Genomic DNA, 115,343 nt, shown 5'->3' with positions numbered 1-115,343 from the left:
CATAAAGATAGAAGGTTAATTCAACAATAAAATTAATGAAAGCATTTTAAGGAGGGAACCCGCAAGTGCGAATTCTTTTCATTATCATACAGCTGACACTTATCCTGTCCGCTTGTGCCTATCAACAAGGAAAACAGGGCCAGAATGTTGAAAAAGAATCAACAAGACAGCAGGAGACTAAACCGATTCACGTAAAGGACACAACTCAAGAAACAAAAAACAATGGAACAAGAACGGATATTGCCAAACATCTTGTCAGCGTTGCTGAAAAAAACCCCGACGTCAAGGATGCAACAGCCGTTGTGCTGGGAGGTTATGCTGTTGTTGGGATTGATGTCGATGATACTTTGGACAGAAGCAAAGTGGAAACCATTAAATATTCTGTAGCTCAGGCGCTAAAGAATGATCGATATGGCGCCAACGCAGTAGTCATTGCTGATCCCGATACGGTCAGCCGCCTTCGCGAAATGAGCAGAGAAATCAGCGAGGGCCGTCCGGTAACAGGCATACTGGATGAATTAGCTGCAATTGTCGGCCGAGTGCTTCCCGAAGTGCCTAACGATGTGATTGACAATGAAGACGAACCGCAAACAAAGCAGCAAAATGACCAATTAAATAGAAAACAGCAGCAGGAAATGGAGAAGGAGCAAAACGATCAATCTGATCATCATATGAAAAAGAACAACAATGACTAAGCTATAGCCTTGCGCTTTAGCTTTTTCTTATTTTGGACAGCTTCTGATCCGTGCTATAATACATGGTAGTGAAAGAGGTGATATGATGAGGGTCAAATGTTCTATTTGCGATAAAATTGAAACAATTGATGATGATACCCTGATCGCGAAACGGCTTCGAAACCGCCCGATCCATACATATATGTGCCAGGAATGCCACGATCGGATTGCCAAAAAAACAGAGGAACGGCTGAAAACGGGAAAATTTACTTTTCACCCGGGACAGCAGAAAAAAGAAAAAGTCAAAAAATAAAGCGTCCGCTTAACCATACAGAACACAAAAAAGACTCAGCTTTCAGCTGAGTCTTTTATGATTTTGCAGACTGTCCTTTTTTCGACTGATACAGCCGGATTTTGTAAATGATTAAAATCAGCGCAGCGACGACCAATCCTTCTGCCACGGGCAAAAACACCCCTAAAAAAGTCAAAACAGTGCAGCCCAACGCCAAAAATACATACACCACTGCAGATTTTAATACAGGAAGCCGTTTAGCAAATCCAAGCTTAAATACAATAACGGCCAACACAAAAATCGTGCCGTACAGCAGCCACATGCCTGCCGCAGGCTGCCGGTCTACTTGATATAGAGCGGCGAAGAACGACAGACGTTCGCTTACGTCATTCAAAAAGATTCCCTCCCCTGTAAACGTACGGGTTCTATCTTTTCAAATTCTGCACGAGATTAAGACAATCCTGCTGTTTTTTTCTTTTTAGCTGCTTTTTCACGTTCGTTCTTATTGAGGATCTTCTTTCTTAAACGGATGGATTCAGGTGTTACTTCACAATATTCATCTTCGTTTAAGTACTCTAGAGACTCCTCAAGAGACATGATGCGCGCTTTTTTAATTGTAGTTGTCTGATCCTTTGTCGCGGAACGGACGTTTGTTTGCTGTTTCATTTTGCTGACGTTAACAACAAGGTCATTGTCACGGTTATGCTCTCCAACGATCATTCCTTCGTATACTTCAGTACCCGGCTCAACGAAGATGACACCGCGGTCTTCAATTCCTTGAATACCGTATGATGTTGCTTTTCCGTTTTCCATTGACACAAGTACACCTTGACGGCGTCCGCCGACTTGGCCCGCCTGCATCGGCTGGTAGCTGTCAAACGTATGGTTCAAAATACCGAATCCGCGTGTTAATGATAGGAATTCTGTAGAGTAACCGATCAATCCGCGGGAAGGAACTGTAAAGATGAGACGGACTTGGCCGTTTCCGTTGTTGATCATATCAACCATTTCGCCTTTGCGGGCACCCATTGATTCCATGACAGAGCCAGTATGCTCTTCAGGAACATCAATTTGCACACGTTCAACAGGCTCACAGCGTACGCCGTCGATTTCTTTGATAATAACTTCAGGTTTTGACACTTGAAGCTCATAGCCCTCACGGCGCATATTTTCAATTAAAATTGACAAGTGCAGTTCACCGCGTCCTGAAACAACCCAAGCATCAGGAGAAGCTGTCGGCTCAACACGCAAGCTCACATCCGTCTGAAGCTGTGATTGAAGACGCTCTTCGATTTTGCGGGCCGTTACATATTTGCCTTCACGGCCTGCAAACGGACTGTTATTCACGACAAATGTCATTTGAAGTGTCGGCTCATCAATGCGAAGCACCGGAAGCGGATCTTGATGGTCTACAGGACATACCGTTTCACCAACGTTGATATCTTCCATCCCGGAAACCGCAACGAGGTCTCCCGCTTTTGCTTCTTCAATTTCCACACGCTTTAAGCCTTGGAAACCAAAAATCTTTGTAACACGGAATGACTTTGCCGTCCCGTCAAGCTTCATAAGAGAAACCTGCTGTCCGACTTTCATTGTGCCGCGGAATACGCGTCCGATTCCGATACGGCCTACATAGTCGTTGTAGTCAAGAAGGGCAACTTGGAATTGAAGCGGCTCCTCTGCATTATCAACAGGTGCCGGAACATGCTTAATAATGGTTTCATATAAAGCTTCCATGTTTTCATCCTGTTGTTTCGGATCAAGACTCGCTGTTCCATTAATCGCGGAAGCATATACCACTGGGAACTCGAGCTGCTCTTCATTAGCATCAAGCTCAATGAACAGATCCAGAACTTCATCGATAACTTCCTCTGGACGAGCAAAGTCACGGTCAATTTTGTTTACAACAACAACAGGGTTCAGGTTTTGCTCAAGAGCTTTTTTCAGAACAAAACGAGTTTGAGGCATACAGCCTTCATATGCGTCAACGACAAGCACTACGCCGTCAACCATTTTCATAATCCGTTCTACTTCTCCCCCAAAGTCTGCGTGTCCAGGGGTGTCCAAAATATTGATACGTGTATCTTTATAGTTAATCGCAGTATTTTTCGCCAATATTGTAATGCCGCGTTCGCGTTCAAGATCATTAGAGTCCATTGCGCGTTCAGCAACCTGTTCGTTGGCACGGAACGTACCAGCCTGATGTAAAAGCTGATCGACTAGAGTCGTTTTCCCATGGTCAACGTGGGCAATAATCGCGATGTTGCGAAGATCATTTCGAAGTTTCACTTTTTCATCTCCTAAAAAAATTAGATAACTTTCATATTATATCACACATCCTCTTTAAAAGCGTCACGTTTTTCTGTAAACTTAATATAAGACGTAAAAGGGGATGGAATTTATGAAAAAAATGAATTGGCTTTTACTATTATTTGCATTTGCAGCGGTTTTCAGCATTATGCTGATCGGCGTCTTTATCGCTGAAAAAAGCCCTGCAGGCATTATCGCCAGCATTGTACTTGTTTGCGCCGTTATGGGCGGCGGATTTACATTAAAAAAGAAAATGCGCGAACAAGGCTTGCTTGATTAAAAGCATTGCCCCGCCGGCGACATTGTAATCAAAAAACACCGCAAAGAAAGCGGTGTTTTTCATTTCTTAAGCCTTATCTCCCCTGTTTCTTAGTCAGGAAGATGCAAAACAGCCTTCATACATAGACAATCGTTCTAACGATCACACGTGCAGCCTTCAAAAAGTAGTTCGGCAACGATACACATAAAATACCATAGCGCCTATTCCTCCACCGGAAACTACTCCCTATAATGGAATTTGTAGCACAATTCATAAAAGGGAGAGAAGAAACATGAAGAAAACATTTGTAAAAAAAGCTATGTTAACGACTGCCGCAATGACATCAGCTGCTCTATTAACGTTCGGTCCTGATGCAGCCAGCGCAAAAACACTGGTTGATAACACTGCTGTTCAACTCCAGCATCAGGCGAGCACTAACGAAGATCTCAATACATTCATTGATATATTAAATCAATGTATATACGAACAAGACGGTGTATATTATTTTGACAGCGAAAAAGCTGTCGAGTTAGGAATGACAAAAGAAGAGGCTCAGGTAATTGCTACACTCTGGGAATCGACATCAGAATTTTTCAGCATTGTTTCACAATGTGTGTATCTCGAGGATGGAAATTACAAATTTGATACAGAAAAAGCAGTTGAACTTGGCTTCACAGAAAAAGAAGCACTTGCACTTGAACAATTTTTCTCCGCTGTTTCTCTCAAGATTCACATTCTTCAAGCAGCCATTGTGCTACAAGATGATGTGTACAGCTATGATAAAGACGCAGCGCTACAAGCAGGTGCAACGCCACTGCAAGCTGACGTTTATGAAAAACTCTTCAGTGCCATGTCACAAGAACAGCTTGCCGCTATTTACGATATGATTCATCCCCAGGCTTAATGTGAAAAAGCGCTTGCCGGAATCGGACAAGCGCTTTTTTTATATCAGCAATTTGATGATCAGCATCATGGCAACCGCCGCTCCAAACCAGCAGGCAGCTTTCATGATAAGTAATCCATAGTACCTCTGTTTAAAACGCAGTTCTTCTTCCGGCAGATAAGCCTCCTCAACGGCCTGTTCGCTTTCCAATTCAAATGGCTCAGCCATCGTGTCATACATGTCTCTGCAGCTGCTGCACATTTTTAAATGCTCTTCTATAACGTGTTCCGTTTCTCTTTTACAATCACCTTCAAGATACAGAGGAAGCAGGTCTCTTACTAGAAAGCAGGTCATATCCGCTCCTCCTCTCTACTTTTCGTCATGTTTTTCTTAAGTTCTAATCTAGCCCGGTGCAATGTGGTTTTCACCTTAGAAAGACTCCATCCTAATATCTCAGCGATTTCTTCATAAGAAAGCTCTTGGAATTCTCTTAAAATCAAAACGGATTGATGCTGATCTTTTAACTTCAGGAGCTCCTGCCGCAGTGTTTCGCTTTTCACCGTCCGTGACAGATACTGTTCAGGCTGCTCATAAGTTGTTTGCGTTACCCCTTCATTTTTGCTGATATCAGTAAATTGGTATTTGACATCCCTGCGGTACCAATTGATAAAGGTATGATGCGCAATGGTGTAGAGCCATGTTCTGATGGAAGAATGCCCCCTAAACGAAGCCAGACCGTTAAGAGCTTTCACAAACGTGTCCTGCGCTAAGTCCTTGGCTGTTTCAAGATGATGAGTCCTTCTGAATAAATAATTTAAAATTTCTTGATAATACTGCCGATACAAGTCCTCAATGGAATCCCTATGCTTCATTAAAAGTAAAACCACACCGTCATCCAAATGGCCAATAAAATGAAACAGATATACATGGAAGACAGGTATACTTTCATATATCTGATTTGGCTTTCTTCTTCAGCACCAGGACTTCTCTTTAAACAAGTTTTACTCTTTAAGTCTTCCGCATTCTTTTGAAATAGGGATTCATGCTGTTTCATCCATTCCATTGATTCATCCTCTAGCTCTCCTTCTTTATACAGGTCGTATAAGTCTACAAAAACAGATTCTTTTTCTTTATGATTCATAAAGACTTTTCACCTCTTGTGTTTCTCCATCCACTACATAGGCATCATGGCGATTTGAACCAAACGGCTGAATAATGATCAGCCATGCATAATGCCGTTCATCCTCTCTTTGAACGATAATCGGACGCATACGCTTTTTGTAAATAACATCCTGATATAGAGAAGCTACCTTTTCGTAAGCCAATGTTCCATTACGATACGTATAGGGGAATGACTGATCAGGTGTATCGCTGTATACATAAACGTTTAGCTGACCTTGATCTTCAAAAAACTCATATGTTTTAGAAGAATCAGTATACATCACCATGTCACTCTGACTGCTTTTTTTCTTCATTTCTGATACATCAGCATCGAAGACCGTTAATACCTGCCGCTGCAGCCGGCTGTTAGTCAGTGAAATTTCCTTTTTCATTGGAATCGAGAGACTGTGTAAACTACCGGATTCTCCATCAAACTCCAATACAATTCCATCTTTTGTTTCAACTCTCACCATGCTTCCGAGCAGGCTGTCGCTTTCAATATCAGTGATCTGATAAGGCTGTTTCAATATGTTCAGCGCTCTAAACATTTGTTCCACTTTGTCTTGAATGTCTTGTTCTGTTATATGAACATGCAATAGAGAGTCAAGCTGGTAAATCGATGGATCTTCACTAAAACCCATTAAGGTTTCCTTTTCCCAATAAAATACCGCGCCATCATCAGCATGATCTTTTTTATGAAGTTGATTTTTCAGGTATATACGTACGACTGTCTGGCCGTCCTCATTCGATACCTTTGTTTCGATAAGATCCTTATGTAACACACGTCCGTGTCGCTCAAGGAAAGCGATGGACTTTCGCTTGTACTCCTGATTCGTTAGCTTTTTCCCATGTGCTTTTTGTAAGTATTCATAATTACGAATCAGCTGCGATACTTCATCTACCTCAGCTTTATAACCTTTGCTTTCAAATGAGTAGAAATAATGCACATCCATGTTTGTATCGTGCAAATAAAGTGTTTCATCCGTAGGAAAAAATGACTTTAGTATCTGTTCCGCTTTTTCTGATGAAATGTGCTCCCCGACAAAATTGAATGAATCATGGACATTTGCTGGCTTTGATACAGCGAAAGCAGCCGTTCCTATGTTATATATCGGATTTAACAGCAGGACAAAAAACACCATGACAGCCATCGGCAGCCACTTATTCACACGCACATAAACCTTTCCTGACTTTTGGAACAGATGATAGCTCATCAAAAATCCCGCCATTGTCAAATAAATCGTATATGGCATTACTGCACCATAATTTTTTGAGATTTGATTGGGATATGGCGCAAGCAGCAAGACAAGCAGTCCGATAATCAGCGTATAAAATAAGCCTAGTAAGATCTTATCCGTTCTCCAATACAGCTTGAAAAACACTACATTCAACGCAATGGGAAGAGTGATGATGAAAAACAGAAACACGAATGCAATCGGCTCCATCCCATCCGGGTATTCCTTCCAATACGAAAAGAAACTAAAAATCATTTGTACGATCGGCAAACTGACAACGGCGAGGTCGAACGTATAAAACATACCCTTTCCGCCATGATCACGCGGCATCAGCATATAGTGAAAAGCCGTCAGCAGCACATATCCGTATAACAAAAAATGCAGCAGCGGCAGCAGTTCTTTTCCGTCCTCTCTTAAGTAAGCGCTGGTGAAGTTTGTTGATTGCACCTGGTGAATAAGTTCAACAGACACTCCCGCCAGCAGCACAATCCGCAATATAACACCCGCCAAGAACATTGTGCGCTGCCGGTTTATTTTGGGATGATGCACCAAAAGATATAAGCCCGCCAGAACAACAATTGACCATTGAATCAGCAGGGTGCTTTGTCTGCTTAATATAAAATAACGTTCGAAATGCAATACATAATGACTGAATAACTCCAACACGAACAACAATCCTTTACTTCTTATTAAGGCCTCATTCGGTTAGACAGCGGACTTTTCAAAAAGTTTCAAGATGAAACAAAAATATCTCATCTTCCCCTTGATATGTAAAAAACATAACTCTTGAGTGAACCATCACATGACACTTGACTCATCTTGATATTATTCAACAAAAACAAACACAGGACAATACTATCAATTTTGTCTAGTTATGTTAGTTTTTGTTGAGTATTCCAGAATGCTAGTTTAATATAACAATATAAAGTTTTCAGTATTTTCAAAAAGGGGGATTTATTGTGGGTTTAGGTAAGAAATTGTCTGTTGCTGTCGCTGCTTCGTTTATGAGTTTATCAATCAGCCTTCCTGGTGTTCAGGCTGCTGAAGGTCATCAGCTTAAAGAGAATCAAACAAATTTCCTCTCCAAAAACGCGATTGCGCAATCAGAACTCTCTGCACCAAATGACAAGGCTGTCAAGCAGTTTTTGAAAAAGAACAGCAACATTTTTAAAGGTGACCCTTCCAAAAGGCTGAAGCTTGTTGAAAGCACGACTGATGCCCTTGGATACAAGCACTTTCGATATGCGCCTGTCGTTAACGGAGTGCCAATTAAAGATTCGCAAGTGATCGTTCACGTCGATAAATCCGATAATGTCTATGCGGTCAATGGTGAATTACACAATCAATCTGCTGCAAAAACAGATAACAGCCAAAAAGTCTCTTCTGAAAAAGCTCTGGCACTCGCTTTCAAAGCTATCGGCAAATCACCAGACGCTGTTTCTAACGGAGCGGCCAAAAACAGCAATAAAGCCGAATTGAAAGCGATAGAAACAAAGGACGGCAGCTATCGTCTTGCTTACGACGTGACGATTCGCTATGTCGAGCCTGAACCTGCAAACTGGGAAGTCTTAGTTGACGCCGAAACAGGCAGCATTTTAAAACAGCAAAATAAAGTAGAACATGCCGCCGCCACTGGAAGCGGAACAACTCTAAAGGGCGCAACTGTTCCATTGAACATCTCTTATGAAGGCGGAAAATATGTTCTAAGAGATCTTTCAAAACCAACTGGCACCCAAATCATCACATATGACTTGCAAAACAGACAAAGCCGCCTTCCGGGAACGCTTGTCTCAAGCACAACGAAAACATTTACATCTTCATCACAGCGGGCAGCCGTTGACGCACACTATAACCTCGGTAAAGTGTACGATTATTTTTATTCAAACTTTAAACGAAACAGCTATGATAACAAAGGCAGTAAAATCGTTTCTTCCGTTCACTACGGCACTCAATACAATAACGCTGCATGGACAGGAGACCAGATGATTTACGGTGATGGCGACGGTTCATTCTTCTCTCCGCTTTCCGGCTCATTAGATGTGACAGCGCATGAAATGACACATGGCGTCACCCAAGAAACAGCCAACTTGATTTATGAAAATCAGCCAGGTGCATTAAACGAGTCTTTCTCTGACGTATTCGGGTATTTTAACGATACAGAAGACTGGGACATCGGTGAAGACATTACGGTCAGCCAGCCTGCTCTTCGCAGCCTGTCCAACCCTACAAAATACAACCAGCCTGACAATTACGCCAATTACAGAAACCTTCCAAACACAGATGAAGGCGATTATGGCGGTGTACACACAAACAGCGGAATTCCAAACAAAGCCGCTTACAACACCATCACAAAACTTGGTGTATCTAAATCACAGCAAATCTATTACCGTGCGTTAACAACGTACCTCACGCCTTCTTCCACGTTCAAAGATGCCAAGGTAGCTCTCATCCAGTCTGCCCGTGACCTCTACGGCTCAACTGATGCCGCTAAAGTTGAAGCAGCCTGGAATGCTGTTGGATTGTAATATTAGGAAAAGCCTGAGATCCCTCAGGCTTTTTTGTTACATATCTTGATTTCTCTCTTCAGCAGAAACAACGAAAAGATGCTGTCATGAGACAGCAACCGCTTCTGATTTGCAAAAAGAGGGATGAAGCCGCAAGTGCGCATTTTATAAAAGCTAATGATTCAGTCCACATAATTGATAGACGAATTCTGCTACAGGTCACGTGGCTATGTGAAGGATCGCGCGTCCAGTTATGAGCAAAAACATTGACAAAAAAAATTATTTATGCTAAAATTTACTATTAATATATTTGTATGTATAATAAGATTCTCCTGGCCAGGGGAATCTTATTTTTTGTGGAGGATCATTTCATGAGGAAAAATAAGTCCAGCTTAACGTCTTTGATTTCAGCTTTTGCCCGTGCTTATCACAGCCAATATGACACACCTCTTATTTTTGATGATTTTATCGCAAAAGATCTCATTAACGAAAAAGAGTTTATCGACATCAGTAAAAATATGATTCAAGGAATATCGTTTTTCAACAAAGAGATCGCCGAACATCTTCAAAATGATCCTGAAAAAATATTAAAATGGGTTGCACAAATCCAGCTGTCTCCCACGCCCCTAGCACGTGCTTCTTATTGTGAAAAAGTCTTGCACAACGAATTAATGCTGGGAGCAAAACAGTATGTCATTCTTGGAGCGGGGCTGGATACTTTCTGCTTTCGGCATCCAGAATTAGAAAACAGCTTACAGGTTTTCGAGGTTGACCATCCGGCTACACAGCAATTCAAAAAAAATAAGCTGAAGGATGCAAATCTGACAATTCCGGGTCATCTTCATTTTGTTCCTATGGATTTCACCAAAACGTTTTCGTATGATCCTCTTTTAGATGAAGGATTTAAGAACACAAAAACATTCTTCAGCCTTCTCGGAGTGTCTTATTATGTAACACAGGAAGAAAATGCAAGCTTGATCAGTAATTTATTTTCTCATGTCCCGCCTGGAAGCTCTATTGTTTTTGATTATGCGGACGAAACACTTTTTACAGCAAAAGGGACGTCGAATCGAGTTGAACATATGGTGAAGATGGCTGCCGCAAGCGGGGAACCGATGAAATCATGTTTCACTTATCAAGAGATTGAACATCTGTTAGAGTCATCTGGTTTACTGATCTATGAACATCTATCACCAGACGACATCAATGACCTTTTCTTTAGTAATAGAAAAGACAATTTGTCAGCGTTTGAAACGATTCATTATATTCATGCGGTAAAAAAATAATTTTCAAATCATCAGAAGCCTCTCAATGTTTGAGAGGCTTTTTATTGAACCCGCATGCAGCAAATAAGCTGCCATTATCATATGGCAGCTTCTGCTAAAGGCTTCACCAGGATCATAAATGATTTGCCTTTCTCATCTTTTTCCGTTTTCAGCTGTTCAAAGCCGCATTGGCTTAAAAACAGTATCCATTCACTGCGCTCAATGGGAACTCCCGCAAACATCGCTTTGTGTTTGGCTCTAAGCAATTTGCTGATCTGTTCAATGATCATCTTCGCATGTCCCTTTTTTTCTTCAGCCGGGTCAATCAGGACCGTTCCGAGCCACGGCTTACCGTTTGAAGGAGACCACTCGAGATGGTAGCTGACGGCAACAGGCATACCGTCTTTTTCCCATACAAGCCATGAACCGTTGTACATGGAGTAGGAAATGATATAGTCTTCTGCATCTTTATCTCCAAACTCCTCCTCTTTCCATACAGGATGAGCCTCCGCGAGCTTTTCTAACAAGCTGAGATCATCCTGCTCAAATGGCCTACTTCCGAGCATGAAGATACTCTTCAAATATCGTTTTATGTATAGATGGGTTTCCGGCTAGCACACTGTGGTTTTCTAAAAAGGTAAACGGCTCTCCTTCAATGGTCGTATAGGTGCCTCCTACTTCATTTAACAGCACACAGCCGGCTGCGTAGTCCCATGGCGCAAGCCGCATCGTGATGTAAGCATCTATTCTTCCTGCCGCGACATTTGCCAGCTCTAAAGCGGCAGACCCGTAGGAGCGTGTGCCTCTGACTCTTTTCACAAGTGGCGCTAACACACTTTGATCAATTCTTCTATTTTCCGTTACCCATGTTGCATTAATGGCAAGAATCGCTTCTTCAATGACGGTTTCTTTTAATGGAGCCAGCTTCGTTTCATTCATATAAGCTCCTCTGCCGCTAAATGCGTGATACAGCTCATCGTGCACCACATCATAAATTAAACCGATTTTCCCTTCACCGTTTTCAAAAATCCCAATGGAAATCGCAAAATTTCTTTGCTGGTGCACAAAATTCATCGTCCCATCAATCGGATCAATAATCCATACGACTCCCTCAAGTGAGTGGATTTTGTCTCCTTGCCCCTCTTCACCGAGTATCCGATGTCCCGGAAATGTTTCTTGAATTCGATCAATGAAAAACTTTTCGGTTTCTTTGTCAATATTGGTGACTAAATCATTCGGATTTGATTTCGTTTCAATTGTCAGGCTTTCATGCATGGATTGTTTAATTCTCGCGCCTGCTTCTCTTATCCATTTCTTTGCAATCTCATCAATTTCCGTCCAATTTGTCATTCGTTCGTACCTCTCTTCTATGTAGACCTTTTATTTTATAGGATACTGATAACGGCAATGAAAAAGCAAGGAAAATGAAAAATATCCCTTCTCACGTAAAAACGAACCATTCATGCGGTTCGTTTTCACTATCGCTTTTTTACCCGTTAAGACGAATCCATTCTTTTCTAAGTCGCTCAAGTTTGTTTTTGCTTTGTTCAATCTGCTCTTCATTTTCTTTCTGCATTGCTTCATATAGGGTTGCCAATTCATAATCAACCTCTAGTCTCCAGACAGCAACACGATTGTTTTTCTCTTCCTTAAATCCCTCTTTTACAACTTGCCTCATTGTCTTTCGCCCCTTCCAGAGATCATTTGTTTGTAAAAAAGCATCCCATTTTGCCATTCAACAATGATTACTTCTTATATCGTATGATTGTTCTATTTACGCGCAACATGATTCTGAAAATTGTGTGTTTACCTACTCGTTTATTACCACATTTCCCCTTACTTCAAACGCGCTCAATCTTTTTGAAGCTCGTATGAACTGTGATAAAATATGTATACTTAGCATGAAGGAGGAAAATCATGACACAAATGCGTTTCACTGAAGAAGACTTTAACACATTTACAATAGAAGGCTTAGACGCGCGCATGGAAGTATTAAAAGAGACGGTCCGTCCGAAGCTTACAGCTCTAGGCGAACATTTTGCCCCAACTTTATCAGCTTTAACCGGAGATGAAATGTTTCCGCATGTGGCAAAGCACGCAAGAAGATCCGTCAATCCCCCGGCTGACAGCTGGGTGGCGTTCGCAAACAGCAAAAGAGGCTATAAAAAACTGCCGCATTTCCAAATTGGTTTATGGGAAAGCCACGTCTTTGTGTGGTTCGCGATTATTTATGAATCCCCTATCAAAGAAGAATACGGCAAATTGCTTGGAGTGAACCAAGAAACCATTACGAAAAATATCCCTGACAGCTTCGTTTGGTCTGCAGACCACACAAAACCGGGCGTACATAAACAGTCTGAAATGGACAAGGAGCAGCTGAAGACACTGTTTGAGCGTTTGCAGACTGTAAAGAAAGCTGAGCTGTTATGCGGCATCCAGCTCCAAAAAGAAGAAGTGCTGAATATGAATAACCAGGAATTCCTTCAGCGTATCGACGATGCCTTTAAGCAGCTTGCTTTTCTGTACCGTCTCACCCAAAAAGTATCACAAGCATAAAAAAGAGCCGGGATATCCCCCGGCTCTTTTTCTTACATTTTAATCTTCGCGTGATCAGATTCTCTCGCCTGTTTGACCGTGCGATAAGGAGAATATGTACTTTGTTCCTCAAACTCGCCGCATAGCTTTTTTTCTTCGGCCTTCCCCGGTACAATTTCCTTGAAACGGCGGTAAGCTTTAAGCAGTTCTTCACGATCCGCTCCTTTTTCATATGCAAGCTCAACCTGCTGGAAAAATGCAATCACATCCACTGCTTCTTCGGTTGTCCAATCTTCATTCATCGGATATTGATACTCCATTTTCTTCACTCCTTGTAGATTTACTTCCCTTAAGAGAAAGCATCTTCATTTGATCATAAATTGTTCTTTACATTCTTTCAAGTTCATAATATAATTCATTTGTTTTACGTCTAAAAAACGGTTGAGAAACTGATTTTAATACACACTATTATGCATAGGTATGATTACAAAGGTGGGAAAACAATTGTCGCAACATGAAACACCCTTATACACAGGACTGAAAAAGCATGCAAGCAGACAGCCTGTTCAATTCCACATTCCCGGCCATAAAAAAGGGGCAGGAATGGACCCAGAATTCAGACAATTTATCGGTGAAAACGCGTTAAGCATAGATTTGATTAATATTGAACCATTAGACGATCTGCACGCGCCAAAAGGCATTATTAAACAAGCACAAGACCTGGCTGCTGAAGCATTTGGAGCGGATCATACATTTTTTTCTGTTCAAGGAACAAGCGGCGCCATTATGACAATGGTAATGGCTGTTTGCGGACCTGGCGATAAAATTATTATTCCAAGAAATGTTCATAAATCAATTATGACAGCTATTGTATTTTCCGGAGCGATTCCAATTTTTATTCATCCTGAAATTGACAATGAATTGGGCATCTCCCACGGCATTACACTTGAATCTGCTAAACGGGCGCTTACCGAACATCCGGATGCAAAAGGGCTTCTCGTCATCAACCCGACATATTTCGGTGTTGCAGCCGACTTAAAAAGCATCGTAGAACTCGCTCATTCGTTTGATGTGCCAGTGCTTGTGGATGAAGCACACGGCGTTCACATTCATTTTCACGACGAATTGCCGCTATCGGCTATGCAGGCAGGAGCAGACATAGCAGCGACAAGTGTCCACAAACTGGGCGGATCACTCACGCAAAGTTCGATTTTAAACATGAGAGAAGGCCTTGTATCTAAAGACAGAGTGCAATCCATCCTGAGCATGCTGACAACTACGTCAACTTCTTACTTGCTTCTCGCTTCTTTGGATGTTGCCAGAAAACGCCTTGCAACAGAAGGCCGCCAGCTTGCTGAGGAAACACTCAAGCTTGCCAATCAGACGAGAGATCGCCTCAATCAGATTGAAGGCATTTATTGTGTCGGTTCTGAGATTCTTGGGTCGAAAGCAGCTTACAGCTATGATCCGACAAAATTGATTATCTCTGTGAAAAGTCTTGGCCTGACAGGACATGACGTGGAAAAATGGCTTCGTGAATCCTTTAATATTGAGGTTGAGCTTTCTGATCTGTACAATATTTTGTGTATTTTCACTCCTGGTGACAGCCAAAATGATGCAGACCGGCTTGTAGAGGCTTTAACTGAGATCGCACAGCAAATGTCAGAACAAGATGTAACACATCAGCAAACTGAGGTTCTGCTTCCAGAAATACCTTTATTGGCAATGACTCCGCGTGATGCTTTTTATGCAAATACGGAAGTCATCCCATTAAAAGAAGCATCCGGACGGATTATTGCTGAATTTGTCATGGTATATCCGCCTGGTATTCCAATCTTCATTCCAGGAGAAATTATTACAGAAGAAAACATCAGCTACATTTTTAAAAACCTTGACGCAGGCCTCCCTGTTCAAGGACCTGAGGACTCGACTTTACATATGATCCGGGTCATCAAAGAACAAAAAGCAATTCAATAAAAAATAAAAAGCATGCGGCTTAAAGCCGCATGCTTTTTTTACTCTTCCTCAACAGGACATTGACATTGTCCGCAGCATGTTCCGTATAATGTTGTCACTTTCTCATCTTCAAAGTAATGAATGGCTTCGTTGCAATCTTGGCAAACAATCGTGCCCATCTCTTATTCCCCATTTCTTTGAAATTTGAAAACGCTTAATTTCTTTTGTTGTTATTATATTAATATGTCACATTTAAAATGTCAACAATAAACTGTATAACACATTTAATTTTATATCATCATATAGACCGTGCTTTTCCATTTTCCATCATACAATATCTTCTTCATACAGAAGCTTTACTCGATATATATGCCACAGCACATAATGTAATTTCACGTTTTCTTGAACTTTCATCCAAGAATGCAGCAAAAAATTCAATATACTCCAGGTTGCTATTTTAAACGATTGATATAATATGTAATCTCACTTTAAAAACGGTTTCAATTATATAACAATTAGGTAACAAGAAGCAGATTAAGCCGCCTCTCGTGATAAACTAAAGCTAGTTAACTACTGTTTATACAGAGGAGAAGATAGATGCGATATCGCGCGGTATTCCCCATGCTGATAATAGTATTTGCTTTATCGGGCTGTACGCTTTCCACCATCAATCCGATGAAAAAAAGCCGGATTGACAACATTCATCATACACAAATCCTGTTTTTTTCTGATGAGAACCAAATAGACCAGGAAGCGCCTTATTACGATGCACTGCTTGATTTAGAAAAAGATTATCCCGAGCAAATAGATAAAATGAAGGTCTATGATAAAAAAGAAGGCTGGGAAGATGAGATTGAAACTGTCCCTACCCTTATGGTTGTTGATCAGCGCCATGTCGTGGTGAAAATCGAGGGATGTGTGAAAAAGAAAGAAGACATCATTAAACCATTACAGCATGTGCTGTCAAAATAAAAAAACAGCCCCGCTTTGAGCGAGGGCTGTTTTTGATATGAAAATTATTTTACGATGTGAATCGGACTTCCGATTGCCACTTCAGCAGCTTCCATTGTGATTTCGCCCAATGTTGGGTGAGCGTGAATTGTCATCGCGATATCTTCAGCAGTCATGCCGCCTTCAATCGCTAAGCTTAATTCAGAAATCATATCAGAAGCACTTGCTCCGGCGATTTGTGCACCGATCACAAGACCGTCCTCTTTACGAGTGATCAGCTTCATGAAGCCGTCTGTTTCGTTAAGAGAAAGCGCGCGGCCGTTTGCTGCAAATGGGAATTTAGCAGCAACAATGTCAAGACCTTCTTCTTTCGCCTGTGCTTCAGTGTAACCAACTGATGCAAGTTCAGGCTCAGAGAAAACAACCGCAGGAATACCAAGGTAATCGATTTCTGCAGGCTCTCCAGCGATAGCTTCTGCTGCGATTTTACCTTCGTAAGATGCTTTATGAGCAAGCGGCGGTCCTTCGATGATATCACCGATTGCATAAATGTTAGGTACGTTTGTGCGGCACTGTTTGTCAGTTTTCACGATACCGCGGTCCGTCATTTCGATACCGACTTGCTCAAGACCAAGCTCATCAGTGTTTGGACGGCGTCCTACTGTAATCAATACGTAATCAGCATCAACAGTTTTTTCTTCGCCTTTTACTTCGAAAGTAACTGTTACGCCGTCTGGTCTTTCTTCAACGCCTTTAGCCATCGCGTTTGTATGGATTTCAACGTTGCCTTTTTTCTTCAGTCTGCGTGTAACGAGAGAACTCATTTGTTTTTCGAAGCCAGGAAGAATTTCATCTCCGCCTTCAAGAATAACAAGTTCAGTTCCGAAGTTAGCATACGCAGTTCCAAGTTCAGTTCCGATGTATCCGCCGCCGATAACAACGAGCTTTTTAGGAATTTCTTTAAGAGCCAAAGCGCCAGTTGAATTCAGCACACGCTCACTATATTTGAAGTTTGGCAATTCGATAGGACGAGATCCAGTAGCAATGATTGCGTTTTTGAACGTGTATGTTTGAGCAGAGTTCTCATCCATCACACGAACTGAATTGCTGTCTACAAAGTAAGCTTCACCTTTTACAACATCTACTTTGTTGCCTTTAAGAAGACCTGCTACACCGCCAGTAAGCTTGTTGACAACAGAAGCTTTCCATTCTTGAACTTTTGTGAAATCAACTGTTACATTCTCAGCAGTGATTCCCATGTCATCAGAATGTTTTGCATTCTCATAACGGTGACCTGCATTGATCAGCGCTTTTGAAGGGATACATCCAACGTTCAGACAAACGCCTCCAAGAGTTGCTTTTTCAACGACTGTTACTTTTTGTCCAAGCTGTGCAGCGCGGATGGCAGCTACATAGCCGCCAGGTCCCGCACCAATTACAAGAGTATCTGTTTCAATAGGGAAATCTCCTACTACCATAACATTACGCCTCCATTAAAATTAATTGTGGATCGTTCAGTAAACGCTTGATGTGATTTAATGCATTTTGCGCAGTTGCTCCGTCGATCATACGGTGGTCGAAGCTGAGAGAAAGAGCTAAGACTGGAGCTGCTACGATTTCGCCATCACGAACAATCGCTTTTTCTGCAATGCGTCCGATACCAAGAATCGCAACTTCTGGATGGTTGATAACCGGAGTGAACCATTGTCCGCCGGCAGAACCGATGTTTGTAATTGTGCAAGATGCGCCTTTCATTTCAGCTGGAGCAAGCTTGCCTTCACGAGCTTTTGTTGCAAGGCCATTGATTTCATCAGAAATTTCAAAGACAGATTTACGATCTGCATTTTTCACAACCGGTACAAGCAAGCCTTTTTCAGTGTCAGCAGCGATACCGATGTTGAAGTAATGTTTTTGGATGACTTCATCTGTTTTATCGTCAATTGACGTGTTTAAAACAGGGAATTTTTTCAGTGCAGATGTAAGAGCTTTTACAACGTAAGGCAAGTAAGTCAGCTTGATTCCTTGATCAGCAGCAACTTGTTTGAACTGTTTACGATGTGCAACAAGGTTTGTTACGTCCACTTCGTCCATTAACGTTACGTGAGGAGCAGTGTGTTTAGAGTTAACCATCGCTTTTGCAATTGCTTTACGGATACCGCTCATTTTTTCGCGTGTTTCTGGGAATTCGCCCTCTGGAGCTGGTGCAGCAGCCGGTTTAGCAGCTGTTTCTTGTGGTGCAGCTGTTTCTTGCGGTGCAGCTTCTTGCGCTCCTCCGTTTACAAAGCTGTCGATATCTTCTTTTACAACACGTCCGTTGTTGCCTGAACCAGTAACCTTACGGATGTCTACGCCTTTTTCACGTGCATATTTACGTACGGAAGGCATAGCGATCACGCGTTTGTTCGGGTCAACTTCAGCTTGATCCTGCTGTCCTGCGCCAGTAGCTTTTGCAGGCTCTTGAGCTTGCTCTTCTTTCGCAACGTCTTGTCCAGCTTCTGCAGTTGACTGAACTTGTGCTTCAGTTTTCGCATCGTCAGACTCGTCGCTGCCTTTAAATTGAAGATCTTCGTAACCAGGTGCATCAAACGTAATAATCGTTTGTCCAACAGTTGCAACCGTTCCCTCTTCAACTTTTAATTCTAATACTTTTCCTTTAACAGGTGAAGGAATTTCTACTACTGCTTTATCATTTTGGACTTCAGCCAGTACATCATCTTCGTCTACCTCGTCGTTAGGCTTGACAAACCATTTTACGATTTCGCCTTCGTGGATACCTTCCCCGATATCTGGAAGTTTAAATTCAAATGCCACAGTTCTCGACCTCCTAGTTTGATTAAGCAATTTTAAAGTTTACATCGTAAGCATTGAAAACAGATATATAATAGAGGGAAAAGTTCATCTTCCCTCTCGATTATGCAGTTTGATTAAAATTCAAGCACTTTTCTTGCTGTTTCAAGAACGTCTTTATGGTTTGGAAGCCATACGCTCTCCGCTTGAGAGAAAGGAAATACTGTATCTGGCGCTGCAACGCGAAGTACAGGTGCTTCCAAGCTCAGGATCGCACGGTCATTAATTTCTGCAACTACGTTTGCAGCAATACCGGCTTGTTTTTGTGCCTCTTGAACGACAATCGCGCGTCCTGTTTTTTCTACAGAAGCGATAATTGTATCGATATCAAGTGGGCTTACTGTACGAAGGTCGACAACTTCAGCAGAAATGCCGTCTTTTTCAAGCTCCTCAGCAGCTTTTAATGATTCATGAACCATTGCGCCGTAAGTGATGATTGAAAGATCAGTACCTTCACGTTTCACGTCAGCTTTTCCAAGCTCAATTGTGTATTCTTCTTCAGGAACTTCCTGACGGAAAGAACGGTAAAGCTTCATATGCTCTAAGAAGACAACAGGATCATTGTCTCTGATCGCAGAAATTAAAAGTCCTTTGGCATCGTAAGGAGTTGATGGAATAACAACTTTGATACCAGGCTGTTGTGCAACAAGACCTTCCAAGCTGTCAGCGTGAAGTTCAGGAGTATGAACACCGCCGCCGAATGGAGAACGAATTGTTACAGGTGAAGTCCAGCGTCCGCCAGAACGGTAGCGCATACGAGCCATTTGGCCAGAAACTGAATCCATTACTTCATAAACAAATCCGAAGAATTGGATTTCCATTACCGGACGGAAGCCGTTTAAGCCTAAACCAAGGGCAAGACCGCCGATACCAGATTCAGCAAGTGGCGTGTCAAACACACGGTCTTCACCGAATTCTTTTTGCAATCCTTCTGTCGCACGGAATACGCCGCCGTTTACACCAACGTCTTCTCCGAAAACTAAGACATTTTCGTCATTTTTCAGTTCTGTGCGTAACGCATCCGTGATTGCTTGAATCATTGTCATTTGCGCCATGGCTTACTTCGACTCCTTCTGTGTATAAATTTCAAATTGCTCCTCAAGGTTGTGAGGCATTTTTTCGTACATTATTTTCATTAAATCAGTTACTTTTTGCTTCGGTTCAGCATCAGCTTTTTTGATCGCTTGCTTAATTTCTTCTTTCGCATCCTCAATCACTTTTGCTTCTTCTTCTTCAGACCATAAGCCTTTGTTTTCAAGGAACGCACGGAAACGTACAAGCGGATCTTTTTGTTCCCACTCATTTTCGATTTCTTTTGTACGATATTTAGTAGGATCGTCACCAGCCATTGTGTGCGGGCCATAACGGAATGTAAGTGTTTCAATTAGTGTTGGACCTTCGCCGTTGATTGCGCGCTCGCGTGCTTCAGCAGTTGCTGCGTATACAGCAAGCGGATCCATTCCGTCTACTTGTACGCCGACAATACCGGCAGCTACAGCTTTTTGTGCAATTGTTTCAGCTGCAGATTGTTTTTCAACAGGAGTTGAAATCGCGTAACGGTTGTTTTGCACCACGAAGATTGCAGGTGCTTTATAAGCTCCGGCAAAGTTAATTCCTTCGTAGAAGTCCCCTTGAGAAGCTCCGCCGTCACCAGTGTAAGTGATTGCGACAGCTTTCTTACCGCGTTTTTTAAGACCTAGCGCAACACCGGCAGTTTGAATGTATTGAGCACCGATAATGATTTGTGGAGAAAGGGCATTCACATCATCAGGCATTTGGTTTCCTCTGAAATGTCCGCGAGAGAAAAGAAACGCTTGATATAATGGAAGGCCGTGCCAAATTAACTGAGGCACATCACGGTATCCAGGAAGAACAAAGTCTTCTTTTTCAAGCGCGAAATGCGTTGCAATCTGAGAAGCTTCTTGACCCGCAGTAGGAGCGTAAAATCCGAGACGTCCTTGACGGTTTAATGAGATAGAGCGTTGGTCAAGCACACGCGTAAATACCATGCGGCGCATTAGCTCTTTTAATTGATCATCAGTTAAATCAGGCATCGCCGCTTCATTCACGACTTCTCCCTTTTCATTTAAAATTTGGAACGTTTCGAACTGCTTTTTAATGGCATCAAATTGCTTCTTACTGTCAACGATAGCTTTTTTCGTTTTTGCAGCCATACTAAGTCACCTCTTCCTTTCTTTTAAACAGTCATTAGACGTGCATTCCTTTTATACATACAAACTTAGGGTACCCTAAAGTATCAGCAGTAAGTCGTATTATATTTTAGCCGATCCCCAGTTTGCCAAAACCTTTTATGTAGGATAGTTACACTCTGCTTTGAACTGTATTATTTCGAAGTTGTAAAAAACTAATACAACACCGCTTAACATGGATTAGTTTACACCAAATAAAGAAGAACCGTCAATCGTTTTCATCACTGATTTTCAATAAATGTATTCGCTTTACATTTTCAACAAAAAAACAGATGCCAACCGCACCCAAAACTGTACTAGTATACCTTCCTATGCTGTACTACAATAGAAATGAAAATTTTGAATGAAATCCGAATCGCATTTCATTCAAAAAAAGAGCTGATCGAGTCAGCTCTTTTTCACACGATAGCCTGCAGCATCATATAAATCTTCCCGGGCTTTATTATATTTTTCGGTTTGTTCATTAAATTCTCCGCTATATTTAAGGATCTTTTCATAAGAAGCATTGACTTTATCGATCTGCTGATCCAGATCATCTCTTGTCAAGTCTTTGTCTTTCAGCTGCATATACAGTTTTTTATTAAGCTCAAGCGCTTTTTTATACTCTTTATACATAGTGCCATATGATGTATATCTTTTCTCCATATGGGTTGCTGCGGCATCGGCCTTTTCTTTTATGTCTTTTTCCTTAATATGTTCCGCTGACGTTTTTGCTTCCTCAAATTCTGTTTCCGATTTTTTCATGCTGTCATTTTCAAGCTTTAGGTGTTCTTCGCGCTTGCTGACATTTTCAAGCGCCTTATTTGATAAAGCAACAATTTTTTTATAATCATCCATATTGAGCTTCATAACACTATCGTAAAGCTGATTTTCTTTGGCCTCTAATTCTTTGAGTGTTTTTTGTTCTTCTTGAAACGGCTTTTCCGATTCCGCGGCTTTTTCTAACGAATGATGAAGTGAATCAACCGGGTCCTGTCCCATGCATCCTGTTAATATCAGTGCCATGGCACAAAAAGCTCCGATCTTCATTCCAGGCCGCCGTTTTATTGCGTCTTTCACGTTAAATCCCCCAATCTTGACAATTTCTACTATAGAATCCATGGGGACATTTGGCAATAGTCGTGCTGTATTAATGCAATACTGAAATTAAATCAAAAAAGTGAAAAATCAGGACAGATGACCATACAACTTTTTTGTTTTTACATAGGTTATATTAGACGCTATGCCTACTTATAAAGGCTCTGGCGTAATTAAAAGAGGAGGTTATGTAATATGTATGGATATGGTTACGGCGGAGGCTGCTGCAGTTATGGTGGTTACGGATATGGTGGCTGCGGATATGGCTACGGCCGCACCTTTGCGCTAATCGTTGTTTTATTCATTCTGTTAATCATTGTCGGAGCTGCTTATTTAGGCGGAGGCTGTTGCTAACCACACAGCATGAAATTGACCAGCCATATACGGCTGGTCATTCGTTTCGTTGCACCTTTGTGAAGAAATCCGATATAATTTACATATTAAGCTTTAGGAGTGAAGTTTCTTGATTACTATGGAAAACATCGTACGTGACGGCCATCCCGCCCTCAGAGAGACTGCCGAACCTGTTGAGCTGCCTCCAACTGATGCAGAAAAACAGCAGCTGGCCGACATGATCGAATTTGTTAAAAACAGCCAAAATCCGGAATTAGCCGAAAAATACAAGCTGCGCCCTGGCGTAGGACTCGCAGCTCCTCAAATTAATATCAAAAAACGAATGATCGCCGTTCATGCGGAAGATGCTTCCGGTAAATTATACAGCTATGCTCTGTTTAATCCTAAGATCGTCAGCCATTCAGTTGAAAAAAGCTACTTAACAAGCGGCGAGGGCTGCCTCTCTGTGGATGAAGCGATTCCCGGTTATGTTCCCCGCTATGCTCGCATCAGAGTAAAAGGAACAACACTAGAAGGCGAAAATATTGATATTCGTTTAAAAGGATTTCCGGCTATTGTGTTTCAGCATGAGATCGATCATTTGAACGGCGTTATGTTCTATGATCATATTGATAAAGAAAATCCTTTCAAAGAACCTGAAAATGCAATCGCAATTGAGCGCTAAAAGAAAAAACGGCTGGCACAATGCCAGCCGTTTCTTTATTTTAAAAGGCCCAATTCTTTGACAGCGTATGCAATTCCATCTTCGTCCACCGGCTTTGTTACAAAGTCCGCGATTTCTTTCAGTTCGGGAACAGCATTTCCCATAGCAACGCCTGTCCCTACATATTCAATCATTTGCAGATCATTTAATCCGTCGCCGAAAGCATATGTATCGCCGATATCAAACGGAAGACGCTCAATCACTTTTTTGATTCCTTCTGCCTTCGAACCTCCGTGCGGCAGAACATCAGTCGATAGCTCATGCCAGCGAACTAGATCAAACTCAGGAAAAGCGGCATAAGCTTTTTCTTCTTCATCCTGACAAAATAAAAGAAGCTGAAAAATTTCTTTTCCTTCATAAAAAAGGTCATCGGTCTCTGGGTAATCGGTTTTAAGGCTGCCGATTCCCTCGAGAACATGAGGGTGATCCGCAACAGTCGCTTTCATCGTGTCCTCGGCCATAAACACAACAGGATGCTTGCCTTCATCCGCCTGCTTTAATAATCGTCTGATTGCATCTTCAGGCAGCGGATTTTTATAAATCACTTGATTTTCAAAGACAACAAACTGTCCATTGTAGGAAATAAATGAGTGGATGCCCAGCTCCTCCAAAATCGGCTTAACCAAAAATGGAGACCGGCCGCTGGCAATAAACACATGATGCCCTTGGCGCTGCAGCTCCGCCACGGTTTTTCTCGTACTTTCCGGTATATTCTTATCATGATCATATATTGTGCCGTCAATATCAAAAAAGATTAATTTAGAATCCATCGCAACTTCCCCTTTATCGTCTTGGTCTGCAATTCCCACCCTCATCATACAAAAAGATTGTCATTCAGCAAACAATTTCGTTCAAAAATCATATTAAATTCCATTAATAACCACGAAAAGTCTTCCTCAATCTCCGTATACTATTTGTATAAAAGAACTCTGGGACAAATTTTTCATTAAAGGAGGGACTGGCTAATGCTGCGTAAATTAAGAAAGAAACTCAGAAGACAATGGAACGGAATGCTCCGTAAGAAAGCAATTGCCTGACAAGGGATCTTTCACTTTTTGAGAGATCCTTATTTTGCTCAAGGCTTTCCTTATATTCCGTTTTCGAATATAATAGAATGAGCGAGTCTAACATACGGCATTTAAGGAGAGATTTGGAATGATTTATAAGGTATTTTATCAAGAGAAGGCTGACGAAGTACCTGTTCGGGAAAAGACAGATTCACTTTATATTGAAGGCGTATCTGAGCGTGACGTCAGAACAAAGCTGAAAGAAAAGAAATTTAATATTGAGTTTATTACACCTGTTGATGGTGCATTCTTAGAATATGAACAACAGAGCGAAAATTTTAAAGTATTGGAGTTATGAGCGGTATGAAATTTGTAAAAAATGATCAGACTGCTGTTTTCGCCCTCGGAGGTTTGGGCGAAATCGGTAAGAATACGTACGCGGTGCAATTCCAGGATGAAATTGTACTGATTGATGCGGGGATCAAGTTTCCCGAGGACGAACTGCTCGGAATTGACTACGTCATCCCTGATTATACGTATTTAGTCAAAAACGAAGATAAAATTAAAGGGCTTTTTATCACCCACGGGCACGAAGACCACATCGGCGGTATTCCATACCTGCTCAGACAAGTGAATATTCCTGTATACGGCGGAAAACTCGCGATCGGCTTACTTCGGAATAAACTTGAAGAGCATGGATTATTAAGACAGACGAAACTAAACATTATCGGCGAGGATGATATTGTAAAGTTCCGCAAAACGGCTGTGTCATTCTTCAGAACAACACACAGTATTCCGGATTCCTACGGCATTGTTGTAAAAACGCCGCCCGGAAACATCGTACATACTGGGGATTTTAAATTCGACTTTACTCCAGTCGGCGAGCCGGCAAACTTAACGAAAATGGCCGAAATCGGTAAAGAAGGCGTTTTGTGCCTTCTTTCAGACAGCACAAACAGTGAAAATCCGGAGTTTACCATGTCTGAGCGCCGTGTAGGAGAAAGCATTCATGACATTTTCCGCAAGGTGGACGGCCGAATTATCTTCGCTACATTTGCGTCGAATATTCACCGCTTGCAGCAGGTAATTGAAGCTGCTGTACAAAATGGAAGAAAAGTTGCCGTATTTGGACGCAGTATGGAATCGGCTATCGAAATTGGACAGACACTCGGTTATATTAACTGTCCTAAAAATACGTTTATTGAGCATAACGAAATCAATCGTATGCCTGCTAATAAAGTAACAATTTTATGTACAGGAAGCCAAGGGGAACCAATGGCGGCGTTATCAAGAATTGCAAACGGCACACACCGCCAAATTTCAATCAATCCTGGGGATACAGTCGTATTTTCTTCATCCCCTATCCCAGGCAACACAATCAGCGTGAGTCGAACAATCAACCAGCTGTATCGTGCGGGCGCTGAGGTTATTCACGGCCCTCTTAACGATATCCATACATCCGGTCACGGCGGACAGGAAGAACAGAAGCTGATGCTTCGTTTAATCAAGCCTAAATTCTTCATGCCGATTCACGGTGAGTACAGAATGCAAAAGATGCATGTCAAGCTTGCAACAGATTGTGGCATCCCAGAGGAAAACTGCTTTATCATGGATAATGGTGAAGTATTAGCGCTTAAAGGCGATGAGGCTTCAGTTGCAGGAAAAATTCCGTCCGGTTCAGTGTACATTGACGGAAGCGGTATCGGTGATATTGGCAATATCGTACTTCGTGATCGCAGAATTCTCTCTGAAGAAGGACTTGTCATCGTTGTTGTCAGCATTGACATGGACGACTTCAAGATTTCAGCGGGTCCAGATTTGATTTCCAGAGGATTTGTGTACATGAGAGAATCTGGCGACTTGATCAACGACGCTCAAGAGCTCATTTCAAATCACTTACAAAAAGTAATGGAACGAAAAACGACTCAATGGTCTGAAATCAAAAACGAGATTACAGACACTCTTGCACCTTTCTTGTACGAAAAAACAAAGCGCCGTCCAATGATCCTGCCGATCATTATGGAGGTTTAAAAAAAGAGGCACTCCCTAAGGGAGTGCCTCTTTTTATTGCAGTGATATGTGTTGAAATGATTTTACATCGAATAATCCCGTAGTCGTCATTTTAATATCAGGAATGACAGGCAAAGCTAAAAACGACAATGTCAAAAATGGATTAAATCCGCCTGTGAAACCGATTAACGGCAATTTATCATGAAGCGTCAGCAAGCTTTGATTCACTTGCTCTGCAGATTGGTCGGATAATAACCCTGCAATCGGCAACGGTACTGAATGGAGCTCTTCCCCATTTTTTATAATCGTTAATCCTCCGCCAATTTCCTGCAGCTTATTAACTGCCGCCGCGATATCCTCATCATTCGTTCCGACAGCAATAATATTATGGGAGTCGTGTGAAATGGTTGTGGCAATCGCTCCGCTCTTGAATCCAAAACCTTTCACAACACCAAGTCCGGTTTCTTTCAATCCTTTATGCCGCTCGACAACTGCAATCTTTAACAAATCAAACTCAGTGTCAGGCTCAAATTCGCGGGCATCAGGAGCCGGAACTTGTACTAATCTTGTTTCAAGCTGATTTGGTATGATTTGAATGACATTGATTTGCTGCTCTGAATCGATTGGCATATGAAAATCCTGTTTGTTAAGAGGAGCAGCAAGCTTAACAGAATCAAGCAGTGCCTGATCTGGTGCTGCAGTTGAAGCATGATCCTGATAGACCGCTTTGCTGTCTTCAGCAACAGTCTGCCCTTTTACCATCGTCATTGTGACAGTGACATTTTCCAGATCAGATACAAAGAGCAAATCAGCGTCAAAACCCGGGGCAATCGCTCCCTTTGTATCTAATCCGTAGCACTCGGCCGCATTGAGGCTTCCTAATTGATAGGCTAAAAACGGATCAAGTCCGGCTTGAATCGCCATTTTCACCTGATGGTTTACACTTCCCTCTGACAATAAATCATCCACATGCTTATCATCCGTACAGAAAAAGAACCGACGTGCGTTCTTTTCATTTACCGCCGGCAGCACATTGAGCGTGTTTTTGGCGACTGATCCTTCACGCATCATGACATACATGCCTCTTCTGATACGATCAAGGGCTTCTTCCTTCGATGTTACTTCATGGTCGTTTAAGACAAAGGCGGTTCTGTAAATGTTAATGAGGTCTGTTGATAAACCAGCTAAATGACCGTCTATCCGTTTTCCTGCCACACGGGCATCGAGCAGTTTCTGAACCATGTCTTCTTCAGCCTGCTGAACCGACACATAATCCATAACTTCAGCCAGCCCTAATACTTCTTCTTCTTCTTCATAAAAAGGCTTGAGATCGGCAGCTTTGAGAATTGCGCCTGATCGCTCAAAACTTGCGGCAGGCACACTGGAAGGAAGCATAAAATGGATATTCAGCGGTGTATGCCGAGCTTGTTCAAGCATAAACACAATCCCTTTTTCACCAGACACATTCGCGATCTCATGCGGATCTGTAACAACCGTCGTCACGCCATGAGGCAACACTGCTTTAGCGAACTCAATCGGTGTAACCATTGACGACTCAATATGTACATGTCCATCAATAAAACCCGGAACAATCATTTGTCCCTCTGCATCAATGGTATTTTCACCTTCATACTCACCGAGGCCTACAATAACTCCATCTGTAATCGCAATATCTTCATATATCCATTCTTGATTATATACGTCCATGATTTTTCCGTTCCTAATGACGATATCAGCTTTTTGTCTTTTGGCTGAAGCATTCAGCCTATTGACTAGCGCTTCTTTATTCAAATAGGCCCCTCCTCTTTTTTATTATATGGTACAATATGCTATCGGAACGCCTGTGCTTAGTCAATGAAATTTTAAGAAATTGGCGCTCAGTTCATTAAAGTTGTTATATTCTGATAATACGAAAAACCGCCCTTTGAGGACGGCTTATTTGACTGCTATTTAGTATGAAGAACTCTTTTTTCAAAACGGGAGATGTCTGTAACTGATCCAATAACAATGAGTATATCTTCTTGGTGGATGACTTCGGTTGCAAGCGGTGATACGATGACTTCCTTGCCCCTTTTTATGGCTACGATATTAATACCGTATTTTGCGCGAATATCTAAATCGAGAAGTGTATTTCCAGCCAGGCGGCTGTTAGCTACGATTTCAACAAGACTATGCTCTTCAGACAGCTCCAAATAGTCAAGTACATTGTTGGACACGATATTATGCGCAATTCGTTTTGCCATATCGCGTTCTGGGTGGACGATGTGATCCGCGCCAATTTTAGACAGCACTTTTTCGTGATAATCGTTCTGCGCTTTAACTGTAATCGTATGGACGCCAAGTTCTTTCAGAATGAGTGTCGTTAAAATACTCGCTTGAATATTTTCCCCGATTGCTACAATAACGTGGTCAAAATTTCGCAGGCCTAAATTTTTCAGGACAGATTCGTCTGTCGAATCACCGATAACTGCGTGAGATGCAATCTTGGCATACTCGTTGACTTTATCTTCATCGATATCCATTGCCATAACCTCGACGCCTTCTTCGCTTAATGCTTTGCAAATACTGCCACCAAAACGGCCCAGCCCAATTACCGCAAATTCTTTTTTCATCGTGGTGCTCCTTTATATGACATGATATTGATCAAATTTTATCATATTCTTTTGTTACAGTGTTATCCTTTTGGCAGCGAATTCATATGCCGCTTGAGCTTTTCAGTAAACTCAGGCGACAAATACAGCTCCGCTCCGCGTTCGATTTCAATCTGATAGTGCTGAGGCGGGGCAATTTCCGCTTCTTTTTGGAGGACGAGAAAGGTTAAGCAGTCTTTGTAGTGCCTTCCGCCAGCTTCAACGTCTACAAATGCCGGCCGATACGTAAGAGATTCGACGCCCTCCCTTTTAAATAGATAGGAGAGAGCAGAATAAGGAATACGGTATAAAACGCCTTCTGTTGTTCCTCCGTCTTCCAACATGTCCGCTCTTGAACCGTCATCCCTTTTTAGCGTGAAGCGGGTTGTGTATCCTTTTAAAACAGCTCTTCCTACTGGATCTTGAAAATAGTGATCGACTCCCGCTTTTTGAAAGCGGGCATTATCCATGCATGATCCATAGGCAAAATAATAAATGGGATTTTTCGATTTGCTGATCATCTGATGTTCTTTCCAGTCGCCGCTGCTTATTTTCGTAAAACCGGCACACCCTTCTTTGTTCATAAAATAAATAAGCGCATTTTTAATCCCGACATCCGTTTCTACAAACACCGTTTGTTTATGATATCCTTGAAAAAATTGATCGAGCTTATGTATACACAATTCATCTGCTTCATATACTTCGCCGTATATATAGCCTTCGCCATTAAAAACAGCTGTGGGCCCCTCTTTTGCAGCAAACAAACTTCCCTTTGTTCTCGCCTGCTCATTGATACATGCCGATTGTGCCAGCAAATGATGGTTTTTTTCATGCTTTCTTAATGTCCCATATACAAACAGAAGCGAGTTCACTGTATTTTTCTCCTCTCAGCTGTCTGATTTTAAAGGCAAAACCACTTGAAAGACGCTGCCTTTTCCAGCTTCACTTTCGATTTTCAATTCCCCGTCATGTTCCTTCAGGATTCTCAAACAAATGGGAAGTCCCAGTCCAGTGCCCTTTTCTTTTGTTGAATAAAAAGGTTTGCCAATCTGCTTCAGCTTTTCCTGCGGCATGCCGTTTCCTTCATCCTTTACGCTTATCACTGCATGAGAGGCGGTTTTAGCAGTTGAAATGGTTACGACACCGCCCTTTGGCATTGCCTCAATTCCGTTTTTAATGATGTTGATAAAGACCTGCTTCAGCTGATTTTCGTCTCCATTAATCATACAGCCATCTGTCTCTTTGAAATTTTTCTCTATGACGATATTGGACAGAATTGCATTGGTATCAAGCAATGTCGTGACTTGTTTCAAGATCTCATTAAGCTGGTGTGTTTTAAATGTGATTGCCTGCGGTTTTGCAAGCAGCAGCAGCTCGCTGAGCACTAAATCGATTCTTTTAATCTCTGAAAAGATGATGTCAAAATAGTCTTTTCTGTCCGGATATTGTGTTTTCATAATCTGGAGGAAACCGCTGACAGATGTTAAAGGGTTTCTGACCTCATGAGCAATACCTGCGGCAAGTTCACTTGTGATTGATAGTTTCTGGGATTCCCTCGCCAGCCGTTCATTAATCTCAATGAGCTCATCTTCAGCCTCTTTCCGCTCAGTGATATCTGACATTGTACCCAGGCTGCCTGTAAATTGGTCATCCCGGTCATAGTAAAGTTTATAATGAACTTCTCCCCAAAAAATCGTGCCGTTCTTTGTCACGTATTTTGCCGTAAACATGCCAGAAGACGCTTTGTTTTGGATTTGGGTGTTAATGTGGTCGGCTACGTGCTTTTCTTTTATGAAGTAATCGTTATACATTGTTCCCATACATTCACTGATTGAAAACCCGGTTATAGATGCCCACGCTTGGTTTAAATATGTAATTTCGCCTTTTGCATTTGTTTGAAATACGATTTCCTGCAAATTATCCATGATGCGGTTTTTTTCTTCAGAAAGCTGTTTATACTTCCATTCGTTATCCTTCATTTTCTTAACCAGCTGCTGTTTCTCATCAATATAATAAGCCAACATCCAGACACTTACCAGCGTGACTGCAGTATACACAATATCAACAGGCCAATTAATCGGGTTTTTGCCTATAAAATAAAATAAATAATCCCAAAACATTATAAAAATCATTGCCAAAATGATGGAAATGATACGAGCTTGATATTTTCTCATATGACCACCTGCCGCTTGTGTTTCTCTACTTATTGTACCATTCTTCGACAAATAATTGAGTAAAATATGTAAAGTATCCCAAATCATTCATTACCAAATATCTTGATGTCTTATCTTAGGCGGCGGTAATCAAAAATTGATACGCAAAAAAGGCGGAGATGATATCGCTCCGCCTTTTTTAGCATAATTTTATTCTTTTAAAGCGGCTTGAATTTCTTCGAGAAGCAGCTGTGCACCCTCAGGGCTTAGCGTAATTTTACCGTTGCCGTATTCTTTATTTTCTGAAGTGATTTCTCCAGTCATTAAACAAACGCCATGAGGTTTGTACTTTTTCAAGATAATTTTATCTCCGTCAACAAAAAACTCAATGCTGTCTTTTATGGCAATATCCAATGCCCGTCTCAACTCAATCGGCATGACAATGCGGCCTAATTCATCTACTTTTCTCACAACACCTATTGATTTCATAAAAACCCTTCTTCCTTTAAATGTTTCTTTTCTCATGTAATGTTTTAAGGATGTACCTCAATATATCGTAGACGAATGAAACTTTGAAAAAGTTTCCCGCTTTCTATAAGAATTACAAGATATTTTTTCCATAAAACCGAAAAATGTATTACTTCTGTTACACAGTTCCTTGATTTTTTACAAAAACATTTCTTTACCGACGCACACCCCCAAAAATCGCAGTATTTCTGAGAAACTTTAAATGTAGAATCATATTAAATTAGGATAGAGATTGGGTGAAAACATGTTTCAATCAACTGAAATCGGGATTGACTTAGGAACAGCTAATATACTTGTTTACAGCAAAAATAAAGGGATTATCCTAAATGAACCATCTGTTGTCGCAGTGGATACGACGACAAAAGCAGTGCTTGCAATCGGAGCTGATGCGAAAAACATGATCGGTAAAACACCGGGAAAAATTGTCGCTGTCAGACCGATGAAAGATGGCGTGATCGCAGACTATGATATGACAACTGACCTGCTAAAGCACATTATGAAAAAAGCCGCAAAAAGCATCGGCATGTCGTTCAGAAAACCGAACGTAGTCGTTTGCACACCATCAGGCTCAACAGCAGTAGAACGCCGCGCCATCAGTGATGCGGTGAAAAATTGCGGCGCGAAAAACGTTCATTTAATCGAAGAGCCAGTTGCAGCCGCCATCGGAGCGGATTTACCGGTTGATGAGCCGGTTGCCAATGTGGTAGTAGATATCGGCGGAGGGACGACAGAGGTCGCTATTATTTCCTTCGGTGGCGTTGTTTCCTGCCATTCTATCAGGATCGGCGGAGACCAGCTTGATGAGGATATCGTTTCTTTCGTCCGTAAAAAATACAATTTGCTGATCGGCGAACGCACAGCTGAGCAGGTAAAAATGGAAATTGGCCATGCTCTGATTGAACATATACCAGAGGCAATGGAAATTCGGGGACGTGACCTCGTGACAGGTCTTCCAAAAACCATTATGCTTCAATCCAACGAAATTCAAGATGCAATGCGTGAATCCCTCCTGCATATTCTTGAAGCCATCAGAGCGACACTTGAGGACTGTCCGCCTGAATTGAGCGGAGATATTGTTGATCGCGGCGTTATTTTAACAGGCGGCGGCGCGCTCCTTAATGGAATTAAAGAATGGCTCACAGAAGAGATTGTCGTGCCTGTACACGTGGCGCAAAACCCGCTTGAATCTGTAGCAATCGGCACAGGCCGTTCTTTAGAAGTGATTGATAAGCTGCAAAAGGCAATTAAATAGTCTTTACCCGCAAAATTCTCACACGCGGCAAATTTCTTGCTTCTTTTTTCCTCACTTCCTTCATATTGTGGGAAATGGAGAAACGTTAAGGAGGAAACAGATGCTAAGAGATTTAGGAAGAAGAGTAGCGATCGCAGCCATTTTAAGCGGAATTATTCTTGGAGGCATGAGCATTTCTTTGGCAAATATGCCTCATTCGCCTGCAGGCGGCACTGTAAAACTGAATCATCCATAATATTGAAAAACCCAAGACGTGTCGTTTTGGGTTTTTCACTTTGGGCTCCTTCTTTCCTTTATAGGATCATATTTGATATGATGAGAAAAAAGCTTGGAGGAATGATTCATGGATTCATTTTCACAGAAATTAAATACATATGCACAGCTGGCGGTAGAAGTCGGCGTTAATGTCCAAAAAGGCCAGTATGTAGTCGTAAATGCTTCAACAGACGTTCGGGATTTTGTCCGTTTAATTGTAAAACACGCATATGAAAAGGGCGCAAAAAACGTCACCGTGAATTGGCAGGATGACGAAGTCGCCAAATTAAAATACGAACTTGCGCCGTTTGAAGCATTTGAAGAATATCCTGAATGGGAAGCAAAAGGCAGAGAAGAGCTTGCCAAAAATGGAGCTGCTTTCATTTCTGTTGTGTCGTCAAACCCAGACTTGCTAAAAGGTATAGATTCCAAACGGATTGCGGCATTCCAAAAAGCAGCAGGCAAAGCATTACATACATACAGACAATATATTCAATCAGACAAAGTCAGCTGGACTGTCGTAGGTGCGGCATCAGCAGGCTGGGCTCACAAGGTGTTTCCTGGCAAATCAGAGGAGGAAGCGATCCACCTTCTGTGGGAAGAAATTTTTAAAGCGACGCGCGTAAATGAAGACAACCCGGTTCAGGCGTGGATCAATCATGACCAAAATCTTCATGAAAAAGTTGACCATTTGAACGAGAGACATTACGCTGCCTTACATTATCAAGCTGAAGGAACTGATTTAACAATTAAGCTGCCTAGGAAGCATGTTTGGGCAGGTGCGGGAAGCGTGAATGAAAGCGGCCATGAGTTTATGGCCAATATGCCGACAGAAGAAGTATTCACGCTGCCGCAAAAAGACGGGGTTGACGGAGTGGTATCAAGCACAAAACCATTAAGCTACGGCGGAAATATTATTGAAAATTTCACCCTGACGTTTGAAAATGGCCGTATAGTCGACATTAAAGCTGAAAAAGGTGAGGATATTTTAAAAGAACTGGTGGAAACAGATGAAGGTTCTCACTATTTAGGTGAAGTGGCACTTGTTCCTTACGATTCGCCTATATCACAATCAAACATTCTTTTCTATAACACGCTGTTTGATGAAAACGCGTCAAATCATTTGGCGATCGGAAGCGCCTATGCCTTTAATATTGAAGGCGGAAAGCAGATGTCTCGTGAAGAGCTTGTCAAAGAAGGCCTAAATGAGAGCATTACACACGTGGACTTTATGATCGGTTCTAAGGATATGAATATTGACGGAATTACGGCAGACGGGAAAAGAGAGCCTATCTTCAGAAACGGAAATTGGGCTTTTTAAGTAAATAAAAGGAGGCTTTTCCGCCTCCTTTTTTTATTTTTCTGCTTCATACATTTGCAGATTCGCATAAACTGTTTCTAATACTGGTGCAGCGAGAGATAAACGTTTAGCTTTTTCAAGCAAAAATCCATGCAGGTGGTCGCCTTCTGTCGTTTGGCCGTTTTCCATATCCCGAAGCATGGAGGACTTCATATGATAAGACATGCTGGTCATCGTACGAAAGCTCTCTTCCTCAAGATCCGGATCAGCCGGAACACCTTCTTTTCGTAAAACAGCGCAAATTTCCCCAATAAGAGTTTGGGCCGTGTGACGTCCGGCTTCTGTGGCGAGGATTGGGCCAAGCGGTCGTTGAAATAACGTTGTGATCCCCGCTTGCGCTGCAATAAAGAGATACTTTTTCCAAATGTCCTTCTCGATATGCCCGCTAATGATGACTTCAGCCTTCACACCTGAAAACGCCTCTTCAAGCGCTCTTATCCGCTCCGTACGCTCGCCGTTCCATTCTCCAAATACAAAACGATGCGATGCGCTCGTATGATGAATTTCTCCTTTGTTGTCTAAAGCACTTTCTATAAAACACAGGCCGCCCAGCACCTGTTCTTTTGAAAATGCCGCAAATAGCTGCTCATAGTGGCGGTACCCATTTAAAAAAGGGATAATGACAGATTCCTGATGGATAAATGGTTTGACATCGTCTATCACTTGACCAAGCGAGTTCTTTAGAAGCAATGATAACGACATCAAATTGCCCTGTTTCTCCGGCACTGATTAGTTCGGGCTGAAATGATACATTCCCTTTTTCACTATGGATGACAAGCCCGGTTTTTTTCAGCTGCTCAGCTCTTTTTTGGCGCACGAGAAATGTCACATCATTTCCTTTCTCTGCAAGCCGTCCGCCAATATACCCACCTACTCCACCTGCTCCAACAACTAAAAATTTCATGTTGTGATCTCCTTTCATATTTAGGTATCAAAAAAAGCAGAGAAATCTCTGCTTTTTTATTCCGCGTATAGTTCAGTCAATTTTTTCTGCACATCAGCATTTTCAAGGAACTCGTCATAGCTCATTTGCTTATCGACGATGCCGTTAGGTGTAATTTCTATAATTCTGTTGGCAATGGTCTGCACAAACTGATGGTCATGGGAAGTAAACAGCATAGCGCCTTTAAAGCTGATTAAGCCGTTATTGAGCGCTGTAATGGACTCTAGGTCTAAATGGTTAGTCGGCTCATCCAAAATTAAAATATTGGCGCCAGAAAGCATCGCTTTCGACAGCATACAGCGGACCTTTTCTCCCCCGGAAAGTACATTTGCTTTTTTGTGGACTTCTTCTCCGGAGAACAGCATGCGTCCTAAGAAACCGCGTAAAAAGCTCTCACTTTGGTCGTGCGGAGAATATTGGCGAAGCCAGTCTACAAGGTTCAGATCACTGCCTTCGAAATATTCGCTGTTGTCTTTTGGAAAATACGCTTGAGATGTGGTAACACCCCATTTAAACGTTCCGCTGTCAGCTTCCATTTCCCCGGAAATGATTTTAAACAGCGTAGTAACAGCAAGTTCGTTTCGGCCAGTGAAAGCAATTTTATCTTCTCGATTCATAATAAAGCTGACATTGTCAAGCACCTTTACGCCATCGATTGTTTTTGTTAAGCCTTCCACGCGAAGAACATCATTTCCGATTTCCCGTTCCGGCGTGAAGTTAACATAAGGATAGCGGCGGGAAGATGGTTTAATATCATCCAGCGTGATTTTTTCGAGAAGTTTCTTTCTTGATGTAGCCTGCTTAGATTTAGACGCATTGGCGCTGAATCTAGCGACAAACTCTTGAAGCTGTTTAATCTGCTCTTCTTTTTTCTTGTTCGCTTCTTGAGAAAGCTTTAACGCCAGTTGGCTTGACTCGTACCAGAAATCATAGTTTCCGACATAGATTTGAATTTTGTTAAAATCAAGGTCGGCAATGTGCGTACATACTTTATTTAAGAAGTGACGGTCATGGGATACGACAATAACTGTGTTTTCAAAGTTAATCAGAAACTCTTCAAGCCACTGGATTGCCTGAAGGTCCAAGTGGTTCGTCGGCTCATCGAGGAGCAGAACATCCGGCTTGCCGAATAATGCCTGCGCCAAGAGAACTTTTACCTTCTCCGAACCGCCGAGGTCTGCCATCTTTTTTGTGTGCAGATCTTCTGAGATACCAAGGCCTTTTAACAGGATCGCAGCTTCACTTTCCGCTTCCCAACCGTTCAGTTCCGCGAATTCACCTTCTAGCTCAGCAGCACGAATCCCATCCTCATCTGAGAAATCAGGCTTCATGTAAATAGCGTCTTTCTCCTGCATGACTTCATACAGGCGTTTGTGGCCCATAATGACCACTTTCAGCACTTCATACTCTTCGTACTCAAAATGGTTCTGCTTCAAGACGGCAAGACGCTCGCCAGGACTCATATGCACGTCGCCTGTCTGAGGCTCGATTTCGCCTGACAGCACCTTTAGAAACGTTGATTTACCGGCACCGTTTGCACCAATTAACCCATAGCAGTTGCCTGGGGTAAATTTAATATTAACATCTTCAAATAACTTGCGATCCGCAAACCGCAAGCTTACATTATTTACAGCAATCATTTATTATCCTCCATCATGTCTATCATCAATAAAAGTATACCATGAATGCAGGGCAAGAGAAATGATTCCCTGATAAAACAGAGAGAAAACACTTATACACCCAAACCAGCCAGCTGTGTTACAATTAAAGAGAGAGAATGCATCCGCTCGGAAAATTACACACTCTCATGGAGGAACACGTTGAGGCTTTTAACACTTACTGAATATTGCTTACTGATCTTTTTTACGGGCTTTTACCTTGCCGTAACAGGCTTTACGGCCAAAGATATCGGTTTATATATAGGCATAGCCCTTATTTACATATTTTCGCACATTTTTTCTAAACGGCTTTTAGAAAAGCGCGGAAAAGAGAACAAACAGGTTCACCTTTTCTTCAGTGTGCTAGCTATTATCGGTTCAGTGTTCATCACGGTTTTATGCATTGCATTGGTCGCTTCTTTTTCAAAATAAAAACGCCTGCTGTCCTAGGCCAGCAAGGCGTTTTTATTTTGTTTGACGCATTTCGTTAAACGGGAAAAAGACAAACTTCGATGTGCCGACAATTCGATCTTCCGCGATCAGTCCCAGCCCGTTTCGGCTGTCCATAGAATTCAGCCGGTTATCTCCCATGACAAAGTATTTGCCTTTCGGAACCTTAACCGGTCCAAAGTCTCCTGTCAGACTGACACCAAGTTTTTCAGCTTCCTTCTTGTTTTTAGACAAGTAAGGCTCGGCTACTTTTTTACCGTTTATATAAAGCGTGTCATCCTTCATTTGAACGGTTTCTCCAGGCTTTCCGATCAGTCTTTTTACATAATGGATTTTAGAAGTTTCACCGTTGATAATAACGATATCTCCGCGCTTCAGCTCGCCGATATAGTTGACTGTTTTATTCACAAACAGCCTTTCTCCGTCATGTAATGTGGGATACATAGATGAACCTTCAACTAAATACGGTTCAAACAAAAAGTGACGGATCAGGAGAGCCAGCAGAACAGCGATGACAATCGCTTTACCCCATTCCAGGTACGTATTGGTTTTTTTCTTCGCCGTTTTCTCAGTATTCGTATTTTTTTCCTCGGTCAAAGTGTTTCCTCCTAGACAATTGCTATGTCAGTTGTTTCTCTTCTTTTACTTTATCATAAAAAAGAATAAAATACATAACTTAACCGCGCTCCCTGCCGGCCGGATAAGAAAAAGCGTCCTTTCGAACCAAGGACGCTTTTTTTCTTATTTTTCTGTAACAGGTTTTTTGACGATACCGAGGATAATTGCCATCACGACAGCACCGATCACGATACTTAAAAGGTAAAGCATCGGATGGTTTGTAATGAAAGCTACGAATACTCCTCCATGAGGCGCCGGAAGCGTTACTCGGAAGAATTCAGTTAATCCGCCGGCAACAGCTGCACCGACTACAGCAGCTGGTATGACGCGAAGCGGATCAGCCGCAGCAAATGGGATCGCTCCCTCTGTTACGAAAGCAGCTCCCATGAAATAGCATGTAATACCAGCTTCACGGTCACGCTGAGTGAATTTGTTTCTGAAAATGGTTGTTGCAAGTGCGATACCAAGCGGAGGAACCATACCGCCGGCCATGATTGCTGCATGAGGCGCATAGTTTCCTGCATCGATCATGGCGATACCGAACGTAAAGGCTGCTTTATTAAGCGGGCCACCCATATCGATCGCCATCATGCCGCCCAAGATAATACCCATTAACACAAGGTTTCCAGTACCAAGGCTTTCAAGCCAGTTTGTTAAGAAATTCATAAATGCCGCTACAGGTGTATTGACGACAAATTGCATTAATACGCCAGTGATAAAAATACCGAACAGCGGGTAAATCAAAACAGGTTTTAATCCATCAAGTGACTGAGGGATAAACGTAAATACTTTTTTCAGTAAAATCACAACATAACCGGCAAGGAATCCGGCAATTAAGCCGCCTAAGAATCCAGCATTCGCTTGAGTAGCCATAAAACCGCCGACCATACCAGGCGCAAAACCAGGACGATCTGCAATACTCATCGCAATGAAACCGGCCAGAACTGCAACAATGAGTTTTAATGCATTGTCGCCGCCGATAAAGTTTAATGCTGCTGCAAACGTGTTGTAGCTAGGATCATTCGGATCAGCAGAGTGAATTCCCCAGAAGAATGAAATCGCAACGAGAATACCGCCGCCGACTACGAACGGAAGCATGTTGCTGACACCGCTCATCAGGTGCTTATAAAACGCGTTTCCGATACCGCTTCCAGACTTGCCTCTCGCTTCTTCATCATCGTTTGAAGCTGCTGAACCGCCGCCGCTGCCTTGATAAATCGGAGCATCTTGATTCATCGCTTTTTCGATAAGCTCTTGCGGACGTCTGATACCCGCCGTTACAGGAACTTGAAGTACGCGCTTGCCTTTAAAACGTTCCATTTCAACCTGCTTGTCCGCTGCGACAATGATTGCAGGGGCATCTTCGATTTCTTGGGCAGTGAGCTTGTGCTTAATGCCGCTTGACCCATTTGTTTCGACCTTAATTTCCACTCCAAGCTCTTTCGCTTTTTCTTTAAGGGCATCCGCAGCCATGAATGTATGGGCAATACCTGTCGGACATGCAGTAACCGCTAAAATTTTTCCTTTTCCGGCAGGTGCTGGTGCCGCTTCTTCTTCTTCCTCTTCGTCATCATCTTTATCGTGCTGATTAATAATGTCGATGATGGCATCTTCAGACTCAGCTTCAAGGAGCTGCTTACGGATTTCTTCACGCATTAACAGCGTTGAAAGTCTTGACAATGCTTCAAGGTGAGTGTTGTTTGCGCCTTCAGTCGCCGCGATCATGAACACTAAGTGAGCCGGCTGGCCGTCTAATGATTCATAATCGACGCCGTCTTTTGAACGTCCGAACGCGATCGCCGGGTTGATAACGCTTGCCGTTTTCGCATGGGGGATAGCGATTCCTTCACCTATACCCGTGGAGCTTTGGCTTTCGCGATTTAAAATGGCTTCTTTATAGGCTTGTCGGTCATTTAACTTTCCAGCCTTATCAAGAACAGTGACCATTTCGTCAATAACATTTTCTTTTTCTTTGCTCTCAATATTAAGCTTTATCGTATGCTTCGTTAAAAGCTCAGTTATTTTCACTTGTGTTTCCTCCTCTATAGACGTGTGACCTTAACTTCAGGAAGAAGCTGCTGGACAAATTCTTCTGTTCCAAGTTCTTCAGAGAACGCGGTAGCACTGCCTGAAGTAACTCCTAAGCGGAATGCTTCTTCAAGCGGCAGCTGTTTGGAAATTCCGGCAAGGAAACCTGCAACAACGGAATCCCCTGCTCCGACTGAGTTTACCAATTTCCCCTTTGGCACGTTAGCAAAATAAACAGCTTCGTTCGTAAACAGAAGCGCTCCGTCTCCGGCCATTGATACGATTACATGTTCAGCGCCTTGTTCTACAAGCTTTTTCCCATAAGGAACGGCTTCCTCAACAGATGTAATGGTCGTGCCGAACATTTCTCCAAGCTCATGATGATTTGGCTTCATCAAAAATGGTTTCATTTCTGTTGCTTTCAAAAGAGCCTCGCCTGAGATATCCAGAACAACTCGTGCGTTCTGCTGTTTGCAGGCCTCTGCGATTTTTTCATAAGTATCGTGAGGGAGTGAAGATGGAATGCTTCCTGCAAGAACGACGATATCTCCCTCTTGCAAAGATTGGAACTGTTCTAAAAAGGCTTTGAAATCTTCATCCGAAATTGTCGGTCCCTGCCCGTTAATTTCAGTTTCATCACCAGTTTTCAGCTTTACATTGATACGGGTATCCCCTTTTACTTCAGAAAAAGCTGTTTCCAGGTTTTCTTCCCGTAAAAATGTTTTGATATATTCTCCGGTAAATCCGCCGACGAATCCGAGCGCTTTAGACGCCACATGGTGTCTTTTCAGCAGTCTCGATACGTTGATGCCTTTGCCCCCTGGATACTTGGTATCATACGAAGAACGGTTCAGGCCTCCTACAGTAAAATCTTCAACGTGAACAATATAATCGACAGATGGATTAAGTGTTACAGTGTAAATCATGGTTTCACTACCTTTACGACAGTTTTTTCTTGGTAATTATCGAATGTAAGCTCTTCAGCGTCAGTCGTAATGATTGTTGCGTCGCCTATTCCGGCGAATGCCGAAAATGAAATTTCTCCGAACTTCGAAGGGTCTGCTAAGACGTAAGCGTGTTTTGCCTGTTTGATCGCTTTCTGTTTTAAAAGGGCCTCATCAGGGTCCGGCGTTGTAAATCCAGCCTCTGTATGGACACCGTTTGTCCCCAGAAAACTCTTGTCAAATCTGTACTGGTCCATGGCAATCAATGAAGCGCCTCCAATAATCGCGCCCGTTCTGTGCTTTACGTATCCTCCAAGCAGATAAAAAGAAATTTCTTTCCTTATTAATGCATCGATATGCATTACCCCGTTTGTGACAACGACAATATCTTTGGTTTTATCCATAAAATCAATCATGTGCAATGTCGTCGTGCCTGCATCAAGGTAAATGCAATCCCCTTCTTCTAAAAGAGAAGCTGCTTTTTCAGCAATCTTCAGTTTATCGTGAAGGTTTTTGGATGATTTTTCAAGCATATCGGGTTCAAGTCTGATATCGGAAAGCTTGGCCGCTCCACCATGAACGCGCTTTAAAAAACCGCGTTCTTCAAGTGTCGATAAATCTCTTCTGATTGTTGATTCAGAAGCATTAGTCAGATTTATAAGCTCTTGAATCTTTACCACATCATGCTTTTCTATTTGATCAATAATCAATTGATGCCGTTCAGGAGTTAGCATGCTTCACCTCCTAATGAAAACGTATTCATTTTGAATACAATTTCATTGTAAACGCTATTTTCGGTTTAGGCAACTAAAATCATTCAAATTCATTCAATAACTATCAAAATCTTTCACGTTTCTCCATATTAACGTATGTCTATAGGGTTTGTAAACTGTAAATTCGACAAAAATAAGGACAATTGTACGACATTTTCTTCTTATTTTAATGAAAAAAGTCTTTTATATTCATAGTAGAAATCACTAAACATAAAAAAACCTCATGCATGTTGCATGAGGCTACTCATAACGCAGCGCTTCAATGGGATCAAGCTTTGCGGCTTTATTTGCAGGAAGCATGCCGAAAATAACACCAATGAGCATACTGAACAGCACGCCCCCGCATACAACCTGCCAGGATATGAGTGACGGCCAGCCCGCAATGGCTGAAACAAGCCCGGCCCCTCCGTATCCGATCCCAATTCCAATCAGTCCGCCAATCAGCGTCAATACGACTGATTCAATTAAAAACTGAGTCAGAATCTGTCCTCTCGTCGCACCAAGTGATTTTCTGATTCCAATTTCCCGCGTCCGTTCTGTGACTGATACGAGCATGATATTCATGACACCGATTCCGCCGACCAAAAGGGAAATACCTGCAATTGAGCCGATAATCGTCGTCATAATTGCCGTTACTTTGCCAATTCCGGCCGCAATCTCTTCCATGTTCATCACTTGATACGAATCCTCTGTGCCATGATTGTCATTTACCAGCTGTGCCGCTTCTTTTCCAGCCGATTTTATGTCGTCTGCTGATTCGACCTGCAATGATACGTTACTGAAATCACTTGTGCCAAAAGAGGATTTCATCATATTAAATGGCACATACATTTCACTTAAACCGAAAGAAAGCAAGCCTGTTTCTTTTTTCAGCACGCCGATAATTTCAACGGGCTGTCCGTTTATCCAGACAACTTCACCTAAAGGGGAGGTTTTATCGAACAGTTCTTCAGCCATCTTTTGAGAGATGATTCCGGCTCTATTCCCCGCGAGAAAGTCATTGTCGGTAAATGTTCTGCCGCTTTCGATTTCTAAAGAATTGACATTCATGTATCCATCATTTATTCCGTTAACCGTAGCATCGGTTTCTTCTTCGTGATAACGCGCTGTCATACTTTCAGAAGTCGAAGCAACGACTTGTTTAATGCCTTCTATTCCTTTTAAACCTTTAATATCGTTTTCTGTAAACGTAGATTCAGCTGCGGCGTTCGGGTTGCTTGCAAGCTCCTCGTCGCTAGGCATATAGTACAGCTCCACAGTATTTCCCGGACCGCTGATCGACTGCTTCAGCATTTGCTCGCCGCCCTGTCCTACCGCAACGACAACAATGACAGAGCCTACACCAATGATAATGCCGAGCATCGTTAAGATCGAACGCATTTTATGGGCAAGAACAGAGCTTAGAGCCATTCTGATGTTTTCTAACAGGCTCATTCTCCCACACTCCTTTGTCCGGAGCTGGCAGGAACAATGTTTCCGTCACGCACCATGACGATCCGATTCGTGCAATCTGCTACTTCAGGCTCGTGAGTAACCAGAACGATTGTCGTTCCCTCGGCATTTAATGCTGTAAACTGATCCATAATCGCCTCGCTTGTTTTCGTATCCAGGGCGCCGGTCGGTTCATCAGCTAAAATCAATTTCGGCTCATTCACGATCGCCCTCGCAATCGCCACCCGCTGCTTCTGCCCGCCCGACAGCTCGTTGGGCATGTGGAGCATTCGATCGGCTAACCCGACCTTTTCCAATGCTCTCTCAGCTCGCTCTTGACGTTCCTTTTTGCCTATCCCGGAATAAATCATCGGCAGCTCGACATTTTTTTTTGCGTTCAGCCGCGGAAGAAGCTGAAATTGCTGAAAAACAAAACCGATGGACCGGTTACGGACTGCCGCCAGTTCTTTATCTTTATATGAAGAAATGTCTTCGCCGTCCAATTGATATGTACCGGAAGTCGGCCGATCAAGACAGCCGATAATATTCATGATCGTCGATTTTCCTGATCCTGACGGCCCCATAATCGAGACATATTCACCTTGATGAATGTCCAAATCAATAGAATGGAGAACATCAAACGTTTCCTTTCCGATCTGGTAGCTTTTTCGCACATTAGAAAGCTGAATCATTTAGGATTTCACTTCCATTCCGTCAGTCACCTGATCAGATGGATTCAAAATGACTTGATCATCTTGGGAAAGCCCCTCTTTAATTTCTGTCAGGTCATCTGTCACTTCGCCGATTTTGACATCAACTCGCTTTGCTTTTCCGTCTTTTACTGTATACACATAATATTGGTCATCTTCTTTTTTGACTGCCTTTGAAGGAAGCGTATTTGCTTTCCGTTTATCTGTTTCAATATTCATGATAAATTTAAAGCCTGGCTTTCCTTCTGGAAGATTTCCTTTTATTTTCACTTGAAGCGGGTATTGGACCGCCTGTTCTGTTCCTTGTGCAGCAGCGCTCTCCTGCTGATCCGGAACAAGCCCGACTGCGGAAACCGTACCTTTCCATGTTTTACCCTGTATTACATCTGAAGTGAGTGTGACCTTCTGGCCTTTTTTGACTTTCAATGTATCGTATTCAGACAATTTCCCTGAGACGACAAGGTCTTTTGGGTTGCCGATATGTATGACAGGCTCTTGAATATCTGACTTTTTGGATGCCGCTTCTTGGTTGACAGAAATAACGGTGCCTTCAATTTCGCTTTTCACTTCTAAATCTGACACCCGGTTGGCAAGTGACTGCCGCTGAAGCTCGGTTTGTTTTAATTCGATCTCCGCTGTTTTTTTCTGCATTTGAAGCTCTGTCCGTTCAGATTCGATTTGTTTTTCTGCTTCTTTCTTTCCTACCTGTTTTTCCAGTTCTCTTTCTTTGCTGTCTAAGGCTTTTAACTTTTCTTGAATTTGGTCAATTTGAAGCCGGTTGGATTCAGACGTTAACTGGTTCTGTTCTTTTTCCAGGCTCAGCTGCTCATTTGTATAGGTGACTAAAGGCGTGCCCTTTTTAACTTTATCGCCTTCCTTTACTTTAATGTCTTCTAATGTCCCTTTATCCGCTTCATAAAAGACATACTGTTCATTTGAAAATTTTAGCGTGCCAGGAACCATAACCGTTGACGAGATTTCATTTTCTTCAACGCTCCCCGTCTGTATCTCCTTGCCGGCGCTGCCGCTTGTCGGAGCGGCAGACCGGTATATATTGATTCCAATAAAAAGAGCGACTATAACTGCGATTCCAATTCCGATCCAGACTTTTTTCATGAGCTTATGCACCCGCCACAGAATTGATTAAACCTGAAAAGAGCGAAAATACAACTAAAATTCCGAATAGAATGATTGCTGAAATCCATCCGGCTTTTTTGGAGATGCCTCCCGTTTTGTGAAGTCCGATTGCTAATAATACAAAGCTCCAGATGCTGAAAATTTCAAAGGTATTTAACACGCTGGCAAGAGCCCCGTCAGATGGGATAATCCCTGCCAGTGACGTCGTGCTGTAAAGAGGATTCACGTCAGTCGTAAAAGCAACGATTCCATTAACCAATAATCCGAGACTGCTAATCAAAGAGACAAACAGACCGAGAGAAAGCATTTTTTTATATGTCGTAACACCGCCTGATACTTTTACACAGAGCCAATAAATAAGAGGGGCAATAAATAATGCTGCGATACCGCCGATAATAGCGCCTACCATTCCGCCAACTTTGGTTATTGTTGCGACAGTTTCCATTTGTTCAGCAGATAGCCCTTGCGTATCCTGGCTTTTCAAAAGCTCACTATAATCCGTACCGAGTGATTGCAGCACGGCACCGACGATGATAATTGCTGCAACAATCAAAAGCGGTCCCCATACAGCCGGCCTTTCTCTTATTCTTTCAAATTGAACGGACGGACTTGTGATTACTCCTAAAAGTGAAGGCTTTTCAGTCGCCGTTCCGCTGTTTTTTTCTACATTCGTTTCCATTTCAAAACCTCCTTGAGAATATCTAACAAATAGTACGGGAAGGATATCAAAAAGTTTCATGTTTTTCTAATAAATTTCCAAAAGCCTTCAATATTGAAGGCTTTTCATATTATTCTATCGCTGTGCTGTATTGCGCTTTCACAAGCCCGGCATAAATGCCTCCTTTAGCGAGCAGCTGATCATGGTTCCCTTCTTCTATTTTCCTGCCGTGATCAAGAACAATGATGCGGTCGGCGTCGCGGATCGTAGATAATCTGTGAGCGATCATCACTGCTGTACGCCCTTTCAGAAGCGTTTTTAACGCTTGCTGAATTTTTACTTCTGTCTCTGTATCAATGCTTGCCGTTGCTTCGTCAAGGATGATAATAGCCGGATCGGCGAGCAATGCTCTTGCAAAGGAAATGAGCTGACGCTGACCGGCAGACAGTACGCTGCCCCTTTCCTCCACCTCTGTTGCGTATCCTTCCGCTAAATCGGAAATAAACTCATCCGCTCCGACCGCTTGGGACGCTTTCATCACCTCTTCATCCGAAGCATTTGGCCTTCCAAAACGAATATTTTCCATGATGGTCCCAGAGAAAATAAATGTATCTTGCAGGACAATGCTGATTTGAGAGCGCAGACTGGCAAGGGAAAGATCCTTAATCGGTATACCGTCTATTTTAATGGTGCCTCCGGTCGCATCATAAAAACGGCTGATTAAATTGGCAATCGTCGTCTTCCCGCTCCCTGTATGCCCGACAAGCGCAAGCGTCGAGCCCGCCGGAATAGAGAAAGAAACGGCGTGAAGGGCTTTTCGTTTTTCATCATACGAAAATTCAACCTCTTCAAAACTGATCTCCCCATTTATCTTTTCATTATGAATGGCATTGGGCTTCTCCTTGACATTTGGCTGTTCGTCCAGAAACTCAAAAATCCGTTCTGATGATGCCATTCCCATTAACAGCTGATTATAGACCTGACCCAGTCTCGAAATAGGTTCCCAAAACATTCCCAGATAGAAAGCAAAAGAAACGAAGACGCCAATCGTGATGGTTTCATTCATGATGAGTGTGGCTCCATACCAAATCAAGACAGCCGTCCCAATCGCATTCGTCATTTCTACCAGCGGAAGGAACATGGCATTTTTTCTAGTTGCTTCCCGCCAAGATTCGAAGTTCTCCTGATTGACACCGTCAAAATACGCCATGTTTTCTTCTTCCTGCGTAAATGCCTGTGTGACCCGGATGCCCTGAATGCTTTCATTTAGATGAGAGTTGAGCTTCGATTGCTTCAGCCGTACCGTTTGCCAGGATCGGCGTATTTTTTTTCTGAGACTTGTTGAAATAAAAAACATAATCGGCAATGTCACCATGATGGCTATAGTCAGCTCAGGGCTCAGCGTAAACAAAATGATAATCACGCCGGCCAGAAGCAGCAAGTCGGTCAACAAATTGATGACTCCGCTTGTAAAGAGCTCCTGAAGAGAGTTAATATCATTCATGATCCTGACTAAGATCGATCCCGCCGACCGCTGATCAAAAAATCGATGGGATAAGCGCTGCACATGGGTAAATAAATGCTGTCGCAAATCGTAAATGACATGCTGGCCAAGCTGATTCATCCACCTGATTCTTAACACATTGGCGGCGTAATTGAGGACATATAAACCGCTAATAATAAAAATGAGCTGAATCAGCAGCTCCGAGTTTCTCCCTGTAATCGCTTGATCAAGAACATAAACGCCGATCAGAATGGGGATCACAAGCTTCACAGCAGTGCCAATTAATACGGTGAGAAAAGAAAGCGGCAAAATTGTTTTTCGATATGGTTTGACATAGCTCAGCAGCCGCCACATTTGAGCCCAGTTAAACGGCTTTTCAATGATTTCATCTGAAGAGTAATAGAAACGCTCTAAAATCCCCTGTTTTTTCGCTTGTTTCATTTGGCCCCTCCCTATCCGACCTCATGCGGCTCATTAATCATTTTGACATCACGGTATTGCAAATCGTAAATCTTTTTATAGTAGCCGCCTTTTTCAAGAAGCTCATGATGTGTTCCCCTTTCACGAATGCGTCCTTTATTAAAAACGAGAATTTCATCGGCGTGTTTCAGTGAAGAAATGCGGTGAGCGACGATAAAGGTTGTGCGGTTTTTCATGACTTCTTTTAAGGCAAGCTGTATGCTGTGCTCCGTTTGCATATCTACTGCACTTGTGGCATCATCCAATATTAAAATGCTCGGGTTCAAGCAGATGGCTCTCGCAATGGCAATTCGCTGTTTCTGCCCGCCGGAAAGCCCCATTCCCCTCTCTCCCAGCATGGTGTCATACCCATCAGGAAGCTCCATAATAAAGTTATGAGCCTGCGCCCTTTTTGCCGCTTCGATGACGTCTTCCATTGAGGCATCCGGCCGCCCATACGAAATATTTGATCTAATCGTAGATGAAAACAGGAAGGATTCTTGAAGTACGACCCCGATATTGGAGCGAAGGGTTTTTAACGAATAATCTGTGATTGGTTTGTGATCAATGGTAATCATTCCGCCAACAGGACTGTAAAATCTGGTGAGAAGCTGTGTCACTGAGCTTTTGCCTGAACCTGTCGGGCCCAACAGTCCGATTACCTTCCCGCTGTTTGCCTCAAAGCTTACATTGCACAGCGCGTTTGTTTGTTCTTTTCCGTATGCAAGAGAAACATTTTTGAAATGGACATCTCCGGTTAATTTTTGTTTATACAAAGCATGAGGATGATCTGTAATGTCTTCTTCTTTTTCCAGAATGTCGAGCAGGCGTTCCCCTGACGCTTTTGCTTGAGAGAACATATTGATGACAAAACCTAAGTTCATAATCGGCCACATCATATAATTGACAAGGCTGAAGAAAGCAACAAGCTCGCCGGGATTGAGCTGATTTTGCATAACCAAGTAACCGCCGTATGAGAGGAGAGCTACAATACAAATGTTACCAATGAACTCCATTAAAGGGAAATACGCAGACCAGATGGATGATGTTTGTAAATACTGCGCCCTGTATTCTGCATTGGCTTTATTGAAAGTGCTGATCTGAAAATCTTCCCTGGAAAGAGATTTAACCGTATTAATGCCGCTGATATTTTCCTGGACTTTTGTATTGAGTTTCGCAAACGATTTGCGGATGCCTCTGAAGGCGGGATGGACTCTTTTGTCAAACCGGTATACCGCAACCGCGAGAAATGGCAGAACAGCTATTGTCACAAGCGTGAGAGGAACAGAATAGTAAAACATAACCGACAGGCTGATGGCTACCAGCAGGCCGAAGCGAATGAGCTCAGCGAGACCGTATGATAAGAAAAAACGAAGCCCTTCAACATCAGCAGTCAGCCTGGACATCAAATCTCCTGTTTTCGCGTTATCATAGTAAGAAAAAGAAAGCCGCTGCAGTTTTTCATACAGACCATTTCTCAGCCGATAAACGGATTTGATCCCGAACATATCACCTAAATACTGATGAAAAAAGGTAGCCGTTCCTTTCAAAACCATTACCGCAATAAATCCTAAGCTGACCCACGCCGCAAGCTGATACTGCCTTCCAAGCACGATCTCATCAATCGTAATTTGCAGGATAATCGGATAAACGACAGTAATTGCAGTCATCAAAAGCATGGCTAGAAGCGACCACATAAACACTTTTCTGTACGGCCAATAATACATTTTTAATCTTTTAAATGTCTCCATATCCAGCACCTTTCCAACATTTCTCATCTTCACTATATCGATACCCGAAATAAATTTCTATTATTTTTCAAAATTTCAGTCTAATTATGGAGTGAGTCTCTTACTTTATAGGGAGTAACATATGTAGAATAAACGCTTACAGAAAATCATTGTATGCTGAGGATACTTGGGGATATGCCAATGAAATACAGAAAAACCGGACGGCTGAAATGCCGTCCGGTTTTCATCCCCCGCTGACCGGCGGTATGATGGCTACCGTGTCACCCGAAGATACAGAGGTATTTTCTTTTACATAGCTTTCGTTAACGGCAATCATAGCCGTATCAATAGATTCAAGACCGTATTGTTCTTTTAGACTCGCTTTTATTTCATCTGTGGTTGCTTGTTCCATATCTATTTCTATTGCTTGTGTACCGGCCTGTTCAGCAAGCCCTGCAAATAAAAGAATTTTAATCATGCTGCTCTCCCTCGCTTAGGTCTGGTTTTCCGTTCGGATAAGCTGTCGTTTCTAGCTGGTCGCCGATCCATTGCTCACCGTCTTCCCAAATTTCTTTTTTCCAAATCGGCACAATCTGTTTAATGCGTTCAATCGCATACTCATTGGCTTCATATGCGGCTTTTCGATGGGGAGAAGATACAGCAATCACTACCGCTGCTTCACCGATATCGAGCACACCTATACGGTGCGTGATCGCAGCTGAGGCACCTTCCCATTTTTCTTCGATTTCAGCGCCGATTTGAGCAAGCATTTGCACGGCCATCGGTTCATATGCCTCATATTCAAGCCGAACCGTTCTTTTTCCGTTTGTCCATTCCCGAACCGTACCAATAAATGTCGTAATGGCTCCTGCTTCCCGTTTCTCCACTTTTTTGATGATGTCTTCAGTATTAATGGGTGTTTTCGTAATCTCAAACCGTTCCATTATGCAGATTCCCCCTTCAGCTGTGAAAGCACAAAATCCACGGCAACCGGATCATCCGCATGAAAAACGGGTAATCCCTGATGCTCTGTCATATGCTCTTTTTTTCTATAGATGATGGCGATTATATTTACTGCTTGCAGCGCTTCCAGATCTTCCTTTTCACTTAGGATAACCACTTTAGGATAAGGGGCTTTTTTAAAGCCTTCAATCAGAAGACAGTCTGTTTCGAGAAATTGGTATAACTCGATCAGCCGTGCCAAATTCCAATTGCGGCGGGCAGTCAGCTGTAACACACCAGCACCTTCTACCGCTGTCACATCAGCACCTGCCGCCTTGTAACGGTCCGTGTCTTTTCCTTCCGTGAGCGTTTGCGGTTCACCGCCGTGACCATGATGCTTCAGGCAGCCCAAATGGACTCCCTGTTCAGAGGCTTTTTCAAGAATGCGCTCAATAAACGTTGTTTTCCCGCTGTTTTGAAATCCTACAACTTGGACGATCGGGAAAGGACGGACCAAGGCCATTCACTTCCATTCTCTTCTCTGATGAGCAGCACTTGAACCGTTCTGCCAGTTTCGTAGCCTCGCGTGCCGCCCGGCAGGATAATAAATGCATTGGCATCTGCAAGTGATGTGACGGAGCTCGACTTATCTAATCCGACGGGTGTCGCCAACAGCTTCCCTTCCTGATGTTGCACGAGCGCACGAACAAATCGGGTAAATGGGTTCGGCTTCGGAAAATCCTTGGTCAAAACAGCTTCCGCACAAATCGAATGCGGTGTTTCATTGTGCAGCCATGTCTGGATTATCGGTTTGACAAACAGTTCAAAACCGACATAGCATGCTGACGGATTACCTGAAAGGCCAAACAGCAGCATATCGTTTGCATGCGCCACCGTTGTCACGCTGCCCGGGCGCATGGCAACTTTATTAAACAGCACGTCCGCTCCGAGTTTTTCATAGATCGCAGGCAAAAAGTCAAAGTCACCGACTGACACACCGCCAGTTGTGATCAGGAAGTCCACCTTTTTCATCGCTTCTTTAACTGCAGCAAAGCTTTTATCCAGTTCATCAGAGATTTTCCCTAAATAAAGCGGTGTTGCGCCTGCTTCTATCGCTTGCGCATATACCATACTCGCATTGCTGTTGCGGATTTTTCCCGGTTCCAGCGGATCACTGACATTCAGCAATTCGGTACCGGTTGCGATAATCCCGACTACAGGCTTTCTCACGACAGGCACAGATGCGTATCCGAAGGTTGCCAAAAGAGCCGTCACTCCTGGTGTCACCCGGGTACCCTTTCTCAGTAAAACACTCCCTTTTTGAGCGTCCTCACCTGTTTTTGAAATATTATCCCCCGTCTGAAAGCGGCGTTTTAAAGACATAAATGACTTCCCATTCTCCTCAAAGGTTTGAGTCAGTTCAATCATGACGACTGCATCTGCCCCTTCAGGGATTTGCGCACCAGTCATAATCCGCACGGCCTGAAACGGGCCAAGTTCTTTTTCAGATACTGCCCCAGCTCCAATATGGTCAATAACTTCAAACCGAACTGGGTTTTCACGTGATGCATCTGCCGTATCGCACGCTCTGACAGCAAAACCATCGTATGGTGAACGGTCAAACGCAGGGACGTGGTGATCCGCAGTTATATCTTCGGCTAAAAACCGATGAAGGCTGTCTTCAAGCGCCACCCATTCTGTTTCACCTTGTTTTTGAAAATGGCAGACACGCCGAACTGCCTCGTCTACCGGTATCGGTGTTCTTTTCTCCAGCATTCTGACCCCTCCTGTTGTTACAGTCCAATCACTCTTGCCAACACGGAGTTGGCTTCTTTCACATCATTTGTTCCATGCACCAGTGCCCGTCCGTCATTGAAAATGACAATTCTGAAATCCTCGTAAAAAATATGCAGCAAAAACGCATTAGCCTCGACCTTGCCGATTGTTTTCAGCCGCTTAATGAGCTCCTGTTTCGGGATTCTTTTTAATGATTCTGACCTTACCTGCACTGTATCACGGCCGCATAATACAGCAGCTTTTGGTGTATTCCAATCCTGAAGATAAGGATATACCGCATTTGCTCCGCAAGATGGGCAATCCTCACGGCGTACATGATTAACGTTAATCTTCATATGCGAATTGTTCCAGACATCAAATGTCACAAACCCCCGCTGTATTGCTTCTATTTGGCCGGTTAACAGCTTAAATGCCTCAGCCTGCTGATATGCTGAAACGATATGCACAGCAGGCGGAATAATGCCGGCAGTATCACACGTCGCCCCGCCGACAGGAATTTGCTCAAACAAACAAGACAGACAAGGGGTTTCTCCGGGAATGACTGTCATGAACATTCCCTGGCTGCTTACACAGGCGCCATAGACCCAAGGTGTCTTTGTTTTCTGGGCAAGGTCGTTTATCAGCATTCGGGTTTCAAAATTATCTGTCGCGTCGATCACGACATCTGCTTTTTCAATGAGCGGCTCAAGCGTTTCGGCTGTTCCTTCGGTAACATACGCCTCAATATGTATCTCGCTGTTAATCGCTGATAGATGTTCTTTGGCAGCCATGGCTTTCGGCATGCGGAGTTTGGCATCGCTTTCTGTATAAAGCTGCTGCCTTTGAAGATTGCTCCACTCCACATAGTCACGGTCAATAATGGTAATAGTACCGACTCCCGCTCTCGAAAGCCCTTCAGCTCCTGCAGTGCCGAGCGCTCCCGCTCCGACAATCAGCACATGGCTGTCTGCCAGTCTTTTCTGGCCCTCTTCCCCAATTTGCTTAAATCTGATTTGCCGTGAATAACGTTCCTCCATCAAACCTGTTCTCCTTATCTTTTATGTCATCTTATCATGTTATTGCCCCGTCAGTCCCGCTTGAGGGAGTTCGATTTTTCTTCCAAACAGCTAAAATCATCACGTGTATTAATGTTGATAAACTCTGCCTGGTTTGCTCCGATATTTTCAGCCTGTACGTAACAAACCGAAATTCTGCCTAATAAATCTGATATCCTCAACCTCTTCTCAGAAAGCTGATCGTATAGAACTGGCATGATACGTTTGTGGTAAATCGCAATCAATGGCTGCACTTGTCCGTCTGAAATTGGGACTACCGCGTCCGCACCGGCAGTCATCAGACGTTTGAGCTCCAGCATCGTCCTTCTTTGTATCAGCGGTGTGTCACAGGAAAGAACAGTATAAAGATCACCGTCTGTCTTTTTAAAAGCGGTATATATACCAGCCAATGGCCCCATGCCTTGAAATGGCTCAGCGTCTTGATACACTTCATTTTCACCGTTTTCTTGAAATCTATCAATAAATTCGGGACGGCTGATGATAACCGTTTGTTCTCCAAGTGCCTCTTTAGCGCATTCGTAAAGCATCCTGCCCTTCCATTTGACAAACGCCTTCGGTTCTCCAAATCGCCGCGAGGCTCCCCCTGCCAGCAGTACGTTTACATGCTTCATATCATCTCACCTCTAGTTTCGTTAAAAGCATAGCAAAAGCAAAGGCTCAACGCTACTGCTTGTCTGTTTATTAAAGAGGAATAGCTGTTCAGTATTTGCATATTGTAGTGTTAACATCATGAGGGAGATGGTTCGAATGAAAAGATCAGGTCCTTTTTTCCACGACGTGTCTCAGGAGAACCTTTATTTAAAATCCGAGCTTTCAAGGTGCCATAAGCTGATTTCTGAACTTGAAGCAAGCTACTTTCATCAGAAAAATAACAAACTGCTCAAAGAAAATAACGATATGAAAGAAAAGCTCCAGCAGCTGTCTGCCGAATTAACACATATGTCAACAAAAGAAAAACATGCCTCCCACACCAGCCAAACCCTGCACCAAATAAGAGCTGAACTGCTTGATAAAATCGTTGTTTTGCAGGAGCTTCTATCTGCTGAAACCTATAAACGCAGAGCCGAAATCGAAGAAAAACATAAACTTCATATTGCTAAAGTCAAAATCGAAGAAGAAAATAAAAATCTTCATAAACGGATCAGCGAACTTCAAGCCTCAATTGAGCAGGAACAAAATGCACTGCTTCAGGCAAAACAGCAAGCCGAATTGATAAAAGCCGAAAACGGGCGTCTAAAAGAGCAAATGGTAGAAAAAGAATATCAGCTAAAACATATTAAAATAGAAGTTGATCATATGAAAGATCGAATCATAGAAACGAAAGAAAGACTGCTAGACATAGAAAAAACGAAAGAAAAATTATTTCACGAAACTATTATATCGTATAAACGGCAGCTTGATGAAAGCGATGCCTGGATTGCTTCTCATTTTGCCGATATTGATGGCGGCACGAAACAAAAAGAAAAAACGGAAGAAGAAGCTCCAGCGGTCTACGCGCAGCCAAATCATGTAGAGACCATCCTTGAAGATGTCACCAAACAGATACATGTGCTTCAAAAACAGCTTGCCCACGCCCAATCATCAGACCAGGCCAAGAGCCATACAATCGAAGAGCTGAAAAACAGAGCCGCTGAAGAAAAGCCTTATCAAAAGTGGGTGTATAAGCTTAATCTTGAAAAAGAAAACAAACCTTCACAGAAAAAACCTCAATAAAAAAACTGCTTGAGCGATGCCAAGCAGTTTTTCTTTATATTTATTCATTTGCTGATTCTGCAGATTCGATTTCACCCTCTAAAATGTACTGCCCGCGATATGGCTTTTTCACTTCCGGGTACATTTTAATTAAGCTTTGCATAAACGTTGTCATATTAGGGATTTCAAGACCGCTTTCTTTTTCAATCTCTTTTTGAAGCTCCGAGCTCTTAATCGCCGCGTTGTGGCGTTTTAATGTTTTAATAGCAGCTTCACGCAGCTTAGCTGCTTTTGATCCCGGTCTTGCCGTTCCTCTTCTTCTTCGTGTTGTTCCGTCTGGTATACCGGCAGGAAGAGAGGAAATAGATTGAAGCTGAGGCTGAACAGACTGCTGCTGTGATTGCGGCTGATAGCTTCTGATTTCCTGAGCCGCAAGCTCAGCGAGAACCGGCAGAGAGTCAGGTTTTTTTTCAGAACGGAAATCCTTTTTGATTTCGGAAGGGCTTCCATTTCTGTCCAGCTCTCTTAATTTTGCGTATATTTTATCACGTTCAATTTGATATTCACGAATGACTTTCACTTCAGCTTCATTTAATTGTTCTAACCGCAAGCGCAAAGCTTCTCTTTCATTAAACATTCCTCAATGTACCCCCTATCAAAATTAACATCTTTAATTAAGATATTAGATTACAAAAGTAATTTTATCAACTATTATTTTAGCATTTTACTATTATATTTACTCTATGAAAAATTCCTTATTTTCTGAAAAAGTTTTATTTTTCAAAAGAGTCCTTTATTCTCAAGGGGTCAAGGGTCTTTCTAGTTTATTTGGTATAATGTTGAAAATATATATTTTACTTACTTCTTTAAAGAAATTTAGTGTAATATCTACAATTTTCGAGTTATGAGATATGAGATTTATCTAAAATTGAGGAAAAACATCAAAAATTAGCTGTGTTTTTTAGCGTATCAATCAAACAAATCATCAATTCCTATACCCAAATTTGGAAAAATAAGCTTCTTACTCTTCTTCCATTGCTTTTTGCACAAATAAAAAACCTGATGAGATCAGGTTTTTAGGAAATACTATTTAGCCAGATATCTATTCCGTTTCAGCCAGAACGCGGTTCACACGTTTTTCAAGCATTTTCATACCGCTCCCGCCGGCTTGGAAGTGACGGAGCTGTCCTATTTTGTCAAACACATAATATGCAGGCACATATTCATTTTCAAATGCATCGGTTAAAGCATGGTCACTGTCAACAAAAATCGGCTGAGTGATATCGTGTTCAGCGGCTGTTTCTTTAATTTTACCAAGGTCAAGATCATCTTCGGAACGGGGCATATGCACAGCTACAACATTCAGCTGATCTTTATATTTATCACGAAATTCATTCACTTGCGGCATCGCTTCTTTGCACAAGTGGCAGCTGATGGACCAGAAATGAATAAGCGTCGGCTTTTCCCCAATCAATTGCTCTCTCGTCACTTCACCATTTAACCAAGCTTTTTCTCCCGTCAATTCCGGCATGGGCTGACGTAATTTCATTGCTTTTTCCCTCCTATTTAACAGAGTGGCCTAACGAATATGCTAGACCGCTTTTCGTTCTTGGAAAGAATTAAAGTGTTTTTTGGCCTGGTTTCCAGTTAGCCGGACAGAGTCCGCCAGTTTGCAGCGCCTGGAGAACACGAAGCGTTTCATCAACATCACGCCCAATATTGTTATGGAAAACAGTTTGATATTGAAGCTCCCCTTCAGGATTAATAATAAACAATCCGCGCAAAGCCACACCTTCTTCTTCGATTAAAACGCCATATTCCCGGGATACCTCATGGTTTGTATCAGCAGCAAGCGGGTATTTCAGCTGGCCAAGACCGTTTTCTTTGCGGTCTGTATTGATCCAAGCTAAATGAGTATGGATGGTATCAGTTGAAACCCCGATGACTTCTGCATCAAGATCTTCGAACTCGTCATAGCGGTCAGACATTGCTGTAATTTCTGTCGGACAAACAAAAGTGAAATCCATTGGATAGAAGAACAGCACTGTCCATTTGTCGTTTTTCATGTTTTCCTCAAGACTTACTTTGCCGAATTCTTTGCTTGCAAGGACTGCTTCCATTTCAAAACGAGGAGCTTGTTTACCTACCATACGTTCTGCCATATGTATCCCTCCAATTTATTGTTTGGCTTAAAGGTCAAAATCGCATGAAAATAAAGGGTGATTAACCATTTTTAGTTATATTGCAATACCATTATATAAAAGCAGATTTCCTGAGTCAATTTTTAACAAATCATGTATGTCTTTGGCTTCGACATTTTTGAATAAAACGTTTAACATGGTCATGTACAGGGTAACTAGTCTCAATGTGCAGCAATCAATTAGAAAAGGAGCTCAACATGGACTTTATTAAACAATATGATTGGGCGGGACTGATTACAAATGCCGGTGTTCTGCTCATTAAACTCGCCATTATGATATTGCTCTATTTTATCGTTCGATCATTAGGCATGAAAATCATTAAACATCTGTTTGCAAAATTCGAGGAGCAGAATAGCTTGTCTATCGGACGTGCACATACGCTCCGAAGCCTGACTCTTAACATATTTGCTTATACATTGATTTTCATATTTTTCGTCATGGTTCTAGATTTGTTTCATTATGATCCAAGCGCTCTTTTAGCGGGGGCAGGAATCGTCGGCCTGGCTGTCGGATTTGGCGCCCAAGGGCTTGTCAGTGATATCGTGACAGGTTTTTTTATTTTGCTTGAGAAACAATTGGATGTCGGAGATTATATTACCGTTTCCACTTTTGACGGAATTGTCGAGCAGGTTGGCTTAAGGACAACTCAAATCCGCAGCTTTGACGGAACACTGCATTACATCCCCAACAGAAACATCACAAACGTGAGCAATCATTCTCGTGGTACCATGCAGGCTCTTGTTGACATTAAAGTGCCGGCTGAAAGAAATATTGATGAAATGATTCATATTTTACAGCAGGTTTGTGATGAAACGGCAGCGGCTCTTCCACAAATAAAAGAAGGCCCAAATGTCATCGGGATTCAAGAACTGGGGACTTCTGAAATTGTAATCAGGGTCATTGCCAAAACAGAAAATATGGAACAGTGGCGAGTCGAACGAGTGTTGAGAAAAGAAATAAAGAACGCGTTCGACCGCGCTTTCCCTAAAGAAACAGAATAAATAAAAGAACCGAAGCTTTTTGCTTCGGTTTTTATATTACTGAATTCTGCTTTCAACTTCGCTGCAAATTTCTTCAGCCGTCATCCCGGAAGCTGTAATGACAGGTGCTTGTGTTACCGTATCGGCTATCCCTTGCACATTATTATCAAGACCTGTTACGACACAGCAGTCACAGCCTTGAGCATCAGCAGGGCTTTTCATCATTACAACGTCATATCCTTTTTCTTTTAAAGCAGCTTCTACATCTGATAATGATTGTTCAATTCCAATTTTTTTAGCCATTTTTGAACACCTCCGTTTACTAGAGTGCTCATTTTATGGAATTTTATTCTTTCATTTGTACTTAATTGGCATAAACAGAAAAATAACCTGTCATGACATTAACCGCTGTTTCTATCGCATTTTCATCGGGATTCAGCTTAGCATGATGAAGCCCATGTTCAGAATCAGCGCCGAGCCAGAACATGAAGCCGGGATATTTTTTCAGCATGTAGCCAAAATCCTCTCCAGTCATTGCTTCTTTTGCTTCAATTACTGTCGCCAGTTGATGTTCAGCAACAAAAGACATAAATTCTTCTGTTAATCCGCTCGTATTGTAAACTTGGTGATATACAGACGGATATGTCACTTTTCCTTTGCAGCGGAATCCGATTTCGATTCCTTTCACTACATCTTCAATCCGTTCCTTTACCTGTTTCATCGATTCTTCAGAAAGCGTGCGGATCGTGCCTTCCAGGTGGGCCGTTTCCGCAATGATATTTTGTGCCGAGCCTCCGGTAATGGTACCAACTGTAATAACAGCACTGTCTAGCGGATCTGTGTTTCTAGAGATAATCGTTTGCAACTGGGTGACAAGTGTACTTGCTGCTACAACCATATCCTCAGCCAAATGCGGATATGCCGCATGTCCCCCTCTGCCTTCCAGATCGATGACTAGCTCTGATGTATTCGCAAATAGAAGGCCGCTTTTTGTCGCAATGGTGCCTACCGGAAGCTCTGGAGCAATATGAAGCGCAGTGATGAAATCAGGCTGCCACTTTTTTAATACATCGCTCTCAAGCATTGGTTCCGCACCGCCAGGCCCTTCCTCTGCCGGCTGAAACAGAAAAAGCAAATCATGTTTGACTGGGTGGTGAACAAAATGATCAATAATGCCGAGTGCAATCGTCATATGCAAATCGTGACCGCAGGCGTGCATGTTGCCGTGATGCTCTGATGCGAATGGAAGACCAGTTTGCTCTTCTATAGAAAGCGCATCGATATCCGCTCTGTACGCCAGCATTTTTTCCGGCGCCGTCCCGTTCACTTTTACAAAAAGCCCTGTTCGCCATTTCTCAATTTCAATTCTGTCTTGCGGATATTGTTCCAAGACATTTAATAAATACTGCTGGGTTTTGAACTCCTGAAATCCAAGCTCCGGTATACGATGCAGATCTCTGCGAATTGCGATGAGCTCCTCTTTCTTCATTTCTATTCCTCCTGCCTATACGAATAAGGCGTGGATATATTATCCACGCCTTTTTTATCAAACTTTTCCTTACAGCTGGCGTAATTCCTGCTTGATTTCAGTTTTGCCTTTTGTTTTTTCATCAATGTCTTTGATTTTTTTAGCTGGTGTGCCTGCAACGACAGTGTATGGCTCAACGTCGTTTACCACGATCGCTCCCGCAGCAACAACAGCTCCTTTACCTACTGTTACACCTTCAAGCACAACAGCATTTGCGCCGATTACGACGTCGTCTTCAATCACAACCGGTTTAGCGGATGGCGGCTCAATAACGCCCGCAAGTACAGAACCCGCGCCGATATGGCAGTTTTTTCCGACAGTAGCTCGTCCGCCAAGCACAACATTCATATCAATCATTGTGCCTTCGCCGATGACTGAACCGATATTAATAGAAGCACCCATCATGATGACTGCGTTATCACCGATTTCAACTTGGTCGCGGATGATCGCGCCCGGCTCGATACGCGCTTTGATGTTTTTAAGATCAAGCATTGGGATCGCAGAATTGCGGCGGTCATTTTCAACCACATAGTCTTCGATTTTGCTTTGGTTTTCTTCGATTGCTGTTTGGATTTCGCTCCACTCACCGAAAACGACACCAGTGTTTCCGTTGATAAAAGCTTTCGCAGATTCGCCGAAATTGATTCCTTCCAGCTCACCTTTCACGTAAACCTTTACAGGTGTTGATTTTGTACTATTTTGAATAAATGAAATAATTTCATTTGCATCCATCATTTTCATATGTATAGTCCTCCTCCTGATTTTCTACCTCATTACTGTATCAAAGGAAAGATACAAAGACAAGAAAAAAAGGAACAGCCGTTTTAGCAGTTCCCAGTGAGTGATCAGACAGCGCATCCGCTTTTCTTTGCGAATTGTCTCCCAAAGTTTATTAATTCTTCCTCTTCTTCACCTTCTGGATTATTTTCGATTTTTACCGAAGGCAGCACAATGTCTCCACCGCGTTCTTTTATTTTTGCCTCTAGCGTATCAACCGCTCCGCAGAAAAATTCATATGCTGTATCACCGGAACCGAATACAGCGCATGTTTTGCCGGAAAAATCAATCTCATCCATGTCTTCAGCCAGATCTAAAAATTCATCAGGCAGATCTCCGTCTCCCCATGTATAGGTTCCCATTATGATATGGTCATAATCGGTAAACAGCTGGGCATCATCAATATCCATTGCTTCGAAACGGTCTACTTCTGCTTCCGCCTCCTGAAGCCCCTTTTCAATCAAATCTGCCATAGCTTCAGTGTTGCCTGACATTGTTGCATAAACGAGCAAAATCTTCGCCAATTCCTTGTTCCTCCTCTAATGAATCATTGCTGAAACTTCGTACGGCTGGACAAATTTACATTCATACAAGCCTGCGCAAAAGAAATTCTCTTTCTGATTGGCCACTCTCCATCCATGTCCCTTAATGGTATCGAACCATTTTAACGACCGGGCTTCGAGATCAGCCTGGTAAATTCTCGAAAAACCGTTTTCATCTTGTGTTGTAGTGACATATATAATGCCATCATCCTCTGAAAGATCAAGAAATGACTCTTCTTTTCTGATCATACTGGATTGAATGATAAATTCTTCACCATTCAAAAGATTCCGTACAGTGACAGCACCGTGCTTTCCTTTCACAGAACCCATCGCCGCCACCAGCCAATGTTCATTGAACACGAGCATGGATGCCGTCATCCGGTTTTTTTCTTTTTTGACAACTTGGACAGTGTCACGCTTAATGTCGTAAGCCCAAATACCGCCAAAATATTCGTGTATTTGCGTGCCGATAAAAAGATTGCCCCCGTGAAGGCATAGCGACCGGATAACAGGGGGATTATGAAATTCGGCAAAAGGTTTGACTACGCGCCATGAGACACCAAAATCATCCGATACATAAATACAATGCTTACCGTGGGCGCAGACAAACCCGTTGTTTCTGCCGGTAATCGCCCACACTGTTGCATTTGTCGGAAAGCTCGACATCGTCCAGGTTTTCCCTTCATCAGCCGAACGAATGACTGTTCCCTTTTCACCAACGCCAAATAAGTAAGGCCCTATGTAGCTGATACAGTGTATCTTACTTTTCAAACGAAAAAGCTTTCTCCAGCCCTGCTCCAAAGAATAATGAAAAATGCCTTCTCCTTGTACCGCCACAAAATATCCAGAAAACGCCGATGCCGTAACAGCAGTTGCTCCTTTATGAAACATGGCTTTTTTCCTTGTTCATATAATCTGCCCATGCAAGAAAACCTCTCGCAAACGCTCGGCAGCTTTCCACATCTTCATCTGTTTCAGGCCCTAATTCAATTTTTAGTGTTTCCTGGTAAACAGCAGCTCCCGCCTCTTGCAGCATGGCATTGAACAAATTCACCGCTTCGCAAAACTTTGGATAAGAATAATCGCCAGACCCGAAGCAGGCTGTTTTTAAACCATTAAGCTGAAGCTGTTTGGCCTCTTCGAAAAAATCCTCCGCTTCGTAGGGCAAATCGCCGTCCCCCCATGTATAGGTGCCAATCAGTACATAATCATAGGAGGTTAAACAAGACACATCCACATCATCTATCTCGACACAATCGATATCCAACTCATATTCCTGAAGCGTATCTTTTATTATGAAGGCAATGTCTTCTGTATTTCCTGACATGCTGGCATATGTAATCAAGGCTTTAGCCATGTTATCACCCCATTAATTGATAATGATTTTCAATATCATATGTATCACTTTAAATGATAATGATTTTCATTGTCAACAGATAAATAAAAAAAGACAGCACCTCGCTGTCTTTAAAATGGATTTTCTTGATCCAGCATATCCTTTATCACTTGTACAAAAGCTTGGACTTGTTTCAGTTCAAAGGCAGGCTCATAGCCTAATAACCATGTATCCCGACCGATCGGATGCCCTTTCATGTCTAAAAGAGGCATTTTATTCACTTTATCTTCATTTTGAAGGGTAACAGACGGCAAAATGGCATACCCGATTCCGTGCAGCGCCATCTGTTTGCACGTTTCAATCTGATCAACCAATATCGTCTGTTTCGGTGACGTTTTAAATTTTTGATGCCACCAGTGCTGAATTTCCTGAAAATAAGTGCTGTCACTTTTAAACTGGATAAACGGCCGTTCTGTATGGGCAATATCTTCGATGCAGGAAATTTCAGTATCCACTAAATACAGATGATCTGTCATTAAGTAATCTTTGCGCCCCTTCCACTCAGGGTTGCCTCTTATAATGCCGATATGAACCTGATCCTCATACAAGCTTTTCAGCATTTCGCTGCTCCACCCGGTTATGAGCGAGATCTTTGCATTCGGATACTTTTCCACATACGTCTTCAGGACTTTAGGGAGCCAATGCTGACCGATTATGGAGGCGACGGCAAGCTTCAATGTGCCGTGAATTTCACCTTCAAGCTCGTCAATATTTTCTCTTATTCTTTCCTGCTCTAATGTCACATCATTCGCAAACTGAATGATTTTCTCACCGGCGGGCGTTACCGTTAATCCTTTTTGGGATCTTAAAAAGATTTTTGTTCCCCACGCCTTTTCAATGGTTTGTAAGCGCTGAGATAAAGCCGGCTGAGATACAAAAAGCCGTTCTGCCGCCTTTCTCATATTTAATTCCTCAGCTAAAACTACGAGCATATGAAGCTCTTGAAGCTGCATGTCGTCCTCCTTTTTGTTATCAATAAGTTTTTCTTATCTCCCATTCTAATAAAATCTTAGTTTCTTATTCAAGCCCTATTCTCGTTTAAATTATGTATGCGCTTTCTTTTTCACTCTGGCTATATAATAAAAATAGGCCGTACAGCCTACTTATTCAACGAGCGTATATGCTTATTCAATTCCTTTAAAACGACTCTTCTCGTAAAAATCCCTTCAAATACCTGCTCGTCATTTTCAACACAGACAAATCCGTTATTAATGACCATGCCGAATCCCTTCATAATCGGATCATTGATATGAAGGCGCGGAATGTCGGTCAGCATGACTTCCTCAACAGTGATTTGGTCAAGCTTTTCAAACTCAATTCGCTCAAGTCCAAAAATACTGTTCATGATCATATTTGTCCCGATTAAGCCATGTAAACGGTAGGAAGGATCCAGAACCGGGATGGCTGTGTATCCGGTTTTTGTCAATACTAATAATGCGTGCTCAAGGTTATTTCCGACTTGCACGTGCGCTACTTTGTCCGCCTCAATCATAAATTGTCCGACTGTTGCCTCAAGAAGTTGATCTGATTGTAAGCTTATCATGTTTTCGACCCCTTTTCATTTTCATCATCAATACATTCCCTATATTGCAATAATATAAACTTTATCAGTATTTGTCGAAAAGTTTCCTTTCAATAAAAAAGATACTCTTTGTGGAGTATCAATTATAGGGTGTCCCATTAATTTTCAAATCGAAATCGGTCGTATAGCGTTACAAGTTTTTTGTAGGTGGTTCCGTCAACGTTTTTGGTCCCTGTCTCTATATCGTTGATCTCACTGCTTAATAGCTCGATGGCATACTCATGGTTGATCAGGATATTCAGCAGAAGTTTTTGTTCTTCTTCTGTAAATCGTTCACCGATAAGACTCATTCGCAATCAGGCCCCCTGTTTTATACTGAATACCTCTGAAAGCAAGACAACTTACTTTCAGCTCTACCGCTAGAATAAGTAATCAGATAACAAACGTCAACCGCATAATTCGACATTTACCTTGGCTTTTTCAGCCAAATTATTTTGTGAAACGATTTGCATAGCTGAAGGCAGTGTATGAATCCGGCTTTATTTTGGCCTCAATCCCCATGGAGGTAATACGTCCAGTCATTTCTTGGATCAGATCTTTTGTAAGCCCTTTTTTCCCAATATCCAAGTGAACTTCAAAGATAAGATCCGCCCCCTCACCGGTAAAGGGCAGGAGCAGATCGGTAATATCCATTAAGTGTCCATCAAGAATATGAGCGGCCGTTTCTTGGCTGTACGCCGTTTCTAACGAAATCTTCTCCCGAAGGCTATGTATGGGTCTGTCGACTGTATGATTTTTCAAGCAGCCCCAAGCTCCCTTGCCTGTACGATGCAAATGCAATGCGGTAATAAACTTTGTGTAATCGCGGTAAACCTGTGAATCGGTTCCGATCGATAACACATAAGAAGAACGGGGGTCCTTTTGAACAAAGGCTTTAAGCCGTTCCATCACATCTTGAAAGGTCATCTGTGCTTCTGAAAGATTATAAAACAGAAAAGAATCAGCCATCACGACACTCCTTTTCAAGGATTTACAACCATGAAACAAGTATGTTCCTTACCGTTTATTTCGATTACTTTTGCAAAGGCGGAAGCTTGTTCCCCCTATTTCAGGAATCTTACTGAAGAAGTTCAAAGATTTCGATGGAAACCATGTCGATATTATCAAACGGATATGTGTTAGGTTTTTCACCTTTTTGGAAAACCGTCAGTTCAAACGTTTGATTTTTTTCGAAATATTTAACACTGCATATTTTCTCACCATTCACTTCGAAATAACGCTGCATTGGCTCGTTAGCCGCTTCCGCTGTTTCTTGCAGACTTTGCAGCCGTGTGATGATACCCATTAATTGTGACATTCTAAAAAAAGACTCCTTTCAAAAAGCAACTTCAAATCAACAAGTATTTATTATAATACAAGTTCTATTGAGCATCATACCATAAAGTCGGACAGGATGGCATTTTCACTGCTGAATTTAAGCAAAGAAAAAAAGTGAAAAAAACTATTTTTCTTTAGTTTGAGGCTTTTTTTGAATGTCATGCACACAATTATAATTTTTTTCGAATCTTTGGCAGCATTAAGAATGCCTTTTTGCAACTTTGTCAAAACCTTCTTTTGAATGTTATGGTGAAGTTCCGCGTGGCCATAATCAATGGGAGTCATGCTGGATAGAGGTAAACAACGGAACTGAACACCCGTGCAGCAGTGTCAGGGGTGTTCGGCACTCAATGTTTCTCCCTGTGTTAAACGTTTACCACTAGTTAGGTTTATTGTTTCATTGGATTGTCCTATGCTTTGACAAATAAAAAACTTGGCGGGGGTAGCGCCAAGTTTTTTCGGATCTTGATCTGATAGAGGGGTTGGGGAACAGAGAGTAGCTTCTCTCTATAATTAAATGATAATGATTCTCAGTATCAATGTCAATCGTTTTTTGATATTTTTTTCAATTCATAAAAAAAAACGGCCTTTCAGCCGTTAAATCAGTCCGTCCTGCTCATATAAATAAGAATAAGGCAAGTCTATAAATAAATACATCTGATCATCCATCGGATATGAAAACGTTCTGATCATTTCACCTGTTTCCAAATCACTGTACAGATCACTGAAAAAACCTTTTCTGAGATTTCTCATTCTCATAATGTTCTCCAGAAAATAAGGGCGCCAGCTCCAGTTCTTTTCCGCATATTCCGGCTGATAAATCCATTCTCCATCTTGCTTAAACACATTTCCCGTCAGCTGATCGCCTTCTTCATCACACATGTAAATCCTGAAGCTGCAATCTGTCAGCTCTTCCGCCAGCTTTTTAATAAAGTCATCATCAGAAGACAGATTGTTTTTTCTCAAAGAGGTCACAGCCTGATGCACTCGTTTGTAAAACTGTTCAGAGTGCTCATAGACGGTCTCCAGTTTCTTTTTCTCATGTGTGATAAATTGGTGAAATTCAGTTTTAAGTCTTTGTTTCAATACATCTCTCTCTAGAAACGTTTCAGATGGAGACACCAAGTAATAGCCCTGAAAATAACGGCCTCCGTTTCTCCAGGCGTACTGTAGCTGGAAGTTCGCCTCAATGTCTTCATACAATAGCGCCGCACCGATTTTTCTTGCTAATAAAGATATGCTGTACAGCACATGCTCATATGACGGTGACGGCTGTGACACTTTCAGCGCCTGCAAATCGATTTTTAACAGATCTGGTGAGAGCAGCGCGATTCTGTCCAAGTTGCTGCTTTCTTTTCCGATGTTGTCAACTGCGATTTTAATTCCGTATGTACGATAGTATGCAAGCATATGGTAGAGCTGCTCAATATCCCCTTCAAAATTGTGCTCTGTAATTTCAAGAACAAAACGGTGGAGTTCGATTCCTTTCGCTTCATATTCTTTCAGAAGCTCCAGAAAGCTTTCACCATGATCCAGCATCAGCAGATTGGCATCCTGATTCATAAAAATCAGCAGATCAGAATCCGCCTCTAAAAAGCGGTCAAGAGCCTGGCGGATAATTCTGTTATCAACCTCTAGTTTATATTCTTCGGGTATCCCCGCATCTAAAAAGAAGGGCCCGAGACTTTGGATTTCTGAATCTGCCAAAATTCGTCCAAGCACCTCATATCCGACAACCTTCTGCTCCTCGGCACTAAAAATCGCCTGGTAATATGGAAGGACATCATCAATGTTCGTTAAAATATCAAGTGGATCCAACATGTTATCACCTGCTTCTCTATCTTTGTCTGATTATACCACATTGAATCCAAAGATTAATATTCTTTAAAACGGATAAGGATTCAGCCATTGCCCCCCGTCCATTGTGATACAATCCCCGTTTATATAGGATGCTTCATCAGAAAGCAAAAACGCTGCCAAAGCGGCGATTTCCTCCGGTGTGCCCAATCGGCCGAGCGGCACACTGTTCATCGTGCGGGCCATCGCTTTTTCCGATTCAAATAGCTTCTCCGCACCACCTGTTCGTTCAATCGGTCCGGGGGCTATCGAGTTTGTGCGAATGCCGTATTTGCTCCCCCATTCAACGGCCAGCGTTCTTGTCAATGACAATACCCCCGCTTTGGCTGCAGCGGAATGAACGACCCCCGCTCCCGCTCCCCAAGCGTACGTGGCTGCCATATTTAAAATGACACCCTGCTGCTTCTGGTCAATCCAATGCCTTGCCGCTGCCTGGCTGCAAAAAAATGTGCCGTTTAAAACAATCTCAATAACGGCTTTCCATCCATTGGGCGTCAGCTTTTCTGCCGGACAAATGAAGTTTCCGGCCGCGTTGTTAATCAGCGCGTCAAGCCGGCCAAAGGCTTTTACCGCTTCTTTAATCATGTCTGAAGCGGCGGAATCGGAACGGACATCCATTTGAAAACAAGCGACCTGTCCCTCAAAGGTCTGAATTTCTTTTTTTGTTTCCTCAAGTGCCTCATGGTTCCTCCCTGTCACCATAACGTGCCACCCTAATTCAGCCTGTTTTTTTGCCATCGCTTTTCCCATGCCGCTTGACCCGCCGGTAATAATTACCGCCTTTTTTTCCATGTTTATCCCTCCAATTATGAATGAGTATTCATTCAATAATATTCTATCATTATATCCCTGCCTCTGTCAGCACATGCTCATATGAGATTTTTATCAGATACAGATGATATAATAGAAAAACTCTATTAAAGGTTGGTTTGAAATGAAAAAGATGTCCAGAAGACAATTTCTAAAAGGAATGTTCGGCGCTCTTGCTGCCGGGGCTTTAACGGCCGGCGGGGGATATGGCTATGCCAGGTATCTCGAGCCGCATATGATCGAGACAACCGAACACACAATAAAAAGCTCTCTCATCCCGCACGGATTTGACGGTTTTAAAATCGTGCAGTTCAGCGATGCACACTTGAGTGATTACTTTACTCTCGAAGATTTAAAAATTGTCATTCTTACAATTAATGAATCTAAACCTGATCTCATTGTTTTTACAGGTGATATTATCGATAATCCTGATACGTACCAGCACCACCAGGCAGTCATTCCATTATTGAGAAAGCTTAATGCTCCCTTCGGCAAGCTTTGTATTTACGGCAATCATGATCACGGAGGCTATGGAACTGCCGTTTACAAAAGCCTGATGACGGCCGGAGGTTTCACGGTATATCGCAATGGCTATCAAACATTGTCACTCGCAGATGGCAGCAAAATCGAAATTGCTTCGCTTGATGACTTAATGCTGGGAAACCCAGATTATGAAGGCACGCTTTCAAGGCTGAGCGACAGACTTTTTTCCATTCTTCTCGTCCATGAACCTGATGCGGCCTTGAAAACAACAGATTATCCCGTGAACCTTCAGCTTTCCGGCCATACACACGGCGGCCAGATTCAGCTGCCTTTTTACGGACCGATTATTACGCCTCCATATGGAAAAGTCTACACAGAGGGAATGTATCAAACGGGCAGCACTCATATTTACGTAAACCGAGGCCTCGGGATGACCAGGCTGCCTTTGCGGTTTCTGGCCAAGCCTGAAATCACTGTCTTCACCTTAAAAAGCACAAATTAATGTAGCAGGATGGGCTCCTCATCAATACTTATAAGTAAAAAAGGAGGATGAGGAAACTGCTTACGTACCAGGTGAAGCAAGGCGATACACTGAACAGCATCGCGGCTGATTTCAGAATCAGCACGGCTGCATTACTCCAGGCTAATCCGTCACTGCAGGCAGGGCTCACCGCGGGACAGTCCATAGTCATCCCCGGACTGCCGGACCCTTATACAATTCCGTATCATATCGCAGTCTCAATCGGAGCGAAGACCCTTACGCTGTTCCTAAATAATCGGGTAATGAAAACCTATCCCATCGCCGTTGGTAAAATACTAACGCAAACGCCTACTGGCGAGTTTTACATTATTAACCGCCAGCGCAATCCCGGCGGCCCATTTGGCGCTTATTGGCTGAGCCTTTCAAAGCAGCACTACGGAATACATGGGACGAATAATCCCGCTTCGATTGGTAAGGCTGTTTCTAAAGGCTGCATTCGCATGCATAACAAAGACGTGATCGAACTTGCTTCAATTGTGCCAAACGGAACAAGAGTCACGATTAACCGGTAATGTTTTCTTATTTGTTTCAAAAACAGGCGGTTTATAATATGATAAAGTGGGACCTTTAGGGTAAGGAGCGTTTTTATGGATATATTTAAAAATCGTAATTTTGTTCGTCTATTTTTCGCAGCACTCGCTTCTCAAATGGGCACGACAGTAGGCAACATGGCCTTTGCTTTTTTTTTGCTGGACCGATTCAGCAGCCAGCCTTCATATACGACCTTGGCGGAGCTGATGTATTCTCTTCCTACCATATTTGTATTTCTGATCGTGGGAGTCGTCGCGGACCGGTTTGACAGAAAAAAGGTGGCAGAAAATTGTGATTGGATCAGAGCAGGCCTGACTGTCGTGCTTTTTTTCACTTTATTTACCGGCAATATTCCTCTTGTTTTTTGTATCTTATTTATCAGAAGCGCTGTAACAAAGTTTTTCTTTCCGGCAGAAAACAGTTTGGTACAAGCCATTCTGCCGAAGGAGCATTATGCGAAAGCGGCAGGACTTAATCAGATGCTTTTTAGCATTTTTATGGTGTTTGGAGTCGGTATAGGCGCGTTTATGTACAACACAATCGGTATTGAAGGCGCCATTATTCTTGATTTTGTCAGCTTTATCATTTCCGGGCTGCTGATCCGCAGCTGCCGGATTCCAAAAGAAGCCCGACAGCCAAACGGTGCATTCAGCTGGAGAAAGACTTCTGTTAAGGATTCAATAAATGACTTTAGAGAAGGCATCCTCTATATTTTAAAAAACAAATTGCTGGCATCTCTTATTTTTGGCTTCTTCATTTTTGGATTTGTCAATGGAGGATTCGCCGTATTGCCTATGTTTACAATGAAATATGGATTGGCGCCTGACCGTTATGAGTGGCATACGTCTGTATTTACGATCGCACTCGGGTTTGGGCTTCTGGCAGGAAGCGTAATCGGCACGCTCATCTCAAAAAAAGTGAAGCCGCACTTTTTAATGTCGATACCGATTTTCATTGCAGGTTTGCTGATCTTCGTCCTCGGCTACACCAATATTTTATGGGTGTATTACGCGGCAGCTTTTGCACTGGGAATGTGTATCGGACCGATCAACATTGCAATCGGAGGGTGGATGCCAAAAATTGTTCATCCAAAACTGATGGGACGTGTAAGCGGCATGCAGGACCCTTTTATGATGTTTGCACAGTCTTTGACACTTGGCTTAGTCGCGCTGTTATTCCCTAAGTTTGTTTCAAACATTGATTATCTTTATTACGGCATGGGTGTTATTATCCTGCTCGTTTTTATTTTTTATTTTATTGCACTGCCAAAATACAGTGCTCAGGCTGTGGAAGTGAATGTTCAGGAAGCATTTCAAGAACAGCCGAAAAAGAAGGCAAGATCTGTATAATACAGGTTAAAAATGCGCTTTTTTTCTTAGAAAAAAGCGCATTTTTACATTCAATATTTGCATTTCAACTTTAAAAAAGTATAATCTAAACATATAGAAATTGATAAGAGCAAAGGAGAGAAATAATGGACGACCATGCATATACGAAAGATCTGCAGCCAACCGTAGAAAATCTTTCAAAAGCAGTTTACACTGTGAACCGCCATGCAAAAACCGCCCCCAACCCTAAATACCTATATCTGCTGAAAAAACGGGCTTTGCAAAAGCTTGTCAAAGAAGGTAAAGGAAAGAAAATAGGGCTTCATTTTTCAAAAAATCCAAGGTTCAGCCAACAGCAATCGGACGTGCTTATCTCAATCGGAGACTACTATTTTCACATGCCTCCAACTAAAGAAGACTTCGAACATCTTCCGCATTTAGGTACACTTAATCAATCGTACCGAAATCCTAAAGCTCAAATGTCTTTAACAAAAGCGAAACACCTATTGCAAGAATATGTCGGCATGAAAGAAAAGCCGCTAGTGCCAAATCGCCAGCAGCCAGCTTACCATAAACCGGTCTTTAAAAAACTTGGCGAGAGTTACTTTTAAAATAAAAACAGCCGTGCCTCTTTCTGGCAACGGCTGTTTTTATTTATTCAATAACATACGTATCCACTTTTTTAATCAAATCACTGATCTCAGGCTTGCTGATTTGCTCATCTGCGCCTACAACTTCGCCGCGGTGACGCAGATCATCCGTAATTAACGATGAGAAAATCATAACCGGCACATCTGAGCTTTTCGGATTTTCTTTCAGCAGCTTTGTGAGCCTGTGTCCGTCCATTTTTGGCATTTCAATATCAGTGATGATCATATCAATCTGTTCTGATAAATCAGTTTCGTTTTCAGCAAGGTTCATTATGTATTCATATGCCTCTTTTCCATTTTCAAACGAAGCGATATTGTTGTACCCTGCTTCTTTTAATTCATCCTGCAAGAGGCGCATCAAAAGCGGTGAGTCCTCTACAATGATAAGCTTTTTATCAGTTCTTCTTTCATCGAAGCCCTCGGTATGCATATTATACGTGTCAACACCTGAATCTGATTCAATGTCATAAATAATTTTTTCATAGTCAGGCAAAAAGATCATCAGGTCTTCGAGCTTAATAATCCCGGTAAGGTGCCGCTCCATTCCTTGATTTAACGATGTCGGCTTTTCAATCGCTTCCCAGGATACTCTGTGAATTTGAGAAACAGAGCCGACATGAAAAACAATTTTCCGTTTATTAAATTCAGTCACGATATATTTCTCATCTTTTGATCCTTCAGGCTCTACTCCAAAAAATGAGAAGAGACTGATCACAGGGAGGATTTCTCCTCTGAGTTTAATCATTCCTTCTACATGCTGATGGGAGTGAGGCACTGATGTCACCTCGACAGGCTGAATAATTTCTCTTACCTTCATGACGTTAATTCCGAAAGCATTTTCACCCACGCCAAACTTCACAATTTCTAATTCATTTGTACCAGAATCCAATAAAATTTCGTATTGTTGTAACGACAATTCAATCCCTCGCTATTCGCATTCAGTATTGTACTGTATATATCGGCGTAATTTGTAAAAAGTGAATGGCAGCTCTTCAAAATCGAATTCCGAAGGCAACAAGCCCGTTCCTCAAAAAAGAAACTTTTTTCCTAATAACCATTGACTTTCCAACTAACAGTGATAAAATAGTCAAGGATTTTTCCAAAGAAGGGTGTAAATAATGGGTACCTTAGTAATATTTAAAGAAAACGAAATGACTGTTTTAGAGGATATCAGTGAAGAAACTTACCTGAATATGAAGAAAGAATCAGCTGACCTTCGAGAAGAGCATCCTCCGTATCTGATTTGGCACGAAGACCTTCATTTTGATTATGGCTATTAATGAAATTGGCACATATAAACAATAATAGAACATGATACAATAAAGACAATCAAATCGCTGGTTGTCTTCTTTTTTTCTGAAAAGAAAGGTATGTTTAGAAAAAAGGCGCATACAATCGAAATATATCAGTTAAAAAGGTGACAAATGATCAGCTAGTGGTAAAATAGGATAAACTCATTATATTTGTTAAGGTGATGAATTATGGAACATTTGCTGAATCCGAAAGCAAGAGAGATCGAAATTTCAGGAATACGCAAATTCTCGAATCTTGTAGCCCAACACGAAGACGTCATTTCACTTACAATCGGCCAGCCTGATTTTTTCACACCGCATCATGTGAAAGCTGCCGCAAAAAAAGCCATTGATGAAAACGTGACGTCATATACTCCGAATGCCGGCTACCTGGAGCTGAGACAAGCTGTGCAGCTTTATATGAAGAAAAAAGCGGATTTCAACTATGATGCTGAATCTGAAATTATCATCACAACAGGCGCAAGCCAAGCCATTGATGCTGCATTCCGGACGATTTTATCTCCCGGTGATGAAGTCATTATGCCAGGGCCTATTTATCCGGGCTATGAACCTATTATCAATTTGTGCGGGGCCAAGCCTGTCATTGTTGATACTACGTCACACGGCTTTAAGCTTACCGCCCGGCTGATTGAAGATGCTCTGACACCCAACACCAAGTGTGTCGTGCTTCCTTATCCGTCAAACCCTACCGGCGTGACTTTATCTGAAGAAGAGCTGAAAAGTATCGCAGCTCTTTTAAAAGGCAGAAATGTCTTCGTATTGTCTGATGAAATATACAGTGAATTAACATATGACAGACCGCATTACTCCATCGCAACCTATTTGCGGGATCAAACGATTGTCATTAACGGGTTATCAAAATCACACAGCATGACCGGTTGGAGAATTGGATTTTTATTCGCACCGAAAGACATCGCAAAGCACATTTTAAAGGTTCATCAATACAATGTGTCATGTGCCTCATCCGTTTCTCAAAAAGCCGCGCTTGAAGCTGTCACAAACGGTTTTGACGATGCACTAATTATGAGAGAACAATACAAAAAACGTCTGGATTATGTATATGACCGTCTGGTTTCCATGGGAATTGACGTTGTTAAACCGTCGGGTGCGTTTTATATCTTCCCTTCTATTAAATCCTTTGGAATGAGTTCATTTGATTTTAGTATGGCTCTTTTGGAAGACGCTGGCGTGGCACTCGTGCCGGGCAGCTCGTTCTCAACATATGGTGAAGGATATGTAAGATTGTCTTTTGCGTACTCGCTGGACACACTGAGAGAAGGCTTGGACCGTTTAGAATTATTTGTATTAAAAAAACGTGAAGCAATGCAGACGATAAACAACGGCGTTTAAGCCGTTGTTTTTATTTTTTTGGAAATGAAATTTTAAACGCTGTGCCTTTTTCAGGATGGCTGTCCACATGTATGACTCCCTGATGGTTTTCAATGATATTAAATGTCACCATTAATCCAAGCCCCGTACCTTTTTCTTTTGTTGTTAAAAATGGCTCTCCAATCCGGTTTAGTACCTTTTCAGGTATACCTTCCCCTTCGTCTTTGACAGTAACATGAACAGAATGCTCATCTTCGGTTATGATAATGTCTACTGTTCCCCCATCAGGCATTGATTCAACTGCATTTTTGATTAAATTAATGAATACCTGCTTTAATTGGTTTTGATCCCCGTTTATATAAATGCTGTCTTTTTCATAACTTGTTCTGATAAAAATGCCATTTAAATTCGCCTGCGTTTCTAACAGGGCTGAAACCTCACCAATTAATTTTTTCAAGTTCAAATATTCTTTGACAGCATTTTGCTGAGGTTTCGCCAGCATGAGCAGTTCACTGAGTATTAATTCGATACGGCTGAGTTCAGAAAACACAATATCAAAGTAATGTTCGTTGCCTTCCATTGTCGGTTTCATCAGCTGTAAAAATCCTTTGATCGCTGTAAGAGGGTTGCGGATCTCATGGGCGATTCCCGCCGCGAGCTGCCCTGCGATTGATAATTTTTCCGATTTCAGCATCAATTCTTCTGTTTGTTTTCTCTCTGAGATGTCCCGAAGAATGACCTGGACGGCCGCTTCACCAAAAAAGGTCGTCGGAATGCAGACCATCTCCGTATAGATGACCCTGTTCTGAAAGGTGAACCAGGATTGCTTGACAATTTCAGATTCTGATTTTTGCTCGGCAATGTTTTGGATTCTCTCTTTTACATCCTCGTGATCGCAAGGATGCAGCTGATCGTATATGTTTTTGCCAATTAAATCCTCATATGTAGCCGCTTCAAACAGGGAAATTCCAGACTCATTCATAAATACCCATTTTCCATTGTGAATCACCGCAATGGTATCAATGGAATTTTGAATCAGCAGCTGATATCGTTCACGGCTTTTTTGCAGGATGGTTTGGAATTTCTTCCTTGAAGAGATATCGATCAGCAGCAGCAGCTCAGCCTGCTGGTTTTTGTAGACGGCCGGGGATGCTTTCACTTCTAAATGAACAGGTGTGCCATCAAGCCTTTTCCACGTCTGTTCAATCATTCCGACTTCCATTCCTTTTTGCATTCGTATAATCCTGTTTTTCACGATATCATGATATTCTTCTTCAATAAATTCATAGGACCATTTACCAATAATAGCATCCTTGCTTTTGGCTCCCAGCATTGAGAGCATCGCGCTGTTTACATAGACGATCTTGCCTTTGACACTGATGCATAGCGGACTCGGGAGATTTTCAACCAACCGTTCATAATCATCCGTTATATATGTAGTCGATTCCGGGCTTGCAGGTTCGATTTCATGTTTTTCGCAGTTTAGGGATTGATGGCCTGTTTCTTCTTCAAGAACCTTCATTTTCAAAATGATTTCCCGTTCTGTCCGCTCAGCTCTTGTCGTAACAATTTCTACCGCAGCCTCCACCCACACAATCGTATGATCTTTTTTAATAAAACGAAAGGTGCACGGCATCAGATGATGTTCATTATAAAAATAGCTTTCAACCAAAAATTGGTCTTCCTCATGCAGAAACGTTTTGAGGAATGATCCGATCATCTCTCCTTGGAGATAGCCCAAATGCAGTTTGGAGTTGGCAGATATATAAATGATGCGTCCATTCGAGGCCAAGACTGCATGAATATCGGTTTTTGTTTGAAGTGGTTTAACATGCTGCGTATCCTGTTCCACAGAATCCCTCCTTTGCATGATTATCGTGTTTCGACATATACAGATTGACTTTTACCTAGTATGATTCGCTAGAAAATGAGTATTCTCCTTCTATTCTTATGGTGAACGTCAATTTTTGAATAAAAGAAAGGGCACACAATCTTTTAGTTGTGCACCCTGTTTTTTATTTTTTACTGTGTTTTTTTTCGAGCTCTGCATAGGCGTGGATAGCTCTTTTGGCAATAATTTTATTGATCTTATCATCATCATCTACTGATGGAACAACAACACTAAAGGCCACTTTTGTTTTTTTCGACGGGTAATAGCCGACAAAAGTCAGATTGTATGTTTTTTTCCCCCACCAGTTGCGATTCGTGCCGTAGTAAAATGTTTCCGCTGTTCCCGTTTTCCCTGATACATCTTCTGTAAACGTATTTTTAGCTGTCCCTGAAGAAGTGACTAATTTCATGCCTGTTTGTACTTGTTTCAAATCGCTCTCTGAATTATTAATCTTATTGAGTACTTTAGGTTTCCTATGTTCAATCGCCTTACCCAGCTGGTCTTTTTTTCCTGGCTCATGAATACTTGTAACGATTCTAGGCTGAACACGATAGCCACCATTGGCGATTACTGAGATGTATTGAGCCATTTGAAGCGGTGTGTATGTATCGTATTGGCCAATTGCTAAGTCTAAAATTAATCCTCCTACAGTTTTAGGTGTGGTTTGCATTCCGGCTGATTCCTGCGGGAGATCGATACCTGTCTTTACTCCCAGACCAAACTGGCTGTAATAGTTTCTCATTTTCAGTAGATCGTTCTGATCAGCCGGGAGAGATCCATGCGGCTTGTATGTTACGCCTGCAATATGCATGGCAACATTGAACATATATACGTTTGAACTTTTTTGCAATGCGGTTAATTCATTGATGGTTCCCATATTAGTATAAGATTTTTTTATAAGATTCGTTCCTAAAAGCATTGGAGCATCGACATAATATTTATAATGCGGAATTCCGTCCTGATAGCCGGCTAGCACGGTGGCCCCCTTTACTGCTGATCCCATTTCATATTGGGTGGTAAATGCCCCTATCGCATAATCTTCAATTTTGTTGGTTTTTAAATCTATCTTTTTCCCTGCCATCGATAAAATATCGCCGTTATTCGGGTCCATCATCACGACAAAGGCTCTGTCAAGCATGTAATTTCCGCGTGCACGGCTGTTTCTTACTTCTTCTTCAATGATCTTTTCTACCTTTGCCTGAAGCTCCATGTCAAAAGAAAGCTGAAGATCGTATCCCCTGCTGCCTTTATCAATGGTTTTTTGGCTGACGACATTTCCTTTATTATCTTCTACGTATTCCACTTTTTCTTTATGCGAATTTAAATATTCTTCATATTGATACTCTAAATAACTTTTTCCCACCCTGTCATTATTCGCATAGCCTCTTGTTAAGTAGAAATCTTTCCGGTCGCTCAGCAGGCCCTGATCAGGTGTCGTGACGCCCCCGAAAACAGAATAAAGGGTTTTGTCATAAGGATATTTTCGTGTCCAATCGTTTACGATATCGATTCCCGGAAGTTCTTCTAAATGCTCAGAAACAATGGAAATTTCATCATATGTTAAGTCATTTTTTGGTCTTTGCGAGGAGTTTTTCTTCTCATCAAGCAGCGCTCCGTTTTTTCCATTGCTATTGCTCTTATTTGGATTCATTGCCTTTACGATTTGAGGTTCGTAAGCATTTCCGCTTGAAAACCTTGTATATATCGCAGCAGTTTCCATTTCTTCGTCATCTTGCTGAATAGCCTTTAATTCTTGATCCGGAACACGCTCTATTTGAAGCTTGTAAGCCTGGTCTCCTTTCAGATTGCTTTCTGATTCCTTAAGCAGAGCGGCGGCTTTTTTCGGATGAGCTGCGATCCAGTAATCACGAAGATCCCTTTCCTTCAAAAATTCGGTATCAATATGAATGAAAGAAGCAAGCCGCTTCGCTGTTTTGATTTTATCTTCTGTTTTTGTGCTAGATGTTGATACATACACAATTTCTGGAACGCTCTGGTTATCGACAGCAACTTTCTGATTTCTGTCGTACATCTTCCCGCGAGGCGCAGGATAGTAAGCTGTTTTTGCATTTGATTTCTCAGCGTCTTCTTCATGCTGTTCGCCTTCAACAATTTGAACAACCCCGAGCTTAAAAATTAATGCAGTGAATAGAACAAAGACAGCTAGGAAAAAAAGGTTCATTCTGATTGCTCTGTTTCCTTTGCTCTTTTTCTTTGGTTCACGTCCTATTTCAGTCACTTCTGGTTACCCCTCTCAAATCATTCAATATATTTACATATACTGAGATTAATTGTAACACCTTTGTAATAGTTGTTACAGCGAAAAGGAGTAAAAAAAGCTGTCAATATAAAAACACATTAAAATATAACTAACGGTTCAAAAAAAAGGAAGATATGTAACGGTACGATAAAATCATATATACCGCTGATTCCCTTATTCTTAGTGATTCAACGGATTTACTTTACGAAAATGACAATCTCTATTTGTCAAAGGAAAGTGCTGGAACCTTTATGACAAAAAAGCTATGTTATGATTTTTCTGTAGAAACAAACAACTCTAGGAGGTTACGAACTAATGAAGAAAGCATTTATTTTATCTGCTGCCGCTGCGGTTGGATTATTCACATTCGGGGGCGTACAGCAAGCATCAGCGAAAGAACTCTCCTGCCAGCCTGTGGTTACAGTAAAAACGGGGAACACAGTACAAAACATGTCACTTAACGATGCAGTGAAAAAGCTGCATATTAACACAAATATCAAAACGTTAAACGCTGCAAACGAAAAAGAGATTAAGCAGCTTCTTCAAAAACATGCGAAGCAATCTAACGTGAAAGTTCAGGATGTTCAAAAGACAGAAACGGCAAAACCTGCACAAAAGACTACTGAAAAAGCAGCTGCTGATCAAAACACTGCTTCTAAAGCACCTGCAACTGCTGAAAAAACAAACACAACAACATCTGCACCTTCATCTGTAAGTGCATATGAGAAAAAAGTTGTTGAACTTACAAATGCAGAAAGACAAAAACAAGGATTAAAGCCGCTTCAAATTGATGAAACGTTAAGCAAATCTGCACGCGCAAAATCTCAGGATATGAAGGACAAAAACTACTTTGATCACCAAAGCCCAACATACGGCTCACCGTTTGATATGATGAAATCTTTCGGAATCAGCTACAAAACAGCAGGTGAAAACATTGCGAAGGGCCAAAAGACACCAGAAGAAGTAGTAAAAGCTTGGATGAACAGTGAAGGACACAGAAAAAACATTCTAAACCCTAACTTTACTCACATCGGTGTTGGCTACGTTGAGTCTGGAAGCATCTGGACACAACAATTCATCGGAAAATAATAAAAAAAGATTGCCTGTTTCATACAGGCAATCTTTTTTTATTTCACCCAAAGCTTATATATACTCTGTGTTCCGCTGTTTTCTTCACCTTGAGCAGCTAGCTTGTCATATAAGGATTTTGCGAGCGACAAGCCTGGCATTTCTTCCCCCATTAATTCTGCTTCCTCTAGTGCAATTCCCATATCCTTAATAAAATGCTTCACATAAAATCCCGGTTCAAAGTTGCCTTGCAGCATACGGGGAGCAAGATTTGACAATGACCAGCTTCCGGCTGCGCCCGTTGTGATGCTTTTCAGAACATTTTCCGGCTCTAGGCCTGATTTTTGAGCATAAGCCATCGCTTCAGCAACACCGATCATACCGGCTGCAATTGCAATCTGATTGCACATCTTGGTATGCTGTCCGCTTCCAGCCGGTCCTTGATACTGAATATTCTCTCCCATTAAAGAGAAAATCGGCATGCAGGCTTCAAAAGCTTCTTTTTCTCCACCGACCATAATCGCGAGTGTTCCGTTTTGTGCACCGACGTCTCCACCGGAAACAGGAGCGTCTAAAGCGAACAATGCTTTTTCTTTGGCCGCTTCAGCAATCTTCTTCGCAAGCGAAGGCTTAGATGTCGTCATATCAATAAGATATGCGCCTTCTTTTGCGTTTTCAATAATTCCATTGCTTTCAAAATACACTTCCTCAACATCACTGGGATAGCCGACCATTGTGATGATAACATCCGCTTCTTTCGAAAGATCTTTGACCGTATCTTTCCAGATCGCGCCTTTTTGAAGTATGCTTTCTGCTTTTTCTTTTGTCCGGGTGTACACCAAAACAGGGTGGCCGTCATTCAGAATATGTGATGCCATGCTCTTTCCCATCACTCCAAGACCGATAAAACCAATTGTTTTTTTCAAGGTCATTCCTCCCAGATGTTTCGTTTAGATTTTAGTTAAAATTTATCATTTTTCCTTCATTTTCTAGACTACCATATCTATTCATCTTATAAAACAAAAAATCCCCAAAACAAATGATGTTTGGGGATGTAATTGGATTACAATGTGAATTTTGCAATTGTGTTCATAAGCTCTTGGCTTGCATGTTTTAGTGTTTCCGTTGAGTGTTTGACTTTATCAAGGGTGACAAGCTGTTCATCGGTTGATGCGTTCACTTCCTCTGCTGCGGCAGCTGATTCCTGTGATATGGCTGAAATGCTTTGAATAGCTTCAGATATCGCAAGCTGTTCTTCACTCATTCTTTGAATTTCCGCGTAAATGTGATCAATACCTTGTACCAGTGACTGCATTTCTGCAGTTATCGTATTTAATACCTCTCCAGTTTCGTGAATGGCACTATTTTGTTCATCATTCATTCTGCTTGCCTCAACCATTGCGTGAGAGGCCTCTTTTGTCTCAAGCTGGATAAGCTTCACAGTCTCGCTGATATGCTTTGTAGAAAGGGCTGATTGCTCAGCTAACTTCCGCACTTCATCGGCTACGACGGCAAAACCGCGCCCGCTTTCTCCGGCTCTGGCTGCCTCAATACTGGCATTTAAGGCAAGCAAGTTGGTTTGATCAGATATGTTTGAAATCGCTGTAACGACTTCTTCAATATTCTTAGTTTGATTTTCCAAATCCAGCAGCATCGTTTCAACCTTTTTCGTTTCCATATTGGCTTCGTTTGATTTCATCAGCAGTTGGCCGAGCGCGTCAAGTCCTTTATAGCTTGCATCCTCGGACGATTTAGAGCGTTCTTTAATTCCGCCTGCCTCCTCAGCGATTTGCCTGATTTTCGTTGACAGGCTTTCCGATTTTTCATTAATGGTTTCAACTTCAGAAGCCTGTTCCGATGCCCCTGCGGCTACTTCTTCAATCGCTTTTGCAATTTGTCCGCTTGTTTCATTAGTTTCGGCAGCGACAGCCGTTAGTTGTTCAGAGGTGTCAGATACTTTCCCTGAAGAGAGTCTCACTTGCTCAACCATTTCCTTCATATTTTCAACCATCAGATTGAAATCTCTTGTTAAAATACCGACTTCATCCTTAGATTTTGATTCCGCGCGCACTGTTAAATCGCCTGCGGAAACAGCTTTCGTTTTTACGATCAGCTGCTGTATCGGACCGGTTATCGTTTTGGCCAGGAAGTAGCTGAGAATAATTGTTATGATAAGCGCAATCAATGATATCCAAAGATTTGCCCGATTCATTTTATCTGAAATCCACATTAATTGATCGGTATCAAACTGCGTTCCGACCTTCCAGCCCGTTTCGCCAATCGTTTGGTACACAACCATTTTCCCATTCACATCTTGTATCCCTTGTTTCTCGGATGCGATGGTTTGCAGTGTTTGATCCTTTGATATATTTTTTCCTTGATTTGACGGATGGGCTAAAAGATTGCCGCTCGCATCAGCTAAAAAGGCAAATCCTTTGTAAGGCACCTTTTGTTTATTGACCATACTCTGGATAGCAGAGAGTTTCAAGTCATAGCTGGCAACCCCTATCACTTTTTGCCCGTCTAAGATCGCTTTCGATGCAGTAACAATCATGTCTCCTGTCACGACATCTTTATAAGGTTCCGTCCAAACAACTTGATCCGGGGTTTCAGCTGCAAGCTTATACCATGGTCTTGATGTTGGATCGTAATCCTCAGCGAAATCCGCTTTTGGATATGTAAACATTTCTTTTTTTGCGGTGCCTATGTAAGCCATCGCAACATAATCATCGTTGTCTTTGATTTGCTTAATGTCATCGTGAAACAGCCGAGCAGCTTCTTTACTTGGTTTCGTTACAAATGTATGCGTTAATTCCCCATTAGCCAATCTTGATAACGAAATGGCATAACTCTTTAATTGCAATTCAATATTTTGTTCAAGTGACTGCGTCACGTTTTGAGTTGTATTTTTCCCATCCTCTGTAATCATCGGTTTTAGCGTCAAATAAGAAGACAGCATTAAAAGAACAACTGTGATGATTAACATAATCGAAACAAAAACAGCAATCTTCATGTGAAGTTTTTTAAACAAACCAATCCCCTCCTAATTTCTATATCGGCCCTTTCGTTTGAAAAATGAATAATCAAAAAATAAATTATAAGAAAATCGGAATATATTTACTGAAAATTCAATCTTCGTTATAATGAAACAACATAAGGAGAGTGATGATCATACTAAAACAAATGTATGTGCATGACGGCAGAAAATTTGAGGCTCTGACCATTAGAAACTACACTGAGACTGACATCGAGAGGCTGATTTCTCTTCAAGAAGAATGTTTCCCTCCTCCGTTTCCCCAGGAATTGCTGTGGTCAGAGGACCAGCTTGCCAGCCATATCAAAACCTTTCCGGAAGGCGCTTTATGCGCGCTCATCAATGGCAGAATTATCGGTTCCATGACTGCTCTTATTGTACAATTTGAGCCTGATTCTCCTGATCATACATGGGCACAAGCAACTGACAACGGATCGATTAAAAATCATGAACCTCATGGAAATACTTTATATGTAGTGGATATTTCTGTTTCTCCTCATTATCGAAAGCTTGGAATCGGAAAATGGCTGATGAATACGATGTATGAGCTGACTGTTGATAAAAGACTGGAACGCCTTCTCGGCGGCGGCCGCATTCCTTTGTATCATAAATACGCACACGAGATCAGCGCTGTTCAGTACGTTGAAGATGTGATGGAAGGCAGGAAAAACGACCCTGTGCTGTCCTTTCTCCTCCGTTGCGGGCGTTCACCTATTCGTGTAGTCAGCAATTATGTAGAGGATAAAGCATCATTGAATTACGGCGTTTTGATGGAATGGAAAAATCCTTTTTATAAAAAGAGAGCTGTTGATCACAACAGCCCGTTTAAGTGAAATATTCAATTTTCGCGTTAGGGAAAAAGGTATCAATATAGGATTCAAGTGCTTCTCGAAGTGTATGCTCTTCGTCTTTCTGATAAATATATTTTCCGATCCCGTAACGGCCCCATTTATAACGGCGCTTTTCTTCATCTAATTCGAGCTTCGTCTTCGGATAATTTTTCTCTATCACTCGTTTGGCCGGTTTTGTAAAACGGTGTTGAATTAATTCAAACGTTATGTCATGTCTAACGTCCTGCGGCAAAGCAGCATCAAGCTTTTCAAACAGATGTCTGTATCCTTCTTCCCAGCCTTCATGAATATAAATCGGAGCAACAATAAAGCCTAGCGGGTAGCCTGCTTTTGCAACTTTTACTGCCGCTTCTATCCGCTTATCAAGAGGTGAAGTTCCCGGCTCAAAGTTTTTAATCACATAGTCGGCATTAATACTGAATCTAAATCTCGTTTTCCCGTTATGCTTTGCGTCTAATAGGTGATCGACATGATGAAATTTCGTTACAAATCGGAGCTTTCCGAGATCACTTTGGCCAAAATGTTCAATGGCGCGCTTCAGCGTGTGTGTCAGATGATCAATTCCTACAATGTCTGACGTACATGATGCTTCGAACCTTGTGAACTCTGGTGCGCGCTCCTTCATATACTTATCTGCCTGATCCAAAATCTCTTCGACGTTTACATAAGTTCTGATATACGGCTTTGATCCCATGGTTGTTTGCAGGTAGCAGTAATGACAATGCCCCATACAGCCTGTTGCAAACGGAATGGCATATTCGGCCGAGGGTTTGGATGAATCAAACTTTAATGTTTTCCGGACACCGATAACTAAAGTTGATTTCGCATTGCGATATTGCTGAAGATGATTTTTCCCAGGAATATTACGCACCTGATTGTGGGATGTTGTTTCTCTGATTTCAATGCCCATATTCTCAAATTTATCTTGTAATTCTTGGCCTAGCGGATATTCCAGCGCCCTCGGTTCTATATATACAAGCTGCGGAACAAATGGGTTCTGCATGATGCCACATCCTTTTCCTTTACTAACGTTACTTTTCTCACTAGGCGGAAAGGATATGAGTTGTAATGATTTCCTTGTTACTCATACGGATCAATATCAAAGAGTTCTTTGTAAAGCGATTTAGCTTCTTCATAGCTTGCAAACACAGCATCGTCCTCTGCGAACGGATGATAGGTTTCATAAATAAACAGGGAAAGCTCGCCTTCATGGTATGGATGGTGCACAATTTCGGCTTCCTTTATGTGGGCTACATTGGCGGCGTGCGGATTTCTGTAGATCACATAAACAGTATCTCCTGCGTTAAATTGGTTTGACATACTATCCCTCCTAGCCATGTTATTGTGTCCTTCTATACCCTTACTTATGAAAAAAACCAGACAGGCCGGAGGCCGTCTGGTTTTTGTACATTACTTGAATGTTTCTTTTACGAACGCGATAACTTCTTCTGTCGTGCTCATAGATAAGATTTTCTCTTTGAATGACTCAGCTTCTTGTTTAGACAATTTGCTGATCTGTGTTCTTGCCGGAAGAATAGACGTTGCGCTCATTGAGAACTCATCTAAGCCTAAGCCGAGAAGGATTGGAATCGCAATCTCGTCTCCTGCCATTTCTCCGCACATGCCAACCCATTTTCCTTCTTTGTGTGCTGCTTCAATTACCAGTGTAATTAAGCGAAGGATTGCCGGGTTGTATGGCTGATACAGGTAAGATACACGTTCATTCATACGGTCAGCTGCCATTGTGTATTGGATCAAATCGTTTGTTCCGATACTGAAGAAATCAACCTCTTTAGCAAACTGATCAGCGATGACTGCAGTTGACGGAATCTCAACCATCATTCCGACTTCAATATCGTCAGATACAGCCTGTCCCGCTTTTACGAGCTTTTCTTTCTCTTCAAGAAGGATCGCTTTTGCTTCTTTGAATTCGTTAACTGTCGCAATCATAGGGAACATGATTTTCAAGTTTCCGTATGTACTTGCACGAAGCAGCGCGCGAAGCTGTGTTCTGAAGATTTCTTGCTCTTCAAGGCAAAGACGAATCGCTCTATATCCCAGGAACGGGTTCATTTCTTTAGGAAGCTGCAGGTAAGGAAGCTCTTTGTCTCCGCCGATATCAAGTGTCCGCACGACGACTGATTTTCCTTCCATACGCTCAAGAACCGTTTTGTAAGCATCAAACTGCTCATCTTCTGTAGGCAGCTGATCTCTTCCCATGTAAAGGAATTCTGTACGGTAAAGGCCAACTGCTTCTCCGCCGTTTTCAAGAACACCTTTTACATCATCAGGAGTACCGATGTTCGCTGCAAGCTCTACATGATGTCCATCTTTTGAGACAGTCGGTTCATTGACAAGCTTCGCCCACTCAGCTTTTTGAGCCAAATAAGCATTATGTTTTTCTTCATACTCTTTTACAGTTTCCGCAGATGGGTCAATAATGACATCGCCATTGATACCGTCAACGATAACAGTCACGCCGTTTTGGATCGTGCCTGTAGCCGCTTTCGTTCCAACAACTGCTGGAATCTCAAGAGAACGTGCCATGATGGCAGAGTGAGATGTGCGTCCGCCGATATCAGTAGTGAATCCTTTTACGAACTCACGGTTTAATTGAGCTGTGTCAGACGGTGTTAAGTCTTCAGCGACAATAATAACCTCTTCTGAGATCATGCTTGGGTTTGGAATTTCGACGCCAAGCAGGTGGCCGGTTACGCGTTTTGTTACATCGCGGATATCTGCCGCACGCTCTTTCATATATTCGTTGTCCATAGATTCAAACATGGTAACGAACATAGAAGACGTTTCTTTTAAAGCGAATTCAGCGTTCACTGAATCAGTGCTGATTTTTTCTTTCACAGGGTTCAGAAGCTCAGGGTCACTGAGAACTAAAAGGTGAGCAGAAAAAATATCAGCTTTATCCTGACCCAGTTCTTTCAAAGCGTGCTCTTTGATTTTTTCGAGCTCTTCTTTTGAACGTGCAATCGCTTCATCAAAACGGCTTACTTCCGCTTCAGAATCAGAGATGTTTTTCTTTTCAACCGTTAAATCTGGCTCTTCAAGCCGGTATGCTTTTGCAATCGCGATGCCGGCTGAAGCACCAATCCCTTTTAATTCTTGCATTACTCGCCGAGTCCTTCGCTTTTCATTGTTTCTTCTAAAGCGTTAAGAGCATCGTTTTCGTCAGCTCCGGAAGCAGAGATTGTGATCTCAGCGCCTTTAGCGATACCTAAAGACATAACACCCATAATAGATTTAAGGTTAACTGTTTTGCCGTTATATTCTAAATTAACGTCAGCGTCGTATTTGCTAGCAGTTTGTACAAGAACTGTCGCAGGACGAGCATGGATTCCAGAATCTGCAGTTACTTTAAATGTTTTTTGTGCCATTTTTATCATTCTCCTTTTAACTTAAAGCTTTATTACTTCACAATATTATATCATACAACCGTACTTGTCATCTGACAAGCACGGCGTACTAACACCCTTATTTTTCAATCTTCACAATATCTTCTTGTTCTCTGTTGACTGAACCGCTTGCTTTAATGCTGACTGTTTCTCCTTCAGCAAGGTTTGTAAATACAATCGGTGTCATGAGAGATGGTACATTCGGTTTGACTGCATCCAGATCAACTTCAAGAAGTTTTTGTCCAGGCTCAACACGGTCTCCTTCTGATACGAAAGACGTAAATCCTTCGCCCTTCAGGCTGACGGTATCAATACCAAAGTGGATTAAAATTTCTCTTCCGCCGTCGGATTGCAGGCCGATCGCATGTTTCGTCGGGAACACATTTAGAATTTTTCCGCGAACCGGTGATACGACAATTCCTTCAGAAGGGAGAATCGCAAAACCGTCACCCATCATTTTCCCTGAGAAGACTTGGTCAGGAACATCCGTAATCGGGTGAATTTCCCCGGTAATCGGAGAAACGAAAACTTCCTCGCCGATTTCATTTTGCAGCGGTTCTGCAATCACTTCCTCAACCTGCTGGCCTACTTCCTCTTGAGCAGATGTTTTCGGTTCAGGTCTAGGCTTGCGTCCCGCAATAATGTCTTGCATTTGTGTTTTTAACCCGTCAGAACGCGGTCCGAAAATAGCCTGAATGTTGTTGCCGACTTCCAGCACTCCGGAAGCGCCAAGCTGTTTCAGACGGTCTTTATCAACCTTTTTCTGATCGTTTACAGTCACACGCAGACGAGTGATACAAGCATCAAGGTGTTTGATGTTTTCCTGGTCACCCATTGCCTGCAGAATCTCATAAGGAAGATCCCCTGCTTCACCTGTTTTCCCAGGTGCTGCTGTTTCTTCCGCAGCATCCTCGCGTCCAGGTGTTTTCAGATTAAATTTGCGGATGGCAAATCGGAATCCGAAGTAGTAAATGACCGCTAACCCTAAGCCGACAGGGATGACAAGCCACCATGCCGTCCGGTTCGGTAAAATACCGAATAGGAAGTAGTCAATTAAACCGCCGGAGAATGTCATACCAATCTTAACATTCAACAGCTGCATGACCATGAATGAAAGTCCCGCAAACAAACAGTGAATCGCAAACAGGACTGGAGCAACGAATAAGAAAGAAAATTCCAATGGCTCTGTGATCCCCGTTAAGAAGGATGTCAAGGCCGCTGAACCCATAATACCTGCAACAAGTTTTTTGTTTTGCGGTTTTGCTTCATGATAAATGGCAAGCGCCGCAGCAGGCAGACCGAACATCATAAATGGATATTTACCTGTCATGAACGTACCTGCCGTTAACTGTACGCCGTCTTTAATCTGCGCCATAAAGATACGCTGATCCCCGCGGATGATTTCTCCTGCTGCACTCTTATAGCTGAAGAATTCATACCAGAACGGCGAATAGAAAATGTGGTGCAATCCGAATGGGATAAGCGAACGTTCAATCACCCCGAAGATAAATGCAGCAAGGGTTGGATTCGCTTCCACTAATCCTGTTGAAAAGGCATTCAATCCATGCTGGATCGGAGGCCAGATCACTAACATAATAAGACCCAGAATCAGTGCAGAAATTGACGTAACAATTGGAACGAAACGTTTACCCGCAAAGAAACCAAGGTATTGCGGCAGTTCAATTGTGTAAAATCTGTTAAACAATAATGCAGCTAACACACCGACGATAATACCGCCGAACACCCCTGTCGCCAAGGTAGGTATACCAAGCATGTTTACATATGCAGGATGGTTTTCCGTAAAGAACTTGGCTCTTTCAACTGAATCCGAAGGAATGGTTCCGTTTGCAAGAAGAACCGCACTCATGGATACATTCATTACAAGATAACCGATAATTGCTGCAATCCCTGCAACTCCATCACCGTTGGCAAGCCCGATGGCTACACCTACTGCGAAAAGAAGCGGAAGGTTATCGAAAACAATCTGCCCAGCGCTTTCCATCACACCTGCTACAAGCTGAACATTGTCATTGCTCAAGAAATGCAGGACCTGAATCATGTCCTTATTTTGCATCGCATTCCCGATCGCAAGCAAAATCCCCGCAGCCGGAAGGATCGCAACTGGAAGCATAAGCGCACGCCCAATTTTTTGAAGAACGCCGAATAATGCTTTAAACATAAGAATTGACCTCCTCTTTTTACTAGTCTGACCTTACAGCTAAAAATCATGACAACGAATTCACAGGCGTAAGTCTTCCAGTTTAACCGTTTACATTTGCCCTTTTACACAACAAAAAGGCATGAGCAAAATTGGGTGCGCAAAAGAACGAGAATGAACTTCCCGTTTTTTTCCCTCAATCACTCATGCCTGATCGAATCAGTAACACGTTATAAGGATAAACTGAATTTATGAAATTTTATTGGTTAATCGGTACAGATGAAGCGTCAGATAAACCGCTTCCGCCTCATGAACTGGTTTCTTCAATGTTTGCTGCAAGATTTTAATCAATTTCCAAGCTGTATTGTAGCATAGCGGATATTCATTTTTCAATAACAACATTAATTTTTCTGGTTCTTTAGTCGGTTCTTCTTTTTTAATTCTTTCTATTGTAAATCTGATATGTCGGATCAGCCGCAAATAGTTGACACTTTCCTTATTTACTTTCATTTGAAATGAGTCTTCAATCACCTCGACAAGCTGCGCCATGAGCTGAGAGTGCTGATTGACCTCGGACAGCGGACGGTTTGTCAACGCTGAATGGATATGCAGAGCGATAAAACCAATCTCCCCTTCTGGAAGGCAGATTCCCGCTTTTTCATTGATCATATCTATGACTTCTTTGGCAATTTGGTACTCCTCAGGATATAGTGACTGAGTCTCCATTAAAAATGGATTTTTCATATCAAATCCCTGCTGCTGCCTTTTGATCGCAAATGCGATATGGTCTGTCAACGCAATGTGAATATGTTCATTTAATGAGTGATTAGTCCTATTGCTTATGTGATAGATGACATCGTTTGAAATATCAACGAGGTTTTCATCAACATAGTCAAGGAGCTTTTTAAACTGTTTTTGTTCCTTCTCGTCTTTTAAAATGAACATTTTATCGTAGCCTTTATCTTCAATGACATCATCTTGTTTTTTTCCGAAACCAATACCTTTTCCGATTAAAACGACTTCGCTGTATTTATGATGAGAAGCAATTAATACGTTATTATTCAGTACCTTTTTCACTGTGAAGGACCCATTCACGATCCTCAGCTCCTTTGTCATTCAATACCTCATATCGTACATAACGAACGGAAGGCACGTCAAACCTTTTTTCAATGCATTCACTAAACAGTCGATCTTTCGATGAGACGGTAATCCAGAACTTTCCTTTCAATCGGCTGCCCTTGAATTCTTTTTTCCAGTATGGCAAATGCCTGCTTTCCCATTTCCCTTGTCTGAATATCGATCGTTGTGATTCCAAGCGCTTGGCTGATTTCGTGGTTATCAACGCTTAAGATTGCAAGCTCATCCGGTACTGACACCCGCTGGTTCTTTGCTTCAAGAAAAAGCCCTGCTGAGACTTGGTCATTGGCAACAAAAATAGCCGTCGGCTTTTCCTTCCACGTTTTCCATTTATGAAAAAGCGCCTTCCCATCATTGATTGTAATCGCTTTCTCAATTACCCAGTCTTCACGAAATGCCTCGCCGATCTCTTCCAATGCCTCTTTGTAGGCTTTGATTCGAAAATGGCTGTTCATGCCTTTTTTTCTTGCCAAACAGATGGCTATTTTTTTGTGCCCTTTGGCAATTAAATAGTCCAAGCCGTTCCGAAATGCTTCTTGGTGAGGAATGCTGATGGTTGGGAAGCGGGCATTATCTGAATTCTGGCAAAGCAAAATCGGGCCCTCCCATTCCATGAGTTTCTCATCAGCAAGCGCCTTTGAGCAAAAAATCAGGCCGTCAACCTGGCGCTGCTTTAATTGGGACAGCGCAAAGATTTCTTTTTGTACCTCATAGTTTGTTTGGAATAAAGAGAGGTGAACCCCGGATTCCGAGGCTGCGTCGGCTATTCCTGCAATCAGCTCTGCAAAATATGGCAGATTAACCGTTGGCAAGACAACACCAATCATGTTTGAAAATCCTTTCGACAAATGTACAGCGTGAATATTTCTCGTGTACTCCAATGATTCCATTGCCTCAAACACTCTTTTTCGTTTGTCTTCACAGACGTATGGATGATTGTTTATGACTCGGGAAACCGTTGTAACAGAGACACCGGCTTTTTCTGCAATGTCTTTAATATTAGCCATAGATTCCCTTCTTTCTAAATCCCCTTGATCTGGAATGCGTTTCATACAATATGATATGGACGTACCAGATATCTTTTTGTGTTTTAAGCTGAAAGGAGAAGATCACATGGGTTTCTTCATTTTAATTGGGTTATGTCTCACTGTTCTCGGTGGCAGCTGTCTTGCTGTAAAACCTCTCAACCAAAAACATGAAATTAAACCCTTTCGAACATTTGATGATTTTTTTATTTAATGCAGATAAAAAAGGACGATGTCGAGAACAAAGTCCTTTTTTATTTCTATTACGGCAGTATGATTAATTCCTTTGGATATTGGGTCAGAGCAACTGCTCCGTCCTTTGTTACGTGAACGTCATCCTCAATGCGCACGCCGCCGATCTCAGGCACATAAATCCCCGGTTCGATCGTGTAGACCATGCCTTCCTGCAACAGTGTATCGTTGGCCTGGCTCATGGATGGATACTCATGGACAGAAATTCCGAGTCCATGCCCAAGCCGGTGAGGAAAATAGTCACCGTATCCCGCTTTTTCAATGATTCCACGGGCTGTTAAATCCAGATCTCCGATTCTCACACCGGGTTTGCTTGCCTCAATCGCGGCTTTTTCCGCTTGAAGCACAGTCTCGTAAATGGCCTCCTGCTTCGGATTGATGGTTTTGTATGCAAACGTTCTTGTAATATCAGAGCAATAGCCGTCAAGAATAACACCGAGATCAAATAAAACAAAATCACCTTTCTTCAACGTGGCTGTACCAGGATTTCCATGAGGCTGGCCTGATTTTTCTCCGAATAAAACCATTGTAGAGAAAGACATGCCCTGAATTCCTTTTTTCTTCAGCTCATACTCAATTTGAGCGAGCACTTCCACTTCACTGATGCCTTCACGCAAAGCGGCTGTGCCGACTTCAACACCGTAATCCGCAAGCTTTGCCGCCTCTTTCAGCAAACGAATTTCATTGTCATCTTTAATCAGGCGAAATTGATTGAGTGTTTCTTCTGCTGAAACAAATCGAGCCCCGCCCGTCGCGTGCTTCAGCTGTTCTGCACGAGATAGCGAGATTGAATCCTTTTCGACCGCAAGCGTATGTATGCTGATATTTCGCTTTTTCAAGGCCTTCTCTATCAGCTCCCACGGATTTTCGTGATCCGCATAGCCAATGATTTCATGATTCCAGCCTGCGTTGCGGGCCTGTCCTGCTTCCATTCCTGGACAAACAAAGAAAGGCTCCTCTTCTTGAAAAATAAATAACCCCATTAATCTTTCATGCGGCTCTGTGTAAAAACCGGTTAAGTAAAAAACATTTTCTTTTGTATGAATAAATGCGGCAGTATGCCCCGCTTCCTTCAGCCATGAAGAGACGCGTTGTATTCTATTCACTTCTTGTTCCTCCCTGCCATTTGCAATGCATTGTTCTGTCTTCCATTGTAACAGGTTTTACCGGTGTTTGCCTTTCACGACGCCTTCATTTTCTAATGCATTTTATTTCCTGCTCCTCTTCCTGTATACTGACAGTAACGTTCAATCGCAGGGGGGTTGTTCCGTTTGCTGATGAATTTTTTCAGACGAAAAGCAGTTATGCTCTTAACGGTTTTGGGAATTTCCGCTCCTTTTATCGGGATGAAGATGGTGGGCTTTTATTATTACAGCTCTATCATAGGCTGTGCAGCGGGTTTCCTTTGCTGCATCCTCGCTCTCATCCTGGTTATGAAAAGATCTGATAAAGACAAAAATGAAGGGAAAGCTTAATACATAAAAAGCCAGCAGCCTGATTAGGCTGCTGGTTTTATTTTAGGAGTCTTAAACCGTTTAGTATGACCAAAATCGTGCTGCCCTCATGACCAATCACGCCAAATGGCAATTCCATCACCTGCAAAAAGTTTGCACAAATCAGCAGGCAGATTACAGCTAGAGAAAACACGATATTTTGTTTGATGATCCTGTTCATTTTCCGAGACAAGCGGCACATGTTTACGAGCTTTTTCAAATCGTTTTTCATGAGGACCATATCAGCGGTCTCAAGTGCTACATCTGTTCCGCCGCCCATCGCAATGCCGACATCCGCCGCTTTGAGTGCCGGCGCGTCATTGATTCCGTCACCCACCATTGCAATCGTTCCGAATTCTTCTTTTAACCGTTTGATTTCATTCACTTTTTGGTCAGGCAGGCATTCTGCCACGACAGTTGTCATGCCGGCTTCCTTGGCAATCGCTTGAGCCGTGTCTTCGTGATCTCCTGTCAGCATGGCCGTTTTAATCCCAAGTCGGTTCAGTTCTTCCATGACCTCTTTTGCTTCAGGCCTGATTTGGTCCTTCAGTGCGATACAGCCTGCTATTTGATCATCCTTTTTCACAAATACAATTGTATGACCGCTTTGAATGACATCTGATGCTGTTTGTTTCATAAATTGTGCTGCCATTTCCTCGCCGATAAAACCTGCTTTACCGACCTTCCATTTCGCACCCGACACTTCTGCCATAACGCCAAACCCTGAGGTTTCTTCTATAGATATGTAGCCGGACTGATTCACGCCGCGGCTTTCAGCGTACGCCGTTATGGCTTGGGCGAGCGGATGGCTTGATTGCGTTTCGATGGCATAGACAGCCTCAAGAACTTCCGCTTCACTGAATCCTTCAGCTATTCTGATCGTCTCTACGGCAGGCTGGCCTTTTGTTACAGTGCCGGTTTTATCAAAGGCGATCATTTGCACTGAGCCCAGCTGTTCAAGAAAGACGCTTCCTTTCACAAGCATACCGTTGCGGGCGCCATTTGAAATCAGGGACAGCGCAGCTGGCATAATAGAGGCGACAAGCGCACAAGGTGACGCGACAACCATAAACACCATTGCGCGGTAGAAGGTTTCACTCCAGCTCCAGCCCAGCGCAAAGTGCGGGACGAATAAAAGGAGCGCCACCGCAATTAGCACACCTTTCACATAAGCATTTTCAAATCGTTCGATGAAAGCCTGCGCGGGTGAAACACTATTTTGCGCTGATTCAACCAGTTTGATAATTTTTCTGAATAACGAATCTTCATTTGCTTTCGTGACACGGACAGTCAAGGAGCCATTACGATTCACCGTTCCTGTGAATACAGTGTCGCCTGTGTTTTTTTCTACAGGCATTGATTCACCTGTTAAAGCCGACTCGTCAAGACTTGTCGAGCCCGATTCAATGATACCGTCTGCCGCTACGCGTTCTCCAGGTTTGATCACAATCATATCACCGGCCTGCAAGTCTGAAACCGGAACTCTTTTGGTTTCACCATTGACCATCAATGTCGCTTCTTCAGGCTCAAGCTGCATTAAAGACGTTAAATCTCTGCTGCTTTTATTCATCGTGTATGTTTCTAAAGCTCCGCTTAAGGAAAAAATAAATATTAAAATAGCACCCTCTGCCCAGTATCCGATCAAGGCGGAACCAACGGCAGCGAAAATCATTAAAAGTTCTACATTCAGCGTTTTGGATTCGAGTGTTTCTTCGATTCCTTCCTTTGCTTTAGCAAATCCGCCGATCACAAAAGCCAGCAAGAAAAGTATTATGGATAATACCTGATATCCGGATAAGAGCCAGCCTGCCAAAATAAGAGCGCCTGATACAAGTGCTGCAATAAGCTCCGCGTGCTGTGCCCAGTTTTTTTCCCTTTTGTCTGTTTTCAATGGCTCGTGCGGGTCGCGTTGAACGATAACTTGTTCATTCATATCGAATTCTCCTCTCTAATTGAGAACGTAAATCATCTTCATTTCTCTTATAAAAACAAAATCGCTGCCCAAAAGGCAGCTTTATCGTCAGTTATTTCTTGATGTCTTCCTTTATTATAGCACGCACGATGAGAATTTCAATTATAATTATTTTAATTTCTTTTTGATAATAATTATCATTAATGTTTATTCACTTCTTCTTATATGAAAAAAGCTGAGAGTCTATGCTCTCAGCTATTCTTCCGTCCATTCCTTCAGTTGTTCCGCTGTCATCGGGCCAATTTTTGTTTTTTCAATTTCTCCCTTTTCATTCAGCAAAAATGATGTTGGGATCGTAATGATATGATACTCCTTCATCAATTCCCCTTTTGAGTCAAGGACAATCGGGAACGTCAGCTTGTTTGCTTTAATAAAATCTTCAACGACTTGCTGATTTTGTTCCGAATTCACTAAATTCACCGTTACCAGCTTTACACTGTCGGATGGATGGGCATCATAAAACGATTGAAACTGGGGAAGCTCCTTTTTGCAGGGCGGACACCATGACGTCCAAAAATGGAGAATTGTTTTTTGCCCTTTATTCGGAATCGAGATGTCCTCCCCTTCTATCGTTTTCATAAGAAAAACAGCGGGAACAGCAGGCTGTTTTTCCTCAGCTTGTGCCGCACATGGAAACCATGCAATCAACCCTAATAACATAATGTATATAGTAAGCAAGCGCTTCGTCAACATGGAATCTTCCTTTCATGCTTTTCAATTAGCTTGCCCCTGCTGTTCCTTTATCATCCTTCAATTCGCGGCGTTCTGGTCCCTCCCGTAAGAAATACGGATACCTTCAATGCTTTGCAGATCGTGGCATAGTGCAGGCTCGTCAAAAGAATCATGCCAGTGTTCATTCCAAGGATAATCCCGAGCATTTGCAGATTCTCCATTGATCCCAGTACATACATCATACTTAGCGCAACGATATGGCTCCATACATTGTGATAAAAAGCCTCTTTCACAAAACCCATCCCGATTAAGCACGCCTGCAGCGGCATGACAAACAGATGAAAGAGAAAGTAAGGCCACAACAGCTGCAAGTAATACTGCGCTTCAGGAGAGTGAAAAAACAAATGCGTGAGAGGTCCCGCAAACTGGAACATGACCCAGACGGCAGGTATACCGTAACCTAATGTAATGAAAATCGACTGCTTCAGCCTTTTTAACACGATGTCATACTGAGAAAGTGCATAAGCTTCCGAAATACTCGGTATCATGACGACCATTAACGAATGGGCAATAAAAGCAGGGAACGACCCTATCGTCACAGCCACTCCTGCCAGCATTCCGTATTGATCGATCGCCGCTGTCCCGGCAACGCCCGCAGCCAAAAGAGCTCCTTTTACTAAAAAGGGTTCAATTGCATTGACAACCGCATGAAAAATGCGCAGTCCTGTTGTAGGAATTGAAACAGCAAGCAGTCTTTTCCTTACATCCTTTCCGCGCAAATGAATGTGCTGCTGGCCGGATAACGCCCGCCTTGCCATGATAAATTGTGAATATAAATAAACAAGCACGACCACATCACTCACGACCAGAACAAACAAGGAAATCAGCACAGCCATGTCCAATTCAAATGAGTACCATTGAAAAAAGAGGAATAAGCACAAGAGCTGGATGATTTTTTTCAGCACATTGGCAATTGCGATCTTCCCCATTTTCTGCACACCCATAAAGTAGCCCCTGGCGATTGAAGTAAAGGCGACAACAGGAATTAAGCCGATGACAATCCCTTTAATAAACGGGTGGTATGTATCAAATACCGGAATAAACGGAAGCGCAATACTAGCGGCGACAGTAGAAAAAGCAGTAAAAATGGCTGTCATTCTGAAAGCGTGCCTCAGCATGCTTTCATGAAGCTTAGGATTTGACTCGGCAATGAATTTAGAAATGGATATCGGCAGTTCCAGGCTCGCGATGACAATAATTAAAAAGATCGTGGGCAAAATACTCATGTAAAGCCCCATCCCATGCTCGCCAAGCTCCCGCGCCAAAATCATATTGACGACAAATTCAAGGCATTCAGCGAAAAAGGCGGCAATGGATAAAAGAATGATCCCTTTCACAAATCGATTCATGATGTCTCTCCTTGTCTCTTGTACTACCAACATCATATGAGACAAGTTCAAAAATTATTTTATTTTTACTCTTTATATGAAAAAAAGCACAGCTGAGACAAATTGTCTCTTCTATGCTTAGACGGCAAAAACGTGTCTGCCGATTTTTTCTACGATTTTTCTTGAACGAATCCAATTATCTGACGCTGTTTTCGGATTATAAAAGAATATGGCATCTGTTTCTCTATTTTTTGAGGACAGCGCTTCTTCGGCAGCTTCAATCGATTCTTTATCAGGCTTTTGGTTAATGCTCCCGTTTGCGACCGGTTCAAAGGCGTTTTTCTGATAAATAACTCCTCTTATCGTATCAGGAAAACCTTTTTTCTCCGTCCTGTTCAGTACAACGCTTGCTACAGCGACCTTGCCTTTATATGACTCTCCTTTGGCCTCTGCGTGAACGAGACGGGACAGCAACTCTTTTTCAGACTGTGTATATGTTTCTTTCTCATCATTTGTTTTGTCCGGTTTATCTTTATCTTTATCTTTCTTTTCAGTGTGTGCTGATAGCTTAATCGGTTTTATTTTCTTGTCTTTATCAGCAGACAGTGAAGGGAAAGATTCATTCGTATTTCGATCTATATGAGTAAGCCATTTCGCTTCTTCATGTTTTGTCTTCTTTGCGCTCAGTAGTGAAGCTTGTGTATGCTCAATTTTGGCTGCAGGCATGAAACAAAGAAGAAAAACAGCCAGAGCAGTGAATTTCGTTGTCATACAGTTTCCTCCTTAAAGTGCTCCAAAAAACACTTCATAACCTTAACAAGAGATCCATTCATTTTCACGGAAAAAGATTTTCCAACTCTCCCAAGGAGGTATCAGGATGGAATAAAGAGGATGACTCACTGCTTAATGGCAAAAAAACAGTCTGGAATTCTATAAATATTGTCAAATTAAAACATGTTTATCCATCTTTGGCACTTTACATTTTATTTACACCTGTTACAGACAGCTGTAATAAAAGGCTTGTATTCTGTCATATATGATAAAAAGGCTTCTCACGTATGAGAAACCTTCAGCTTCTTGGCTGTTCTAAGTATTGAAAGATAACATCTCCGCCTTGCTGGGCAATTCCTCGGAAATGTTTAAAATCATCTTGTTTAGATAACACGGCCCTGAAATCAAGAAAATGCTCTTTCTGGACTCTCAGTTCGTTTATGGCGCCGGTGCGCAGCTGTTCAATCATTTCTGTTATTTCTTCGGGACGCAACAAAAATTCCCCCCTCTTCTTTCTATTGACGAAAATCAATATATCATCTTTATAGCGACAGGACAATTCATAAGGGAGATAAAACTCCTTATCGCTTTACTTCTCAATGAAAATACTGCAAAATACTTTCAAAAGGCATTATTATGTTTAAAGGAGAGGAAGCTTGTGAAAATCGCTAAGGTTGGGAATGTCATTGAATTTAAAAACGGATTAACCGGTGTTGTTGAAAAAGTAAATGAGAATTCTGTTATCGTTGATGTGACGATCATGGATAACTATCGGGATCTTGAGTTAGATTCATTGACAGTTGTTAATCATAAAAATTATAAGATCATCAGAGACTCCTATTAAAACCTCCTTATTTCCACATTTATTCAAAAAACTGCAAGACGGACAATTTAACACCTTACATATGAAATTCGCTTTCTCAAAAGCTGCCGGCCGGCAGCTTTTTTACATAAAAAACACCGATCATGAATCGGCGTTTTTGTCTATTTCCGTTATTTCTATATAGAACTCGCTGACGGCCCCTGGTTCGTACAGGTTGGTCAATGATGTTGAATAATTTGTCATTTCCCCCCGGAAGGCAAGATCGCGTTCCGGAACCTCGACATTAAACGTTTTTTCATACAACAGGACAGCGATATCATGGTAAGTCTCACTCGTAACGTTTAAGGTAAATGCAATTTTTCGCTTCGGCTCGCTCTCCTCTTGATATGCAGCCATTTCTAACGTTACATTGTTTAACCGCAATGTCTTCACTTCATATCACTCCTTTATAGTCCATGCATCTTAGCATACCTTAGCGAATGTTTACAATGAATCTATTCTTAACGGTTATATGAACCAATTCATTCGAAAAGACACCTTTACAAACATACGTTCGTTAAATTATAATAAAACAGACGAGCTGCCATCCAGCATCCCGTCTTTTCATTAGAAAGCGGCGAGTGGAATTCCCCCCGGATTCGCTCGTCTTTTTTATGTAAAAACCCCCTCATTTCTAAGGAGAAACTATATGGTCGATTATCAACAAGTCATGCTTCACCATGCGTACCTTGGCGCCTTGAATTTCCCCATCCTTTAATGAGAGCGGTCAATCAATTCTCATCATGTTTTTTAGATAAACCAGCATCCATTCAGGAAGTATATGAGTGTATGCTTTTAAAGTTCTAGTTAGTCGTGCGCTTCCATATCGATCCTGAACAATTCTGAATGAAATGCGATAACCCTGCTATCAAGTAGCATGTGTATGATTAAATCATGGAAGCAGAATAAATTCAACACATCCGTAAAATGCGTACTATAACATAAGTTTGAATGTGTATTTCAAGCCCAATGTAATGCCTCGTATAGAACATTTCGGGAGAAGGGCCTATGGAATGCCCTCACTGTTTTACCCGCACTCGTAATAAACTCCTTTCAGTATGTCCATTTAGAGATTCATTGCAATTATCTTCGAATTTTGTTCTGAACTATAAATCATTATATATTTTTAAACACTGTATTCCAGACTGACGCATCTTCTTGTCCAAGACTCCAGCTGCCAAGACCTTTCAGATTATATTTTTGAGCGAGTTTTATTTTTGCTCTGAGTGACTGTTCATTTTCAAACCATAATGTATATGTTCCCGAAGGCAACGGCCCCTTGTTATCGTGATTGACAGTAAAAATAGCTTTTGGAGATTGACTCTTTGTGTCAAAAATAATTGTCCCGCTATGCCTTTTTACTAATGAGTCAACAAGGTAAAGGGGAATGGCTTGAGAGGCAGATTGGCCTTCCATCCAGCAGCGGCCATAGAATGGCAATCCTAAAACTAGTTTTTGAGGAGAAATTTTTTGGGTCAGAACATATTGAATGGACTTTTCCACCCATCCTACACTTGCAGTAGGCCCAGCAAGGCGGCTTTCATCATAGGCCATAACCATAAGATAATCTGCATATTTAGCTAAATACTCGTAATCATATGATCCGTGCCAGCCCTTCGTCCAGCCAAAAGGATTTGCCGCCACTGCAACTGATACTTCTTTATGTCTAGGAATACTTTTCCTTACTAATCTAATAAAATCTGTAAATAGATTCCGATCTTTTTCTGTAAGGTTTTCTATATCGATATTAACTCCGTCCAAATCCAGTTCTTCTATTGCATGAGAAATTTGTTTAGCTAAAAGGACTCGGTTCATTAATGCAAATCGTCCCAAATCCTGATCCCAATGATTGCTTAGAAAAGGAACTACTTTTAATTTTCTTCTATGAAGAGCTTTAATCACATCGGGATTAGCTGAACGGAGAAGTAATGATCCATCTTTTCTGATATAGAAAAAATCAGGAGACACAACATTTAATACTCCGTTCGTTTGATCAACGTGTTGAATAAAATCCCATCCTAATCCAGAATAGAAATAGCTCATTTGAAACATCTCATAACCCCTTCATCCCCAAAAATATCAAGTTCCCCACAAATAAAAAAATGAGGATTGTCATTTCAATTTGATTCGTTTCCGAAACCTCAAAGATTATCTTTCTCTTATCTTTATAATTTGTCCAGGATAAATTCTATCTGAAGAAAGCTTATTAAGATTCATAAGTTGTTGTACCGGAATTTTAAAGGATTTGGCAATCGTCCATAATGTATCGCCGGATTCCACATGATATACTTCGTATGTCACGGGAAATTCCATATAACGAGGCGTTCTTTTTACTTTATTCGCTTGATTTCTTATTTTAGGTATTTTCCCCTTCATTCATATTACTCTCCTTTAGAAAAATTTGTTATTAATATTTCTAAACCGTTTCTCTCTAATCTTAATGATTTGTCCAGCATATATTTGATCTGATTTGAAATGATTAAGCTCCATGAGTTGCTGCAGGGAAACATTATACTTCCTGGAAATTATTGATAATGTTTCACCGGGAGTAACATGATGGATCACGTATTTTTCTTTAAGAACATCTACATAATGAATGGTTTCCCCTAAGTTTCTTATAATTCCTCTGCTTTTTAGCACCTCAAGCATTCTCTCGGCTCTATGCCGATAGGAATCATTCTTTACAGCCTTTTTACCGTTTATCTGAATCTTTTTTCTCTCGCTATCATGATTCAAATAGTATTCAACCTTTTCCAATGTTTCTTTTGGGGAGGAAGAAACGATGAGATCGCGGCCAGGTTTGAATTTATCTCGAACTGCTGGTGTATCCGATGTCAATAAAAACCCCCCGGAACCAAGAATCTCATAGGTGCGTTGCGTAAGTTGGCTTTCACAGTTTTGCAAACCGATAATGATTTTTGCTGAACTGTAAACTTTATATGCTTCAGTATAATCAAGGTATCCATGGATCCAATTGCGGGGAATTTCTCTTCCTATATATTTACTCATTTTTTCCCAGTTTCTCCCCCAAAAATCAATGCGAATACCTTTCCGTATAAGAGGACGAATAAGCGTTTTTAAAGAGGACGAACGGAACACTTCCGGATGTTCTTCAAGAAAATTAGGGTAAGCATTAGCCACCACCGCTATATCACAACTGTATTTTGCTAATGGTTTAATCTGGTGATGTATACTTTCGTGAAATGCAAAGTCTAAGTGAGCTGCTTTAATCCCCGTGCTTTCATAAGTTTTACACAGAGAAGGCGTAACCGTGAAAACAAAATCCGGTTTCATCTTTTTAATTAACGGGATAGTAAAGTTTTGAGTGTGCAGCGGGTCTTCAGTTGCCCAATAAACGAGAGGGATATTCACCTTTTTAGTAGCGTTGCGAATCCAGGCCTGCTTTTCCCTTGAATGCTCTGGTGTCCATCCCATAGATACTATTAGATCTGGTTTAAATTCGTCTATCATTTCAGTTATATTTTCCCGACTTACAGGACCGGAAATCATTACGGTATGTCCTGCTTCCCTAAACCCATTCGGTAAACCATAGAGCCACATGGGATGACTCTCAAGGAAAAGAATTTTCACACATTTCCATCCTCTCTTTCACTTTTTAATGTCTACTTTATTGGTATGTATATGTAATATAACTTGTCGCGGTACTAGTCTATAAAAAACGTTCAGGTGTGAGATCACGAGATAGCTTGTGTGGGATGCCCCACAAAAAAAGAAAGCAACCTACAACATATTTTCCTATGTGGTTATTCAGGACATAAGGATTCCTTTAAATATTTTTAAAAGTATTAGAATACAAGGACAGGGATATTATTTTTTATTAAAAGTCAAGAAAATGTTTAATTTTATTAATAATTAAGAAACCAAATGAAATGTCACACATTTTATAAACAAAAAGAGAGGATAGATGAACAGGGTGAAAATGCCTGTATTCAACTATCCTTTTTTTGTACAACAAATGACCTCATTTACTACAACAACGGTGTTGTTTGTTCTTCAACTAACGCCCCCGTTACTTTAAGTACATTTATTCACAAAGTAATCTTTTTTACAGGTCATTTAGTGGTAGCCCCAGGAAAATGCGAATTTACAACGTTAAGCAAATTCAAACATAAAAAAGTCGAATTCCCTGTCCTTTAAGGAAAACGACTTTTTTATACGACTTCTTCAAGTAAATTCCCATCAACCTTTTTTGGGGACTATTTGTAATCTCTGCGCAGGGAAATTATACCTGTGCTAGCCCGCCATCTACGAACAATTCAACACCTGTCAAGTAACTGCTTTCGTCTGAAGCAAGGAAAGATACAGCGTTTGCTACTTCTTCAGGTGTCCCAACTTTTCCAGCTGGAACAGTATTTCTGCTATTTTCCAGTACCTCTTCAAGTGCATCACCAAAAAGCTCATCGTAGGCAGGTGTAAGAATACCTCCTGGACTAACCACATTTACACGGATTTCAGTACCTTTTAGGTCAAGAATCCAGTTGCGAACTAGTGCTCTTAATGCTGCTTTAGATGCTCCATATACACTAAACGCTGGGTTGCCAATTGATCCAGCAGTAGAGCCCGTTACAATAATAGAACCTACTTTGTCCGGGAATAGTGATAACGCTTTTTGAACAGTAAAGATGGTTCCTTTAACGTTAATGTCGAACGTTCTATCAACCTGCTCTTCAGTAATTTCACCTAATGGAAGGAAGTTGCCGATGCCTGCATTAGCAAAAAGAATGTCCAACTTACCTTTTTCCTGCTTTATAATGTCATATAGTTTGTCTAAGTCTTCAAGCTTAGAAATATCACCTTGAACACCGGTTACGTTCTTGCCAATTTGGTTAACAGCTTTATCAAGTTCGTTTTGTCTACGTCCCGTGATATAAACATATGCACCTTCGTTTACAAATTTTTGTGCTGTAGCAAGACCAATCCCACTTGTTCCACCCGTTACAAGCGCTATTTCACCTTCAAATTTACCCATACTTAACACTCCTTTAGAATTAATTTTATTTTATGTCTAGTACCTTTAAGTACTTGAAGAACAACTTACAAGATATAGTATCCTTCAGTAAGCACATTATCGGAAGTACCCACTTTTTTGTGATATAGTAACTAAAAAGTAATAAATGTGGAATGGAGAGCTTTAGACATGAAAAAATTTAGTTGTGGGTTTGAAGTGACAAAGGAAGTTATTGGCGGAAAATGGAAAGGCCTTGTATTATACTTTTTAATGAATGGACCAAAGAGAACGAGTGAATTAAAGCGCATTATCCCAAATATAACTCAGAAAATGCTGATTCAAACACTTAGAGAGCTTGAAGCCAGTGGACTTGTGAGCAGAAAGATGTATAATCAAGTACCGCCGAAGGTTGAATATTCATCCACTGAACTTGGAGAATCTCTTAAACCTATCTTGCAGGAGCTCTGTCAATGGGGAGGCCATTATGCGGAGCAAGAGTATGCAGAAGGTGAATATGAAATTGTACAACCAGAACAACTAAGTTAGTATTGATGTAGCTGCTGAAGTAAATGCTAAACAACTTCAATACCATCACCTAACAGATGAAGAACAGTCAGAAATAAATGAGATATTCAATTTTGAAAGTAAAGTTCTAATAAGAAGTGTCATGGACTATATTCAGGAGAACTTTGATGAAATTCAAAAAGAGCTGTTTCAAATGTTAAAGAGAAGGTTCAGAAACTTAGCCAAAAAACAAATGAAGATATTGATAATAATATTTAATGCCTATGATCTCTAGATAGGCATTTTTTCTTTCGGATAAAAAAGAAAAGACGTACAAATTGTACGCCTTAATCTGCTTCTGTACTATCAATTTTTCACTGCATAAAAGTCACAGTTCAGGTTGCACCTCAGGTGACACTTTTTAATACAATTTCCATGAGTAGAGCCATTTTCAGGTTTGACTTTTCCCACTTTTATTGAGCTTAGTGCGGGTCACACTCCGGTCACAATTCGCTGTGACTCGGTCACAATTCCGCTGAAAATTAACGCTGAATGTTCGGATTTTACTGTGACTCCACTTCCTTTTACACTCCGTATCACACAACGGAATAATTAACGATTATCAATCGTCTCCGGATACAAGTCATGATTCATCATGCGGTACTCGGCCATTTTCTCATATTTCGTGCCAGGTTTTCCGTAGTTTGTGTATGGATCGATGGAAATTCCGCCTCTTGGCGTGAATTTGCCCCATACTTCAATGTAGCGCGGGTCCATTAATTCGATCAAGTCATTCATGATGATGTTCATGCAGTCCTCGTGGAAGTCACCATGGTTTCTGAAGCTGAATAGATACAGCTTTAATGATTTGCTTTCAACCATTTTTTCATCAGGAATGTAGCTGATGTAGATTGTCGCAAAGTCAGGCTGCCCTGTTTTAGGACATAAAGATGTGAATTCCGGACAATTGAATTTTACAAAGTAGTCACGGTTTACATGTTTATTAGGGAAGGATTCCAGCACGTCCGGTGCATATTCGAACAAATAATTTGTACCTTGGTTGCCTAGCAATGTTACACCTTCTAATTCTGATTCTTTTCTTGTCGTCATGTTCATCTTCCTTTCTATTATACTCCGCGTTTGTTGCCCCATAACAGGGTGTGCAGCTGCGGGAGCACTCTGACGAGATTCAGCTCCGCATCGACAGCTACCTTATCAACAAGCGCTTCATATTTTCCAAGCAAATGTGCAATCAGTGACTGATCATCTGTCGTATGCACGTCATCATTTCCGACTTGTAAATAAAACGGGATTCCCGGATACCGCTTGTGCACAGTTTTAGCAAATTCCAGATCTTCATCATTAAAGATGACAACCTTCAAGCTGACAGCATGCTGTCTATCATTCTCTTGAAGTGAAGTTAAAATGTGGTCAAGCTTTTGAAAGTTCGTTACCATTTTTGAGCTTGGCGGTTTTGGAGAAATTGTCAGGTCATCAATCAGCGTAAACCAATCCTGATAAACGGTCCCTTGAGTTTCAAGCGCTGCACGGATGTTATTTTCCTTCAGCAGTTCAATAAAAGCATCCAGCTGTTTTAACAGGGCCGGGTTACCGCCTGAGATCGTCACATGAGAAAACGCGTCTCCCCCAATGTCCTTAAGCTCCGCAAAAATCTCCTCCCCCGTCATCCAGCGAATATCTTTTTTAGCAGACCCGTCCCAAGTGAAAGCGGAGTCACACCAGCTGCAGGAATAATCGCAGCCGGCTGTCCGGACGAACATCGTTTTCTGTCCGATCACCATGCCTTCTCCTTGAATCGTCGGGCCAAAAATTTCTAATACAGGAATTCCTTTAGCCATTCAAACCACCCTTTTTCGGACGGTAGACACAGTAGCTTGTCGGTGTTTCACGGACAAACACCTGTACACAGGTCGGCTTATTCTCCAAAGTGTCTAAATAAGCCTGTACGTTGTCATAAATCGTTTTCGCCACGACTTCAGTTGTCGGCAGCGAATACCGGTCGTCCTGAGAAAAATCTTCATGATCATTTAATAGCGTGTGATCATAGTTTCCGTGCACCAGTTTTTTGAGTACGCTGAAATTGACAAGAAAGCCTGAATCGTCAAGTTCGTCGCCGGCAACGGTTATATTTACGGTATACGTATGTCCGTGAACCCTGCTGCACGCTCCCGCACTTTCCCGAGGGATAAAATGAGCGGCTGAGATATGCATGTCCTTATTCAGTTCAAACGAATAAGGATGCTGGGCCTGCGGATAAATTTGAGATAACAATTTATGCACGCTCTCCTTTCATCATCATATATTCTTCATAACCTTTTGAACGAAGGTGACATGCCGGACATTCGCCGCAGCCGTCGGCGATGATGCCGTTATAGCATGTCAGCGTGTTGTTTTTCACAAAATCCAGCGCGCCAAGCTCATCTGCAAGCTTCCACGTTTCCGCCTTATTGAGCCACATGAGAGGCGTGTGGATCACAAACGGCTTCTCCATTGCCAGATTTACCGTGACATTGCAAGATTTCACGAATTCGTCACGGCAGTCAGGATAACCGCTGAAGTCTGTCTCGCAAACTCCTGTAATAATGTGGCGCGCGCCAATTTGGTAAGCCAGGATAGACGCAAAGGATAAGAATACCAAATTGCGGCCTGGAACGAATGTGGATGGCAGTTCGCCGTCTTTTACTTCTATCTCAATATCATTTCTAGTCAGGGCATTCGGTGCAAGCTGATTTAAAAGTGACATATCAAGCAAATGATTTTTCACACCAAGCTTTTCCGCAATGGATTTTGCCACTTCAATTTCCTGAGAATGTCGCTGATTATAATGAAAAGTCACCGTTTCGACTTCTTCGAATTCTTTTAAGGCCCACAGTAAGCATGTTGTGCTGTCTTGGCCGCCGCTAAATACGACAATTGCTTTTTCTTTTTTCATGATTCCTCTCCTTCTCCGCAATAAAAACGCCGGCGAGAGACATCGCTACAGCTAATTCACGCAAAAAAACACCTTTTTTCGGAAGGTGCTCTAGAAAAACATAAAAAAGGCCGTATCCAAGGATACAGCTCGTCCTTAGTTTTTTATAGAGGGTGTAGCTAGAACCTCTCCCGCATATCGCACGGATTTTCTTCAATTTTTTCACTTCTGCTATCTTACCATAATGATGTTTTTCTTGACAATAAAAAAGTCAGTCCCCGGTTCCTAGATCAATTATCGCTCTATAGTGACGGTTCGTTTCATTATATATTTATAAACTGCGCCGCCGAGGAGCTTTTTTGCATAGCAAAGCGCCTATGAAGGCCAGGCTCACATAGCCAAACAAGGGATAAATCGTTGAAATAAGCTTGCCATACCCTATTTGGCTCGTAATATAAGCCGTGATCATAATGGCCGCAAAGATATATTTGCTTTTCACTGGAAGAAAGCTTTGCACTTGTTTTTCTAATCCATATAGATTACCGATAACTGATGTGAACACTTCTCCGAAAATAATGAGTAAATAAATCAAATGGACAGAGCGTGCAAAGAGATAAACCACTTGCGCCATCGGTATATCATATAAAAATACATCCGGAAGAGTCGACAAAGACAGAAAACTCGCGGACAGCACAATCGTCAGCATCGTCCCTCCGATTAAAGCGCCTTTTTTGATCACTTTCTCCGAGGACATTTCATTCGCCAGCGGAACCAAAACTGCTTGGGCAAGCGATAAATTCAAAGCCCCGTAAGAAACAGCTGATAACAGCCAATCCCAGCGATGCGGCCAGACCCACTGAGCTGCGTTTCGTGATTCGCTGAATATAAAAGAGTCGGCCACTACAATCATTGAAAAGAGGATTAAAAGGGGAACAACAAACACATTGACACCGAAAATGCCTTTTACTCCTCTAGTCATCACAATTAAGCTCAGACCGATTGTAATGAGCATCCCAATCTGAGCGGACATCCCCAATTGTTCCTCAAAAAGCGCCCCTGCCCCTGAAAGCATGACAGATGTAACTCCGAGGAGAACAAACAGCATAAATACATTGATAATCCGCCCAGCCGCCGCCCCGAACAAAAAGATGTTCATTTCTTGATATGACTTGGCATTGATTCGCTTTGAAATGATCATCAGCTTGGCGCCTAGAAACGTAAACATTCCACCGCTGACGAGAATGCCGAATAAACCGAACCAGCCGAACTTCAGAAAAAACTCAACAATTTCTCTGCCAGTCGCAAATCCAGCTCCGACTACTGTGCCGACATACACAAAAGCAAGCTGACTTGCAGACCCTTTTGATTGTTCCATTTCTCCCCTCCGAACGAACCGCAGTTTTGTCCATAGATGCCTTTTTATAACCTATGAGACAAGTTCCTTGAAAAGACGAAGAAAACATGTTTTACTTTGTAACAAATCAAAAATTTTTTGTGCATAAGACTTGAAAGTCAAAGATAGTCAGAGTATACTATTAATCAAAGTTGGTCAAACAAACCGGCCTTTTTTAAAAATCAATTGGTCAAAGATAGTCAAATATTCAGTCTGCTTTGAGCATATTGGTTTGAATGCCGTTAAGTTTGCCGTATACTAATAGTCAAAGAAGGTCAAATCCGATAGACCTTTTTATTCACTTTCATTGGTCAAAGAAGATCAAATTATTAAGGAGGTTTTGGCAAATGCGTTGTCAACATTGTCATCAAAACGAGGCGACGATTCGCCTTAACATGCAAATAAATTCCGTTCATAAACAGATGGTTCTTTGTGAAACTTGCTATAACGAACTGACTCGTAAACCTTCAATGAGTATGGGTCCTCAATCTTTCGGATTTCCGTTTGAACAGGCATTCCAGCCGAAAGAAAAGAGCGCAGCAAAACAAAGCGGAAAAAAAGGGTTGCTTGATGAGCTGGCTCAAAATATTACAAACGGTGCTAAAGCCGGTCTCATTGATCCCGTCATCGGCCGTGATGATGAAGTGGCGCGAGTGATCGAAATTCTAAACCGCCGGAACAAAAACAATCCGGTTCTTATTGGTGAGCCGGGTGTAGGGAAAACTGCCATCGCTGAAGGGCTCGCTTTAAAAATTGCTGAAGGTGATGTTCCAAACAAACTGAAAAACAAAGAGCTATATTTGCTTGATGTTGCATCCCTTGTTGCAAACACAGGGATCAGAGGCCAATTTGAGGAGAGAATGAAACAGCTGATCACTGAGCTGAAGGAACGAAAAAATGTCATTCTGTTCATTGATGAAATTCACCTTCTCGTTGGCGCAGGCTCTGCAGAAGGATCAATGGACGCCGGCAACATTCTCAAACCGGCCCTAGCCAGAGGCGAACTGCAAGTCATTGGCGCGACAACACTGAAAGAATATCGTCAAATCGAAAAAGATGCCGCGCTGGAAAGACGTTTTCAGCCTGTCATGGTGCAGGAGCCTTCAATTGAACAGGCTATCCTCATTCTGCAAGGGATTAAAGACAAATACGAGGCGTACCATGGCGTAACATTCAGTGATGAAGCAATCAAAGCGTGTGTCACTTTATCATCCCGCTACATTCAGGACAGACACCTGCCGGATAAAGCAATTGATTTATTAGATGAAGCAGGTTCAAAAGCCAACCTGTTAATTGATGAACTGAATGATGAGGATGCCGCTGAACGCTTAACTGCAATTGAAGCCGAAAAAACAAAAGCCCTGGAAGAAGAAAATTACGAACTGGCGGCAAAACTCCGTGATGAAGAACTCGCATTGGAGAAAAAACTGAACAGCTCCTCCGCTCATACCGCTGTCACTGTGGAAGCTGAGCACATTCAGGAAATTGTTGAACAAAAAACAGGCATCCCTGTCGGCAAACTGCAGGCAGACGAACAAACGAAAATGAAAGAACTCGAAGCAAAACTTCATGAACGCGTGATTGGACAAGCAGCCGCTGTTCAAAAAGTGGCAAAGGCGGTAAGACGAAGCCGCGCCGGTTTAAAATCCAAAAACAGACCAGTCGGCTCCTTCCTCTTCGTCGGTCCTACCGGCGTAGGGAAAACAGAGCTTTCTAAAACACTGGCAGATGAATTATTCGGCACAAAAGACGCTATTATCCGACTCGATATGAGCGAATACATGGAGAAACACGCCGTATCTAAAATTATCGGTTCACCGCCTGGATATGTCGGCCATGAGGAAGCTGGACAATTAACTGAGAAAGTGCGCCGCAATCCTTACAGCATTGTGTTGCTGGATGAGATTGAAAAAGCACACCCAGACGTTCAGCATATGTTCCTGCAAATTATGGAGGATGGCCGTCTGACAGACAGCCAAGGCAGAACCGTAAGCTTCAAAGACACTGTGATCATCATGACAAGTAATGCGGGTGCTGGTGAGAAACAAACGAAAGTCGGTTTCCAATCAGATGACAGTGTAATCGAAGAACAAACATTGATTGATTCACTGAGCATGTTCTTTAAACCTGAGTTCCTCAACCGTTTTGACAGCATTATTGAGTTCCGCTCATTGGAAAAAGAACATCTTGTCAAAATCGTCAGCCTTCTTCTTGGAGAACTTGAAGAAACATTGGCTGAACGGGGCATTAGCTTGAATGTGACAGATGAAGCGAAAGAAAAAATCGCTGAGCTGGGCTACCACCCTTCATTCGGTGCACGTCCGCTAAGAAGAACCATCCAAGAATGGGTTGAGGATGAAATGACCGATCTGCTGCTTGATAATGGCGAGATCACAAGTTTTCACGTGATTTTAGAAGATGATAAAATCAAAGTGCGAGCGAAATAACAATCAGCGGTTTCCTTTTAGGAAGCCGCTTTTTTTATGCTTTCATACTCTTGACTTAGAAAATACCGTCCCTTCCCCTGAAGCGCTATTTCCCTTCATCCTTTACACTTTTTTAAGGAGGGATGGAACGTGTTTATATACAGTGAATATGTATTTCTACTATTATATGAATACCATCTGAAGGACAGCTTGCAAGAAAGCTGCTAATTTCAGTAGACACCCGGGCTTTTCAATTTTGGAGAGCCCGTTTTTGTTTATTTCTCCCTTCTATGCCTCTTCCTTGAATATTTCATGAACAAATTCACAATGTCCCTAAAGTTCCGGGCACCAAAACCGATATTAACCATAGACAAGCTAGTAAAAAAGGATTTGGTGAAAAACTATGGATAAAACTTCGTTAATCGGTATTATTCTTGCTTTTGTGGCATTGAGCGTCGGGATGGTTCTGAAAGGCGTCAGTTTCAGCGCCCTTGCAAACCCCGCTGCCATTTTAATTATTATCGCTGGGACAATCTCAGCAGTCGTTATTGCGTTCCCAACAAAAGAAATTAAAAAAGTGCCTGCGCTGTTTCGAGTGTTATTTAAGGAAAATAAACAGCTCACAATAGAGGAACTCATTCCTATGTTCTCTGAATGGGCTCAGCTTGCACGCCGCGAAGGTCTGCTTGCTTTAGAAGCAAGCATTGAGGATGTAGATGATGCTTTCTTGAAAAACGGGCTCAGCATGGCTGTTGACGGGCAAAGCGCGGAATTTATCAGAGATATTATGACAGAGGAAGTCGAAGCAATGGAGGACAGACACCAAGCCGGAGCCGCTATTTTTACACAAGCAGGAACGTACGCTCCGACACTTGGAGTACTCGGTGCTGTAATCGGGCTGATTGCCGCTCTCTCTCATATGGATAACACAGATGAGCTTGGACACGCCATCAGTGCCGCCTTTGTTGCCACACTTCTCGGTATCTTTACAGGGTATGTGTTATGGCATCCTTTCGCAAATAAATTAAAACGAAAATCAAAACAAGAAGTAAAACTGCGTGAGGTCATGATTGAAGGTGTTTTATCCGTTTTAGAAGGACAAGCACCGAAAGTCATCGAACAAAAGCTTTTAATGTATCTTCCTGCGAAGGACCGCTTGAAATTTGCAGAACAAGGAGAGGCGCAAAATGGCGAGAAAAAAGAAGAAGAAGCATGAGGACGAGCACGTTGATGAATCATGGCTCGTTCCTTACGCCGACATCCTTACTCTTCTCCTGGCATTGTTTATTGTGCTGTACGCGAGCAGCTCGATTGACGCAGCTAAGTTTCAAATGCTCTCAAAATCATTTAATGAAGTCTTTACAGGCGGCACCGGTGTACTGGACTACTCCAGTGTCACTCCTCCTGAAAACGAGTCAGACGGCATCGATGAAGTGAAAAAGGAAAAAGAAGAGAAAGAGAAAAACAAGAAAGAAAAAGCAGCTGATCAAGAAGAACTTGAAAATGTGAAGAGCCAGGTGGAAAAGTTCATCAAAGATAAAAAGCTGGAACATCAGCTGGAGACGAAGATGACTAGTGAAGGCCTTCTGATTACGATTAAAGACAGCATCTTCTTTGATTCTGGAAAAGCGACCATCCGTAAGGAAGATGTGCCGCTTGCAAAAGAGATTTCAAATCTTCTTGTGATTAACCCGCCAAGAAATATCATTATCAGCGGACATACTGATAATATGCCAATTAAAAATTCTGAATTCCAATCAAACTGGCATTTAAGCGTCATGAGAGCGGTAAACTTTATGGGGCTCCTGATTGAAAACCCCAAGCTCGATGCAAAAGTGTTCAGCGCCAAGGGTTATGGCGAGTATAAACCGGTGGCTTCCAATAAAACTGCGGAAGGCCGAAGCAAAAACCGGCGGGTTGAAGTTCTCATTTTGCCGAGAGGCGCAGCGGAAACAAATGAAAAATAGCAAAAAAGGAAGCCTTGTGACATATCAGGCTTCCTTTTTTTACTTATTATGAAACTGTTTTGCGTTTAATCCTACTCTTTTTAACATTTCGGTGCACATCTCTACCTCTTCTTCGCTTAATACGCTGATCATTTCATCAATTTCAGCAGCGTGATCAGGGAAAATATCATTCAAAAGACCGATGCCTTTTTCAGTAATTTGCGCAAATGTCACTCGTCTGTCTGTAGGAGACGCTTTCCGAATGAGAAGTTCTTTTTGCTCCAGCTTATCTACAACGTATGTGATGCTCCCGCTAGCCAAGAGAATTTTATCTCCTATCTGCTGCAGCGGCTGATCGCCTTTATGGTACAAAAGCTCTAGCACAGCAAATTCAGTCGGATTCAGCCCATGCTTATGAATATGCTTATTCATATGATCGTTAATAGACCGATACGCGCGCGACAGCACGATAAATAACTTCAGTGATTTTTCTGTCATGTCTCAATCATCCTTTTAGAAACCGTTACAGAGAAACATTAATAAACAAAGACCAAAATGTCAATAAAAATCTTTCCAATATTTCTCTTCTTTTTTAAAATGTAAGCTTGCCAACACCTTTTTCTAATTTTTTTGGTTATTTTTTCTTATTAAAGAAGAAGAAACAATGATATAATACCTCTAATCAGGTGTATGTTGGAGCGATGCAAATTGAAAATACTAAAAGGCGCCTGCGGGAGAGTCAAACTTTATATCATACTGGTCGTGATTCCGGCAATCGTCATCAGCTTTTTCGTATATGAAAAAGAAAAAGATACAATAGCTGCAGAACATAAACAAGAAGCAAGTGTCCTGCTAAACCTTCACCGCAACAAAATCAATTATTTAATCGGAGAAACAATGGCGAGAATGACCTCCTTGTCCATCGCCATCGACAGACCGGTTGATATAAAGAAAATGCAGTCAATTTTGGAAAAGACCTTTGATTCAGAGCCGAGATTTTCCGGTCTCTATTTTCTCAATGCCAAAGGAGACGTCACCGCAAGCACAACCGAATTAAAAACGAAAGTAAACCTGGCCGACAGATCTTTTTTTACAAAAGCAAAGGAAACTAAAAAGACAGTCATTTCAGATAGTTATTCGAGCAGAATTACTGGTCAGCCAATTTTCACAATTTGTGTGCCTGTCCTGGACTCAAAACGTAATGTGACAGATTATCTTGTCGCAGCTATTCAAATTGATTATTTGAAAAATCTCATTAACTTACTAAGCCCTGATGTTTATATTGAAGTTGTGAACCAAGACGGGAAAATGATTTTTGCGAGCGGACAAGCCTCTCATGCAGAGGATCAGAAACCTGTCAGCGGATATCTGGATGATATCAGCTGGAATATGAAAGTCTATCCGAACCCGGTCACAATAGAAGAACTGACGAAAAGCCTTGTGCTTCCGCTTTCATGTATTATTGTTCTGCTGAATATCCTTTTTATTCTCGTGCTGTATTATTTGCTGAAGCGGCAGACCCAGCTGGAGCGCTCAGAAAATGAGGCGCAAAAATTAGAGCTGATCGGGACGCTTGCTGCCAGCACAGCCCATGAAATCCGTAATCCTCTTACCGGCATAAGCGGCTTTATTCAGCTGTTGCAAAAGAAATATAAAGGTGAGGAAGATCAGCTTTACTTCTCCATTATCGAACAGGAGATAAAGCGCATCAATCAAATAGTGAGTGAGTTTCTTGTTCTCGGCAAGCCGACAGCTGAAAAATGGGAGCTGAACTCACTTCAGGACATTATCGGAGAAATTATGCCGATCATTTATTCTGAGGGCAATCTATACAATGTTGAAGTCGAATTACAGTATTTAACCGAGCAGCCCTTACTCGTAAAATGTACAAAAGATCATATTAAACAAGTGATTTTAAATGTAGCAAAAAATGGCCTCGAGTCAATGCCTGAAGGAGGCAAACTGACGATCTCCCTGGGAGCTTTAGATAAAAAAGCCATAATCAAAGTTGTGGATAACGGTGAAGGGATTTCTCAGGAAATGCTGGATCACATCTTCCTTCCCTTTGTTACTTCTAAAGAAAAAGGGACCGGGCTCGGCCTTGTTGTTTGTAAACGGATCGTGCTGATGTACGGAGGCTCTATTCATATTGAAAGTGAAGTGCGAAGAGGCACAGAGGTGACGATCACCCTCCCCGTATCCGCATCATAGCCCCCTGACCATGTCAGGAGGGTTTTTTATCTTCGTGATCGGGCATTGCCATTCGATTTGCTTGCTGGTCTTCCAGAAAAAAGGATTTTGATGAAACGCAACAGCATTTTCAAAAGCAAAAAAAACATAAAAAATACTAAAAAACCCTTTATACCTTCCGTGGCATCTAAAAACTCCATATTCCCTCTCCCCGTCACCTTTTGCTGAATCTCAATCGCAAATACGATGACAATGATGACTGTAACGGTATAGATGAAGGACAAGGCTGTCATACTCCATTTAGAAAGCCATGTAAACAGAGCGTGAGTGACACCGAAAAAGAATATGCCAAAAATGCCGATCACCCAAAAATGCATTTCTTTGTCAGTTAAATGAATGCCAAATATTTCGCATAAGGAAATAAAAGCATCATGAAATTGATTGACCATTTCGGTAATGAGAATCGCCAGTTCTTTCATTAGTTCCCTCTTTCATATGAATTTTTCCCAGAAAAAAAGAGCGCTTCCGAAAAGCTCTCTCTTTATATATGCATCTGATAGGCCGCTATTTATTTGCATCATATGCTGGCATAACATCTCTGCGGGGCCACAAGCCTAATTTCTTTACAAGGCCTTGA

120 protein-coding genes, 1 pseudogene and 1 riboswitch (1 of these 122 only partly in view) are annotated in these 115,343 nt (G+C 42.0%); of the genes and pseudogenes, 34 read left to right on the top strand and 87 right to left on the bottom strand.

The features are described 5' to 3' along the window. Positions 1-65 precede the first annotated feature (65 nt). Both ACFVP7_RS08635 and ACFVP7_RS08630 read left to right on the top strand, forming a co-directional pair. Positions 66-695 carry a YhcN/YlaJ family sporulation lipoprotein gene (locus tag ACFVP7_RS08635; RefSeq protein ID WP_038827801.1) on the top strand — a complete coding sequence of 210 codons (630 nt, stop codon included), beginning with the start codon at positions 66-68 and terminating at the stop codon, positions 693-695. Between the two features lie 82 nt (positions 696-777). Beyond that, positions 778-987, top strand: a complete 210-nt coding sequence (locus tag ACFVP7_RS08630; RefSeq protein ID WP_003232271.1) for a YlaI family protein — start codon at positions 778-780, stop codon at positions 985-987. Between the two features lie 55 nt (positions 988-1,042). Here ACFVP7_RS08630 and ACFVP7_RS08625 read toward each other — a convergent pair whose 3' ends face one another. Next, positions 1,043-1,360 (bottom strand): YlaH-like family protein, encoded by a 318-nt coding sequence (locus ACFVP7_RS08625; RefSeq protein ID WP_003232274.1) that lies wholly within the window; start codon positions 1,358-1,360, stop codon positions 1,043-1,045. A gap of 56 nt (positions 1,361-1,416) precedes the next feature. Continuing rightward, positions 1,417-3,255, bottom strand: a complete 1,839-nt coding sequence (gene typA, locus ACFVP7_RS08620; RefSeq protein WP_003232278.1) for a translational GTPase TypA — start codon at positions 3,253-3,255, stop codon at positions 1,417-1,419. 112 nt (positions 3,256-3,367) lie between these two features. On the opposite strand from typA, the gene ACFVP7_RS08615 reads away from it, so the two are divergent. Together ACFVP7_RS08615 and ACFVP7_RS08610 are read left to right on the top strand one after the other, a co-directional pair. Next, positions 3,368-3,556, top strand: a complete 189-nt coding sequence (locus tag ACFVP7_RS08615; protein ID WP_003245500.1) for a YlaF family protein — start codon at positions 3,368-3,370, stop codon at positions 3,554-3,556. 271 nt (positions 3,557-3,827) lie between these two features. Continuing rightward, positions 3,828-4,439 (top strand): hypothetical protein, encoded by a 612-nt coding sequence (locus tag ACFVP7_RS08610; protein ID WP_021479358.1) that lies wholly within the window; start codon positions 3,828-3,830, stop codon positions 4,437-4,439. Between the two features lie 39 nt (positions 4,440-4,478). Here ACFVP7_RS08610 and sigQ read toward each other — a convergent pair whose 3' ends face one another. Genes sigQ through ACFVP7_RS08590 form a run of 4 tightly spaced genes read right to left on the bottom strand, consistent with a single transcriptional unit; the run spans position 4,479 to position 7,489 of the window. Then, positions 4,479-4,772 carry an anti-SigP sigma factor SigQ gene (gene sigQ / locus ACFVP7_RS08605; protein ID WP_003232283.1) on the bottom strand — a complete coding sequence of 98 codons (294 nt, stop codon included), beginning with the start codon at positions 4,770-4,772 and terminating at the stop codon, positions 4,479-4,481. Beyond that, positions 4,769-5,290 carry an RNA polymerase sigma factor YlaC gene (gene ylaC / locus ACFVP7_RS08600; protein ID WP_032725760.1) on the bottom strand — a complete coding sequence of 174 codons (522 nt, stop codon included), beginning with the start codon at positions 5,288-5,290 and terminating at the stop codon, positions 4,769-4,771. Before ylaC ends, sigQ begins: the two co-directional genes overlap by 4 nt. Beyond that, entirely contained in the window at positions 5,290-5,559 is a 270-nt protein-coding gene (locus ACFVP7_RS08595; RefSeq protein WP_003232287.1) for a hypothetical protein, read from the bottom strand. The genes ylaC and ACFVP7_RS08595 overlap by 1 nt, the downstream gene beginning before the upstream one ends. Further along, positions 5,549-7,489 (bottom strand): hypothetical protein, encoded by a 1,941-nt coding sequence (locus tag ACFVP7_RS08590; RefSeq protein WP_396583155.1) that lies wholly within the window; start codon positions 7,487-7,489, stop codon positions 5,549-5,551. Before ACFVP7_RS08590 ends, ACFVP7_RS08595 begins: the two co-directional genes overlap by 11 nt. A gap of 284 nt (positions 7,490-7,773) precedes the next feature. Here ACFVP7_RS08590 and nprE point away from each other — a divergent pair, with 284 nt between their 5' ends. Then, positions 7,774-9,339, top strand: a complete 1,566-nt coding sequence (nprE, locus tag ACFVP7_RS08585; RefSeq protein WP_396583154.1) for a neutral metalloprotease NprE — start codon at positions 7,774-7,776, stop codon at positions 9,337-9,339. A gap of 350 nt (positions 9,340-9,689) precedes the next feature. Further along, positions 9,690-10,604, top strand: a complete 915-nt coding sequence (locus tag ACFVP7_RS08580) for a class I SAM-dependent methyltransferase (protein ID WP_153256000.1) — start codon at positions 9,690-9,692, stop codon at positions 10,602-10,604. A 77-nt stretch (positions 10,605-10,681) separates the two neighbouring features. Here ACFVP7_RS08580 and ACFVP7_RS08575 read toward each other — a convergent pair whose 3' ends face one another. The 3 genes from ACFVP7_RS08575 to ACFVP7_RS08565 all read right to left on the bottom strand — a co-directional run bounded on the left by ACFVP7_RS08575 (position 10,682) and on the right by ACFVP7_RS08565 (position 12,261). Further along, a complete protein-coding gene (locus ACFVP7_RS08575; protein WP_153255999.1) occupies positions 10,682-11,110 on the bottom strand; it encodes a GNAT family N-acetyltransferase in 429 nt (142 codons plus the stop codon). Between the two features lie 25 nt (positions 11,111-11,135). Then, positions 11,136-11,933, bottom strand: a complete 798-nt coding sequence (suhB, locus tag ACFVP7_RS08570) for an inositol-1-monophosphatase (RefSeq protein WP_086343803.1) — start codon at positions 11,931-11,933, stop codon at positions 11,136-11,138. Positions 11,934-12,072: 139 nt separating this feature from the next. Then, positions 12,073-12,261 (bottom strand): hypothetical protein, encoded by a 189-nt coding sequence (locus ACFVP7_RS08565; protein ID WP_009967148.1) that lies wholly within the window; start codon positions 12,259-12,261, stop codon positions 12,073-12,075. A gap of 239 nt (positions 12,262-12,500) precedes the next feature. Here ACFVP7_RS08565 and ACFVP7_RS08560 point away from each other — a divergent pair, with 239 nt between their 5' ends. Continuing rightward, the gene (locus ACFVP7_RS08560) at positions 12,501-13,139 is read left to right on the top strand and encodes a YktB family protein (RefSeq protein WP_396583153.1); all 639 of its coding nucleotides are present in this window, start codon (positions 12,501-12,503) and stop codon (positions 13,137-13,139) included. A 32-nt stretch (positions 13,140-13,171) separates the two neighbouring features. Here the strand turns inward: ACFVP7_RS08560 and ACFVP7_RS08555 are convergent, their stop codons facing one another. Beyond that, positions 13,172-13,438, bottom strand: coding sequence for a UPF0223 family protein (locus tag ACFVP7_RS08555; protein ID WP_003245382.1), 267 nt, complete (start codon positions 13,436-13,438; stop codon positions 13,172-13,174). A gap of 184 nt (positions 13,439-13,622) precedes the next feature. Between ACFVP7_RS08555 and speA the strand changes: the two genes are divergently transcribed. After that, positions 13,623-15,095 (top strand): arginine decarboxylase, encoded by a 1,473-nt coding sequence (gene speA / locus ACFVP7_RS08550; RefSeq protein ID WP_124059819.1) that lies wholly within the window; start codon positions 13,623-13,625, stop codon positions 15,093-15,095. Positions 15,096-15,133: 38 nt separating this feature from the next. On the opposite strand, the gene ACFVP7_RS08545 is transcribed toward speA, so the two are convergent. Next, complete coding sequence (locus ACFVP7_RS08545) at positions 15,134-15,253, bottom strand: GapA-binding peptide SR1P (protein WP_015383564.1); 120 nt, start codon at positions 15,251-15,253, stop codon at positions 15,134-15,136. Positions 15,254-15,671: 418 nt separating this feature from the next. Between ACFVP7_RS08545 and slp the strand changes: the two genes are divergently transcribed. Next, positions 15,672-16,046 carry a peptidoglycan-associated lipoprotein Slp gene (gene slp, locus ACFVP7_RS08540; RefSeq protein ID WP_003245672.1) on the top strand — a complete coding sequence of 125 codons (375 nt, stop codon included), beginning with the start codon at positions 15,672-15,674 and terminating at the stop codon, positions 16,044-16,046. Between the two features lie 44 nt (positions 16,047-16,090). On the opposite strand, the gene lpdA is transcribed toward slp, so the two are convergent. The 5 genes from lpdA to ACFVP7_RS08515 form a co-directional block, all read right to left on the bottom strand. Beyond that, positions 16,091-17,503: a dihydrolipoyl dehydrogenase gene (gene lpdA / locus ACFVP7_RS08535; protein ID WP_003232309.1), complete on the bottom strand. Its 1,413-nt coding sequence runs from the start codon at positions 17,501-17,503 to the stop codon at positions 16,091-16,093. A gap of 4 nt (positions 17,504-17,507) precedes the next feature. Next, positions 17,508-18,836, bottom strand: coding sequence for a pyruvate dehydrogenase complex dihydrolipoyllysine-residue acetyltransferase (gene pdhC, locus ACFVP7_RS08530; protein ID WP_003232311.1), 1,329 nt, complete (start codon positions 18,834-18,836; stop codon positions 17,508-17,510). Between the two features lie 113 nt (positions 18,837-18,949). Further along, positions 18,950-19,927, bottom strand: a complete 978-nt coding sequence (pdhB, locus tag ACFVP7_RS08525) for a pyruvate dehydrogenase complex E1 component subunit beta (protein ID WP_014113660.1) — start codon at positions 19,925-19,927, stop codon at positions 18,950-18,952. Between the two features lie 3 nt (positions 19,928-19,930). Further along, on the bottom strand, positions 19,931-21,046 hold the full coding sequence (gene pdhA / locus ACFVP7_RS08520) for a pyruvate dehydrogenase (acetyl-transferring) E1 component subunit alpha (protein ID WP_003222294.1): 1,116 nt from the start codon (positions 21,044-21,046) through the stop codon (positions 19,931-19,933). Between the two features lie 423 nt (positions 21,047-21,469). Next, a complete protein-coding gene (locus ACFVP7_RS08515) occupies positions 21,470-22,141 on the bottom strand; it encodes a YkyA family protein (protein WP_396583152.1) in 672 nt (223 codons plus the stop codon). Positions 22,142-22,354: 213 nt separating this feature from the next. On the opposite strand from ACFVP7_RS08515, the gene ACFVP7_RS08510 reads away from it, so the two are divergent. Both ACFVP7_RS08510 and def read left to right on the top strand, forming a co-directional pair. Continuing rightward, positions 22,355-22,513, top strand: a complete 159-nt coding sequence (locus tag ACFVP7_RS08510) for a YjcZ family sporulation protein (protein WP_003232317.1) — start codon at positions 22,355-22,357, stop codon at positions 22,511-22,513. 109 nt (positions 22,514-22,622) lie between these two features. Further along, complete coding sequence (gene def / locus ACFVP7_RS08505) at positions 22,623-23,177, top strand: peptide deformylase (RefSeq protein WP_003245474.1); 555 nt, start codon at positions 22,623-22,625, stop codon at positions 23,175-23,177. 35 nt (positions 23,178-23,212) lie between these two features. Here the strand turns inward: def and ACFVP7_RS08500 are convergent, their stop codons facing one another. Next, positions 23,213-23,986, bottom strand: coding sequence for a Cof-type HAD-IIB family hydrolase (locus ACFVP7_RS08500; protein ID WP_015252170.1), 774 nt, complete (start codon positions 23,984-23,986; stop codon positions 23,213-23,215). A 385-nt stretch (positions 23,987-24,371) separates the two neighbouring features. Between ACFVP7_RS08500 and rnpZA the strand changes: the two genes are divergently transcribed. Both rnpZA and rnjA read left to right on the top strand, forming a co-directional pair. Further along, positions 24,372-24,581: an RNA polymerase subunit omega 1 gene (gene rnpZA / locus ACFVP7_RS08495; protein ID WP_003222303.1), complete on the top strand. Its 210-nt coding sequence runs from the start codon at positions 24,372-24,374 to the stop codon at positions 24,579-24,581. 5 nt (positions 24,582-24,586) lie between these two features. Next, a complete protein-coding gene (gene rnjA, locus ACFVP7_RS08490) occupies positions 24,587-26,254 on the top strand; it encodes a ribonuclease J1 (RefSeq protein WP_003245660.1) in 1,668 nt (555 codons plus the stop codon). A 33-nt stretch (positions 26,255-26,287) separates the two neighbouring features. On the opposite strand, the gene ade is transcribed toward rnjA, so the two are convergent. The 5 genes from ade to abhA all read right to left on the bottom strand — a co-directional run bounded on the left by ade (position 26,288) and on the right by abhA (position 31,505). Then, positions 26,288-28,024 carry an adenine deaminase gene (gene ade / locus ACFVP7_RS08485; RefSeq protein ID WP_338733599.1) on the bottom strand — a complete coding sequence of 579 codons (1,737 nt, stop codon included), beginning with the start codon at positions 28,022-28,024 and terminating at the stop codon, positions 26,288-26,290. Between the two features lie 155 nt (positions 28,025-28,179). Beyond that, positions 28,180-28,845 (bottom strand): Ktr system potassium transporter KtrC, encoded by a 666-nt coding sequence (gene ktrC / locus ACFVP7_RS08480; protein ID WP_003222311.1) that lies wholly within the window; start codon positions 28,843-28,845, stop codon positions 28,180-28,182. 62 nt (positions 28,846-28,907) lie between these two features. Next, complete coding sequence (locus ACFVP7_RS08475; RefSeq protein ID WP_160221551.1) at positions 28,908-29,735, bottom strand: gamma-glutamylcyclotransferase; 828 nt, start codon at positions 29,733-29,735, stop codon at positions 28,908-28,910. A gap of 15 nt (positions 29,736-29,750) precedes the next feature. After that, positions 29,751-31,037 carry a two-component sensor histidine kinase KinC gene (kinC, locus tag ACFVP7_RS08470; protein WP_003232333.1) on the bottom strand — a complete coding sequence of 429 codons (1,287 nt, stop codon included), beginning with the start codon at positions 31,035-31,037 and terminating at the stop codon, positions 29,751-29,753. Positions 31,038-31,226: 189 nt separating this feature from the next. Then, a complete protein-coding gene (abhA, locus tag ACFVP7_RS08465; protein ID WP_003244728.1) occupies positions 31,227-31,505 on the bottom strand; it encodes a transcriptional regulator AbhA in 279 nt (92 codons plus the stop codon). 283 nt (positions 31,506-31,788) lie between these two features. Here abhA and mreBH point away from each other — a divergent pair, with 283 nt between their 5' ends. The 3 genes from mreBH (at position 31,789) to ACFVP7_RS08450 (ending at position 34,372) form a co-directional block, all read left to right on the top strand. After that, on the top strand, positions 31,789-32,796 hold the full coding sequence (gene mreBH / locus ACFVP7_RS08460; RefSeq protein ID WP_003245743.1) for a cell shape-determining protein MreBH: 1,008 nt from the start codon (positions 31,789-31,791) through the stop codon (positions 32,794-32,796). Positions 32,797-32,896: 100 nt separating this feature from the next. Next, the gene (locus ACFVP7_RS08455; RefSeq protein WP_003238865.1) at positions 32,897-33,031 is read left to right on the top strand and encodes a protein YkpC; all 135 of its coding nucleotides are present in this window, start codon (positions 32,897-32,899) and stop codon (positions 33,029-33,031) included. 108 nt (positions 33,032-33,139) lie between these two features. Then, positions 33,140-34,372, top strand: coding sequence for an aminopeptidase (locus ACFVP7_RS08450; protein WP_003232341.1), 1,233 nt, complete (start codon positions 33,140-33,142; stop codon positions 34,370-34,372). A gap of 33 nt (positions 34,373-34,405) precedes the next feature. Here the strand turns inward: ACFVP7_RS08450 and ACFVP7_RS08445 are convergent. Both ACFVP7_RS08445 and ACFVP7_RS08440 read right to left on the bottom strand, forming a co-directional pair. Beyond that, positions 34,406-35,315, bottom strand: a pseudogene (locus ACFVP7_RS08445) (ketopantoate reductase family protein). Positions 35,316-35,371: 56 nt separating this feature from the next. Further along, positions 35,372-36,994: an ABC-F family ATP-binding cassette domain-containing protein gene (locus tag ACFVP7_RS08440; RefSeq protein ID WP_003232344.1), complete on the bottom strand. Its 1,623-nt coding sequence runs from the start codon at positions 36,992-36,994 to the stop codon at positions 35,372-35,374. Between the two features lie 180 nt (positions 36,995-37,174). On the opposite strand from ACFVP7_RS08440, the gene ACFVP7_RS08435 reads away from it, so the two are divergent. Next, entirely contained in the window at positions 37,175-37,444 is a 270-nt protein-coding gene (locus ACFVP7_RS08435; protein ID WP_003232345.1) for a hypothetical protein, read from the top strand. Between the two features lie 33 nt (positions 37,445-37,477). Here ACFVP7_RS08435 and sipT read toward each other — a convergent pair whose 3' ends face one another. From sipT to ACFVP7_RS08355, 16 genes are all read right to left on the bottom strand, one after another. Further along, the gene (gene sipT, locus ACFVP7_RS08430) at positions 37,478-38,059 is read right to left on the bottom strand and encodes a signal peptidase I sipT (protein ID WP_003232348.1); all 582 of its coding nucleotides are present in this window, start codon (positions 38,057-38,059) and stop codon (positions 37,478-37,480) included. 144 nt (positions 38,060-38,203) lie between these two features. Next, entirely contained in the window at positions 38,204-40,108 is a 1,905-nt protein-coding gene (locus ACFVP7_RS08425) for a PTS fructose transporter subunit IIABC (RefSeq protein ID WP_043857425.1), read from the bottom strand. A gap of 14 nt (positions 40,109-40,122) precedes the next feature. Beyond that, positions 40,123-41,034 (bottom strand): 1-phosphofructokinase, encoded by a 912-nt coding sequence (gene pfkB / locus ACFVP7_RS08420; protein WP_032725621.1) that lies wholly within the window; start codon positions 41,032-41,034, stop codon positions 40,123-40,125. Next, entirely contained in the window at positions 41,031-41,786 is a 756-nt protein-coding gene (locus ACFVP7_RS08415; protein ID WP_014476685.1) for a DeoR/GlpR family DNA-binding transcription regulator, read from the bottom strand. The genes pfkB and ACFVP7_RS08415 overlap by 4 nt, the downstream gene beginning before the upstream one ends. Positions 41,787-42,065: 279 nt before the next feature. Further along, entirely contained in the window at positions 42,066-43,259 is a 1,194-nt protein-coding gene (gene skiZ, locus ACFVP7_RS08410) for a sporulation-delaying-protein transporter subunit SkiZ (protein WP_338733587.1), read from the bottom strand. Then, positions 43,256-43,948 (bottom strand): ABC transporter ATP-binding protein YknY, encoded by a 693-nt coding sequence (gene yknY / locus ACFVP7_RS08405; protein ID WP_003232356.1) that lies wholly within the window; start codon positions 43,946-43,948, stop codon positions 43,256-43,258. The genes skiZ and yknY overlap by 4 nt, the downstream gene beginning before the upstream one ends. Beyond that, complete coding sequence (locus ACFVP7_RS08400; protein ID WP_338733584.1) at positions 43,949-45,082, bottom strand: efflux RND transporter periplasmic adaptor subunit; 1,134 nt, start codon at positions 45,080-45,082, stop codon at positions 43,949-43,951. 4 nt (positions 45,083-45,086) lie between these two features. Next, positions 45,087-45,782 carry a toxin SDP protection protein YknW gene (gene yknW / locus ACFVP7_RS08395; RefSeq protein WP_130572305.1) on the bottom strand — a complete coding sequence of 232 codons (696 nt, stop codon included), beginning with the start codon at positions 45,780-45,782 and terminating at the stop codon, positions 45,087-45,089. A 109-nt stretch (positions 45,783-45,891) separates the two neighbouring features. Then, the gene (locus ACFVP7_RS08390) at positions 45,892-47,706 is read right to left on the bottom strand and encodes an ABC transporter ATP-binding protein (RefSeq protein WP_338733580.1); all 1,815 of its coding nucleotides are present in this window, start codon (positions 47,704-47,706) and stop codon (positions 45,892-45,894) included. A gap of 11 nt (positions 47,707-47,717) precedes the next feature. Continuing rightward, the gene (locus ACFVP7_RS08385) at positions 47,718-49,475 is read right to left on the bottom strand and encodes an ABC transporter ATP-binding protein (protein ID WP_124059812.1); all 1,758 of its coding nucleotides are present in this window, start codon (positions 49,473-49,475) and stop codon (positions 47,718-47,720) included. A gap of 223 nt (positions 49,476-49,698) precedes the next feature. Then, on the bottom strand, positions 49,699-49,932 hold the full coding sequence (gene moaD / locus ACFVP7_RS08380; RefSeq protein ID WP_003232366.1) for a molybdopterin converting factor subunit 1: 234 nt from the start codon (positions 49,930-49,932) through the stop codon (positions 49,699-49,701). After that, the gene (locus ACFVP7_RS08375; protein ID WP_015715811.1) at positions 49,925-50,398 is read right to left on the bottom strand and encodes a molybdenum cofactor biosynthesis protein MoaE; all 474 of its coding nucleotides are present in this window, start codon (positions 50,396-50,398) and stop codon (positions 49,925-49,927) included. The genes moaD and ACFVP7_RS08375 overlap by 8 nt, the downstream gene beginning before the upstream one ends. Next, positions 50,398-50,919 (bottom strand): molybdopterin-guanine dinucleotide biosynthesis protein B, encoded by a 522-nt coding sequence (gene mobB, locus ACFVP7_RS08370; RefSeq protein WP_338733576.1) that lies wholly within the window; start codon positions 50,917-50,919, stop codon positions 50,398-50,400. The genes ACFVP7_RS08375 and mobB overlap by 1 nt, the downstream gene beginning before the upstream one ends. Then, positions 50,880-52,172: a gephyrin-like molybdotransferase Glp gene (gene glp / locus ACFVP7_RS08365; RefSeq protein ID WP_124059810.1), complete on the bottom strand. Its 1,293-nt coding sequence runs from the start codon at positions 52,170-52,172 to the stop codon at positions 50,880-50,882. Before glp ends, mobB begins: the two co-directional genes overlap by 40 nt. Positions 52,173-52,189: 17 nt before the next feature. Then, a complete protein-coding gene (locus ACFVP7_RS08360; protein ID WP_017696813.1) occupies positions 52,190-53,209 on the bottom strand; it encodes a molybdopterin-synthase adenylyltransferase MoeB in 1,020 nt (339 codons plus the stop codon). A gap of 50 nt (positions 53,210-53,259) precedes the next feature. Continuing rightward, complete coding sequence (locus ACFVP7_RS08355) at positions 53,260-53,859, bottom strand: molybdenum cofactor guanylyltransferase (RefSeq protein ID WP_338733571.1); 600 nt, start codon at positions 53,857-53,859, stop codon at positions 53,260-53,262. Positions 53,860-53,995: 136 nt separating this feature from the next. Here ACFVP7_RS08355 and cse15 point away from each other — a divergent pair, with 136 nt between their 5' ends. Further along, on the top strand, positions 53,996-54,961 hold the full coding sequence (gene cse15, locus ACFVP7_RS08350) for a spore protein Cse15 (RefSeq protein ID WP_024571970.1): 966 nt from the start codon (positions 53,996-53,998) through the stop codon (positions 54,959-54,961). Positions 54,962-55,001: 40 nt separating this feature from the next. Here cse15 and rok read toward each other — a convergent pair whose 3' ends face one another. The 3 genes from rok to ahpA all read right to left on the bottom strand — a co-directional run bounded on the left by rok (position 55,002) and on the right by ahpA (position 57,102). Continuing rightward, the gene (rok, locus tag ACFVP7_RS08345) at positions 55,002-55,577 is read right to left on the bottom strand and encodes a transcriptional regulator Rok (protein WP_003232378.1); all 576 of its coding nucleotides are present in this window, start codon (positions 55,575-55,577) and stop codon (positions 55,002-55,004) included. A gap of 465 nt (positions 55,578-56,042) precedes the next feature. Next, the gene (ykuV, locus tag ACFVP7_RS08340; RefSeq protein ID WP_024571971.1) at positions 56,043-56,489 is read right to left on the bottom strand and encodes a thiol-disulfide oxidoreductase YkuV; all 447 of its coding nucleotides are present in this window, start codon (positions 56,487-56,489) and stop codon (positions 56,043-56,045) included. Positions 56,490-56,559: 70 nt separating this feature from the next. Then, positions 56,560-57,102 (bottom strand): biofilm-specific peroxidase AhpA, encoded by a 543-nt coding sequence (gene ahpA, locus ACFVP7_RS08335; protein WP_003245371.1) that lies wholly within the window; start codon positions 57,100-57,102, stop codon positions 56,560-56,562. Between the two features lie 236 nt (positions 57,103-57,338). Here ahpA and mscT point away from each other — a divergent pair, with 236 nt between their 5' ends. After that, the gene (mscT, locus tag ACFVP7_RS08330) at positions 57,339-58,142 is read left to right on the top strand and encodes a small-conductance mechanosensitive channel protein MscT (RefSeq protein WP_003244994.1); all 804 of its coding nucleotides are present in this window, start codon (positions 57,339-57,341) and stop codon (positions 58,140-58,142) included. A gap of 36 nt (positions 58,143-58,178) precedes the next feature. On the opposite strand, the gene ACFVP7_RS08325 is transcribed toward mscT, so the two are convergent. The 13 genes from ACFVP7_RS08325 to fadH all read right to left on the bottom strand — a co-directional run bounded on the left by ACFVP7_RS08325 (position 58,179) and on the right by fadH (position 67,912). Further along, on the bottom strand, positions 58,179-58,424 hold the full coding sequence (locus ACFVP7_RS08325; protein ID WP_003232382.1) for a YkuS family protein: 246 nt from the start codon (positions 58,422-58,424) through the stop codon (positions 58,179-58,181). A 61-nt stretch (positions 58,425-58,485) separates the two neighbouring features. Beyond that, the gene (locus ACFVP7_RS08320; RefSeq protein ID WP_106073886.1) at positions 58,486-59,610 is read right to left on the bottom strand and encodes an N-acetyldiaminopimelate deacetylase; all 1,125 of its coding nucleotides are present in this window, start codon (positions 59,608-59,610) and stop codon (positions 58,486-58,488) included. 69 nt (positions 59,611-59,679) lie between these two features. Continuing rightward, positions 59,680-60,390: a 2,3,4,5-tetrahydropyridine-2,6-dicarboxylate N-acetyltransferase gene (dapD, locus tag ACFVP7_RS08315; protein ID WP_003218680.1), complete on the bottom strand. Its 711-nt coding sequence runs from the start codon at positions 60,388-60,390 to the stop codon at positions 59,680-59,682. Positions 60,391-60,494: 104 nt separating this feature from the next. Further along, positions 60,495-60,950 (bottom strand): flavodoxin, encoded by a 456-nt coding sequence (locus ACFVP7_RS08310; RefSeq protein WP_032721472.1) that lies wholly within the window; start codon positions 60,948-60,950, stop codon positions 60,495-60,497. Positions 60,951-60,965: 15 nt separating this feature from the next. After that, positions 60,966-61,859 carry a hypothetical protein gene (locus ACFVP7_RS08305; RefSeq protein WP_077670689.1) on the bottom strand — a complete coding sequence of 298 codons (894 nt, stop codon included), beginning with the start codon at positions 61,857-61,859 and terminating at the stop codon, positions 60,966-60,968. Further along, positions 61,849-62,325: a flavodoxin gene (locus ACFVP7_RS08300; RefSeq protein ID WP_198878749.1), complete on the bottom strand. Its 477-nt coding sequence runs from the start codon at positions 62,323-62,325 to the stop codon at positions 61,849-61,851. Before ACFVP7_RS08300 ends, ACFVP7_RS08305 begins: the two co-directional genes overlap by 11 nt. Positions 62,326-62,435: 110 nt before the next feature. Then, the gene (ccpC, locus tag ACFVP7_RS08295; protein ID WP_003232387.1) at positions 62,436-63,317 is read right to left on the bottom strand and encodes a transcriptional regulator CcpC; all 882 of its coding nucleotides are present in this window, start codon (positions 63,315-63,317) and stop codon (positions 62,436-62,438) included. A gap of 146 nt (positions 63,318-63,463) precedes the next feature. Continuing rightward, a complete protein-coding gene (cbpB, locus tag ACFVP7_RS08290) occupies positions 63,464-63,907 on the bottom strand; it encodes a cyclic-di-AMP-binding protein CbpB (RefSeq protein WP_003218674.1) in 444 nt (147 codons plus the stop codon). Positions 63,908-64,044: 137 nt separating this feature from the next. Continuing rightward, positions 64,045-64,242 carry an AbrB antirepressor AbbA gene (abbA, locus tag ACFVP7_RS08285; protein WP_010886502.1) on the bottom strand — a complete coding sequence of 66 codons (198 nt, stop codon included), beginning with the start codon at positions 64,240-64,242 and terminating at the stop codon, positions 64,045-64,047. Between the two features lie 133 nt (positions 64,243-64,375). Next, the gene (locus ACFVP7_RS08280; RefSeq protein WP_021479388.1) at positions 64,376-64,894 is read right to left on the bottom strand and encodes a ribonuclease H-like YkuK family protein; all 519 of its coding nucleotides are present in this window, start codon (positions 64,892-64,894) and stop codon (positions 64,376-64,378) included. A gap of 109 nt (positions 64,895-65,003) precedes the next feature. Next, positions 65,004-65,243, bottom strand: coding sequence for a YkuJ family protein (locus ACFVP7_RS08275; RefSeq protein WP_003218671.1), 240 nt, complete (start codon positions 65,241-65,243; stop codon positions 65,004-65,006). Positions 65,244-65,860: 617 nt separating this feature from the next. Then, on the bottom strand, positions 65,861-67,084 hold the full coding sequence (locus tag ACFVP7_RS08270) for an EAL-associated domain-containing protein (protein WP_003232391.1): 1,224 nt from the start codon (positions 67,082-67,084) through the stop codon (positions 65,861-65,863). Between the two features lie 63 nt (positions 67,085-67,147). Next, positions 67,148-67,912: a 2,4-dienoyl-CoA reductase gene (gene fadH / locus ACFVP7_RS08265; RefSeq protein WP_338733561.1), complete on the bottom strand. Its 765-nt coding sequence runs from the start codon at positions 67,910-67,912 to the stop codon at positions 67,148-67,150. A gap of 142 nt (positions 67,913-68,054) precedes the next feature. On the opposite strand from fadH, the gene ACFVP7_RS08260 reads away from it, so the two are divergent. The 4 genes from ACFVP7_RS08260 to ACFVP7_RS08245 all read left to right on the top strand — a co-directional run bounded on the left by ACFVP7_RS08260 (position 68,055) and on the right by ACFVP7_RS08245 (position 71,424). After that, positions 68,055-68,915, top strand: coding sequence for a metallophosphoesterase (locus ACFVP7_RS08260; RefSeq protein ID WP_338733560.1), 861 nt, complete (start codon positions 68,055-68,057; stop codon positions 68,913-68,915). Positions 68,916-68,971: 56 nt separating this feature from the next. After that, positions 68,972-69,466 carry a L,D-transpeptidase family protein gene (locus ACFVP7_RS08255; RefSeq protein WP_072174092.1) on the top strand — a complete coding sequence of 165 codons (495 nt, stop codon included), beginning with the start codon at positions 68,972-68,974 and terminating at the stop codon, positions 69,464-69,466. Between the two features lie 75 nt (positions 69,467-69,541). After that, complete coding sequence (locus tag ACFVP7_RS08250) at positions 69,542-70,834, top strand: MFS transporter (protein ID WP_003245267.1); 1,293 nt, start codon at positions 69,542-69,544, stop codon at positions 70,832-70,834. Between the two features lie 125 nt (positions 70,835-70,959). Further along, positions 70,960-71,424 carry a YkyB family protein gene (locus tag ACFVP7_RS08245; protein ID WP_003232406.1) on the top strand — a complete coding sequence of 155 codons (465 nt, stop codon included), beginning with the start codon at positions 70,960-70,962 and terminating at the stop codon, positions 71,422-71,424. Positions 71,425-71,467: 43 nt separating this feature from the next. On the opposite strand, the gene cheV is transcribed toward ACFVP7_RS08245, so the two are convergent. Beyond that, positions 71,468-72,379, bottom strand: coding sequence for a chemotaxis protein CheV (gene cheV / locus ACFVP7_RS08240; RefSeq protein WP_014476655.1), 912 nt, complete (start codon positions 72,377-72,379; stop codon positions 71,468-71,470). A gap of 202 nt (positions 72,380-72,581) precedes the next feature. Between cheV and ACFVP7_RS08235 the strand changes: the two genes are divergently transcribed. Next, positions 72,582-72,743 (top strand): hypothetical protein, encoded by a 162-nt coding sequence (locus ACFVP7_RS08235; protein WP_014476654.1) that lies wholly within the window; start codon positions 72,582-72,584, stop codon positions 72,741-72,743. 201 nt (positions 72,744-72,944) lie between these two features. Then, positions 72,945-74,126 carry an aminotransferase A gene (locus ACFVP7_RS08230; RefSeq protein ID WP_338733556.1) on the top strand — a complete coding sequence of 394 codons (1,182 nt, stop codon included), beginning with the start codon at positions 72,945-72,947 and terminating at the stop codon, positions 74,124-74,126. Positions 74,127-74,136: 10 nt separating this feature from the next. Here ACFVP7_RS08230 and kinA read toward each other — a convergent pair whose 3' ends face one another. Both kinA and ACFVP7_RS08220 read right to left on the bottom strand, forming a co-directional pair. After that, positions 74,137-75,957 (bottom strand): sporulation histidine kinase KinA, encoded by a 1,821-nt coding sequence (kinA, locus tag ACFVP7_RS08225; protein ID WP_338733554.1) that lies wholly within the window; start codon positions 75,955-75,957, stop codon positions 74,137-74,139. Positions 75,958-76,120: 163 nt separating this feature from the next. Beyond that, positions 76,121-78,235 carry a penicillin-binding protein 2 gene (locus ACFVP7_RS08220; protein ID WP_338733552.1) on the bottom strand — a complete coding sequence of 705 codons (2,115 nt, stop codon included), beginning with the start codon at positions 78,233-78,235 and terminating at the stop codon, positions 76,121-76,123. Between the two features lie 336 nt (positions 78,236-78,571). Between ACFVP7_RS08220 and ACFVP7_RS08215 the strand changes: the two genes are divergently transcribed. After that, positions 78,572-79,345 (top strand): CAP domain-containing protein, encoded by a 774-nt coding sequence (locus ACFVP7_RS08215; RefSeq protein WP_024573418.1) that lies wholly within the window; start codon positions 78,572-78,574, stop codon positions 79,343-79,345. 38 nt (positions 79,346-79,383) lie between these two features. On the opposite strand, the gene ACFVP7_RS08210 is transcribed toward ACFVP7_RS08215, so the two are convergent. Together ACFVP7_RS08210 and mcpC are read right to left on the bottom strand one after the other, a co-directional pair. After that, positions 79,384-80,250 carry an NAD(P)-dependent oxidoreductase gene (locus ACFVP7_RS08210; RefSeq protein ID WP_021479395.1) on the bottom strand — a complete coding sequence of 289 codons (867 nt, stop codon included), beginning with the start codon at positions 80,248-80,250 and terminating at the stop codon, positions 79,384-79,386. A gap of 137 nt (positions 80,251-80,387) precedes the next feature. Further along, complete coding sequence (gene mcpC / locus ACFVP7_RS08205) at positions 80,388-82,355, bottom strand: methyl-accepting chemotaxis protein McpC (RefSeq protein ID WP_338733547.1); 1,968 nt, start codon at positions 82,353-82,355, stop codon at positions 80,388-80,390. Positions 82,356-82,489: 134 nt separating this feature from the next. Here mcpC and ACFVP7_RS08200 point away from each other — a divergent pair, with 134 nt between their 5' ends. Then, complete coding sequence (locus ACFVP7_RS08200; RefSeq protein ID WP_338734145.1) at positions 82,490-83,191, top strand: GNAT family N-acetyltransferase; 702 nt, start codon at positions 82,490-82,492, stop codon at positions 83,189-83,191. Here ACFVP7_RS08200 and splB read toward each other — a convergent pair. The 8 genes from splB to papB form a co-directional block, all read right to left on the bottom strand. Further along, complete coding sequence (splB, locus tag ACFVP7_RS08195; RefSeq protein ID WP_046380989.1) at positions 83,184-84,212, bottom strand: spore photoproduct lyase; 1,029 nt, start codon at positions 84,210-84,212, stop codon at positions 83,184-83,186. The two genes, ACFVP7_RS08200 and splB, sit on opposite strands and share 8 nt — an antisense overlap. A gap of 77 nt (positions 84,213-84,289) precedes the next feature. Next, entirely contained in the window at positions 84,290-84,529 is a 240-nt protein-coding gene (gene splA, locus ACFVP7_RS08190; protein ID WP_003218644.1) for a splAB operon transcriptional regulator SplA, read from the bottom strand. Positions 84,530-84,619: 90 nt separating this feature from the next. Continuing rightward, positions 84,620-86,332, bottom strand: a complete 1,713-nt coding sequence (ptsP, locus tag ACFVP7_RS08185) for a phosphoenolpyruvate--protein phosphotransferase (protein ID WP_338733540.1) — start codon at positions 86,330-86,332, stop codon at positions 84,620-84,622. Then, on the bottom strand, positions 86,332-86,598 hold the full coding sequence (locus ACFVP7_RS08180; RefSeq protein WP_003154654.1) for a phosphocarrier protein HPr: 267 nt from the start codon (positions 86,596-86,598) through the stop codon (positions 86,332-86,334). The genes ptsP and ACFVP7_RS08180 overlap by 1 nt, the downstream gene beginning before the upstream one ends. Positions 86,599-86,695: 97 nt before the next feature. Beyond that, the gene (gene ptsG / locus ACFVP7_RS08175) at positions 86,696-88,795 is read right to left on the bottom strand and encodes a PTS glucose transporter subunit IIABC (protein ID WP_003244661.1); all 2,100 of its coding nucleotides are present in this window, start codon (positions 88,793-88,795) and stop codon (positions 86,696-86,698) included. 228 nt (positions 88,796-89,023) lie between these two features. Beyond that, complete coding sequence (gene glcT, locus ACFVP7_RS08170; RefSeq protein WP_024571340.1) at positions 89,024-89,890, bottom strand: glucose PTS transporter transcription antiterminator GlcT; 867 nt, start codon at positions 89,888-89,890, stop codon at positions 89,024-89,026. Positions 89,891-89,952: 62 nt separating this feature from the next. Beyond that, positions 89,953-90,918, bottom strand: a complete 966-nt coding sequence (locus tag ACFVP7_RS08165; RefSeq protein ID WP_338733537.1) for a LacI family DNA-binding transcriptional regulator — start codon at positions 90,916-90,918, stop codon at positions 89,953-89,955. Between the two features lie 281 nt (positions 90,919-91,199). Continuing rightward, positions 91,200-92,294, bottom strand: a complete 1,095-nt coding sequence (gene papB / locus ACFVP7_RS08160) for a di/tri-peptidase (RefSeq protein WP_160243968.1) — start codon at positions 92,292-92,294, stop codon at positions 91,200-91,202. Between the two features lie 165 nt (positions 92,295-92,459). Here papB and ACFVP7_RS08155 point away from each other — a divergent pair, with 165 nt between their 5' ends. After that, entirely contained in the window at positions 92,460-92,663 is a 204-nt protein-coding gene (locus ACFVP7_RS08155) for a hypothetical protein (protein WP_014476643.1), read from the top strand. A gap of 37 nt (positions 92,664-92,700) precedes the next feature. Here the strand turns inward: ACFVP7_RS08155 and pfeT are convergent, their stop codons facing one another. The 5 genes from pfeT to ACFVP7_RS08130 form a co-directional block, all read right to left on the bottom strand. Continuing rightward, on the bottom strand, positions 92,701-94,614 hold the full coding sequence (pfeT, locus tag ACFVP7_RS08150; protein WP_029946375.1) for a metal-transporting ATPase PfeT: 1,914 nt from the start codon (positions 94,612-94,614) through the stop codon (positions 92,701-92,703). A gap of 234 nt (positions 94,615-94,848) precedes the next feature. Continuing rightward, positions 94,849-95,346 (bottom strand): sporulation thiol-disulfide oxidoreductase StoA, encoded by a 498-nt coding sequence (gene stoA / locus ACFVP7_RS08145; protein ID WP_014479641.1) that lies wholly within the window; start codon positions 95,344-95,346, stop codon positions 94,849-94,851. Positions 95,347-95,396: 50 nt separating this feature from the next. Next, positions 95,397-96,734 (bottom strand): sporulation protein YkvU, encoded by a 1,338-nt coding sequence (gene ykvU / locus ACFVP7_RS08140; protein WP_014476640.1) that lies wholly within the window; start codon positions 96,732-96,734, stop codon positions 95,397-95,399. Between the two features lie 117 nt (positions 96,735-96,851). After that, entirely contained in the window at positions 96,852-97,484 is a 633-nt protein-coding gene (locus ACFVP7_RS08135; protein ID WP_230488539.1) for a cell wall hydrolase, read from the bottom strand. A gap of 298 nt (positions 97,485-97,782) precedes the next feature. Continuing rightward, entirely contained in the window at positions 97,783-97,977 is a 195-nt protein-coding gene (locus ACFVP7_RS08130) for a hypothetical protein (RefSeq protein ID WP_003218622.1), read from the bottom strand. Between the two features lie 165 nt (positions 97,978-98,142). On the opposite strand from ACFVP7_RS08130, the gene ACFVP7_RS08125 reads away from it, so the two are divergent. Continuing rightward, entirely contained in the window at positions 98,143-98,328 is a 186-nt protein-coding gene (locus ACFVP7_RS08125) for a YkvS family protein (RefSeq protein ID WP_003232446.1), read from the top strand. Positions 98,329-98,448: 120 nt separating this feature from the next. On the opposite strand, the gene ACFVP7_RS08120 is transcribed toward ACFVP7_RS08125, so the two are convergent. The 5 genes from ACFVP7_RS08120 to ACFVP7_RS08100 all read right to left on the bottom strand — a co-directional run bounded on the left by ACFVP7_RS08120 (position 98,449) and on the right by ACFVP7_RS08100 (position 103,336). Then, positions 98,449-98,739 carry a YkvR family protein gene (locus ACFVP7_RS08120; protein WP_003245399.1) on the bottom strand — a complete coding sequence of 97 codons (291 nt, stop codon included), beginning with the start codon at positions 98,737-98,739 and terminating at the stop codon, positions 98,449-98,451. Positions 98,740-99,462: 723 nt separating this feature from the next. After that, positions 99,463-100,398, bottom strand: coding sequence for a glycosyl hydrolase family 18 protein (locus ACFVP7_RS08115; RefSeq protein ID WP_230488540.1), 936 nt, complete (start codon positions 100,396-100,398; stop codon positions 99,463-99,465). Positions 100,399-100,494: 96 nt separating this feature from the next. Continuing rightward, complete coding sequence (locus ACFVP7_RS08110) at positions 100,495-100,722, bottom strand: LysM peptidoglycan-binding domain-containing protein (protein WP_017695061.1); 228 nt, start codon at positions 100,720-100,722, stop codon at positions 100,495-100,497. Positions 100,723-100,737: 15 nt separating this feature from the next. After that, positions 100,738-101,937 carry a spore protein YkvP gene (gene ykvP, locus ACFVP7_RS08105; RefSeq protein WP_375060099.1) on the bottom strand — a complete coding sequence of 400 codons (1,200 nt, stop codon included), beginning with the start codon at positions 101,935-101,937 and terminating at the stop codon, positions 100,738-100,740. Between the two features lie 652 nt (positions 101,938-102,589). Further along, on the bottom strand, positions 102,590-103,336 hold the full coding sequence (locus ACFVP7_RS08100) for an SDR family NAD(P)-dependent oxidoreductase (protein ID WP_247471599.1): 747 nt from the start codon (positions 103,334-103,336) through the stop codon (positions 102,590-102,592). Between the two features lie 168 nt (positions 103,337-103,504). Here ACFVP7_RS08100 and ACFVP7_RS08095 point away from each other — a divergent pair, with 168 nt between their 5' ends. Then, positions 103,505-103,861 (top strand): winged helix-turn-helix transcriptional regulator, encoded by a 357-nt coding sequence (locus ACFVP7_RS08095; RefSeq protein ID WP_014417586.1) that lies wholly within the window; start codon positions 103,505-103,507, stop codon positions 103,859-103,861. Positions 103,862-104,431: 570 nt separating this feature from the next. On the opposite strand, the gene queF is transcribed toward ACFVP7_RS08095, so the two are convergent. The 5 genes from queF to ACFVP7_RS08070 all read right to left on the bottom strand — a co-directional run bounded on the left by queF (position 104,432) and on the right by ACFVP7_RS08070 (position 108,126). After that, positions 104,432-104,929, bottom strand: a complete 498-nt coding sequence (gene queF / locus ACFVP7_RS08090) for a preQ(1) synthase (RefSeq protein WP_003218613.1) — start codon at positions 104,927-104,929, stop codon at positions 104,432-104,434. Positions 104,930-104,946: 17 nt separating this feature from the next. Next, positions 104,947-105,678 carry a 7-carboxy-7-deazaguanine synthase QueE gene (gene queE, locus ACFVP7_RS08085; RefSeq protein WP_396583151.1) on the bottom strand — a complete coding sequence of 244 codons (732 nt, stop codon included), beginning with the start codon at positions 105,676-105,678 and terminating at the stop codon, positions 104,947-104,949. After that, positions 105,671-106,120 carry a 6-carboxytetrahydropterin synthase QueD gene (queD, locus tag ACFVP7_RS08080; RefSeq protein WP_003232462.1) on the bottom strand — a complete coding sequence of 150 codons (450 nt, stop codon included), beginning with the start codon at positions 106,118-106,120 and terminating at the stop codon, positions 105,671-105,673. Before queD ends, queE begins: the two co-directional genes overlap by 8 nt. Next, a complete protein-coding gene (queC, locus tag ACFVP7_RS08075; RefSeq protein WP_032725593.1) occupies positions 106,113-106,772 on the bottom strand; it encodes a 7-cyano-7-deazaguanine synthase QueC in 660 nt (219 codons plus the stop codon). The genes queD and queC overlap by 8 nt, the downstream gene beginning before the upstream one ends. Before the next feature lie 129 nt (positions 106,773-106,901). Beyond that, positions 106,902-106,946: riboswitch (PreQ1 riboswitch) on the bottom strand. Positions 106,947-107,082: 136 nt separating this feature from the next. Continuing rightward, positions 107,083-108,126: a hypothetical protein gene (locus tag ACFVP7_RS08070; RefSeq protein WP_077670681.1), complete on the bottom strand. Its 1,044-nt coding sequence runs from the start codon at positions 108,124-108,126 to the stop codon at positions 107,083-107,085. A 365-nt stretch (positions 108,127-108,491) separates the two neighbouring features. Here ACFVP7_RS08070 and clpE point away from each other — a divergent pair, with 365 nt between their 5' ends. From clpE to motB, 3 genes are all read left to right on the top strand, one after another. Next, on the top strand, positions 108,492-110,591 hold the full coding sequence (gene clpE / locus ACFVP7_RS08065) for an ATP-dependent protease ATP-binding subunit ClpE (protein ID WP_230488541.1): 2,100 nt from the start codon (positions 108,492-108,494) through the stop codon (positions 110,589-110,591). Positions 110,592-110,973: 382 nt separating this feature from the next. Further along, entirely contained in the window at positions 110,974-111,786 is an 813-nt protein-coding gene (gene motA / locus ACFVP7_RS08060; protein ID WP_003238984.1) for a flagellar motor stator protein MotA, read from the top strand. Next, the gene (gene motB / locus ACFVP7_RS08055; protein ID WP_185184287.1) at positions 111,758-112,537 is read left to right on the top strand and encodes a flagellar motor protein MotB; all 780 of its coding nucleotides are present in this window, start codon (positions 111,758-111,760) and stop codon (positions 112,535-112,537) included. The genes motA and motB overlap by 29 nt, the downstream gene beginning before the upstream one ends. 39 nt (positions 112,538-112,576) lie before the next feature. On the opposite strand, the gene mhqR is transcribed toward motB, so the two are convergent. Next, complete coding sequence (gene mhqR / locus ACFVP7_RS08050) at positions 112,577-113,014, bottom strand: MarR family transcriptional regulator MhqR (protein WP_003232475.1); 438 nt, start codon at positions 113,012-113,014, stop codon at positions 112,577-112,579. 192 nt (positions 113,015-113,206) lie between these two features. Here mhqR and kinD point away from each other — a divergent pair, with 192 nt between their 5' ends. Next, the gene (kinD, locus tag ACFVP7_RS08045; protein ID WP_072557174.1) at positions 113,207-114,727 is read left to right on the top strand and encodes a sporulation kinase KinD; all 1,521 of its coding nucleotides are present in this window, start codon (positions 113,207-113,209) and stop codon (positions 114,725-114,727) included. 26 nt (positions 114,728-114,753) lie between these two features. Here kinD and ACFVP7_RS08040 read toward each other — a convergent pair whose 3' ends face one another. Both ACFVP7_RS08040 and spo0E read right to left on the bottom strand, forming a co-directional pair. Further along, entirely contained in the window at positions 114,754-115,185 is a 432-nt protein-coding gene (locus tag ACFVP7_RS08040; protein ID WP_305090485.1) for a hypothetical protein, read from the bottom strand. A gap of 85 nt (positions 115,186-115,270) precedes the next feature. Continuing rightward, positions 115,271-115,343: the 3' portion of an aspartyl-phosphate phosphatase Spo0E gene (gene spo0E / locus ACFVP7_RS08035; protein ID WP_003232480.1), read on the bottom strand. Its footprint extends 185 nt past the window's final position; only the last 73 of its 258 coding nucleotides appear in the window; the start codon falls outside the window, past its right edge; it ends in the stop codon at positions 115,271-115,273.

It is taken from the genome of Bacillus sp. SG20033 (genome assembly GCF_044570195.1).
Classification (GTDB): domain Bacteria; phylum Bacillota; class Bacilli; order Bacillales; family Bacillaceae; genus Bacillus; species Bacillus subtilis.
The sequence above is the reverse complement of the archived record's forward strand: the minus strand, read 5'-3'. Positions and strand labels throughout refer to the sequence as shown.

Coding starts and splice junctions, on each gene's coding strand:
- dapD (WP_003218680.1), bottom strand. CDS start 60,390: ATGAAAATGATGGATGCAAATGAAATTATTTCATTTATTCAAAATAGT.
- ACFVP7_RS08040 (WP_305090485.1), bottom strand. CDS start 115,185: ATGAAAGAACTGGCGATTCTCATTACCGAAATGGTCAATCAATTTCAT.
- skiZ (WP_338733587.1), bottom strand. CDS start 43,259: ATGAGCCTGTTAGAAAACATCAGAATGGCTCTAAGCTCTGTTCTTGCC.
- ACFVP7_RS08565 (WP_009967148.1), bottom strand. CDS start 12,261: ATGAGGCAAGTTGTAAAAGAGGGATTTAAGGAAGAGAAAAACAATCGT.
- rnpZA (WP_003222303.1), top strand. CDS start 24,372: ATGATTTATAAGGTATTTTATCAAGAGAAGGCTGACGAAGTACCTGTT.
- abhA (WP_003244728.1), bottom strand. CDS start 31,505: ATGAAATCAATAGGTGTTGTGAGAAAAGTAGATGAATTAGGCCGCATT.
- ACFVP7_RS08560 (WP_396583153.1), top strand. CDS start 12,501: ATGACACAAATGCGTTTCACTGAAGAAGACTTTAACACATTTACAATA.
- ACFVP7_RS08375 (WP_015715811.1), bottom strand. CDS start 50,398: ATGGAACGGTTTGAGATTACGAAAACACCCATTAATACTGAAGACATC.
- ptsP (WP_338733540.1), bottom strand. CDS start 86,332: ATGCAAGAATTAAAAGGGATTGGTGCTTCAGCCGGCATCGCGATTGCA.
- ACFVP7_RS08215 (WP_024573418.1), top strand. CDS start 78,572: ATGAAGAAAGCATTTATTTTATCTGCTGCCGCTGCGGTTGGATTATTC.
- queC (WP_032725593.1), bottom strand. CDS start 106,772: ATGAAAAAAGAAAAAGCAATTGTCGTATTTAGCGGCGGCCAAGACAGC.
- ACFVP7_RS08385 (WP_124059812.1), bottom strand. CDS start 49,475: ATGGAGACATTTAAAAGATTAAAAATGTATTATTGGCCGTACAGAAAA.
- fadH (WP_338733561.1), bottom strand. CDS start 67,912: ATGGAAAAAAAGGCGGTAATTATTACCGGCGGGTCAAGCGGCATGGGA.
- ACFVP7_RS08135 (WP_230488539.1), bottom strand. CDS start 97,484: ATGACAACGAAATTCACTGCTCTGGCTGTTTTTCTTCTTTGTTTCATG.
- ACFVP7_RS08070 (WP_077670681.1), bottom strand. CDS start 108,126: ATGGAACAATCAAAAGGGTCTGCAAGTCAGCTTGCTTTTGTGTATGTC.
- clpE (WP_230488541.1), top strand. CDS start 108,492: ATGCGTTGTCAACATTGTCATCAAAACGAGGCGACGATTCGCCTTAAC.
- rok (WP_003232378.1), bottom strand. CDS start 55,577: ATGTTTAATGAAAGAGAAGCTTTGCGCTTGCGGTTAGAACAATTAAAT.
- ACFVP7_RS08355 (WP_338733571.1), bottom strand. CDS start 53,859: ATGAAGCATGTAAACGTACTGCTGGCAGGGGGAGCCTCGCGGCGATTT.
- ACFVP7_RS08500 (WP_015252170.1), bottom strand. CDS start 23,986: ATGGATTCTAAATTAATCTTTTTTGATATTGACGGCACAATATATGAT.
- pfkB (WP_032725621.1), bottom strand. CDS start 41,034: ATGATTTACACTGTAACACTTAATCCATCTGTCGATTATATTGTTCAC.
- ACFVP7_RS08180 (WP_003154654.1), bottom strand. CDS start 86,598: ATGGCACAAAAAACATTTAAAGTAACTGCAGATTCTGGAATCCATGCT.
- ACFVP7_RS08610 (WP_021479358.1), top strand. CDS start 3,828: ATGAAGAAAACATTTGTAAAAAAAGCTATGTTAACGACTGCCGCAATG.
- moaD (WP_003232366.1), bottom strand. CDS start 49,932: ATGATTAAAATTCTTTTATTTGCAGGGCTTGCTGAACAGGCCGGTACA.
- yknW (WP_130572305.1), bottom strand. CDS start 45,782: ATGGAAACGAATGTAGAAAAAAACAGCGGAACGGCGACTGAAAAGCCT.
- ACFVP7_RS08115 (WP_230488540.1), bottom strand. CDS start 100,398: ATGTTTCAAATGAGCTATTTCTATTCTGGATTAGGATGGGATTTTATT.
- mobB (WP_338733576.1), bottom strand. CDS start 50,919: ATGGCCTTGGTCCGTCCTTTCCCGATCGTCCAAGTTGTAGGATTTCAA.
- mreBH (WP_003245743.1), top strand. CDS start 31,789: ATGTTTCAATCAACTGAAATCGGGATTGACTTAGGAACAGCTAATATA.
- slp (WP_003245672.1), top strand. CDS start 15,672: ATGCGATATCGCGCGGTATTCCCCATGCTGATAATAGTATTTGCTTTA.
- yknY (WP_003232356.1), bottom strand. CDS start 43,948: ATGATTCAGCTTTCTAATGTGCGAAAAAGCTACCAGATCGGAAAGGAA.
- ACFVP7_RS08245 (WP_003232406.1), top strand. CDS start 70,960: ATGGACGACCATGCATATACGAAAGATCTGCAGCCAACCGTAGAAAAT.
- ACFVP7_RS08545 (WP_015383564.1), bottom strand. CDS start 15,253: ATGGGCACGATTGTTTGCCAAGATTGCAACGAAGCCATTCATTACTTT.
- kinD (WP_072557174.1), top strand. CDS start 113,207: ATGTTGGAGCGATGCAAATTGAAAATACTAAAAGGCGCCTGCGGGAGA.
- ACFVP7_RS08095 (WP_014417586.1), top strand. CDS start 103,505: ATGAAAAAATTTAGTTGTGGGTTTGAAGTGACAAAGGAAGTTATTGGC.
- lpdA (WP_003232309.1), bottom strand. CDS start 17,503: ATGGTAGTAGGAGATTTCCCTATTGAAACAGATACTCTTGTAATTGGT.
- ACFVP7_RS08555 (WP_003245382.1), bottom strand. CDS start 13,438: ATGGAGTATCAATATCCGATGAATGAAGATTGGACAACCGAAGAAGCA.
- stoA (WP_014479641.1), bottom strand. CDS start 95,346: ATGTTGACGAAGCGCTTGCTTACTATATACATTATGTTATTAGGGTTG.
- mhqR (WP_003232475.1), bottom strand. CDS start 113,014: ATGACAGAAAAATCACTGAAGTTATTTATCGTGCTGTCGCGCGCGTAT.
- ACFVP7_RS08200 (WP_338734145.1), top strand. CDS start 82,490: ATGATCATACTAAAACAAATGTATGTGCATGACGGCAGAAAATTTGAG.
- ACFVP7_RS08320 (WP_106073886.1), bottom strand. CDS start 59,610: ATGAAGAAAGAGGAGCTCATCGCAATTCGCAGAGATCTGCATCGTATA.
- ACFVP7_RS08230 (WP_338733556.1), top strand. CDS start 72,945: ATGGAACATTTGCTGAATCCGAAAGCAAGAGAGATCGAAATTTCAGGA.
- ACFVP7_RS08110 (WP_017695061.1), bottom strand. CDS start 100,722: ATGAAGGGGAAAATACCTAAAATAAGAAATCAAGCGAATAAAGTAAAA.
- ACFVP7_RS08510 (WP_003232317.1), top strand. CDS start 22,355: ATGTATGGATATGGTTACGGCGGAGGCTGCTGCAGTTATGGTGGTTAC.
- motB (WP_185184287.1), top strand. CDS start 111,758: ATGGCGAGAAAAAAGAAGAAGAAGCATGAGGACGAGCACGTTGATGAA.
- suhB (WP_086343803.1), bottom strand. CDS start 11,933: ATGACAAATTGGACGGAAATTGATGAGATTGCAAAGAAATGGATAAGA.
- ACFVP7_RS08415 (WP_014476685.1), bottom strand. CDS start 41,786: ATGCTAACTCCTGAACGGCATCAATTGATTATTGATCAAATAGAAAAG.
- ACFVP7_RS08360 (WP_017696813.1), bottom strand. CDS start 53,209: ATGGAGGAACGTTATTCACGGCAAATCAGATTTAAGCAAATTGGGGAA.
- ACFVP7_RS08275 (WP_003218671.1), bottom strand. CDS start 65,243: ATGTCACAATTAATGGGTATCATCACACGGCTGCAAAGTCTGCAAGAA.
- rnjA (WP_003245660.1), top strand. CDS start 24,587: ATGAAATTTGTAAAAAATGATCAGACTGCTGTTTTCGCCCTCGGAGGT.
- ccpC (WP_003232387.1), bottom strand. CDS start 63,317: ATGCAGCTTCAAGAGCTTCATATGCTCGTAGTTTTAGCTGAGGAATTA.
- ahpA (WP_003245371.1), bottom strand. CDS start 57,102: ATGGCAGAACGTATGGTAGGTAAACAAGCTCCTCGTTTTGAAATGGAA.
- ACFVP7_RS08400 (WP_338733584.1), bottom strand. CDS start 45,082: ATGAAAAAAGTCTGGATCGGAATTGGAATCGCAGTTATAGTCGCTCTT.
- ACFVP7_RS08390 (WP_338733580.1), bottom strand. CDS start 47,706: ATGAAACAAGCGAAAAAACAGGGGATTTTAGAGCGTTTCTATTACTCT.
- splB (WP_046380989.1), bottom strand. CDS start 84,212: ATGCAGAACCCATTTGTTCCGCAGCTTGTATATATAGAACCGAGGGCG.
- ACFVP7_RS08615 (WP_003245500.1), top strand. CDS start 3,368: ATGAAAAAAATGAATTGGCTTTTACTATTATTTGCATTTGCAGCGGTT.
- ykuV (WP_024571971.1), bottom strand. CDS start 56,489: ATGAAATTACGTCAGCCCATGCCGGAATTGACGGGAGAAAAAGCTTGG.
- queE (WP_396583151.1), bottom strand. CDS start 105,678: ATGGCTAAAGGAATTCCTGTATTAGAAATTTTTGGCCCGACGATTCAA.
- ACFVP7_RS08305 (WP_077670689.1), bottom strand. CDS start 61,859: ATGTTTCATAAAGGAGCAACTGCTGTTACGGCATCGGCGTTTTCTGGA.
- pdhA (WP_003222294.1), bottom strand. CDS start 21,046: ATGGCTGCAAAAACGAAAAAAGCTATCGTTGACAGTAAGAAGCAATTT.
- ACFVP7_RS08580 (WP_153256000.1), top strand. CDS start 9,690: ATGAGGAAAAATAAGTCCAGCTTAACGTCTTTGATTTCAGCTTTTGCC.
- splA (WP_003218644.1), bottom strand. CDS start 84,529: ATGTCAAACCAATTTAACGCAGGAGATACTGTTTATGTGATCTACAGA.
- pfeT (WP_029946375.1), bottom strand. CDS start 94,614: ATGAATGAACAAGTTATCGTTCAACGCGACCCGCACGAGCCATTGAAA.
- ACFVP7_RS08270 (WP_003232391.1), bottom strand. CDS start 67,084: ATGTTGGATCCACTTGATATTTTAACGAACATTGATGATGTCCTTCCA.
- ACFVP7_RS08165 (WP_338733537.1), bottom strand. CDS start 90,918: ATGGCTAATATTAAAGACATTGCAGAAAAAGCCGGTGTCTCTGTTACA.
- ACFVP7_RS08280 (WP_021479388.1), bottom strand. CDS start 64,894: ATGGCTGATTCTTTTCTGTTTTATAATCTTTCAGAAGCACAGATGACC.
- pdhB (WP_014113660.1), bottom strand. CDS start 19,927: ATGGCGCAAATGACAATGATTCAAGCAATCACGGATGCGTTACGCACA.
- ptsG (WP_003244661.1), bottom strand. CDS start 88,795: ATGTTTAAAGCATTATTCGGCGTTCTTCAAAAAATTGGGCGTGCGCTT.
- cbpB (WP_003218674.1), bottom strand. CDS start 63,907: ATGATAAGCTTACAATCAGATCAACTTCTTGAGGCAACAGTCGGACAA.
- ACFVP7_RS08440 (WP_003232344.1), bottom strand. CDS start 36,994: ATGATTGCTGTAAATAATGTAAGCTTGCGGTTTGCGGATCGCAAGTTA.
- ktrC (WP_003222311.1), bottom strand. CDS start 28,845: ATGAAAAAAGAATTTGCGGTAATTGGGCTGGGCCGTTTTGGTGGCAGT.
- kinC (WP_003232333.1), bottom strand. CDS start 31,037: ATGAGAAAATATCAAGCTCGTATCATTTCCATCATTTTGGCAATGATT.
- sigQ (WP_003232283.1), bottom strand. CDS start 4,772: ATGACCTGCTTTCTAGTAAGAGACCTGCTTCCTCTGTATCTTGAAGGT.
- ACFVP7_RS08260 (WP_338733560.1), top strand. CDS start 68,055: ATGAAAAAGATGTCCAGAAGACAATTTCTAAAAGGAATGTTCGGCGCT.
- ACFVP7_RS08630 (WP_003232271.1), top strand. CDS start 778: ATGATGAGGGTCAAATGTTCTATTTGCGATAAAATTGAAACAATTGAT.
- ACFVP7_RS08235 (WP_014476654.1), top strand. CDS start 72,582: ATGGGTACCTTAGTAATATTTAAAGAAAACGAAATGACTGTTTTAGAG.
- mscT (WP_003244994.1), top strand. CDS start 57,339: ATGGACTTTATTAAACAATATGATTGGGCGGGACTGATTACAAATGCC.
- glcT (WP_024571340.1), bottom strand. CDS start 89,890: ATGACAAAGGAGCTGAGGATCGTGAATGGGTCCTTCACAGTGAAAAAG.
- ACFVP7_RS08100 (WP_247471599.1), bottom strand. CDS start 103,336: ATGGGTAAATTTGAAGGTGAAATAGCGCTTGTAACGGGTGGAACAAGT.
- queF (WP_003218613.1), bottom strand. CDS start 104,929: ATGACGACAAGAAAAGAATCAGAATTAGAAGGTGTAACATTGCTAGGC.
- ykvU (WP_014476640.1), bottom strand. CDS start 96,734: ATGAATCGATTTGTGAAAGGGATCATTCTTTTATCCATTGCCGCCTTT.
- ylaC (WP_032725760.1), bottom strand. CDS start 5,290: ATGAAGCATAGGGATTCCATTGAGGACTTGTATCGGCAGTATTATCAA.
- ACFVP7_RS08300 (WP_198878749.1), bottom strand. CDS start 62,325: ATGGCTAAAGCCTTGATTACATATGCCAGCATGTCAGGAAATACAGAA.
- cse15 (WP_024571970.1), top strand. CDS start 53,996: ATGAAAAGATCAGGTCCTTTTTTCCACGACGTGTCTCAGGAGAACCTT.
- motA (WP_003238984.1), top strand. CDS start 110,974: ATGGATAAAACTTCGTTAATCGGTATTATTCTTGCTTTTGTGGCATTG.
- ACFVP7_RS08250 (WP_003245267.1), top strand. CDS start 69,542: ATGGATATATTTAAAAATCGTAATTTTGTTCGTCTATTTTTCGCAGCA.
- ACFVP7_RS08450 (WP_003232341.1), top strand. CDS start 33,140: ATGGATTCATTTTCACAGAAATTAAATACATATGCACAGCTGGCGGTA.
- glp (WP_124059810.1), bottom strand. CDS start 52,172: ATGCTGGAGAAAAGAACACCGATACCGGTAGACGAGGCAGTTCGGCGT.
- ACFVP7_RS08455 (WP_003238865.1), top strand. CDS start 32,897: ATGCTAAGAGATTTAGGAAGAAGAGTAGCGATCGCAGCCATTTTAAGC.
- ACFVP7_RS08325 (WP_003232382.1), bottom strand. CDS start 58,424: ATGGCTAAAAAAATTGGAATTGAACAATCATTATCAGATGTAGAAGCT.
- ACFVP7_RS08595 (WP_003232287.1), bottom strand. CDS start 5,559: ATGAATCATAAAGAAAAAGAATCTGTTTTTGTAGACTTATACGACCTG.